General features: G+C 72.6%; 106 protein-coding genes (1 of these 106 only partly in view). 45 read left to right on the forward strand and 61 right to left on the reverse strand.

All coding sequences use genetic code 11. The features are described 5' to 3' along the window. A protein-coding gene (locus tag AC4H2S_RS01890; protein ID WP_491495261.1) for a hypothetical protein crosses the window boundary here: on the reverse strand, window positions 1-451 show its start. The gene continues 1,202 nt to the left of window position 1, outside the view; the window shows 451 of its 1,653 coding nt (coding positions 1-451); it begins with the start codon at window positions 449-451; the stop codon falls past the left edge of the window. Window positions 452-624: 173 nt separating this feature from the next. Between AC4H2S_RS01890 and AC4H2S_RS01895 the strand changes: the two genes are divergently transcribed. Then, the gene (locus AC4H2S_RS01895) at window positions 625-1,464 is read left to right on the forward strand and encodes a maleylpyruvate isomerase family mycothiol-dependent enzyme (RefSeq protein ID WP_491495262.1); all 840 of its coding nucleotides are present in this window, start codon (window positions 625-627) and stop codon (window positions 1,462-1,464) included. After that, on the forward strand, window positions 1,461-2,387 hold the full coding sequence (locus tag AC4H2S_RS01900; RefSeq protein ID WP_491495263.1) for an oxidoreductase: 927 nt from the start codon (window positions 1,461-1,463) through the stop codon (window positions 2,385-2,387). Before AC4H2S_RS01895 ends, AC4H2S_RS01900 begins: the two co-directional genes overlap by 4 nt. On the opposite strand, the gene AC4H2S_RS01905 is transcribed toward AC4H2S_RS01900, so the two are convergent. From AC4H2S_RS01905 to AC4H2S_RS01925, 5 genes are all read right to left on the reverse strand, one after another. Then, window positions 2,384-3,886 carry a PQQ-binding-like beta-propeller repeat protein gene (locus AC4H2S_RS01905; protein WP_491495264.1) on the reverse strand — a complete coding sequence of 501 codons (1,503 nt, stop codon included), beginning with the start codon at window positions 3,884-3,886 and terminating at the stop codon, window positions 2,384-2,386. The genes AC4H2S_RS01900 and AC4H2S_RS01905 overlap by 4 nt on opposite strands. Window positions 3,887-3,962: 76 nt before the next feature. Further along, window positions 3,963-4,217 carry a hypothetical protein gene (locus AC4H2S_RS01910; protein ID WP_491495265.1) on the reverse strand — a complete coding sequence of 85 codons (255 nt, stop codon included), beginning with the start codon at window positions 4,215-4,217 and terminating at the stop codon, window positions 3,963-3,965. 187 nt (window positions 4,218-4,404) lie between these two features. Continuing rightward, window positions 4,405-4,635 (reverse strand): hypothetical protein, encoded by a 231-nt coding sequence (locus tag AC4H2S_RS01915; protein WP_491495266.1) that lies wholly within the window; start codon window positions 4,633-4,635, stop codon window positions 4,405-4,407. A 636-nt stretch (window positions 4,636-5,271) separates the two neighbouring features. Next, window positions 5,272-6,504, reverse strand: coding sequence for a fatty acid desaturase family protein (locus tag AC4H2S_RS01920; RefSeq protein WP_491495267.1), 1,233 nt, complete (start codon window positions 6,502-6,504; stop codon window positions 5,272-5,274). Between the two features lie 34 nt (window positions 6,505-6,538). Then, complete coding sequence (locus tag AC4H2S_RS01925; protein ID WP_491495268.1) at window positions 6,539-7,669, reverse strand: ferredoxin reductase; 1,131 nt, start codon at window positions 7,667-7,669, stop codon at window positions 6,539-6,541. Between the two features lie 103 nt (window positions 7,670-7,772). Here AC4H2S_RS01925 and AC4H2S_RS01930 point away from each other — a divergent pair, with 103 nt between their 5' ends. Further along, window positions 7,773-8,954: an RsbRD N-terminal domain-containing protein gene (locus AC4H2S_RS01930; RefSeq protein WP_491495269.1), complete on the forward strand. Its 1,182-nt coding sequence runs from the start codon at window positions 7,773-7,775 to the stop codon at window positions 8,952-8,954. Window positions 8,955-9,103: 149 nt separating this feature from the next. Here the strand turns inward: AC4H2S_RS01930 and AC4H2S_RS01935 are convergent, their stop codons facing one another. Next, window positions 9,104-10,591, reverse strand: coding sequence for an amidohydrolase (locus tag AC4H2S_RS01935; protein WP_491495270.1), 1,488 nt, complete (start codon window positions 10,589-10,591; stop codon window positions 9,104-9,106). Between the two features lie 63 nt (window positions 10,592-10,654). Here AC4H2S_RS01935 and AC4H2S_RS01940 point away from each other — a divergent pair, with 63 nt between their 5' ends. Together AC4H2S_RS01940 and AC4H2S_RS01945 are read left to right on the forward strand one after the other, a co-directional pair. Then, complete coding sequence (locus AC4H2S_RS01940) at window positions 10,655-11,308, forward strand: hypothetical protein (RefSeq protein WP_491495271.1); 654 nt, start codon at window positions 10,655-10,657, stop codon at window positions 11,306-11,308. Window positions 11,309-11,335: 27 nt separating this feature from the next. Further along, on the forward strand, window positions 11,336-11,965 hold the full coding sequence (locus tag AC4H2S_RS01945; protein ID WP_491495272.1) for a hypothetical protein: 630 nt from the start codon (window positions 11,336-11,338) through the stop codon (window positions 11,963-11,965). Between the two features lie 34 nt (window positions 11,966-11,999). Here AC4H2S_RS01945 and AC4H2S_RS01950 read toward each other — a convergent pair whose 3' ends face one another. After that, entirely contained in the window at window positions 12,000-13,505 is a 1,506-nt protein-coding gene (locus tag AC4H2S_RS01950) for a serine/threonine-protein kinase (RefSeq protein WP_491495273.1), read from the reverse strand. 20 nt (window positions 13,506-13,525) lie between these two features. Here AC4H2S_RS01950 and AC4H2S_RS01955 point away from each other — a divergent pair, with 20 nt between their 5' ends. From AC4H2S_RS01955 to AC4H2S_RS01965, 3 genes are all read left to right on the forward strand, one after another. Then, window positions 13,526-14,104: an RNA polymerase sigma factor gene (locus tag AC4H2S_RS01955; protein WP_491495274.1), complete on the forward strand. Its 579-nt coding sequence runs from the start codon at window positions 13,526-13,528 to the stop codon at window positions 14,102-14,104. Continuing rightward, the gene (locus AC4H2S_RS01960) at window positions 14,101-15,642 is read left to right on the forward strand and encodes a M1 family metallopeptidase (RefSeq protein ID WP_491495275.1); all 1,542 of its coding nucleotides are present in this window, start codon (window positions 14,101-14,103) and stop codon (window positions 15,640-15,642) included. Before AC4H2S_RS01955 ends, AC4H2S_RS01960 begins: the two co-directional genes overlap by 4 nt. Before the next feature lie 71 nt (window positions 15,643-15,713). Then, window positions 15,714-17,186 carry a carboxyl transferase domain-containing protein gene (locus AC4H2S_RS01965; RefSeq protein WP_491495276.1) on the forward strand — a complete coding sequence of 491 codons (1,473 nt, stop codon included), beginning with the start codon at window positions 15,714-15,716 and terminating at the stop codon, window positions 17,184-17,186. Window positions 17,187-17,196: 10 nt separating this feature from the next. On the opposite strand, the gene AC4H2S_RS01970 is transcribed toward AC4H2S_RS01965, so the two are convergent. Then, a complete protein-coding gene (locus tag AC4H2S_RS01970) occupies window positions 17,197-18,282 on the reverse strand; it encodes a DivIVA domain-containing protein (protein WP_491495277.1) in 1,086 nt (361 codons plus the stop codon). Beyond that, window positions 18,275-19,732 (reverse strand): coiled-coil domain-containing protein, encoded by a 1,458-nt coding sequence (locus AC4H2S_RS01975; RefSeq protein ID WP_491495278.1) that lies wholly within the window; start codon window positions 19,730-19,732, stop codon window positions 18,275-18,277. The genes AC4H2S_RS01970 and AC4H2S_RS01975 overlap by 8 nt, the downstream gene beginning before the upstream one ends. 140 nt (window positions 19,733-19,872) lie before the next feature. Here AC4H2S_RS01975 and AC4H2S_RS01980 point away from each other — a divergent pair, with 140 nt between their 5' ends. After that, window positions 19,873-20,823: an NAD-dependent epimerase/dehydratase family protein gene (locus tag AC4H2S_RS01980; protein ID WP_491495279.1), complete on the forward strand. Its 951-nt coding sequence runs from the start codon at window positions 19,873-19,875 to the stop codon at window positions 20,821-20,823. A 302-nt stretch (window positions 20,824-21,125) separates the two neighbouring features. On the opposite strand, the gene AC4H2S_RS01985 is transcribed toward AC4H2S_RS01980, so the two are convergent. The 4 genes from AC4H2S_RS01985 to AC4H2S_RS02000 form a co-directional block, all read right to left on the reverse strand. After that, window positions 21,126-22,688, reverse strand: coding sequence for a dihydrolipoamide acetyltransferase family protein (locus AC4H2S_RS01985; RefSeq protein ID WP_491495280.1), 1,563 nt, complete (start codon window positions 22,686-22,688; stop codon window positions 21,126-21,128). Between the two features lie 10 nt (window positions 22,689-22,698). Continuing rightward, a complete protein-coding gene (locus AC4H2S_RS01990; protein WP_491495281.1) occupies window positions 22,699-23,682 on the reverse strand; it encodes an alpha-ketoacid dehydrogenase subunit beta in 984 nt (327 codons plus the stop codon). Then, on the reverse strand, window positions 23,679-24,848 hold the full coding sequence (gene pdhA / locus AC4H2S_RS01995; RefSeq protein WP_491495282.1) for a pyruvate dehydrogenase (acetyl-transferring) E1 component subunit alpha: 1,170 nt from the start codon (window positions 24,846-24,848) through the stop codon (window positions 23,679-23,681). The genes AC4H2S_RS01990 and pdhA overlap by 4 nt, the downstream gene beginning before the upstream one ends. Before the next feature lie 569 nt (window positions 24,849-25,417). Then, entirely contained in the window at window positions 25,418-26,407 is a 990-nt protein-coding gene (locus tag AC4H2S_RS02000) for a glutathione S-transferase family protein (RefSeq protein ID WP_491495283.1), read from the reverse strand. A gap of 72 nt (window positions 26,408-26,479) precedes the next feature. Here AC4H2S_RS02000 and AC4H2S_RS02005 point away from each other — a divergent pair, with 72 nt between their 5' ends. Both AC4H2S_RS02005 and AC4H2S_RS02010 read left to right on the forward strand, forming a co-directional pair. Further along, complete coding sequence (locus tag AC4H2S_RS02005) at window positions 26,480-27,049, forward strand: ArsR/SmtB family transcription factor (protein WP_491495284.1); 570 nt, start codon at window positions 26,480-26,482, stop codon at window positions 27,047-27,049. After that, window positions 27,046-28,326, forward strand: coding sequence for an MFS transporter (locus AC4H2S_RS02010; RefSeq protein WP_491495285.1), 1,281 nt, complete (start codon window positions 27,046-27,048; stop codon window positions 28,324-28,326). The genes AC4H2S_RS02005 and AC4H2S_RS02010 overlap by 4 nt, the downstream gene beginning before the upstream one ends. A gap of 45 nt (window positions 28,327-28,371) precedes the next feature. Here the strand turns inward: AC4H2S_RS02010 and hisC are convergent, their stop codons facing one another. After that, on the reverse strand, window positions 28,372-29,460 hold the full coding sequence (gene hisC, locus AC4H2S_RS02015; protein WP_491495286.1) for a histidinol-phosphate transaminase: 1,089 nt from the start codon (window positions 29,458-29,460) through the stop codon (window positions 28,372-28,374). A 10-nt stretch (window positions 29,461-29,470) separates the two neighbouring features. Further along, window positions 29,471-30,046 carry a VanZ family protein gene (locus tag AC4H2S_RS02020; RefSeq protein WP_491495287.1) on the reverse strand — a complete coding sequence of 192 codons (576 nt, stop codon included), beginning with the start codon at window positions 30,044-30,046 and terminating at the stop codon, window positions 29,471-29,473. Between the two features lie 65 nt (window positions 30,047-30,111). Here AC4H2S_RS02020 and AC4H2S_RS02025 point away from each other — a divergent pair, with 65 nt between their 5' ends. Genes AC4H2S_RS02025 through AC4H2S_RS02045 form a run of 5 tightly spaced genes read left to right on the forward strand, consistent with a single transcriptional unit; the run spans window position 30,112 to window position 34,067 of the window. Beyond that, window positions 30,112-30,501 carry a phage holin family protein gene (locus AC4H2S_RS02025; protein WP_491495288.1) on the forward strand — a complete coding sequence of 130 codons (390 nt, stop codon included), beginning with the start codon at window positions 30,112-30,114 and terminating at the stop codon, window positions 30,499-30,501. Further along, window positions 30,501-31,049 carry a low molecular weight protein-tyrosine-phosphatase gene (locus AC4H2S_RS02030; protein WP_491495289.1) on the forward strand — a complete coding sequence of 183 codons (549 nt, stop codon included), beginning with the start codon at window positions 30,501-30,503 and terminating at the stop codon, window positions 31,047-31,049. The genes AC4H2S_RS02025 and AC4H2S_RS02030 overlap by 1 nt, the downstream gene beginning before the upstream one ends. Next, complete coding sequence (locus tag AC4H2S_RS02035; protein ID WP_491495290.1) at window positions 31,049-31,912, forward strand: fructosamine kinase family protein; 864 nt, start codon at window positions 31,049-31,051, stop codon at window positions 31,910-31,912. The genes AC4H2S_RS02030 and AC4H2S_RS02035 overlap by 1 nt, the downstream gene beginning before the upstream one ends. Before the next feature lie 53 nt (window positions 31,913-31,965). After that, window positions 31,966-32,661 carry a response regulator transcription factor gene (locus AC4H2S_RS02040; RefSeq protein ID WP_491495291.1) on the forward strand — a complete coding sequence of 232 codons (696 nt, stop codon included), beginning with the start codon at window positions 31,966-31,968 and terminating at the stop codon, window positions 32,659-32,661. Further along, window positions 32,658-34,067 carry a HAMP domain-containing sensor histidine kinase gene (locus AC4H2S_RS02045; RefSeq protein ID WP_491495292.1) on the forward strand — a complete coding sequence of 470 codons (1,410 nt, stop codon included), beginning with the start codon at window positions 32,658-32,660 and terminating at the stop codon, window positions 34,065-34,067. The genes AC4H2S_RS02040 and AC4H2S_RS02045 overlap by 4 nt, the downstream gene beginning before the upstream one ends. A 24-nt stretch (window positions 34,068-34,091) precedes the next feature. Here AC4H2S_RS02045 and AC4H2S_RS02050 read toward each other — a convergent pair whose 3' ends face one another. The 7 genes from AC4H2S_RS02050 to AC4H2S_RS02080 form a co-directional block, all read right to left on the reverse strand. After that, window positions 34,092-35,549 carry an anthranilate synthase component I family protein gene (locus AC4H2S_RS02050; protein WP_491495293.1) on the reverse strand — a complete coding sequence of 486 codons (1,458 nt, stop codon included), beginning with the start codon at window positions 35,547-35,549 and terminating at the stop codon, window positions 34,092-34,094. After that, window positions 35,546-36,106, reverse strand: a complete 561-nt coding sequence (locus AC4H2S_RS02055) for an anthranilate synthase component II (protein ID WP_491495294.1) — start codon at window positions 36,104-36,106, stop codon at window positions 35,546-35,548. The genes AC4H2S_RS02050 and AC4H2S_RS02055 overlap by 4 nt, the downstream gene beginning before the upstream one ends. Window positions 36,107-36,136: 30 nt before the next feature. After that, window positions 36,137-37,843: a sulfatase-like hydrolase/transferase gene (locus AC4H2S_RS02060; RefSeq protein ID WP_491495295.1), complete on the reverse strand. Its 1,707-nt coding sequence runs from the start codon at window positions 37,841-37,843 to the stop codon at window positions 36,137-36,139. A 269-nt stretch (window positions 37,844-38,112) separates the two neighbouring features. Further along, window positions 38,113-40,005 (reverse strand): anthranilate synthase family protein, encoded by a 1,893-nt coding sequence (locus AC4H2S_RS02065; protein ID WP_491495296.1) that lies wholly within the window; start codon window positions 40,003-40,005, stop codon window positions 38,113-38,115. Window positions 40,006-40,263: 258 nt separating this feature from the next. Beyond that, entirely contained in the window at window positions 40,264-40,983 is a 720-nt protein-coding gene (locus AC4H2S_RS02070) for a hypothetical protein (protein ID WP_491495297.1), read from the reverse strand. A gap of 247 nt (window positions 40,984-41,230) precedes the next feature. Continuing rightward, window positions 41,231-43,423: a HelD family protein gene (locus AC4H2S_RS02075; protein WP_491495298.1), complete on the reverse strand. Its 2,193-nt coding sequence runs from the start codon at window positions 43,421-43,423 to the stop codon at window positions 41,231-41,233. 281 nt (window positions 43,424-43,704) lie between these two features. Next, window positions 43,705-44,463, reverse strand: coding sequence for an enoyl-CoA hydratase-related protein (locus tag AC4H2S_RS02080; protein ID WP_491495299.1), 759 nt, complete (start codon window positions 44,461-44,463; stop codon window positions 43,705-43,707). Window positions 44,464-44,565: 102 nt separating this feature from the next. Here AC4H2S_RS02080 and AC4H2S_RS02085 point away from each other — a divergent pair, with 102 nt between their 5' ends. The 10 genes from AC4H2S_RS02085 (at window position 44,566) to AC4H2S_RS02130 (ending at window position 52,658) form a co-directional block, all read left to right on the forward strand. Then, the gene (locus AC4H2S_RS02085; protein ID WP_491495300.1) at window positions 44,566-46,107 is read left to right on the forward strand and encodes a molybdopterin-dependent oxidoreductase; all 1,542 of its coding nucleotides are present in this window, start codon (window positions 44,566-44,568) and stop codon (window positions 46,105-46,107) included. 151 nt (window positions 46,108-46,258) lie between these two features. Beyond that, complete coding sequence (locus tag AC4H2S_RS02090) at window positions 46,259-46,924, forward strand: fasciclin domain-containing protein (RefSeq protein ID WP_491495301.1); 666 nt, start codon at window positions 46,259-46,261, stop codon at window positions 46,922-46,924. A gap of 36 nt (window positions 46,925-46,960) precedes the next feature. Beyond that, the gene (gene sigK / locus AC4H2S_RS02095; RefSeq protein WP_491495302.1) at window positions 46,961-47,566 is read left to right on the forward strand and encodes an ECF RNA polymerase sigma factor SigK; all 606 of its coding nucleotides are present in this window, start codon (window positions 46,961-46,963) and stop codon (window positions 47,564-47,566) included. 76 nt (window positions 47,567-47,642) lie between these two features. Further along, window positions 47,643-48,374, forward strand: a complete 732-nt coding sequence (locus AC4H2S_RS02100) for an anti-sigma factor (RefSeq protein ID WP_491495303.1) — start codon at window positions 47,643-47,645, stop codon at window positions 48,372-48,374. Window positions 48,375-48,476: 102 nt separating this feature from the next. Beyond that, window positions 48,477-49,028 (forward strand): RNA polymerase sigma factor, encoded by a 552-nt coding sequence (locus AC4H2S_RS02105; protein ID WP_491495304.1) that lies wholly within the window; start codon window positions 48,477-48,479, stop codon window positions 49,026-49,028. 34 nt (window positions 49,029-49,062) lie between these two features. Further along, window positions 49,063-50,490 carry a hypothetical protein gene (locus AC4H2S_RS02110; RefSeq protein WP_491495305.1) on the forward strand — a complete coding sequence of 476 codons (1,428 nt, stop codon included), beginning with the start codon at window positions 49,063-49,065 and terminating at the stop codon, window positions 50,488-50,490. 187 nt (window positions 50,491-50,677) lie between these two features. Further along, window positions 50,678-51,157, forward strand: coding sequence for a helix-turn-helix domain-containing protein (locus tag AC4H2S_RS02115; protein WP_491495306.1), 480 nt, complete (start codon window positions 50,678-50,680; stop codon window positions 51,155-51,157). Continuing rightward, window positions 51,154-51,618 carry a VOC family protein gene (locus tag AC4H2S_RS02120; protein WP_491495307.1) on the forward strand — a complete coding sequence of 155 codons (465 nt, stop codon included), beginning with the start codon at window positions 51,154-51,156 and terminating at the stop codon, window positions 51,616-51,618. The genes AC4H2S_RS02115 and AC4H2S_RS02120 overlap by 4 nt, the downstream gene beginning before the upstream one ends. Then, window positions 51,615-52,094: a cupin domain-containing protein gene (locus AC4H2S_RS02125; protein WP_491495308.1), complete on the forward strand. Its 480-nt coding sequence runs from the start codon at window positions 51,615-51,617 to the stop codon at window positions 52,092-52,094. The genes AC4H2S_RS02120 and AC4H2S_RS02125 overlap by 4 nt, the downstream gene beginning before the upstream one ends. Window positions 52,095-52,106: 12 nt before the next feature. Continuing rightward, complete coding sequence (locus tag AC4H2S_RS02130; RefSeq protein WP_491495309.1) at window positions 52,107-52,658, forward strand: protein-L-isoaspartate O-methyltransferase family protein; 552 nt, start codon at window positions 52,107-52,109, stop codon at window positions 52,656-52,658. Here AC4H2S_RS02130 and AC4H2S_RS02135 read toward each other — a convergent pair. The 3 genes from AC4H2S_RS02135 to AC4H2S_RS02145 are packed head-to-tail and all read right to left on the reverse strand — an operon-like array spanning window position 52,634 to window position 54,905. After that, the gene (locus AC4H2S_RS02135; protein WP_491495310.1) at window positions 52,634-53,779 is read right to left on the reverse strand and encodes a heparan-alpha-glucosaminide N-acetyltransferase domain-containing protein; all 1,146 of its coding nucleotides are present in this window, start codon (window positions 53,777-53,779) and stop codon (window positions 52,634-52,636) included. The genes AC4H2S_RS02130 and AC4H2S_RS02135 overlap by 25 nt on opposite strands. A gap of 44 nt (window positions 53,780-53,823) precedes the next feature. Beyond that, a complete protein-coding gene (locus AC4H2S_RS02140; RefSeq protein WP_491495311.1) occupies window positions 53,824-54,201 on the reverse strand; it encodes an MmcQ/YjbR family DNA-binding protein in 378 nt (125 codons plus the stop codon). A gap of 29 nt (window positions 54,202-54,230) precedes the next feature. Further along, window positions 54,231-54,905 (reverse strand): winged helix-turn-helix transcriptional regulator, encoded by a 675-nt coding sequence (locus AC4H2S_RS02145; protein ID WP_491495312.1) that lies wholly within the window; start codon window positions 54,903-54,905, stop codon window positions 54,231-54,233. A gap of 113 nt (window positions 54,906-55,018) precedes the next feature. On the opposite strand from AC4H2S_RS02145, the gene AC4H2S_RS02150 reads away from it, so the two are divergent. Further along, on the forward strand, window positions 55,019-56,425 hold the full coding sequence (locus AC4H2S_RS02150) for an FAD-binding oxidoreductase (RefSeq protein WP_491495313.1): 1,407 nt from the start codon (window positions 55,019-55,021) through the stop codon (window positions 56,423-56,425). A gap of 4 nt (window positions 56,426-56,429) precedes the next feature. Here AC4H2S_RS02150 and AC4H2S_RS02155 read toward each other — a convergent pair whose 3' ends face one another. From AC4H2S_RS02155 to AC4H2S_RS02190, 8 genes are all read right to left on the reverse strand, one after another. Further along, window positions 56,430-57,593, reverse strand: coding sequence for an acyl-CoA dehydrogenase family protein (locus AC4H2S_RS02155; RefSeq protein ID WP_491495314.1), 1,164 nt, complete (start codon window positions 57,591-57,593; stop codon window positions 56,430-56,432). After that, window positions 57,590-59,593, reverse strand: a complete 2,004-nt coding sequence (locus AC4H2S_RS02160) for an acetyl/propionyl/methylcrotonyl-CoA carboxylase subunit alpha (protein WP_491495315.1) — start codon at window positions 59,591-59,593, stop codon at window positions 57,590-57,592. Before AC4H2S_RS02160 ends, AC4H2S_RS02155 begins: the two co-directional genes overlap by 4 nt. 8 nt (window positions 59,594-59,601) lie before the next feature. Then, a complete protein-coding gene (locus AC4H2S_RS02165) occupies window positions 59,602-61,161 on the reverse strand; it encodes an acyl-CoA carboxylase subunit beta (RefSeq protein ID WP_491495837.1) in 1,560 nt (519 codons plus the stop codon). A 68-nt stretch (window positions 61,162-61,229) separates the two neighbouring features. Then, window positions 61,230-61,700: an SRPBCC family protein gene (locus AC4H2S_RS02170; protein ID WP_491495316.1), complete on the reverse strand. Its 471-nt coding sequence runs from the start codon at window positions 61,698-61,700 to the stop codon at window positions 61,230-61,232. Continuing rightward, window positions 61,700-62,860 (reverse strand): acyl-CoA dehydrogenase family protein, encoded by a 1,161-nt coding sequence (locus AC4H2S_RS02175; RefSeq protein ID WP_491495317.1) that lies wholly within the window; start codon window positions 62,858-62,860, stop codon window positions 61,700-61,702. The genes AC4H2S_RS02170 and AC4H2S_RS02175 overlap by 1 nt, the downstream gene beginning before the upstream one ends. Beyond that, window positions 62,857-64,569: an acyclic terpene utilization AtuA family protein gene (locus AC4H2S_RS02180; protein ID WP_491495318.1), complete on the reverse strand. Its 1,713-nt coding sequence runs from the start codon at window positions 64,567-64,569 to the stop codon at window positions 62,857-62,859. Before AC4H2S_RS02180 ends, AC4H2S_RS02175 begins: the two co-directional genes overlap by 4 nt. Next, entirely contained in the window at window positions 64,566-65,345 is a 780-nt protein-coding gene (locus tag AC4H2S_RS02185; RefSeq protein ID WP_491495319.1) for a TIGR03084 family metal-binding protein, read from the reverse strand. Before AC4H2S_RS02185 ends, AC4H2S_RS02180 begins: the two co-directional genes overlap by 4 nt. Further along, window positions 65,342-66,085, reverse strand: a complete 744-nt coding sequence (locus AC4H2S_RS02190) for a TetR/AcrR family transcriptional regulator (RefSeq protein ID WP_491495320.1) — start codon at window positions 66,083-66,085, stop codon at window positions 65,342-65,344. The genes AC4H2S_RS02185 and AC4H2S_RS02190 overlap by 4 nt, the downstream gene beginning before the upstream one ends. Window positions 66,086-66,225: 140 nt before the next feature. Here AC4H2S_RS02190 and AC4H2S_RS02195 point away from each other — a divergent pair, with 140 nt between their 5' ends. Further along, window positions 66,226-66,747, forward strand: a complete 522-nt coding sequence (locus AC4H2S_RS02195) for a DUF4282 domain-containing protein (RefSeq protein WP_491495321.1) — start codon at window positions 66,226-66,228, stop codon at window positions 66,745-66,747. 118 nt (window positions 66,748-66,865) lie between these two features. Here the strand turns inward: AC4H2S_RS02195 and AC4H2S_RS02200 are convergent, their stop codons facing one another. The 4 genes from AC4H2S_RS02200 to AC4H2S_RS02215 all read right to left on the reverse strand — a co-directional run bounded on the left by AC4H2S_RS02200 (window position 66,866) and on the right by AC4H2S_RS02215 (window position 72,937). After that, window positions 66,866-68,413, reverse strand: a complete 1,548-nt coding sequence (locus AC4H2S_RS02200) for a hypothetical protein (RefSeq protein ID WP_491495322.1) — start codon at window positions 68,411-68,413, stop codon at window positions 66,866-66,868. Then, window positions 68,397-69,095, reverse strand: coding sequence for an ABC transporter ATP-binding protein (locus AC4H2S_RS02205; protein ID WP_491495323.1), 699 nt, complete (start codon window positions 69,093-69,095; stop codon window positions 68,397-68,399). The genes AC4H2S_RS02200 and AC4H2S_RS02205 overlap by 17 nt, the downstream gene beginning before the upstream one ends. A gap of 293 nt (window positions 69,096-69,388) precedes the next feature. Beyond that, a complete protein-coding gene (locus AC4H2S_RS02210) occupies window positions 69,389-71,617 on the reverse strand; it encodes a 3-hydroxyacyl-CoA dehydrogenase NAD-binding domain-containing protein (RefSeq protein WP_491495324.1) in 2,229 nt (742 codons plus the stop codon). 108 nt (window positions 71,618-71,725) lie between these two features. Beyond that, window positions 71,726-72,937 (reverse strand): acetyl-CoA C-acetyltransferase, encoded by a 1,212-nt coding sequence (locus AC4H2S_RS02215; RefSeq protein ID WP_491495325.1) that lies wholly within the window; start codon window positions 72,935-72,937, stop codon window positions 71,726-71,728. A 106-nt stretch (window positions 72,938-73,043) separates the two neighbouring features. On the opposite strand from AC4H2S_RS02215, the gene AC4H2S_RS02220 reads away from it, so the two are divergent. The 3 genes from AC4H2S_RS02220 to AC4H2S_RS02230 are packed head-to-tail and all read left to right on the forward strand — an operon-like array spanning window position 73,044 to window position 75,922. Then, window positions 73,044-73,655 carry a helix-turn-helix domain-containing protein gene (locus AC4H2S_RS02220; RefSeq protein ID WP_491495326.1) on the forward strand — a complete coding sequence of 204 codons (612 nt, stop codon included), beginning with the start codon at window positions 73,044-73,046 and terminating at the stop codon, window positions 73,653-73,655. After that, the gene (locus AC4H2S_RS02225; RefSeq protein WP_491495327.1) at window positions 73,652-75,007 is read left to right on the forward strand and encodes a cation:proton antiporter; all 1,356 of its coding nucleotides are present in this window, start codon (window positions 73,652-73,654) and stop codon (window positions 75,005-75,007) included. Before AC4H2S_RS02220 ends, AC4H2S_RS02225 begins: the two co-directional genes overlap by 4 nt. A gap of 12 nt (window positions 75,008-75,019) precedes the next feature. Then, window positions 75,020-75,922: an NAD(P)H-binding protein gene (locus AC4H2S_RS02230; RefSeq protein ID WP_491495328.1), complete on the forward strand. Its 903-nt coding sequence runs from the start codon at window positions 75,020-75,022 to the stop codon at window positions 75,920-75,922. Here the strand turns inward: AC4H2S_RS02230 and AC4H2S_RS02235 are convergent. From AC4H2S_RS02235 to AC4H2S_RS02250, 4 genes are all read right to left on the reverse strand, one after another. Continuing rightward, window positions 75,905-76,591: a CPBP family intramembrane glutamic endopeptidase gene (locus tag AC4H2S_RS02235; protein WP_491495329.1), complete on the reverse strand. Its 687-nt coding sequence runs from the start codon at window positions 76,589-76,591 to the stop codon at window positions 75,905-75,907. The genes AC4H2S_RS02230 and AC4H2S_RS02235 overlap by 18 nt on opposite strands. 50 nt (window positions 76,592-76,641) lie before the next feature. Next, the gene (locus AC4H2S_RS02240; RefSeq protein ID WP_491495330.1) at window positions 76,642-77,706 is read right to left on the reverse strand and encodes an LLM class flavin-dependent oxidoreductase; all 1,065 of its coding nucleotides are present in this window, start codon (window positions 77,704-77,706) and stop codon (window positions 76,642-76,644) included. 220 nt (window positions 77,707-77,926) lie between these two features. Further along, window positions 77,927-79,405, reverse strand: a complete 1,479-nt coding sequence (locus AC4H2S_RS02245; protein ID WP_491495331.1) for a DEAD/DEAH box helicase — start codon at window positions 79,403-79,405, stop codon at window positions 77,927-77,929. Window positions 79,406-79,634: 229 nt separating this feature from the next. Next, window positions 79,635-80,114 carry an ArsI/CadI family heavy metal resistance metalloenzyme gene (locus tag AC4H2S_RS02250; RefSeq protein ID WP_491495332.1) on the reverse strand — a complete coding sequence of 160 codons (480 nt, stop codon included), beginning with the start codon at window positions 80,112-80,114 and terminating at the stop codon, window positions 79,635-79,637. 77 nt (window positions 80,115-80,191) lie between these two features. Here AC4H2S_RS02250 and AC4H2S_RS02255 point away from each other — a divergent pair, with 77 nt between their 5' ends. Genes AC4H2S_RS02255 through AC4H2S_RS02265 form a run of 3 tightly spaced genes read left to right on the forward strand, consistent with a single transcriptional unit; the run spans window position 80,192 to window position 82,046 of the window. Next, window positions 80,192-80,548: an ArsR/SmtB family transcription factor gene (locus AC4H2S_RS02255; protein WP_491495333.1), complete on the forward strand. Its 357-nt coding sequence runs from the start codon at window positions 80,192-80,194 to the stop codon at window positions 80,546-80,548. Next, on the forward strand, window positions 80,545-81,654 hold the full coding sequence (arsB, locus tag AC4H2S_RS02260) for an ACR3 family arsenite efflux transporter (RefSeq protein WP_491495334.1): 1,110 nt from the start codon (window positions 80,545-80,547) through the stop codon (window positions 81,652-81,654). Before AC4H2S_RS02255 ends, arsB begins: the two co-directional genes overlap by 4 nt. Further along, window positions 81,651-82,046 carry an arsenate reductase ArsC gene (locus AC4H2S_RS02265; RefSeq protein ID WP_489976300.1) on the forward strand — a complete coding sequence of 132 codons (396 nt, stop codon included), beginning with the start codon at window positions 81,651-81,653 and terminating at the stop codon, window positions 82,044-82,046. Before arsB ends, AC4H2S_RS02265 begins: the two co-directional genes overlap by 4 nt. 26 nt (window positions 82,047-82,072) lie before the next feature. Here the strand turns inward: AC4H2S_RS02265 and AC4H2S_RS02270 are convergent, their stop codons facing one another. The 9 genes from AC4H2S_RS02270 to AC4H2S_RS02310 form a co-directional block, all read right to left on the reverse strand. Beyond that, window positions 82,073-83,107 carry a LacI family DNA-binding transcriptional regulator gene (locus AC4H2S_RS02270; protein ID WP_491495335.1) on the reverse strand — a complete coding sequence of 345 codons (1,035 nt, stop codon included), beginning with the start codon at window positions 83,105-83,107 and terminating at the stop codon, window positions 82,073-82,075. A 10-nt stretch (window positions 83,108-83,117) separates the two neighbouring features. After that, on the reverse strand, window positions 83,118-84,608 hold the full coding sequence (locus AC4H2S_RS02275; protein WP_491495336.1) for a GH1 family beta-glucosidase: 1,491 nt from the start codon (window positions 84,606-84,608) through the stop codon (window positions 83,118-83,120). Continuing rightward, entirely contained in the window at window positions 84,605-85,423 is an 819-nt protein-coding gene (locus AC4H2S_RS02280) for a carbohydrate ABC transporter permease (protein WP_491495337.1), read from the reverse strand. Before AC4H2S_RS02280 ends, AC4H2S_RS02275 begins: the two co-directional genes overlap by 4 nt. After that, window positions 85,420-86,433: a carbohydrate ABC transporter permease gene (locus AC4H2S_RS02285; RefSeq protein ID WP_491495338.1), complete on the reverse strand. Its 1,014-nt coding sequence runs from the start codon at window positions 86,431-86,433 to the stop codon at window positions 85,420-85,422. Before AC4H2S_RS02285 ends, AC4H2S_RS02280 begins: the two co-directional genes overlap by 4 nt. A gap of 36 nt (window positions 86,434-86,469) precedes the next feature. Then, window positions 86,470-87,708 carry an ABC transporter substrate-binding protein gene (locus AC4H2S_RS02290; protein ID WP_491495339.1) on the reverse strand — a complete coding sequence of 413 codons (1,239 nt, stop codon included), beginning with the start codon at window positions 87,706-87,708 and terminating at the stop codon, window positions 86,470-86,472. A 243-nt stretch (window positions 87,709-87,951) separates the two neighbouring features. Next, window positions 87,952-89,400, reverse strand: a complete 1,449-nt coding sequence (locus AC4H2S_RS02295) for a flavin-containing monooxygenase (protein ID WP_491495340.1) — start codon at window positions 89,398-89,400, stop codon at window positions 87,952-87,954. 49 nt (window positions 89,401-89,449) lie between these two features. Continuing rightward, a complete protein-coding gene (locus AC4H2S_RS02300; RefSeq protein ID WP_491495341.1) occupies window positions 89,450-90,634 on the reverse strand; it encodes an MFS transporter in 1,185 nt (394 codons plus the stop codon). A 24-nt stretch (window positions 90,635-90,658) separates the two neighbouring features. Next, entirely contained in the window at window positions 90,659-91,393 is a 735-nt protein-coding gene (locus AC4H2S_RS02305) for a glutamine amidotransferase (protein WP_491495342.1), read from the reverse strand. Further along, window positions 91,390-92,538, reverse strand: a complete 1,149-nt coding sequence (locus AC4H2S_RS02310) for a CaiB/BaiF CoA transferase family protein (protein WP_491495343.1) — start codon at window positions 92,536-92,538, stop codon at window positions 91,390-91,392. Before AC4H2S_RS02310 ends, AC4H2S_RS02305 begins: the two co-directional genes overlap by 4 nt. A 140-nt stretch (window positions 92,539-92,678) precedes the next feature. Between AC4H2S_RS02310 and AC4H2S_RS02315 the strand changes: the two genes are divergently transcribed. The 5 genes from AC4H2S_RS02315 (at window position 92,679) to AC4H2S_RS02335 (ending at window position 96,361) form a co-directional block, all read left to right on the forward strand. After that, complete coding sequence (locus AC4H2S_RS02315) at window positions 92,679-92,822, forward strand: hypothetical protein (RefSeq protein WP_491495344.1); 144 nt, start codon at window positions 92,679-92,681, stop codon at window positions 92,820-92,822. Further along, on the forward strand, window positions 92,822-93,103 hold the full coding sequence (locus AC4H2S_RS02320; protein ID WP_491495345.1) for a hypothetical protein: 282 nt from the start codon (window positions 92,822-92,824) through the stop codon (window positions 93,101-93,103). Before AC4H2S_RS02315 ends, AC4H2S_RS02320 begins: the two co-directional genes overlap by 1 nt. Before the next feature lie 342 nt (window positions 93,104-93,445). Next, window positions 93,446-93,577, forward strand: coding sequence for a hypothetical protein (locus AC4H2S_RS02325; protein ID WP_491495346.1), 132 nt, complete (start codon window positions 93,446-93,448; stop codon window positions 93,575-93,577). A 148-nt stretch (window positions 93,578-93,725) separates the two neighbouring features. Next, window positions 93,726-94,265, forward strand: coding sequence for a PadR family transcriptional regulator (locus AC4H2S_RS02330; RefSeq protein WP_491495347.1), 540 nt, complete (start codon window positions 93,726-93,728; stop codon window positions 94,263-94,265). 11 nt (window positions 94,266-94,276) lie between these two features. Then, the gene (locus AC4H2S_RS02335; RefSeq protein WP_491495348.1) at window positions 94,277-96,361 is read left to right on the forward strand and encodes an NADPH-dependent 2,4-dienoyl-CoA reductase; all 2,085 of its coding nucleotides are present in this window, start codon (window positions 94,277-94,279) and stop codon (window positions 96,359-96,361) included. A gap of 56 nt (window positions 96,362-96,417) precedes the next feature. On the opposite strand, the gene AC4H2S_RS02340 is transcribed toward AC4H2S_RS02335, so the two are convergent. After that, entirely contained in the window at window positions 96,418-96,840 is a 423-nt protein-coding gene (locus AC4H2S_RS02340) for a CBS domain-containing protein (protein WP_491495349.1), read from the reverse strand. Window positions 96,841-97,053: 213 nt separating this feature from the next. Here AC4H2S_RS02340 and AC4H2S_RS02345 point away from each other — a divergent pair, with 213 nt between their 5' ends. Together AC4H2S_RS02345 and AC4H2S_RS02350 are read left to right on the forward strand one after the other, a co-directional pair. Continuing rightward, window positions 97,054-98,733 (forward strand): long-chain-fatty-acid--CoA ligase, encoded by a 1,680-nt coding sequence (locus AC4H2S_RS02345; RefSeq protein WP_491495350.1) that lies wholly within the window; start codon window positions 97,054-97,056, stop codon window positions 98,731-98,733. 133 nt (window positions 98,734-98,866) lie between these two features. Beyond that, a complete protein-coding gene (locus AC4H2S_RS02350) occupies window positions 98,867-99,358 on the forward strand; it encodes a DUF1360 domain-containing protein (protein ID WP_491495351.1) in 492 nt (163 codons plus the stop codon). Window positions 99,359-99,388: 30 nt separating this feature from the next. On the opposite strand, the gene AC4H2S_RS02355 is transcribed toward AC4H2S_RS02350, so the two are convergent. Then, window positions 99,389-99,988, reverse strand: a complete 600-nt coding sequence (locus tag AC4H2S_RS02355; protein ID WP_491495352.1) for a hypothetical protein — start codon at window positions 99,986-99,988, stop codon at window positions 99,389-99,391. 140 nt (window positions 99,989-100,128) lie between these two features. Continuing rightward, entirely contained in the window at window positions 100,129-101,505 is a 1,377-nt protein-coding gene (locus AC4H2S_RS02360) for a short-chain fatty acid transporter (RefSeq protein ID WP_491495353.1), read from the reverse strand. 116 nt (window positions 101,506-101,621) lie between these two features. On the opposite strand from AC4H2S_RS02360, the gene ddaH reads away from it, so the two are divergent. Beyond that, on the forward strand, window positions 101,622-102,386 hold the full coding sequence (gene ddaH, locus AC4H2S_RS02365) for a dimethylargininase (RefSeq protein ID WP_491495354.1): 765 nt from the start codon (window positions 101,622-101,624) through the stop codon (window positions 102,384-102,386). Window positions 102,387-102,772: 386 nt separating this feature from the next. Here ddaH and AC4H2S_RS02370 read toward each other — a convergent pair whose 3' ends face one another. Continuing rightward, window positions 102,773-104,029, reverse strand: a complete 1,257-nt coding sequence (locus AC4H2S_RS02370; RefSeq protein WP_491495355.1) for an HNH endonuclease signature motif containing protein — start codon at window positions 104,027-104,029, stop codon at window positions 102,773-102,775. Between the two features lie 334 nt (window positions 104,030-104,363). Here AC4H2S_RS02370 and AC4H2S_RS02375 point away from each other — a divergent pair, with 334 nt between their 5' ends. Together AC4H2S_RS02375 and AC4H2S_RS02380 are read left to right on the forward strand one after the other, a co-directional pair. Next, complete coding sequence (locus AC4H2S_RS02375) at window positions 104,364-105,761, forward strand: AAA family ATPase (protein WP_491495356.1); 1,398 nt, start codon at window positions 104,364-104,366, stop codon at window positions 105,759-105,761. Beyond that, the gene (locus AC4H2S_RS02380) at window positions 105,748-106,566 is read left to right on the forward strand and encodes a hypothetical protein (protein WP_491495357.1); all 819 of its coding nucleotides are present in this window, start codon (window positions 105,748-105,750) and stop codon (window positions 106,564-106,566) included. The genes AC4H2S_RS02375 and AC4H2S_RS02380 overlap by 14 nt, the downstream gene beginning before the upstream one ends. A gap of 350 nt (window positions 106,567-106,916) precedes the next feature. Here the strand turns inward: AC4H2S_RS02380 and AC4H2S_RS02385 are convergent, their stop codons facing one another. Together AC4H2S_RS02385 and AC4H2S_RS02390 are read right to left on the reverse strand one after the other, a co-directional pair. Then, window positions 106,917-107,453, reverse strand: coding sequence for a putative immunity protein (locus AC4H2S_RS02385; protein ID WP_491495358.1), 537 nt, complete (start codon window positions 107,451-107,453; stop codon window positions 106,917-106,919). 136 nt (window positions 107,454-107,589) lie between these two features. After that, a complete protein-coding gene (locus tag AC4H2S_RS02390; protein WP_491495359.1) occupies window positions 107,590-108,192 on the reverse strand; it encodes a hypothetical protein in 603 nt (200 codons plus the stop codon). Between the two features lie 321 nt (window positions 108,193-108,513). Here AC4H2S_RS02390 and AC4H2S_RS02395 point away from each other — a divergent pair, with 321 nt between their 5' ends. Then, window positions 108,514-109,086, forward strand: a complete 573-nt coding sequence (locus tag AC4H2S_RS02395; RefSeq protein ID WP_491495360.1) for a hypothetical protein — start codon at window positions 108,514-108,516, stop codon at window positions 109,084-109,086. A gap of 164 nt (window positions 109,087-109,250) precedes the next feature. On the opposite strand, the gene AC4H2S_RS02400 is transcribed toward AC4H2S_RS02395, so the two are convergent. From AC4H2S_RS02400 to AC4H2S_RS02415, 4 genes are all read right to left on the reverse strand, one after another. Beyond that, window positions 109,251-109,466 (reverse strand): DUF6011 domain-containing protein, encoded by a 216-nt coding sequence (locus AC4H2S_RS02400; RefSeq protein WP_491495361.1) that lies wholly within the window; start codon window positions 109,464-109,466, stop codon window positions 109,251-109,253. A gap of 16 nt (window positions 109,467-109,482) precedes the next feature. After that, window positions 109,483-109,872: a hypothetical protein gene (locus AC4H2S_RS02405; RefSeq protein ID WP_491495362.1), complete on the reverse strand. Its 390-nt coding sequence runs from the start codon at window positions 109,870-109,872 to the stop codon at window positions 109,483-109,485. 538 nt (window positions 109,873-110,410) lie between these two features. Beyond that, on the reverse strand, window positions 110,411-111,529 hold the full coding sequence (gene metX / locus AC4H2S_RS02410; protein ID WP_491495363.1) for a homoserine O-acetyltransferase MetX: 1,119 nt from the start codon (window positions 111,527-111,529) through the stop codon (window positions 110,411-110,413). After that, window positions 111,526-112,812 (reverse strand): O-acetylhomoserine aminocarboxypropyltransferase/cysteine synthase family protein, encoded by a 1,287-nt coding sequence (locus AC4H2S_RS02415; RefSeq protein ID WP_491495364.1) that lies wholly within the window; start codon window positions 112,810-112,812, stop codon window positions 111,526-111,528. Before AC4H2S_RS02415 ends, metX begins: the two co-directional genes overlap by 4 nt. Window positions 112,813-112,847 lie beyond the last annotated feature (35 nt).

The following is a 112,847-nucleotide window of genomic DNA, read 5'->3' on the forward strand; positions in this document are numbered from 1 at the left end:
CGTCGTCGAGCGGCTCGCCGTCGGGGCCCGTCACGTCACCGCTGACGCGTGCCGCAGCGTCCAGCACGGCATTGGCCACGACGGGGACGGCACCCACGGTGACCGTCGTCGCGTCCTCGAGCACGGTGACGTCGTCGAAGAACTCGAAGGCGTGGTCGGCGCCGTGGTTGTCGAAGCGGATGCGGTACTCCCCGGCCGGGGCGTTGATCGCGTACTCGCCCGTCGAGTCCGTGTGATCGAAGTACTCCGTCTCGCGCCAGAAGCCGCCACTGTCGTAGGACTCGTACTGGTAGAGCTCGACCTCCACGTTCTCCAACGGGCCGTCCGAGCCGGTGACGATGCCCGAGATGGTGCCGTCGGCGGCGTGGGCGGCGGGCGCGAGGCCCAGGACGCTGGCCGCCAGAGTCGTCGCGATCAGTGCAGCGGCTGGCCGCCGCAGGCGTACATTCATGGAGCTTCCCCACTTCGAAGGACACGGCGCCGCGAGTCGGCCCGGTCGATGACCCTGAACGTAGGGCGCGACGACCCCGCGCGTGGCAGAACGGCCCGAGACCACCCGAAGCGACCATCGCGCCTGGGCGCTGTCCCCGCAGGCTGTCGCGCCCGACGCCTACCCTGTCCGCCATGGACACCGTGCGGACGGACGCGCAGACCGACCAGGAGCGTCTCGCAGGCCTCGTCGCGGTCTGGTGGGAGGCGGTGGACTCCTTCACCCGCCTGCTCGAGGGTGTTGGCGAGGACCGGTGGCGCACCCCGACCGACCTGCCCGGCTGGGACGTGCACGCCGTCGCCGCGCACACCGCCCACCTCGAGGCGCTGCTGGCCGGCCGCCCCCACGACGAGCCGGAGGTGGGCGAGTCCGGACACGTCCGTGGGGCGATGGGGAGCTTCACCGAGCAGGGCGTGCTGGCCCGGCGCGACCACACGCCCGACGCCCTCCTCGCCGAGATCCGCGAGTCGGCGACAGCGCGGCACACGCAGCTGCTGGCCGACCCGCCCACCGATCCGTCCGCGCCGGCGCCCGGCGCCTTCGGTGCCATCGGCTGGACGACCGGGCTGCTCCTGCGCAACCGGCCCCTCGACGTGTGGATGCACGAGCAGGACGTGCGCCGGGCGCTGGACATCCCCGGCAACCTCGACTCCGCGGCCGCCGTGCACACCACCGACTACCTGCTGGAGAGCCTTCCCTACGTCGTCGCCAAGCGGGCTCAGGCCCCGGTCGGCTCCGTCGTACGGCTCGAGGTGGCCGGCCACGCGCCGGCCACCGTCGCCGTCGGCCAGGACGGACGGGGGCGCCCGGCGACCCCCGGCGACGGCGAGCCCGCCGTCACCCTCGCGACCGACCGCGAGGGCTTCGTGCTGCTGGCGGGTGGCCGCCGCGGCGCCGACCGCGTCGACGTACGCCTCTCCGGCGACACCGCCCTGGGCGAGCGCGTACTGGCGTCCATGGCGGTGACGCCGTGAGCGCCCCCTGGTCGAGCGCCGACATCGGCGACCTCCGGGGTCGCACCGCGCTGGTCACCGGACCGACGCTCGGCGGCCTCGGCTCCCACACTGCGCTCGAGCTCGCCCGCCACGGCGCCCGGGTGGTGCTGGCCGGGCGCACGCCCGACAAGCTGCGCGCGGCGGCCGACGCCATCACCGCCGAGGTGCCCGGTGCCGAGACCCCGTCGCTCGTCGTCGACCTCGCCGACCTCGGGTCGGTGCGCAGCGCCGGCGAGGCGGCGGCCGATCTCGGCCCCCTCGACCTGCTCGTCAACAATGCCGGTGTCATGGCGCCGCCGCTGCGCCGCACCGCTGACGGGCTGGAGTCGCAGATGGCGACCAACCACTTCGGCCCGTTCCTGCTCACCGGGCTGCTGCTCGACCAGCTGGCGGCCTCCGGCGACGGCCGGGTCGTCACGCTGTCCTCGCAGATGCACCGGGTGGCGCGGTCGGCGCCCGTGGGCGACCCGCGCGAGCCGGGGCGCTACAGCCGGTGGCAGGTCTACGGACAGAGCAAGCTCGCCAACCTGCTCTTCACCCACGAGCTCGAGCGCCGGCTGCGCCGCGCCGACGTGCCGGTGCGCGCGCTCGGCGCCCACCCCGGCCTGGCCGGCACGCACCTCGCGGTCAACGGCCAGCTCGGCACGACGCAAGGGCTGCGGGCCACCGTCCTGGACCGGATCGTCAAGCTGGTGTCACAGTCCGCGGAGGCCGGGGCCCAGCCGACGCTCATGGCGGCCACGGCCGACCTGCCCGGCGGGACGTACGTCGGTCCGGGCGGCCCCGGCGAGGCGGCCGGCGCGCCGCGCATCGTCGGCTGCGCGCCGCTCGCTCGCGACGAGGACGCGCAGCGCCAGCTGTGGGAGACCAGCGAGGCGACGGTCGGGCTCGCCTGGCCCTAGCGGCGGTCGTGGACCCGGACGATCCCCGACATCGTGCCGAGGTAGGCCGACCCGTCGCGGCCGAGGGTGATCCGCGAGCCGTCGCTGCCCGCGAGCAGCCCGGTGCCGGTGCGCACGCCCCACTTGGCGCGCCCGGTGTGGGCGTCGACAGCCGTGAGGTACCACGCGCTCACGCCGGTCCGTGACGGCCGCTTGGTCCAGGCGTAGAGCAGGCCGGTGGCGCGGCTGACGACCGCGCCCGAGCCCGGCGAGACGACGTCGCTGGTCCAGCGCAGCGCGCACTCCCCGTCGACCAGGTCGACGCGGGCGATCCCGGACCGGGTGGTGAAGCCGAGCAGCGTGCTGCGGGGCGAGCGGTAGCCGGCGTTGTTGGTCACCGCGACGCCCGGGCCGAGGGCGGCGAGTGGGCTGCGGGTCGCTCCCCTGCCCGCCTCGAAGACCGGCTGGCGGCACAGGGTGCGCCCGTCGTCGCGGGCGACGAACCGCACGCCGAGCCGCTCGTCGACCTCGTCGGTGAGGGCCAGCGCGCCACCGTCGACCAGCACCGGCGCCGACCCGCTGTCGCCGTCGTACGCGCTGCGCCAGGTGGGCTGCGGGGTGCCGTCCTCCCCGGCGACGAGGCGGTGGACGGCCTCGTCGGTGACGACGTAGGCCGCCCGCTGGTCGACGGCCACGTCGCGGCCGATCCGCTCGCCGAGGTCGACGACGCCCACCTGGCCCGTGGCCGGGTCGAGCGTTCCGACGAGCCCGGCGCGGGAGGCCCACCAGATGCGGCCCGACCAGTCGGGCGCGACCGTGACGAGGCAGTCGCCGTAGGGGACGTAGGGCTTGAGGTCCCAGGTGGCGTCGGTCTCGAGGTCGGGCTCGCCGTCGCGCGAGGTCCGCACCGCGAGCACCTGCCGCTCCCCGGTGGCGAGCACGGCGCGGTCCGCGGCGTCGAGGTAGACCGCCTCGCCGTCGCAGCCGGACCCGTCGGGCGCGTCGGGAAGGTCGTGCGAGGCGATCGGCCGCAGCGTGACCGGGTCGATCACCCGCAGGCTGCGGCCCGACCCCGACGCGCACAGCCCGACGAGGAGGTCGGTGGCGGTGAGCTCGAGCCGGCCGCACCGCTGCAGGCCGTACCAGGCGGTGTCGACCTCGGGCTGCCGGCCCAGCGGGCCCGGGCGGGCGGCCGGGTCGTCGGCGCTGAGGTGCGGGTGCTGCGGCACCTCCTCGGCCGGCAGCGGGTGCGCGGACGCCGGGCGACCGACGTACGACGGCCCGGCCCAGGCGCCGGGTGCCGGCGGCACCGGCAGCCACCCGTCGGGCACCAGCACGACCACGAGGCCGACGGCCACGACGGCACCCGCCGACCGGACGGCGAAGCGGCGGCTGACGTGGACGCGGTCCTGGACCCACCACCGGATGCGCGGCACGGCGAGGAGGGCGGCAGCGACGAGCAGGACGCCCGGTCCGAACGCGACCCAGAGCAGGAGGAAAGCACCCACCAGCCAGACCACCGGGCGACTCTAGGCGGGCCGAGCCCCCGCGACCGGGAGGCGCAACGGGACTGCCTCGATGCGTCGCCTCACACCGTCAGTCGACGGGGCGACGCGGCACGGGAGCGGTGAGGGTGACGTCGGCGAAGGAGCCTCGTCCGTGGGCGCCACGGAGGTAGACGCGCGAGCGCCGGGGCACGGGCACGCGGACACGGGCGGCCTCACGGATCGGGATCACGTCCGCGTCGGCGGCCTGGGGCTCCCGCCGGGCGACCAGCCAGCCGGTGACGTGCTCGAGCGACTCGATGCGGGCGGTGAGGTCCACCGCGCGGATGTCTCGGTCGTGCTTCATCGTTCGGACTCCTCCTGTCACCACCCGGCTGTCCCCTCGGACAGCCCGGGCCGGAGCCTAGGAGCGATCGGCGGCGAGCAGCCCCGCCTGCGACAACCCTGCGGGAAGTCTCCCGGACACGGTCCAGACCAGCCGCCCGGGTCCGGCACGTCCTGAGTTGGACGACGCCGGGCGGCACCCGGGCGGGTCAGCGGCCGGCGTTGCGCGGGTGGTTGCGCGACATGCGCTCGTTGCCACGGCGGTAGTTGCCGGTGACCCGCGCCATCAGCTCCTGCGCCCCGTCGTCGCCGTCGTCCCCGACGTCGTCGAGGAACCGCTGCGCGGCCGGGCCACGCAGCACGGTGGCCCGCCGGCCGTGGTGGGTGATGACGACCTCCGGGCCGCGGACCTCGTAGTCGAATCCCTCGGGCGCCGGCACGCGGCCAGCCTTCCACATCGGGTCACCGGTGTCGCGGGGATTCGCCGCTGCCGTCGAGTGGGCGCATCGTGCACCGGATCTGCGGTCGAGTGGGCGCATCGTGCACCGGATCTGCGGTCGAGTGGGCGCATCCTGCGCCCTCTGTCGTCAGGATGCGCCGACTCGGCCCCCATCGCGCGTCAGGATGCGCCCACTCGACCCGCATCGCGCGTCAGGACGCGCCGACTCGACCCGCCCCGCGGGCGCACGCACGAGAGCCGGGGGTCGTCGCGCCGAGCGGCCCCATGGACCGCTCGGCGTTCGACCCCCGGCTCGTGACCGTCAGCCCCCTGTGCTGTCGGTCCCCTGTGATCAGGCGACCGGCCGGCGCGCCGTGGCCCCCACGACCACAGCGACACGCGGCCGAGGCACCAACGGGCGCGTCTCGGCGCTCGTGTCGTACGCGGGCTCCCCCACCGCTCCGATGCGGATCATCGCGACACGCCCGTGGTGCTCGTCACCTTGGTGGTGCTCGTGCTCATCTCGTACTCCCCATGTCGATGCTCACGACAACAAGGATGCGCTCGACCCGTTCCTGATACATCGGTGTTTCCACCGATGTCCAGACCAGTCGCTCGCCAGCGGACGACGGGCGGCTCAGGCGGCCGCTCGGGCCTCGCTCTCGAGCTTGCGGCCGAGCAGGCGGCGGGTGCGCCGGTCGCCCGTGGCCATCTTGTAGAGGATCGCGAGCTGCTGGGGCGCGTTCTTCGCGTTGGTGGTGGCGAGCCAGCCGTTGGGCAGCGAGAGGCGGATGACCTTGTGCCACGCGGAGGCGACCTGCTGCGGCATCGGGCGCGCGCAGTAGGTGAGGTCGTACTTCTCGAACAGGGCCTGCACCTTGGGCGCGATCTCGGCGTAGCGGTTGGACGGCAGGTCGGGGAAGAGGTGGTGCTCGATCTGGTGCGACAGGTTGCCGCTCATCAGGTGGAGCAGCTTCGAGCCGGAGATGTTGGCGCTGCCGAGCATCTGGCGGACGTACCACTCGCCCTTGGTCTCCCCCTCGATCGAGCGCTTCTCGAAGGTCTCGACGCCCTCGGGGAAGTGGCCGCAGAGGATGACCGAGTTGGACCACAGGTTGCGCACCACGTTGGCGGTGAAGTTGGCCGCGAGGGTGGGCAGGAAGGAGCCGGTGGGGATCGACAGCGCCGGGTGGACGACGTAGTCCTTGGTCGCCTGGCGGCGGATCTTGCCCAGCACGGCCTTGGCGCGGCGACGGAAGTCGGGGTCCTTGGTCTGCTTCTTGGCGATGACCGCGCCGAGCTCGAGGTCGTAGGCGGCGATGCCGTACTCGAAGAACACGGCGTTGATGAAGCACCACAGCGGCTGGCCGAGGTGGGCCGGCGCCCAGGTCTGGTCCTCGTCGACGCGCATGATGCCGTAGCCGAGGTCGTTGTCCTTGCCGATGACGTTCGTGTACGTGTGGTGCAGCTCGTTGTGGCTGTGCTTCCACTGCTCGGCCGGCGAGGCCATGTCCCACTCCCAGGTCGAGGAGTGGATCTTGGGGTCGCGCATCCAGTCCCACTGCCCGTGGAGGATGTTGTGCCCGATCTCCATGTTGTCGAGGATCTTGGAGACGCTCAGGCCGAGCGTGCCGAGCACCCAGGCCGGCGGGAACGCGCTGAAGAGCAGCACCGCGCGCGAGCCGAGCTCGATCTTGCGCTGGGTGTCGATGACCCGCCGGATGTAGGCCGCGTCGCTCGCGCCGCGGTCGTCGAGGACGTCCTGGCGGATGGCGTCGAGCTCGATGCCGATCTGCTCGATGTCGGCCTCGGTGAGGTGGGCGATCGGGTTGGTCTGGCCGAGCACGGCCTTCTTCTGGATCGTGGTCATGTCGATCTCCTGGTGGGGTGTCGGGGAGGTCAGGTCAGTGGTCGATGTGGCACGGGCCGGCGGCGGCGTTGATGCAGGTCTGCACCTTGATGTCGCCCGTCTCGCCGGGGACCGCGGTGGTGATCGCGCCGTTGCGCAGGTCGCGGACGCTGCCCTCGCGCAGCGGGATCACGCAGCCCATGCAGATGCCCATCCGGCACCCGCTCGGCATCAGCATCCCGGCGTCCTCGGCGGCGTCGAGGATGGGCGTGGCGCCGTCGACGTCGACGGTCGTGCCGGAGGTGAAGGTGACCGTGCCGCCCTCGCCGGGCTCGACGCGGGCGGTGCGGAACTGCTCGGTGGTCAGCGTGAGACCCGCGGCCTCGTGGTGGGCGGCGAGGGCGTCGAGCAGGCCGGCCGGGCCGCAGGCGAGCGTCGTACGCTCGGGGAGGTCGGGCACCAGCGAGGCGAGGTCGGCGACGTCGAGGACGCCGTGCTCGTCGTCGTAGCGCGCGACGAGGCGGATGGCGCCGGCGGCGTGGAGCGCCTCGAGGTCACGGATGAAGATCGAGTCGGGGTGGCTCGGCGCGACGTGGACCACGACGATGTCGTGGACCTCGCTGCGGGCCGGGCGGAGCACGCCGTCGTCGGTGCTGGGGAACAGGTTGCGCAGCATGCCGATGACGGGCGTGATGCCCGAGCCGGCGGTGACCATGAGGAACCGGCCGCCTTCGGGCGGGAGGACGAACTCGCCGGCGGCCTGCTCGAGGTGGACCAGCGTGCCGGGCCGCGCCTCGTGCACCAGGTGGTTGCTCACCAGGCCGTCGGGAACGGCCTTGACGGTGATCGAGATGCGACCGTCGGCGCGCGGGCCGTGGGTGAGCGAGTAGGCGCGCCACTGGCGTACGCCGTCGACGTCGATGCCGATGCGGAGGTACTGGCCGGGCACGTGACCCGCCCAGTCGGCGCCCGGACGGATCACGATCGTCGCGGCGTCGGCGGTCTCGGGGTGGATCGACTCGATGCGCCCGCGCAGGTCGGCGCCCGAGCGCAGCGGGGCGAAGAGGTCCATGAAGTCGGACGGCAGGTAGGGGGTCGTGGCCGCCTCGGCGACGCGGACGAGCTGGTCGGCCAGTCGACGGCTCCGGGTGCCGCCGCGTGCGGGCGGTTCGAGAGTCGTGGTCATGACATCCAATGTGCCCGATCGGTGCCGCCGCTTCCTGCCCCTCGCACGTGAATCGGGACTATGATCTTGTTCGCTGCGAACAAGATCGACCCCAGGAGCCCTGATGGCGACCCACCCCGTGCGTCCGTCCACACAATTGCGCACCGTCGTCGGGCTCGACCCGGAGGTGGCCGCGGCCCTGCGCTCGCGGCTGGCCGACGTCGCCGACAGCGCGGTGCTCACCATCATCGACGAAGTGCCGAGCTATGCCGGGGCGTGGAGCGGGCGGATGGGCGAGGTGATCCGCAACGCCGTGCAGCTCGCCCTGGGCGGCTTCCTGACCCTCGCCACCCGCCAGGACGCCGAGGCCCCCAAGGCGCCGGCGATCGAGGGCGCCTACCAGCTCGGGCGCGGCGAGGCGCGCAGCGGGCGCACGGTGGAGGCGCTCCTGGCCGCCTACCGCATCGGCGCACGCGCCTCGTGGCGCGACATGGCCGACGTGGCGGTGGAGGCGGGCGTCGACTCCGGCCAGCTCGCCAAGTTCGCCGAGCTCGTCTTCGCCTACATCGACGAGCTGTCCGCGGCCTCGGTGGCCGGACACACCGACGAGCTCGAGAGCAGCGGCCGCGTCCGCCAGCGCAACCTCGAGCGGCTGGCCCGGGCGCTGCTCACCGGCGCCCCCGCCGACGCGGTCAACGCCGCCGCCGAGCGGGCCGACTGGGAGCCGCCCGGCGCACTCACTGCGCTCGTGCTGCCCGAGTCGCAGGTCTCCCACACGCTGACCGCCCTCGACCCGCGCACCCTCCAGCCCAGCGACGACGTCCCGGGGCTGCCGGAGGGGTACGCCTCGCTGCTCGTGCCGACGACCGGCTCGCCCACCTCCCGCCGCACGCTGCTCCGCGCGCTCCGCGGCACCGACGCCGTCGTCGGCCCGGCCGTGCCCTGGCTCGACGCCGTCGCCTCGCACCGCCGGGCGCTGCGCTGCGCGAGCCTCGGCGTCGACGGGCTCGTCGACTCCGACGACCACCTCGCGGCCCTGCTGCTGGCCGCCGACCCGTCCGCACGCGCCGACCTGCGCGCCCGCGTGCTCGCGCCGCTCGCCGACCTGCGCCCGGCGACGGCCGAGAAGCTCACCGACACCCTCCGCAGCTGGCTGCTGCACCACGGGCGGCGCGACGCCGTGGCCGAGGAGCTCTTCGTGCACGCCCAGACCGTGCGCTACCGCGTCGGCCAGCTCCGCGAGGTCTACGGCGACCGCCTCGAGGACCCGGCGTTCGTGCTCGAGGCGACCCTGGCGCTGGCCTGAGGGCACCGACCCCGACGCCGACCGGCGGTCCCGGACGTCGCGCGTACGGGATCGTGGAAGATCCGAGCCAGCTGGTGACTCGGATCTTCCGCGATGTGTCGGGAATCCCCGGCTGACCGGGGAGTCCGCGACGCCGTCCCCGGCGAGCGTCAGGCCCGCTCGTACGCCGGCTCGCCGGCGACCCAGGTGGCGGCGACCTGCTCCCCGAAGGCCCGCAGCCGCCGGGCGTGCTCGGGGTCCGAGGCGCCGTCGAGCGGGTCGGCGTCGAGGAGGACGAGGTCGCCGGGGTGGCCGACAGCGACCGTGCCCCAGCCGTCGGTGGACGCTGCCAGCGCCTCGCGGGCGATGATCGACTGCTCGGGGTGCCACGGCTCGCGGTCGTCCCCCGAGCGGTGCACCGCGCTGGCGATCGCCAGCCAGGGGTCGAGGGGGGAGACCGGGGCGTCGGAGCCCAGCACCACGTCGACGCCGTCGTCGAGCATCCAGCGCAGCGGGAAGCAGCGCTCGGCCCGCCCGGGCCAGAGCCGCTCGGTCACGTCGCGGTCGTCGAGCAGGTGAGCGGGCTGCACGCTCGCCCGCACGCCGATGCGCGCCATCCGGCGTACGTCGTCGCGGGTGGTGAGCTGCACGTGCTCGACGCTGCCACGGGCACCGGTGTCCTCGAACGCCGCCAGCGCCTCGGTCACCGCGCGGTCGCCGATGGCGTGCACGGCCACCTCCAGCCCGCCCGCGGCGGCCCGGGCCAGCAGCGTGCGCAGCTCCTCGGGCGACTGGTTGGGCTGGCCCTCCTCGAAGCCCGGCACCGCCTTCTCCGCGTAGGGCTCGCAGCACCAGGCGGTGCGGGTGTTGAGCGAGCCGTCGCTGATGATCTTGAGCGGGCCCATCGTCAGGCGGGGGTCGCGGTCGAGCGGGTCGCCGGAGCGCAGGCCGCGGGAGAGCACGTCGTCGAGGCCGTCGGCGTAGCAGGCGTGGCGGATCCGCAGCAGGTCGGCGCCCCCGGCCCACCGGGCCACCCAGTCGGCCACCCCGCCGCTGAACTCCAGGTCGACCAGGCCCACCACGCCCATCGCGGCCGCTGCCTCGAGCGAGCGCCGGTAGGCCTCGGGCCCGGTGCCGTCCTGGCCGAGCACCGAGGCCAGCCGGCCGTAGGCCATGAACCACTCGGCCTCGCTCACCACGCTGTCGCGGATCGGCAGGGCGAGGGCGTGGAGCGCGATGGTGTTGAGCCAGCCGTGGTGGCCGTCGCCGGCGATGAGGACGATCGGCTGGTCGGTGTCGATCGCGTCGAGCTGCGACACGGTGGGGTTGTCGGGCCACGCCGTCGGCCGGTGCCCCCACCCGATGACCGGCAGGTCGGGCCACTGCTCCAGGCGCTCGCGCACGAGCTCGACGGCGTCCGCGCACGACCGCGCCGGGCCGAGGTCGAGCCGGGCCGAGGCGAGCGTCCACTGGCCGAGGTGGACGTGCTGGTCCCAGAGGCCGGGCATCAGCCAGCGCCCGCCCGCGTCGTACGTCGGCTCGTCGCCGGCCGCGAGCGCGCGGCCGACCTCGACCACCCGGCCGCCGTCGACGCGTACGTCGACCGGCCCGGGCGCGGCCTCGGTGACGTCCACCAGGCGGGTGTCGCGGATCAGCATGGCGCCACCGTAGGAGGGTGCGGCGCAGCACGCGACACCCGCCCGGCTGACATGATGACCGGCGTGGAGTGGCGGGGGCCCGTGACGCTGGTCGCGCTCCTGGCGCTCGGCGTCGGGGGCGGCTACGTCGCGTCCGCGCAGGCCCGCGACGACTCCATCGGCACGGGCGTCGCCTCCCCCGTGCCGGCCCGGGCGCCGGACCTGCCGGTCGAGGCGCCGCAGCCCTACGCCGTCGACCCCAAGGACCCACCGCTGGAGCCCGACATCGAGATGAAGCCGGCCACGCTCGGCACCGGCAAGTTCGAGATCACCTTCCCCGCGCCGGTCGGCTGGACCACCAACGCCAACGCGAGCAACGAGTGGAAGTGGAAGAAGCCCGGCACGTCCAACAACACCTACGTGATGCGCATCGAGCAGATCAACAGCCAGGACATCACCATCGAGGACGCCATCAACATCCGCATCGCGCGGCTGCGCGCCGAGCAGGACGACGTGGTGATCGTCGACCGCGGCGCGGACACGCTGGAGTACACCTACCGCAGCAACGAGGGCAACTTCCGCCACAGCTTCATGCGCTGGCTCGACCTCGACGCCAGCGGGCAGGCCGACGTCGAGATCGTCGTCCACGGGCGCAAGGTCGACGCCCCCGGCACCCGTGCCCTGATCCGCCGGGTGGCCGACGGCATGCGGGGCGCCGGTGGCGGGCCTGTCAGCTGAGCGGTCCCCGGCCACTAGGTTGAGCCCGTGAGCTGGCGGGGGACGGCAGTCCTGGTGGTGGTGCTCGCCGTCGGGGTGGCGGCCGGGTTCGGCGCGTCGTGGGCGCTCGGAAAGAACCCACCCGGCGGGGGCACCGCGTCACCCATCGCGGCCTCGCCGAGCCTGCCCATCGACCCCGTCCCCGAGCTGCTCCCCGACCCCGACACGCCTCCGCTGGCGCCGAGGATCCCCCTGGTCCGGCAGTCGGTGGGCGCGGGCAGCTTCCGGATGACGTTGCCGGTGCCGAGAGGGTGGTCGTTCTCCGAGAACTCGCTCAACGAGTGGCAGTGGCGCCCGCCCGGCCAGCCCGACTTCGGCTACGTGCTGCGGGTCGAGCAGGTGCTGAGCAACCGGCGCTCGATCGAGTGGACGCTCGACCAGCGCCTCGCCGAGCTCCGGGAGGACGAGAGCAACGTCGAGGTCATCGCGCAGACCAGCGACAGCCTGCACTTCAGCTTCGTCGCCGCCAACCATCTGCGCCACGGCCACCTGCGGTGGCTCGACCTCACGGGCTCCGACAACGCACAGGTGGAGATCGCGGTCACCGGCCGCAAGGTCGACGACCCCGGGATGGCACACCTGATCGCGCGGGTGGGGTCGGGGATCGAGCTCGGCTGAGCCCCGGGCTCGGACGCCGGGCTCAGACGCCGGCTCAGACGCCGAACGCCTCCACGGAGTCGAGCACCCGCCGGGCGACGCGCTGGTCGTTGCTGCGGATCTGCACCCAGAGGAGCTGGTTCTGGTTGACCCGGATGACCCGTTCGACCATGAAATCGACACCCGGGCACCCGCTGAAGAACACCGTCATGGTCTCGTCGCCGTCCTTCTCGTCGAAGTAGGGACCGCGCTCGACCGGGCACTCCGCGTGGCCCGGCACCCGCGAGGGCAGCTTCTCGCCGGGCAGGATCGCGACGAACACGCCCTCGCCCGGGTCGTCGGCGGAGTTCCACCCCGCCCGGGTGCCGGACGCGACCGACGGCTGCTCGGCGCGTCCGTCGACGGGTGTCCACGGCTCGGGGTCGACCTGGGCGGTCCACGCCTCCGGGACGGTGAGGGCGATCGTCCCGGTGACGTCCTCGATGGTGCGCTCCGAGGTGGTCTCGCGCTCCAGCGTCCACCCGGCGCCGGTGCCGACGACCAGCGCCAGCGCGGCTGCCACCACCCAGGGCCACCGGCGGCGCCGGCGCGGCGGCACGGAGCCGACGTCGGAGCCGGCGTCGACGTCGGCGTCGGCGTCCGCGTGGGGGTCGGTCGACGCCCCGGCCTGCCCCGTGTGGCGCGAGGCCCAGGTCAGCTCGGCGTCGGCGGGGATCCACGGCGTGGGCGTCTCGTCGAGGTCGCCGGCCTCCTCGCCGAGGGCCTCCGCCAGCGCCGCGGTGTACGACGCGACGTCGGGGAAGCGCTCGTCGCGGTCCTTGGCCAGGCCGCGGAGCACGACCGCCTCCACAGCCGGGTTGTCGATCCCCATCGGCTCGGGCGGCGTCGGGTTCTCCGCGGCCGCCAGGCTCGCGTGGGCGTACGGCCGGCGACCCGCCAGCAGGTGGTAGGTCAGCGCGGCGAGGGAGAACTGGTCGGCGCGCGCGTCGAGCCCCTCGCCCAGCGCCTGCTCCGGGGCGACGTAGGAGGGGGTGCCGCCGGCCATCGTGAGCCGCGAGGACATGTCCATCGCCTTGCCGAGACCGAGGTCGCCGAGCATCGCCACGATGTGCGGGAAGCGGCCGCTGTCGACCGTGCGGAAGAGGACGTTGCCGGGCTTGACGTCGCGGTGCAGCACGCCCCGGTCGTGCAGCGCGGTGAGCCCTCGACCGATCTGGGTGATCACCGACAGCGCCTGCGAGCGCGACAGGGGCGCGAGGTCCAGGCGGTCGCCGAGGGTGCCCTGGTCGGCGTACGCCATCACCAGGTAGGGGCGGCCGTCGGCGAGCTCCCCGGCGTCGTAGACGGTGACGACGTGGGGCGACTCGACCTTGCGGAGGAAGCGGCCCTCCTCGAGGAAGCGCTGGCGGATGTGGTGGTCGTCGGTCCAGTTGTCCGCCAGGACCTTGATGGCCACCGCCGAGTCGAGGTGCTCGTCGTAGGCGAGCCAGACCGTCGCGAACGCTCCCGCCCCGATGCGGCGGCGCACCGGGTAACGGCCGAGACGAGTGGGAGCGGACACCCGGGCATTATCGTGCAGGCGTGAGCTATTCCGGGGACCACGGCGACGCGTTGACGCCGGACGACATCGACGAGCTCGCTCGTCGCGCCCGCGACGGCGACCGCGACGGCCTCGAGCAGCTGCTCGGCGCCGTGCGCCCGCGGGTGCTCAACATCTGCCGCGGGGTGCTCCCCTACTCCGGCGACGCCGAGGACGCCTGCCAGGAGGCGATGCTCAACGTCGCCACCAAGATCGGCTCGTGGGGCGGGCGCGGGCGGTTCACCACGTGGCTGCACATCGTGTCGATCAACAGCGCGCGCACGACCTACCGCCGCCTCAAGAACCTCGCCACGCCGACCGACTTCGAGGACGGCGCCCACGACCGCCCCGACCCGCGGACGACGAGCGTGATCGCCGGCACCCGCCTTGACCTGCTCGAGGCGATGGAGACCATCGAGAAGGACCACCCGCAGTTCGTCGAGCCGCTGCTGCTCCGCGACGTCTACGGCCTGCCCTACGACGAGATCGCCGCGCTGGTGGACGCTCCGCTGGGCACCGTGAAGGCGCAGATCCACCACGGCCGCAGGCTCGCCCGACCGCTGCTCCGGGGCGAGAGATGAGGCACCGGCCCGTCCGCGCGGTGCTCGCGGCGGGCCTGTCCCTCACGGTCCTGGCCGGCTGCTCCGGCGGCGGTGCCGCCGGTCCCGAGGAGCTCCGCGACCCCGCGCCGGCGGCCGTGGCGTCGGACCTGGCGTCGGACGCGGCGTCGGACGGCGAGGCGACGGCGGCGCCGGTCTCGGAGCCGGAGGTCGCCGAGCCGGTGGAGCCGGACCTCGACCTGTCGGTGTCGAATCCGCGCGAGGACAGCGTCTACCCCGCGGTGGGCGACCCGAGGGTGGACGCGCTGCACTACGACCTCGACCTCGCGTGGGACCCCGAGGCCGAGCACCTGACCGCGGCGGCCACCCTCACCTTCCGCGCCACCCGCACCGCGCCGCGCTTCCAGCTCGACCTCGCCCGCCCGCTCACCGTCGGCCGGGTGACCCTCGACGGCGAGCCCGCCGCGTTCTCCCGGCGGGGCAAGGACCTCGTCGTGCGAGCGCCCATCGAGGCCGACCAGCGCTACGAGCTCTCCCTCGACTACGTCGGCACGCCCCGCCCGGCCCCGGCGCCCACCACCCGCGGCGACTTCAGCCGCACCGGCTTCACCGTCACCCGCGCCGGCGAGGTGTGGACGATGCAGGAGCCCTACGGCGCCTTCACCTGGTACCCCGTCAACGACCAGCCCTCCGACAAGGCGCTCTACGACATCACCGTCCACGCCCCGCGCGGCTGGACCGGGATCGCCAACGGCCGGCTCACCGACCTGACCACCGACGACGACGGCACGACGACGTCGTGGCAGCTCACCGAGCCGGCGTCGTCCTACCTCATCACCCTCGCGATCGGCGACTACACCCACAGCAGCAACACCACCGAGGGCGGCCTGCGGGTCGACTACTGGACCCCGCGCGGCATGACGCGTCCGCTCTCGTCGATCCAGACCGCGGCCGCCACCGTCGACTGGATCGAGGCCAAGCTCGGCGACTACCCGTTCGACTCCCTCGGCCTCGTCGTCACCGACTCGCAGAGCGCGATGGAGACCCAGACGATGGTCACCCTCGGCAACAACGACTACGTGCTGTCGCCCGAGGTCGTCGCCCACGAGATCGTGCACCAGTGGTACGGCGACCAGGTCTCGCCGGCCGACTGGCGCGACGTGTGGCTCAACGAGGGCATGACGATGCTGCTGCAGTGGGTCTACGAGGACGAGCACGACATCCGGCCGCTGCGCGAGAACCTGCTCGGCGCCCGCTCGATCGACCAGCTGCTGCGCGACCAGTACGGTCCGCCGGGCGCCTACGACCCGCGGCAGTTCGGCGGCTCCAACATCTACTACACGCCCGCGCTGATGTGGAACGAGCTGCGCGAGGACCTCGGCGACGACGAGTTCTACGCCGTCGCCCGGTCGTGGCTCGCCGCCCACGACAACACGTCCGCGTCGCGCGAGCAGCTCTACGACCACTGGGAGGCCGAGACCGGGCGGGAGCTGTCGGCGTTCTTCGACAGGTGGATCACCGGCACGCGCACGCCCGGGCGCGGGGTCCCGCGGGGCTGAGCGGCACCGGCCGGTCTCGCGCGGCGCCGGCGCGTCCTGGCCCTCGCGCCGGCGCGCAATACCCTCGCCCCATGGGCCGCCTCTCCGCACACGACCTGATCGACCTGGTGCTCGACGAGGGCTCCTGGTCGTCCTGGGACACCCCGCCGATGCGCGGACCGGTCAGCGAGGCGTACGCCGCCGAGCTCGCCGCTGCCGCGGAGAAGTCGGGCGTCGACGAGTCCGTGCTGACCGGCGAGGCGCTGCTGCGCGGTCGGCGGATCGCAGCGCTGGTGGGCGAGTTCGGCTTCCTGGCCGGGTCGATCGGCCGCGACGCGGCCGACCGGATCGTCGCCGGCATCGAGCGCGCCACCCGCGAGGGCCTGCCCCTCGTCGCGGCCCCGGTCAGCGGCGGCACCCGGATGCAGGAGGGCACCCCCGCGTTCGTGCAGATGGTGCGGATCTCGGCCGCGATCGCCGCCCACCGCGACGCCGGCCTGCCCTACCTGGTCTACCTGCGCCACCCCACCACCGGCGGCGTGATGGCGTCGTGGGGCTCGCTCGGCCACGTCACCGTCGCGGAGCCCGGCGCCCTCGTGGGCTTCCTCGGCCCGCGGGTCTACGAGGCGCTCTACGAGCGTCCGTTCCCCGAGGGCGTGCAGACCGCGGAGAACCTCTACGCCCGCGGCATCGTCGACGCCGTCCTCCCGCCGGAGGAGATCGCCGACATCCTCGACCGCGCGCTCACCATCCTGATGTCGGCCCGCAACGGCGTCGTCGCGGTGCCCGACCCCGGCCAGGAGGACGTGCCGGACGTCGACGCCTGGGACTGCGTCACCCGGTCGCGGCGCCCCGACCGGCCGGGCGTGCGCCGGCTGCTGCGCTACGCCGCGCGCGACGTCGTACCGCTCAACGGCACCGGGCAGGGCGAGAGCGACCCGGGCCTGCTGATCGCGCTGGCGCGCTTCGGGGAGGCGCCGTGCGTCTTCCTCGGCCAGGACCGACGCGGCCAGACCACCGACCACCCGATGGGACCCGAGGCGCTGCGCGAGGCCCGGCGCGGGATGCGGCTGGCCTCCGAGCTCGGGCTGCCGCTCGTCACCGTCATCGACACCCAGGGCGCGGCGCTGTCGGCCGACGCCGAGAACGGCGGGCTGGCGGGCGAGATCGCCCGCTCGCTGGCCGACCTGGTCACCCTCGACGCGCCGACCCTGTGCCTGATGCTCGGCGAGGGCAACGGCGGCGGCGCGCTGGCGCTGCTGCCCGCCGACCGCGTCGTCGCGGCGCAGCACGCGTGGCTCTCACCGCTGCCGCCCGAGGGCGCCTCGGCGATCGTGCACCGCGACCTCGACCACGCCGCCGAGATGGCGCGCGCCCAGCAGGTGCGGGCCATCGACCTGCACCGGCAGGGCGTCGTCGACCGCATCGTGCCGGAGAAGCCGGACGCGGCCGACGAGCCGGAGGAGTTCTGCCGGCGTGTCGGCGCCGTGCTCGAGCACGAGCTCGGCGCGCTCCTGGCGTCCGGTCCCGGGTCGGCGGCGGACCGGGCGCGCCGCTACGTCTGAGCCCGCCGGCTCACCGCCCCTCGGGCTGCTCCTGCGCGTCGTCGCTCGTGTCGTCGCCCGCCTGCTCGGCCTCGTCCGTGGCCGGGTCGGTCGCCTCGCCGGACTCGTCCGCGTTGTCGCCGGCCTCCTGCGCGGCGTCGCCGAGCGGGTCGCCGTGCGGGGACGCGTCCGGGGCCGCGCCGGGGGCCGCCTCCGGGAGGTCGACGGGCAGCGCCACGCCGGGCACCGTGCCGGTGAGGGTGGCGAGCATCTGGCGCACGTTGGAGAGCTGGGCGTTGATGCTGTCGCGGCGCTGCGCGGCGGCGGCGAGCTCGCGCTCGGACTCGGCGCGTACGCGGTCGGCGGAGGCGCGTGCCTCGCTGACCATCGTCGTGGCCCGCTCCTCGGCCTCCGCGAGCATGCGGGCGATCCGCTGCTCGGCCTCGACGCGACTGCGCTCGAGGGTCGCCTCGGTGTCCTTGTTGCGCGCGGTCATCGCGTCGAGCTCGGCCTGCGTCGCCGCCTGCTGGGCCTGGAACTCCGCGGTCGCCTTCTGACGGCGCTCGGCGAGGGTGGTCTCGAAGTCGGCGGCGGCCTGCGCGGCCTTGGCCCGCTGGTCCTCGTAGACGGCCTCGGCCTCGGCGCGCCGGGCGGAGGCGTCGCGCTCGGCGGCGTCGCGCTCCCCGTCGGCGGCCTTGCGGGCGTCGGCGAGCAGCCGCGCGCCCTCGGCGTCGGCGTCGCGGCGGGTCTCCTCGGCATAGCGGTCGGCCTCGGCACGCATGGCTCCAGCCTCCTGCTCGGCCTCCTTGCGGAGGGTCTCGACCTCCCCGAGCACCCGGTCGCGGATCTCGGCCGCCTCGGCCTCGGCAAGGGCCAGGATCTGCCCGACACGCTCACCGAGGTGCTCGAAGGTCGGCAGCTCGGGCTCCTGCGCCTCGCGAGAGACGAGTGCGTCGCGTGAGGCTGCCGCCTCGGCGCGGGCCTGCTCGGCGGCCTGCTCGGCGGCGGCGAGCCGCTCGCGCAGCTCGGCCACCTCGCTGCGGGCCTGTCCGACGGCTCGCTCGACCTCGGTCGGGTCGTAGCCGCGGCGCACGGTCGTGAACATCTCTTCAGGCATCGGGGTTCTCCTGGTGGGGTGACGAGGGGGGCTCGCTCGGGGGGTGGGCGGAGGGGTCGGTGGGGGCGGCGTCGCCGCGGTCGGGGACGGACAGCGCCGCGATCACGCCGGAGAGCTGGCCGAGCTCGGCGGCGATGCCGTCGCGCTGCGCCTGGAGCTGGGCCACCTCGGTGCGGGCGCGCTCGAGCGCGCGGCGCGCACCGTCGCGCAGCTGGTCGGCCTCCGCGCGGCCCTCGGCGACCAGCGCGACGGCCTCCTCCCGAGCGCGGCGCCGGTCCTCGGCGGCCTCGGCGCGGCTGCGGGTGACCTCGTCGGCGACCAGCGCGCGCAGGCTCGCGGCGCCCGCCTCGGCCTCGGCGCGACGGCGTTCGAGGCGCTCCACGGCGCGCTCGGCCTCGTCGGTGGCGTCGGCGACGATGCGGGCCGCCTCGGCCTCGGCGCGGGCGAGCGTGGCCTTGGCCTCGCTCTCCATCTCCGCGGCGGACAGGCCCGCGGCGCGGGTGATCTCCTCGGCGCGGCGCCGCGCCTCGGAGAGCTCGAGGGCCATCCGCCCGGCGACCGCGGAGATCACCACCTGCAGGCGGCGGCGTACGACGCGGGTGTGCTCGCCGACCTCGGCGTGGGCCGCCTTGCGGATCGCGTCGGCCTCGGCGCTCGCGCCGTCCAGCACGGAGCGGACGGTGCGGGTGGCCCAGTCGGTCTGCTCGGCGGCCTGCCGGAGCTGGTCCTCGCTCTCGGCGCGGGCGGCGGCGAGCGTCTCCTCGGCCAGCCGGCGCATGCGGTCGACCTCGGAGCCGGTGGTGCGGCGCATCTCCTCGACGTGCAGGGCGGCCTCGTCGCGCATCCGGGCCGACTCCGTGGACGCGCTCGCGCGCAGCGACTCCGCCTCCGCCATGGCGGTGTCGAGCTGCTGCTGGCCACCCGCACGCGCCTCCTCCAGCACGAGGGCGGCGGCCTCCTGGGCGGCGGCGAGCGTCGACTCGGCCTCGGCCCTGGCGCCGGCGAGCAGCTCGTCGCGGGCGGCGGTGGCGGTGTCGCGGACGTGCTCGGCCTCGGCACGGAGCGCGCCGGCCTCCTCACGGGCGCGGGCGAGCAGGTCGTCGCCCTCGGCCCGTGCCGCCTCGACCTGCTGGTCGCGGGCGCTCTCGGCCGACGACATCAGCAAGGAGGCCTGCTCGTTGGCGTCGACCACGATGGTCGCCGCCTCCTCCGACGCGCCGGCGAGCACCTCCTCCGCCTGCCGGCGTACGCGGCCCGCCTCGGCCCGGTCGGCCTCCGCCTCGCCCTTGAGCCCCCGCAGCTCCTCGCGCAGGACGGCGAGCTCAGCGGTCAGCGCGTCGGCCTCCCGGCGCGCCTCGCTCACCAGCTCGTCGGCGACCTGCTGGGCACGCGCCAGCAGGCCGGAGGCCGAGGGCTCGCCCGGGGCTGCCGCGGCGGCGTCTTGGGGCATTCGCCCGCTCCTTCCACACGATCCGAGGGCATGCATTGTTGCCGCACGCGAGCGCGTGCGACAGGGGGCGGGCGCACCGCGGTTGCGCCCACAGCGAAACTCCTTGCGCGCGCAGTATCCCACCCGCTGGGGTGAAGCACATGAGACTACTCGTGCTCGGTGGCACCCGGTTCCTGTCGAGGGAAGTGGCGACCCAGGCAGTGAGCCTGGGCTGGGACGTCACGTGCGCGTGTCGCGGGGAGTCGGGGCCGGTGCCGGAGGGCGCCAGGCACCTCCCGTGGGACCGCGCCGAGGCTCCCCCGGCGGCGCTGGCCGACGGCGGCTGGGACGCGGTGATCGACGTGGCCCGGCTGCCCTCGCAGGTGCGCAGCGCGGTGGCGGCGACGTCGTACGCCCACTGGGTCTTCGTCTCGACGGTCAGCGTCTACGCCGACAACTCGTCCCCGGCGATGGAGCCGCTGGTCGAGCAGATCGACGACGACGTCGACCTGGCGGTCGACCCGGAGGCCTACGGCGGGATGAAGGTCGCGTGCGAGCGGGCCGTGCAGGAGGGGGCTGCGTCCTGGGCGATCGCGCGGCCCGGGCTGATCGTGGGCCCCGGCGACCCGACCGGCCGCTTCGCCTACTGGCCGCAGCGCCTCGCCCGCGGCGGCGAGGTGCTGGCCCCGGGCCGGCCGGCGGACGTCGTCCAGGTGATCGACGTGCGCGACCTCGCCGCGTGGCTGCTGGTGCTGGCCGACTCGCGCACCACCGGCACCTTCGACGCCGTCGGCGAGCCGGTGCCGTTCGGCGACCTGCTGACCGAGCTGGCGGCTGGCGTGGGCTCCCCGGACCCGTCCCTCACCTGGGTCGACGCGGCCCACCTCGAGGCGCAGGGCGTCGAGCCCTGGGCCGGTGGGGGATCGCTGCCGCTGTGGCTGCCGCGACCGGAGTACGACGGCATGCTGGCCCACGACGCGGGCCCGGCAGTCGCCGCCGGGCTGCGGCTGCGGCCGCTGGCGCAGACCGCCCCGAGCTGCCTCGACTCCCCCGTCACCGCGCTCACGCCGGAGCGCGAGGCCGAGGTGCTCGCCGCCTGGCACTCCCGCTGAGGGTCGACTGGCACTCCCGCTGAGGGTCGAGTGGGCGCGTCCTGACCGCGAAACGGCGTCGAGCCGGCGCGTCCTGACCGTGAAACGGCGTCGAGCCGGCGCGTCCTGACCCCGAAACGGCGCCGAGTCGGCGCGTCCTGGCGGTCAGGATGCGCCCACTCGACCCTCTGCGAGCGTCAAGATGCGCCCACTCGACCCTCTGCCAGCGTCAGGATGCGCCCACTCGACCCTCTGCGAGCGTCAGGATGCGCCCACTCGACCCTTCTCGAGCGTCAGGATGCGCCGCCTCGGCACCCGGGGGCTCAGAAGAGGAGGGCCGTGCCGGGGTCGTGCATCAGCCCCGCGACGTCGGCGAGGAAGCGCGAGCCCTTCTCCCCGTCGATGTGGCGGTGGTCGAAGGACAGGGCGAGCGTGGTGACGTCGCGGACCACGATCTCGCCAGTCTCCTCGTCGACCCAGGGCCGCTTGTTGACCGCACCGAAGCAGAGGATCGCGGACTCGCCGGGGTTGATGATCGGCGTACCGGCGTCGACGCCGAAGACGCCGACGTTGGTGATGGTGAAGGTGCCGCCGGCCATCTCGGCCGGCTGGGTCCTGCCGTCCCGGGCGGTGGCGGTGAGCTCACCGAGCGCCCGCGCCAGCTCGACCATCGAGAGCGAGTCGGCGTCCTTGATGTTGGGCACCACCAGGCCACGCGGGGTGGCGGCCGCGACGCCGAGGTTGACGTAGTGCTTGATCACGACCTCCTGGGCGTCCTCGTCCCAGTAGGAGTTGATCTCGGGGGTGCGCTTCATCGCGAGGATGGCCGCGCGGGCGAGCACGAGGAGCGGGCTCACCCGGGTGTCGCGGAACTCCGGACGCGTCTTGAGCCGGGCCACGAGCTGCATCGCGGCCGTCACGTCGACGGTGACCCACTCAGTGACGTGCGGGCTGGTGAAGGCGGAGCGGCTCATCGCCGTCGCCATCATCTTGCGGACGCCCTTGATCGGCTCGCGGGTCTCGCGCTCGCGCGGTGCGTCATACGAAGGCGCACCCATGGGTGCGGGAACGGATGACGCTGCGGCGGGAGCCGAGCCGTTGGCGGCCTTGTGCACGTCGTCGCGGGTGATCGACCCGGACGGGCCGGAGCCGGCCAGCACGGACAGGTCGACGCCGAGGTCCTTGGCGAGCTTGCGCACCGGCGGCTTCGCGAGGGCTCGTACGTCGCCCGGCGCGGCCTGCGCGGCCGGCGGGACGAGCGCCTCGGCGGGCGCCGCGGCCGGCGCGGGACGCTGGTCGACGGCCGGCACCGGCGTCTCGTCGGCCGGCATCACCTCGTCGGACTGCGCACCGCCCGGGGCGAACGCGCCCTGGACCTGCATCTGCGTCTGCGCGCCGGCGGCCGTGCTCGGCGACGCCGAGCCGCGGCGGGCACGGCGCATCGGGCCCCGGTCGGCCTTGATCCGGCCGACGAGGGACGCGCCCTCCATCGAGCCGGACGCGGCCGGGTTGGACAGGTCGATCGAGCTCGGGTCGACCTCCGCGGCGCCGGCCTTCTGCGCCATGCCGAGGTAGGGGTCGGACTCGGTCTGGACGGCGGCGGCATCGAGGTCGGACGGCGCCGAGGCCGACGGCGCGGCCGGCGCCTCGCCCTCGACGCCGATCGCGATGATCGCCGTGCCGACCGGCACGGTCTCGCCCTCGGACACGAGCAGCGACAGCACGGTGCCCTCGAACGGCGACGGCAGCTCGACGAGCGACTTGGCGGTCTCGATCTCGACGATCACGTCGTTGATCTCGACGGTGTCGCCGATCTTGACCTTCCAGGCGACGATCTCGGCCTCGGTCAGGCCCTCGCCGACGTCGGGGAGAAGGAATTCGGACACGTCGTTCCTCTCAGTACGCGAAGGTGCGGTCGACCGCGTCGAGCACGCGGTCGAGGTCGGGGAGGTACTCCTCCTCGATCCGCGAGGGCGGGTAGGGCATGTCGAACGCACCGACGCGGAGCACCGGCGCCTCGAGGGAGTAGAAGCACTCCTCGGTGACCCGGGCCGCGAGCTCGGCGCCCATGCCGAGGTTGACGTGGGCCTCGTGGGTGACCACGCACCGGCCGGTGCGGCGTACGGACTCGTAGACCGGGCCCATGTCGAGCGGCGAGAGCGTGCGCAGGTCGATCACCTCGAGGCTGCGGCCCTCGGACTCGGCGGCCTCGGCACACTTGAGCGCGGTCTTCACGGTGGGGCCGTAGGCGAGCACCGTCGCGTCGGACCCGGCGCGGACCACGCGCGAGGTGAAGAGCGGCTCGGGGGTCGCGGACTCGTCGAGCTCGGCCTTGTCGGCGTGGTACTGCCGCTTGGGCTCGAGGAAGATCACCGGGTCGTCGTGGGCGATCGCCTGCTGGATCATCCAGTAGCCGTCGACCGGGTTGGAGCAGGCCACCACCTTGAGCCCGGGCGTGTGCGCGAACTGCGCCTCCGGGCTCTCGGAGTGGTGCTCGACCGCGCCGATGCCGCCACCGAACGGGATGCGGATGACGATCGGCATCCGCACCTTGCCCTGCGAGCGGTAGGTGTACTTCGCGACCTGGCACACGATCTGGTCGTAGGCCGGGTAGACGAAGCCGTCGAACTGGATCTCCACCACGGGGCGGTAGCCGCGCAGCGCCATGCCGACCGCGGTGCCGACGATGCCGGACTCCGCCAGCGGGCTGTCGATGACGCGGTCCTCGCCGAAGTCCTTCTGCAGGCCGTCGGTGATGCGGAAGACGCCGCCGAGCTTGCCGACGTCCTCGCCCATCAGCAGGACCTTGTCGTCGTCCTCCATCGCCTTGCGCAGGCCCATGTTGAGGCCCTTGGCGAGGGTGATCTTCTGCGTGCTCATGAGTGCCCTCCTACGGCAGAGCCCTCGAAGGACGCGAGGTAGGCCGCGAAGTCGTCGCGCTGGGCGGCGATCTCGTCGGTCATCTCGGCGAAGACGTAGCCGAACTGGTCGAGCGGCTTGGGATCGGGCAGCGCCTTGCAGCCCTCACGGAGGTGGTGACCCAGCTCCTTGGCCTCGGCGTCGAGGTCGTCGAAGAACTGCTGGTCGACCAGGCCGTTGCGGCGCAGGTAGACCTTGAGCCGCTCGATCGGGTCCTTGAGCTTCCAGTGCTCGAGCTCGTCGTTGAGGCGGTAGCGGGTCGGGTCGTCGGTGGTGGTGTGCGCGCCCATCCGGTAGGTGTAGGCCTCGACGAACGACGGCCCGTTGCCCTCGCGGGCCCGCTGCAGCGCGGCCTTGGTGACGGCGTACGTCGCCAGCACGTCGTTGCCGTCGACGCGGATGCCCGGGAAGCCGAAGCCCAGCGCGCGCTGGTAGAGCGGGATGCGCGTCTGGCGCTCGATCGGCTCGGAGATGGCCCACTGGTTGTTCTGGCAGAAGAACACCACGGGGGCGTTGTAGGAGGCGGCGAAGATGAACGCCTCGTTGACGTCGCCCTGCGAGGACGCGCCGTCGCCGAAGTGGGCGATCACCGCCGCGTCGCGCTCGGGGTCGCCGGTGCCGACGACGCCGTCACGCTGCATGCCCATGGCGTAGCCGGTGGCGTGGAGGGTCTGCGCGCCGATGACGATCGTGTAGAGACCGAAGTTGTTCTCGTTGGGGTCCCAGCCACCCTGGTCGACGCCGCGGAACAGCCCGAGCAGGCGCAGCGGGTCGACGCCGCGGCAGTAGGCCACGCCGTGCTCGCGGTAGGTCGGGAAGACGTAGTCCTGGGGGCGCAGCGCCCGGCCGGCGCCGATCTGCGCGGCCTCCTGGCCGAGCAGCTGGGCCCAGATGCCGAGCTCGCCGTGGCGCTGGAGCGCGGTGGCCTCGACGTCGATGCGCCGGGTGAGCACCATGTCGCGGTAGAGCCCGCGCAGCTCCTCGGCGGAGAAGTCATGGTCGAACTCGGGGTGGTGCACGCGCTCGCCCTCGGGCGTGAGCAGCTGGACGAGGTCGGCCGCACCGTCGGACTGGGACGGTCCGAAGACGTCCGCAAGGTCGGGGCCGAAGCTCACAGGATCGGACAACGCACTCTCCTCGCAATCAGGCAGCGGCAGTCGCGGGATCGCCGGACGCCGACGCTCACAGTGTGGTCGCCGGCGTGTGTGACCCCGACCACATGGTGGGGCTCAACGTACTGGCCGGAGCCTGACAGCACCAATCGAGTACGCCCTCCGCGGGGCGCGCGGCCGAGGCTGTGCGCCGCGATCCCGCAGCCCCGGTCTCCACGCCCGCGAGCGGACGCGGATGAGCCGGCGCCGACGGGCCCGTGGGGGCCCCGCCGACGCCGGCTCGCCTCCGGAGGGGGGTTGGAGGCCCCGGGTGGCATGCCGCCCGGCGAGGAAGGTCGTCAGGTGCGGCGACCGAGACCCCTCGGGCCGCCGATCGCGTCGTCGTACGCCCCTCCGCACGACACGCACCCTTCGGTCAGAAGGGTGGCGTCGGCGCTGCGGCAGCGGGAGGCACGAGGCGATGCCCCGGACTACCTAGTCGCTCGCTTGACCGAACGTTGCCCGTGCACACCGGGTGGCGCCGCCCGCGGACCAGACCACGCATACCAAAGTCGGGGGTGGTCGCGCGTGTGGTCCGGGGGCCGTCAGCCGCGGCCGTGCGGGGTCAGCCAGCCCGACTCGTCGGGGCCGGCCGGCACGATCTGCGTCGGGTTGATGTCGGTGTGCACCACGTAGTAGTGCTTCTTGATCTGCTCGAAGTCGACCTCGTCGGCGAAGCCCGGCGTCTGGAACAGGTCGCGCGCGTAGCCCCAGAGGTGGGGCATCTCGGTGAGCTTGTTGCGGTTGCACTTGAAGTGCCCGTGGTAGACCGCGTCGAAGCGCACCAGCGTGGTGAACAGCCGCACGTCGGCCTCCGTGATCGCCTCACCCATCAGGTAGCGACGGTCGGCCAGCCGGTCCTCGAGCCAGTCGAGCGCGGTGAACAGCCGGTCGTAGGCGTCCTCGTACGCCTCCTGCGAGCCGGCGAAGCCGCACCGGTAGACGCCGTTGTTGACCTCCGTGAAGACCCGCTTCATCACCGACTCCATCTCCTCGCGGACGTCCGCGGGCCACAGGTCGGGAGCGTCGGGGCGCTGGTGCTCGCGCCACTCGAAGGAGAGGTCGTGGGTGATCTGCGGGAAGTCGTTGGTGACGACCTTGCCCGACTCGATCTCGACGATGGCGGGCACCGTGATGCCGCGGGGATAGCCGGGCTCGCGGGCGAAGTAGGCCTCCTGCAGCCGCTCGATGCCGAGCACCGGGTCGCGCCCGCCCTCGTCGAGGTCGAACGTCCAGCTGCGCGCGTCGTGGGTGGGGCCGGGCGCGCCCCAGGAGATGGCGTCCTCCAGGCCCAGGAGCGAGCGGACGATGATCGAGCGGTGCGCCCACGGGCATGCACGAGCGGCGACGAGCCGGTAGCGGCCGGGCTCGGCCTTCCAGACCGGGACGTCGCGCGGGCTGTCCTTGGACCCGCTGGGGAACGTGTCGTCGAGCGGGTCGGCCGAGCGCTCCCCGGCGAGCACGCGGTCGGGGATGTAGGACATGTCCCGCTCGAAGGGCTTGCCCTTGGTCGTGTAGCTCGACGTGTCGTTCATTCTTCAACCATAACCCGCCCCAATCGGCCAACAACTCTTTGCAAAGGGTTGTTGGCGGTCTAGCGTGCGGGAGTGCCCTCCTCCATCTCCCCCGACATCGCGGGGCTCCGGGCCCTGAGCCATCCCGTACGCCTGCGGATGCTGGGCCTGCTGCGCAGCGAGGGTCCCGCCACGGCGACGACGCTGGCGCAGCGCCTGGACCTCCACACCGGGGCCACGTCCTACCACCTGCGCCAGCTCGCGCAGCACGGCTTCATCGAGGAGGACGCCGAGCGCGGCAACGGGCGCGACCGCTGGTGGCGCGCGGCCCACGACAGCACCCGCACCGACTTCCGCGGGAAGGGCGTCGTCGACAGCGACGTCGAGGCCTACCTCACCACCGTGGCGCTGCTCTACGCCGACCGGATGCGGGCCGCGGTCGCCGAGATGGCGTTCCTCCCGCCGCAGTGGCGGAGCGTCGGCACCCTGAGCGACTGGGAGCTGAGCCTGACCCCGGCGCAGGCCGACCGGCTCGTGCAGTCGCTCGTCTCCCTCCTCGAGGAGACCGACGAGTCCGACGGGTCCGACGACGAGGCCGCCGCCGCGTTCGTGGTCAACCTCAACGCCTACCCCCGTCCCGGCCAGCGGTGGGACGAGCAGTGACTGAGTCGGACACCCGTCGTACGCCGGTCGTCGGGGGGCTCGTCGCGGAGGGGCTCTCCTTCGTCGGCACCCGCATCTCGATGATCGCGATCCCGTGGTTCGTGCTGTCGACGACGGGCTCCGCCACGCAGACCGGCCTGGTCGCCGCCGCCGAGATCACGCCGCTGGTCGTCTTCAAGGCCCTGGGCGGGCCGCTGCTCGACCGGGTCGGCCCGCGCCGGGTGACCCTGGCGTGCGACGTGCTGTCGGCCGTCGTGGTGGCCGCGATCCCGCTGCTGCACGGACTCGGGCTGCTCGGCTTCCCGACCCTCCTGGTCCTGGTCGCGGTCGCCGGCGCGCTGCGCGGCCCGGGCGACGCCGGCAAGGCCGCGATGAGCCCCGAGATCGCCCGCGTCGCCGGCTGGTCGCTCGAGCGGGTGGCCGGTCTCGCGAGCGCGGTCGAGCGCACCTCCACGATGGCCGGCGCCGCGCTGGCGGGACTCCTCGTCGCGGGCGTCGGCGCGGCCAACGCGCTCTACGTCGACGCCGCGTCCTTCCTCGTCTCCTTCGCCGTCTTCGCCGTCGCCACCTCGGGTCTCGGCCGCCCGGTGCCGGCCGTGGCAGACGCCGACGCGACGTCCTACCCCCAGGAGCTGCGGCAGGGCTGGGACTTCCTGCGCACCGAGCCGGTGCTGATCGCGATCTGCGCGATGGTCGCCGTCTCCAACCTCGTCGACCAGGCCTACGCGGCGGTGCTCGCACCGGTCTGGGCGAAGGAGTCGGGGGCGGGCGTGGCGGTGCTCGGCACGCTGTTCGCGGTGATGAGCGGCGCCTCGGTGCTCGGCGCGCTCGCGGCGGCGCGATGGGGCGAGACGCTCCCGCGCTACCGGACCTACGTCGTGGCGTTCCTCATCGCCGGCGCCCCGCGCTACGTCGTGCTGGCGCTGGAGTCGCCGCTGTGGCTGGTCTTCACCGTCACGGCCGTCGCCGGCGTGGCGTCGGGCTGCCTCAACCCGATCCTCGGGGCGGTGATCCTCGAGCGGATCCCGGCACCGCTGCTGGGGCGGGTCTCCTCGCTCAACACCGCGATCTGCTGGTCGCTGATGCCGCTCGGCGGCGTGCTGGGCGGCCTCGCGGTCGCGGGGCTCGGCATCTCCCCCGCCCTGCTGGTGGCCGGCGCGGCCTACCTCCTCACCACGATGGCGCCGACCCGGGTGCCGTCCTTCCGGGGCATGGACCGCGCGCCGGGCGCAGCCGCGCCGACACAGGTCGGGCCCGCCGCCCCTCCCCCCACGTGAGCGGGGCCGGGCGGCGTCACCACCGTCCGGCGTCCACGCGGGTGCTCAGGCGGGCGCGAAGCGGGTGGCCACCTCGACGACCCGGTCGAACGCCTCCGTCTCGCCGACGCTGACGCGGACGCCGTCGCCGGCGAAGGGGCGCACCGAGATCCCCAGCTCGCCGCACGCCGCGGCGAAGTCGAGCGCCCGCTCGCCGAGCGGGAACCACACGAAGTTGCCCTGCGCGTCGGGAAGGTCCCACCCGGCCTCGCGCAGCCGCGCCACGAGCTCGGCGCGACGGTCCACCAGGTCCTCGACGCGGGCGAGGAGCTCGTCCTGCGCCTCCAGCGACGCGATGGCGGCGGCCTGGGCGACGTGGCTGACCCCGAAGGGCAGCGAGACGGCGCGGAGGGCGCCCGCCAGCGGGGCGGGGGCGACGGCGTACCCGACACGGAAGCCGGCCAGCCCGTAGGCCTTGGAGAAGGTGCGGGTGAGCACCACGTTGTCGTGGCGGCGGTAGGTGGCGATGCCGTCGACCGGGTCGTCCATCCGCACGAACTCCAGGTAGGCCTCGTCGACCACCACGACGACGTGCGGGGGCACCCGGGCGATGAACGCGTCGAGCTCGGCCTGTGTCACGGCCGGGCCGGTGGGGTTGTTGGGGGTGCAGACCAGCACGACCCTGGTGCGGTCGGTGATCGCGGCGGCCATCGCGTCGAGGTCGTGGCGTCCGTCGGCCGTCACCGGCACCTGCACGCTCGTGGCGCCGCCGGCGGTGACGGCGATCGGGTAGGCCTCGAAGGAGCGCCACGCGTAGACGACCTCGTCGCCGGGCTCGCAGAACGCGGCGACGAGCTGGTAGATCAGCGCCACCGACCCGGTCGCCACGGCCAGGTCCTCGACCGGGACGCCCATCGCCTCGCCGAGCGCCGCGTAGAGCGCCGTGCTGCCCATGTCGGGGTAGCGGTGCATCTGCGTGGCGGCCTCGGTCGCCGCCTCGAGGACGCCGGGCAGCGGCGGGTAGGGGTTCTCGTTGGACGAGAGCTTGTAGGACACCAGCCCCGCCCGCGCGACGGGCGGCTTGCCGGCGACGTAGGTGGGGATGGCCAGCACGTTGGGCCGCGGCCGGGGGGAGTCGGCGGGGGTGGAGGACATGCCCCGCACCCTAGTGAGCGAGCGGCGGATCCGGTCGCCGGCGACCCCGCCAGGGCCGTACGAGCGGGAGGAGCACCACACCGGCCACGAAGCCGATGCCGGCGCCCAGCACGTTGTCGACCATGTCGGTCACGTCGCAGGCGCGGTCGAGGCGCGCGAGCTGCAGCTGGGTCAGCTCGATGGCGAGGCTGTAGGCGGCGAGGCAGGCCAGGCCGAGCGGCGCGAGCACGAGCCCCGCCCACCATCGGCCGACGGCCAGCACGAGGAACACCCCGGCCGGCACGAAGAGCAGCACGTTGAGCGTGCGCTGGTCGAGGCCGAACACCTCGAACGCCGCCCCCGAGGGGCCGCCGTAGTCCCACGAGCACGCCTCGCTGCGGCTCTCCGCCGGCACGATCCCGACGTCCGGGCGGGTCGGCACGAGGGTGACCAGGGCGATCGCCACCAGCGACCAGAGCAGCCCGGCGAACGACACCGCCGACGCCGTGCCCAGCCGGTGGCGCGCCACCAGGGCGACCAGGACCGCGACGACCGCGGCGGCCAGTGCGCCGAGCACCATCATGCCCGCCCCGCCGATGGTCACCACGTCGGCGAGGGTAACGGGGACCGACGGCCCTCCCCAGCCGACACGGGTTGGCTAGGGTCGTTGCCATGCGCTTCGTGTCGTGGTTGCTCACCTACGCCGCCGGGCTGGCCGTCGCCGCCTGGATGCTGAAGGGAATCTGGTTCGACGGCCCCGACAGCGGCCAGGCCGAGCTGCAGGAGAAGATCCTGCCGCTGCTGCTCGTGGCGGTGATCCTCGGCCTCGTCTCGACGTTCGTCGAGCCCGTGGTCAAGCTGCTCTCGCTGCCGTTCATCATCCTGACGCTGGGCTTCCTGCTGCTCGTGATCAACGCGCTGATGCTCATGCTGACCGCCAAGCTCGCCGGCGCCTTCGACCTCGGCTTCCACGTCGACGGCTTCTGGAGCGCGCTGGTCGGCTCGGTCATCGTGACGATCGTCGGCTGGGGCGTGCGGGCCGCGCTGCCGGCGCTGGACTGATGGGGGTGCCGGCACTCCCGCCCGCCCGTCGTCCCGGTCGCTACCGGATCGCCCTCGTCTGCCTGGGCAACATCTGCCGCTCGCCCACCGCCCACGTCGTGCTCGAGGCCCGGCTGGCCGACGCCGGTCTCGCCGACCGGGTCGAGGTCGCCTCGTCCGGCACCGGCGACTGGCACGTCGGCAACCCGATGGACCCGCGCGCCGCGGCCACCCTGACGGCGGCGGGCTATGACGCGAGCCGGCACCGCGCCCGCCACTACGACGCCACCTGGCCCGAGGCGTACGACCTCGTGCTGGTGATGGACGAGGCCAACCTGGCCGACGTGGGTGGGCGCACCGACCGCGTGGGCCTGTTCCGCGACTTCGATCCGGTCGATCCGGGCGGTGAGGTCCCGGACCCGTACTACGGTGGTGACGAGGGGTTCGAGGAGGTGCTGGCGATGGTCGAGCGCACGAGCGATGCAATCGTGGCGGCCCTTCCCCGAGTCCTGAGCCCGGACCGGACGAGCAGCCCCACGAGCGACCCGACGGGCGGGGGCCGGGCCTGATGGCTCGCCAACCGCTGGTCGCCAGGCGTGCCGAGGAGCTCCTCGGCACAGCCGTGGTCGCGACCTCGCCCGTTGCCGGCGGTGACATCGCCACGGCGACGCGGCTGCGGCTGTCCAACGGGCAGACCGCGCTGATGAAGACGCTGCCGCACGCTCCCGAGGGCTTCTTCGAGGCCGAGGCCGCCGGGCTGCGGTGGCTGGGCGAGGTCGAGGGCGGGGTGCCGGTGCCCGAGCTGCTGGCCGCCGCGCCCGACTGCCTGGTGATCGCGTGGGTGGAGCAGAGCGCCAAGACGCCGGTCGAGGCGGCCGTCACCTTCGGCCAGCAGCTCGCCGTGACGCACGCCGCGGGCGCCGACGGCTGGGGCCTCGACCACGACGGCTTCATCGGCCGGCTGCCGCTGCCCAACAAGACAGCCGACTCGTGGCCGGAGTTCTACGCCGTGCGCCGCGTGCTGCCCTACCTCAAGCTCGCCCGCGACCGCGGGGCGATCACCGACTCCGACGCCGCGGCCGTGGAGGCGGTGATCGGCCGGCTGAGCAGCCTGCTGCCGGAGGAGGAGCCCGCCCGGCTGCACGGCGACCTGTGGAACGGCAACTGCCTGTGGGGCCAGGACCTCGCCATCCACGTCATCGACCCGGCGGCCCACGGTGGCCACCGCGAGCTCGACCTGGCGATGCTGCACCTCTTCGGGCTCACCCACCTGCCGCGGGTGATGGCGGCGTACGACGAGACGCGTCCGCTCGCCGACGGCTGGGAGGACCGGCTCGGGATCCACCAGCTGTACCCCCTGCTCGTGCACGCGTGCATGTTCGGCGGCGGCTACGGCGCCCGCGCGGGGGCGGTCGCGGCCCGCTACACCTGACCCACCCCTGCGCTCCTCAGCGTCGCCTCAGGGGCCGGTGGCATCCTTGCGGCGTGAGTGAGTCCAGGCCCCGCGTGCTGGTCGTCGACGACGACCGCGCCGTGCGCGACTCCCTGCGTCGGTCGCTGGAGTTCAACGGCTACGACGTCGTGCTGGCCGCCGACGGCGCCGAGGGGCTCGTGGCGGTCGGGTCGCACCAGCCCGACGTGGTGGTCGTCGACGTGATGATGCCGCGGCTCGACGGGATCGAGACCACGCGCGCGCTGCGCGCCGCCGGCAACGACGTGCCGATCCTCGTGCTGACCGCGCGCGACGCGGTCGGCGACCGGGTCGAGGGCCTCGACGCCGGCGCCGACGACTACCTCACCAAGCCGTTCGCGCTCGAGGAGCTGCTGGCGCGGCTGCGCGCGCTGCTGCGCCGGGTGGTGCCCGACGGCGACGCCGCGAGCGAGGTGCTGACCTTCTCCGACCTCACCATGGACGTCGCCAGCCGCGACGTGTCCCGCGGCGGGCGCCCGATCGAGCTGACGCGCACCGAGTTCACCCTGCTCGAGATGTTCCTGCGCCGCCCGCGCCGGGTGCTCGACCGCTCCTTCATCCTGGAGGAGGTCTGGGGCTACGACTTCCCCACGAGCGCCAACTCCCTCGAGGTCTACGTCGGCTACCTGCGCCGCAAGACCGAGGCGGCGGGCGAGCCGCGGCTGATCCAGACCGTGCGCGGCGTCGGCTACGTCCTGAAGGAAGCATGAGCACCCCAGGACGTTCCGCTGCTCCGCTGCGCTCCGACGGGCGCTGGCACTACCGCAGGTCGCTGGCGTCGCGTGTCGCCGTGCTGACCACGGTCGCCCTGGGCCTGTCGATCGCGCTGATGGCGTTCACCGCGTTCGTCGTGATGCGCCAGCAGATGATGAGCTCGCTCGACCAGTCGCTGCTCAACCGCGCGCACAAGGCCACCGCCTTCACCACCCTGTCCAACATCACCGCGTCGGGCGCGCCCGCCTGGATGCTCGGCGCGGCCGACGTGCGGATCATCTTCGTCACCGCCGAGGGTCGCACGGTGACCGGTGACGACGTCCCCGACTTCACCCTCGGCCGCCCGGAGTACGAGGTCGCGACCGGCCAGCGGAAGTCGTCGGTGCGCACCCTCGTCACGACCGAGGGCGAGCGGTTCCGGGTGGCGACCGTGCAGGCCAACAACGGCGCCGCGCTGATCCTCGCCCAGCCGCTCGCGGCCAACGACCGCACGCTCGAGAAGCTCGGCGGCGTGCTGTTCGTCTTCGGCGCGCTCGGCGTGCTGGCGGCGCTGCTGGTGGGCTGGCTGGTCGCGAGCAACGGGCTCAGACCGGTGCGCCGGCTCACCTCAGCGGTCGAGCGGATCGCGATGACCGAGGACCTCACCCCGCTGCCGGTGGAGGGCGACGACGAGGTCGCCCGCCTCTCCACCGCCTTCAACCACATGCTGCTGGCGCTCGGCGCCTCGCGGGACCGGCAGCGCCGGCTGGTCGCCGACGCGAGCCACGAGCTGCGTACGCCGCTCACGTCGCTGCGCACCAACCTCGACCTGCTGCGCCAGGCCGAGGGCAACTCGGCGCTGCCCGCCGAGGCGCGCCTCGAGCTGCTCGACGACGTCCGCGGCCAGATCGAGGAGCTGAGCGCGCTCGTCGGCGACCTGGTCGAGCTCGCCCGCGACGAGCCCACCACCCGCGTGGTCGCCGAGGTCGACCTCGCCGAGGTCGTGGAGCGCGCGGTGACCCGCGTGCGCCGTCGCGCCCAGGGCGTGTCGTTCGACGTCGACCTCGAGGCGTGGCCCGTCGTCGGCGACGCCAGCAGCCTGGAGCGCGCGGTGACCAACCTGCTCGACAACGCCGCCAAGTGGAGCCCTCCGGACGGCACCGTGACGGTCCGGCTCACCGACGGCGTCCTCACCGTCGACGACCAGGGCAGCGGCGTCGCGGAGGCCGACCGGCCGCACGTCTTCGAGCGCTTCTACCGCTCGGAGGAGTCTCGCGCGATGCCCGGCTCCGGGCTCGGCCTGGCCATCGTGCGACAGGTGGTCGACCGCCACGGCGGCCAGGTCCAGGTCTCCGAGGCCCCCGGCGGCGGTGCCCGCTTCTCGCTGTGGGTGCCCGGCGCCACCGCGATGAGGCCCGCCTAGCGACTCGCTCGCCGCTCGTCGTCCTCAGGCGGGCGGGGCGTCGAAGACGCGGAGCAGCCGCTCGGCCTTCCACCCCGCCTCCGCCCACTCCTCGGCGAGGTCGGACTTCACCGTGATGCCGCCCCCGGTGCCGAGCGTCCAGGTGCCGGCGCCGTCGGTCATCAGCGACCGGATGACGACCCCGAGGTCGGCCGGGCCGTCGCCACTGATCCAGCCGAACGCGCCGGCGTACGCCCCGCGCGGGGTCGACTCGACCTCCTCGATCACCTGCATCGTGCGCAGCTTGGGCGCACCCGTCATCGAGCCCGCGGGGAAGAGCGCGCGCAGCGCCGCGACCGTCGAGACGTCGTCGCGCAGCCGGCCACGGACCGTCGAGACCAGCTGGTGCACCGACTCGTAGGACTCGACCTGCATCAGCGCCGGCACCTCGACCGACCCGACCTCGCAGACCTGCGACAGGTCGTTGCGCAGCAGGTCGACGATCATCAGGTTCTCCGCGCGCGTCTTGGGGTCGCGGGCGAGCCGCTCGCGGTGGCGCTCGTCCTCCTCGGCCGTCGCCCCGCGCGGGGTGGTGCCCTTGATCGGCTTGGTCTCCAGGTGGCGGTCGGCGCTCACCAGGGCGTACCTCTCCGGCGAGCTCGACAGCAGCCACGCCCGCGCGCCGGCGACGTCGTGCTGGAGGAAGCCGCTGTAGGGCGCGGGGTTGAGCTCGCGCAGGCGGAGGTAGGCCGACACCGGGTCGAGGTCCGCCGTGCGGGCGAGCCGGTGGGTGAGGTTGACCTCGTAGGAGTTGCCCGCGTGCAGGTGCTCCTGGACCCGCGCGAACGCGTCGGCGTACGCGCGGGGCGGGGCGGAGGTGGCGTGGGCGGGGCCGGCGGGGCCGGCGGGGCCGGCCGGGCCGGCCGGGGCGGCGGGGCCGGCGGGGGCGGCAGCGGCGGCAGCGGCGGGGGCGACGCCCCGATCGGCTGCGGCGGCGGCCGGGGTCGTAGCGGCCGGCGGGACCGGACTTGGAGGGGGAGTCTGACACTTGGAGGGGGTTGCGACCCCCTCCGAGTGTCGGAGTCCCCGCTCGAGCGGGGACTCCGACTCCGACGGCGACAAGGCCACCGACCCCGCCACCGCATGCTCGAAGACCCGCACCTCCCGCGGCCGCATCCAGACGGCGTCGGGGAGGACCGGGTCGGGGGTGGCGGGCAGGTCGGTGCGCGCGGCGTAGCCGAGGTAGCCGAACCACTGCTCGCCCGCCGCGATCCGCTCCTCGAGGACGGCGAAGACGTCGTCGCCGACGACCTCGGCGCGGCCGGCCGAGTGCAGGGTCACCTCGCGCCGGGCGGCCGACCACGAGAGCGACACGTCGTCGTCACCGAGCCAGCCGATGATCGAGCGGCGACCCGACCACTCGCGCGCGCCACCGCCGTCGAGCCAGAAGCAGCGCCGGTGCGCGGCGGCGACCTCGCGGAAGAAGGCGACGGGGTCGCTCATGCGAGGAAGTTCCGCACGAGGTCCTCGCCGTGCTCCGACAGCACCGACTCGGGGTGGAACTGCACGCCCGCCAGGGGCAGCGTCTCGTGGCGTACGCCCATCACCACGCCGTCCTCGCTCCACGCGGTGGCCACCAGCCCGTCGGGCAGCTCGACCGCTCCGAGCGAGTGGTAGCGCACCGCGGCGAAGCCCTGCGGCAGCCCGGCGAAGACGCCCGCGCCGTCGTGCCGCACGGCCGCGACCTCCCCGTGCGCCGGGGGCAGCCGCCGCACCGTGCCGCCGTACGCCGTGACCAGACCCTGCATGCCGAGGCAGACGCCGAGCACGGGGCGCGAGGCCTCCAGGAGCACGGCGGTGCCGACCGAGAAGTCGGCGCGCTCGGCGGGGTGGCCGGGGCCCGGGGACAGCACGACGTGCGAGTGCCGCAGCACGTCCTCGGGCGTCACCTCGTCGTGCTGCACCACGCGCGGCAGGACGCCGCTCACCCGCGCGAGGAGGTGCACCAGGTTCCACGTGTAGGAGTCGTGGTGGTCGACCACGATCACGTCCGGCGTCACGCAGGGAGGCTAGTGCCTACCGGGCACGCCTCACTGCCGCAGCGCCCGGCAGGCCTCCGACACCGGCTGGTCGCCCACCTCGCGGCACCCGTCGAACGCGGTCAGCCTCGCCATCAGGTCCCTGACCTCGGGCGTCCTCCGCTTGCCGGCGAAGGAGTTGCGCCGCTCGTACCTGTCCTTCGTGTACGAGTAGTACTCGTAGCCCCAGGTGGTCTTCGAGGGGCGCGGATCGAGGTCGAAGCGCGCGAGCAGCCCCGTGCGGCTCCGCACGGCCGTGTAGGAGGGGATCCGGTCGAGCTCGGTGCCGCTGAACGCGGCGTCGGGGTCGTTGCCGGTGAGCGTCTGCTGGGTGTGCTCCATGAAGGCGTACGACTGCCGCACCAGGCCGGGCTGCGACAGGGTGGGTACGAGCGACTGCCCGCTGCGATACGGCGCCGGCGGCAGCCCGGCGAGCTCCTCGAAGGTCGGCGCGAGGTCGATGTTGCTGGTCACCTCGCGGCGCTTGCCCGGCACCACGCCGGGACCGGTGACGAGCAGCGGCACGCGCACGTCGGTGTCGTACGGCGTCCCCTTGCCCCGGCCCATGCCGTTCTGGCCGAGGTGGAAGCCGTTGTCGGAGGTGAGCACGACGTAGGTGTTGGGGCCGACGGCGCCGAGGATCCTCTTCACCAGCCGGTCGGCGGACTGCGCCATCCGCGCCCGGTCGCGCAGGTCGCGCAGCGCCGCCGACGTGGGCAGCGTGCGGGACGTGTTCCACGCCCGGGCCGGCTTGCCGTTGGCCCGCCGCGGCCGGTTGTCCTTGCGCGGGTCGCCGAGGCCCGGCAGGTCGGCGCCGGTCAGCTTGTGGCAGGCCACGCGGCCGCAGCTGCGCGCGCCGGTGCGGTCGCGGAACATGGGCGGGAAGAGCGGGTCGCCGGCGTAGTGCGGCTCGGGGTTGGTGCGGTTGTGCGGGGCGTAGAGCGCCACCTCGAGGAAGTAGGGCGCGTCGGAGGCCTCGTTGGCCCGGACGAAGTCCATCGCGAGGTCGCCGATCACCGCGCCGGCGTAGGCCTTGTCCTTGACGGTGTTGCTCGCGCTCGCCGGCGGCGCCGGGTGCTGCACCAGCTGCAGCCGCTGGTCGACCAGGGTCGTGCTGGCGAAGTCCCAGCCGTCGTAGGCCGAGCCGAAGACAGCGTTGAACGTCGTCCACCCCGGCACGACCGGCGGCAGCGCGCGGCCCGGCGACCACTCGTACTCGTTGAGGAACTTGCCGATGAAGCCGGTGTGGTAGCCGGACTCCTGCAGCCGCACGTTGAACGCGCGCTCGGGGTTGCCGTTGGTGTCGTAGGCCGGCCAGCCGCCGAGGCGGGAGGTGCCCTTGTTGGAGGTGTTGGTCAGGACGCCGGTCTGGTGGGGGTACTGCCCGGTGAAGAAGCTCGAGCGCGACACGCAGCACAGTGAGTCGGTCACGAACGAGTGCGGATAGCTCGCGCCGTCCTTGCGCATCCGCTGCACCGAGCGCATCGTCTGCACGAGGTCCATCGAGAAGTCGTCGAGCATCACCACGACGATGTTGGGCCGCTGGGCCCGCGCCGCCGCCGGCTCCGCCTCGGCGACCGCCACGGCGTCGCTGGTCACGCGCGGCGGTGCGGCGTCGTCCGGGCCGCGCGAGCCGTCGGTGGACCCGCTGCCGGCGGCGCCGCATGCCATCAGCGCGAGCAGGCACACGCCGGCCCACGCTCCCTTGAAGTACCCCACTGCTCCCCTGCCTGTGCCACGTCGGTCACCAAGGGTGACGTCGTGGGCAGGCGATTGGTTGTCCGCCACGCCGGATCGTGACAACGAATGTCTACAGGCCGACTCTACTTCAGCGGCGTCGGCCGAGTCGCTGCACCGTGAGTCTCCCGGAGACTCACCGCGACCTCTCGCGCGAGTTGCGGACTTCTCGGGGCGTACAACACGCGAGAAGTCGGGGTTTCCCCGGTTGACCGGGGAAACTGGAGCGGCCCGGGCGCGTCCCGTCGCCGTCAGGCGAGGAGGTCGCGCACCGCGGCGTGCAGCAGGTCGTAGCCGTTCTCGGTGAGGATCGACTCGGCGTGGAACTGGATGCCCCGGTAGTGCGGGCCGACGATCGCGTGCACGTCGCCGCTCTCCGCGTCGGCCTCGACGCGTACGCCGTCGGGCAGGGCACCGTCGCCGGGCACCCGCCCGACGAAGGTGTTGTAGAACCCGACCCGCTCGGTGCGCCCGTCGAGCCGCACCGGCGACTGCGTGCCCTGGAAGACGACGTCCTTGTAGCCGAGGTCCAGCCCGAGCCGCTCGCACAGCGTCTGGTGACCCAGGCACACGGCGAGGAACGGCTGCCCGGAGGCGAGGAGGTCGTCGACCGCACGGCGGAACGAGGCGATCTTGGGGTGCTCGCCCTCGCGCGGGTCGCCCGGGCCGGGCCCGACGATCACGAGGTCGGCGCCGTCGAACGCCCCGGGCGCGTAGTCCTCGTGCCGCACCACCCGCGACGTCATGCCGAAGACCCCGAGCACGTGGACGAGCATGTTCACGAAGTCGTCCTCGCCGTGGAGGATCACGACGTCCTTGCCCGCCAGACCGGGGTCGGCCGGCTCGCCGGCCTGGTCGGTGAGCCAGAAGCGGGACAGCCGCTGGTTGCGCGTGCCGAGGGCCAGCAGGACGTCCTCGTCGCGCGCCAGCTCGGCGATGTCGGTGCCGTCGGAGGTCGCCGCCGGCGCGAGGCCGAACGCGCTGAGGATCCCGCCGGCCTTGGCCCGGGTCTCGGCCACCTCGTAGGCGGCGTCGGAGTCGCGCACGAGCGTGGCGCCCGCGGTGACCTTGAGCTCGCCGGCCGGCGAGACGTCCGCGGTGCGGATCAGGATCGGGCTGTCCATCGTGGGCGTGCCGTCGGGAGAGCGGCCGAAGAGCGCGAGCGCGGCGCCGTAGTAGCCGCGGCCCTCGGGCTCGTAGTCGGCGATCAGCCGGCAGGCGTTCTCGACCGGCGCGCCGGTCACCGTGGCGGCGAACATCGTGTCGCGCAGGATCTCGCGGTGGTCGCGGTCGGAGCGGCCGGCGAGCAGGTACTCGGTGTGGATCAGGTGCGTCATCGGCTTGAGGAACGGCCCGAGCACCTGGCCGCCCTCCTGGCAGATGTCGCACATCATCTTCAGCTCCTCGTCGACCACCATGAAGAGCTCGAAGACCTCCTTCTCGTCGGCGAGGAAGTCGAGGAGGCGCTCCTTGAGCGCGTCGCCGTGGCCCGCGACGCGGAAGGTGCCGGAGATCGGGTTCATCCGGACGTCGCCCTTGCGCACCGAGACGTGCCGCTCGGGGCTCGCGCCGATGAGGAACCGCTCTCCGGTGAAGAAGCAGAACGTCCAGTAGGCCCCTCGCTCGCGCTCCATCAGACGGCGCAGCACCGTCAGCGCACGGGAGGCGTCCCAGTCGGCGACGACCGCGCGGTAGTGCCGGCCGATGACGAGGTTGGCGCCCTCGCCCTGGCCGATCTCGTCGCGGATGATCGCCTCCACGACCTCGGCGTAGTCGTCGTCGCTGGTCGTGAAGCCGCCGCGGTCGGCGAACTCGACCGGCACGTCCGGCAGCGCCTCGAGCAGCTCGTCGACCGACACCTCGTGCTCGGCCTCGATGTCGACGACCGTCAGCGGGGCGCCGTCGTCGATGGCGGCGAAGCCGCGCTCGCGCACCTGCCGGAACGGCACGGCCACCAGCCGGTCGGCGCTGCGGCCGGGCTCGGGGACGCCGGTCTCGAGCGGGATGTCGAGCAGGGACGCGACCTCGCTCGGCGTGCCGCCGATCAGGCCGACCGTCGGCGAGGCCTTGCGCCGGATGACCGCCCACGCGCCGTGCCCCTGGATCTGCTCCAGGAGGTCTCGGACGGCGGGGGTCTGGGTCATGGGGAGACCCTACGGCTGGTCGGCGCCGCGCCCGGGGGCGTCTCAGTCGAGCTGCGTCGCGATCCACCGCTGCAGCTCCGCGACACCGTCGCGCAGGCTCCAGCGGGGCTCCCAGCCGAGCTGGCGCACGGTGTCCTCGCGCGACGACATCGCCGGTGCTGACAAGCACAACCGCCCTCGGAGGCGCAGCCGTACTGCCGTCGTGGCGGGACCGGAGCTGCTGGACCCCGATCGCACTCCGATCGCGCCTGAGCGGTCTCAGCCCGCTGCGGTGGGGTACAGCACCTCCACGGTGACCCAGTCCACGAACATGCTGTGCCTGGTCCCGCCGGGCAGCATGTACTCGGGATCGACGTCCTTGTTGGACAGCCTCAGGTGGAACGGGACGACGTTGCCGGGCACGCGGCGCGCGTCCGGCGTGGAGTCCACCACGTAGGCCAGGTTGCCCGAGCCGTCCCTCGCCTCGTAGTGCACCTGCTCGCCGCCGACGGTGAACTCCGCGTGGTACTCCCAGAATGTCTCCCACGGCTTCGCGCCGTCGGCGAATGCGTGCCCGACCGGCCACAGCTCGGGGGAGAGGCCCGCGGCACCGCACTCGTCGACGGCGTTGTCGAGGGTCTCGTCGTAGCAGATGTGCGACCCCAGCTGGGCACCCGCCACCTTCTGCGGGCCGTAGCTCTCGATCACGTCGATCTCGCGGGGGTCGACCGGGTTGGGATGCTGCACCCAGAGTGCGGCGTAGTTCGTGCTCGTGTCGGGCATCACCAGGCTCGCCGAGACCCGTACGCGCGTCCCGGCCGGGAGCGTCCACCCGGGTGTCGAACGGATCTGAGCGAGGTGCCCGACCTCGAGCTGGCCCAGCCCGGTGAGGGCGGCCGCGTTCCAGTTGGTCATGTGGTGCCACTGGTCCGGACCCACCCCGGCCGGACCGTCGAAATGGTCGACGAAGAGGGTCTCCCACACGGGCGGACTGGTCACGGGAGGGGCCGTGGTGGGGGGCCACGCACGTCGGGGACCGGAAACCTGCGTCGGCCAGGTGCCTGGGCCGATGCAGGCCGTGGCGAGGAGCAGGAGCGAGCCGAGCAGCACCGCTGCGCGCCAGACCCTCCTGCCACCTACCCAGGGACGCGCGAGCCGAGACATCAGCCTCCCCAGAGTGTTCGTGGTGTCCGGATCCTCGTCAGACGATGCTACGCATCCGCGGCAAGGGATGGTCGGATGCTCATCACCCGACCGTCGTCAGCAGCTGCGTGGCGCGGGTGAGCACGACGTAGAGGGTGGCGCGGCCGGTGGCCGACTCGTCCTCGATCTCCTGCGGCGAGACCACCACGATGCCGTCGAACTCCAAGCCCTTGGTGTCGAGGCCGGTCAGCACGACCACGCGGTCCTCCCCGCTCGGGGTGACGCTCGAGTCGACGGCGGCGCGGGCCCCCGCGGCGTCGTCGGCGAGCTCGGGCCACGACGCCAGCCACGCGTTGACCTCCGAGCGCCGAGCGACCGGAACGACGATGCCGACGGTGCCCTCGACGCGGTCGGCGATCGTGGTGACCGCCTCGCGCACCGCGGCCTCGAGGTCGTCGACGGGACCCACCACCCGCGGCTCCTCGCCCGTGCGGCGTACGGCCTGGGGCAGGTCGGCGTCGAGGCCCACGCGGCGGGCGTAGTCGGCGGCGAAGGCGTAGATCTCCGCGGAGTTGCGGTAGTTGGTCGACAGGTGGAACTCGTGGAGCTCCTTGCCCTCCAGCGCCTCCGCGCGGGCCGCGGCGGCCTCGGGGGCGTCGGGCCACGACGACTGGGCCGGGTCGCCGACGATCGTCCAGCTCGCGGCGCGGCCGCGCCGCCCGACCATCCGCCACTGCATCGGGGTGAGGTCCTGCGCCTCGTCGATCAGGACGTGGGCGTAGCCGTCGTCCTCGATCCGGTGGGTCGGCGGCGCCCACGGGCGACCGCCGGGGGCGTACTCGCGCTCGGAGATCGTGGTGAGCTCCTGGAGGTCGACCCCGCCCTCGAGCAGGCCGGTCTCGTCGAGGTCGCGCTCGTCGTCGGTGCGCTGCGGCACGTCGCCCAGCGCGTAGCGCAGCTCGTCGATCAGGGGGACGTCCTCGATCGAGAGGTCGCCCGACGCCCACGACTTGCTGAGCAGCAGCTGCTCCTCGCGCGAGATCACGCCCTCGCCGACGCGCGCCAGGAAGTCGGGCTCGCGCAGCCAGCCGAACACCGTCTGGGCGTCGAGCGGCGGCCACCAGGCGGAGGCGAACTCCACGAAGCCGGCGTGGCCGAGCATGTCGTCGTCGAACGCCTGGCGGCCTCGCTCGCGACCCCGCTCGCCGCCCACCTGGCGCCACATCGCGTCGAGGAGCGTCTTGGCCACCCGCGGCAGCTGCCGGTTGCGGCGGCCCTGCGACATCAGCTGCCGGCGCAGCCGGCCCAGCAGGCCGGGGTCGAGCACGATCGTCTCGTCGCGCCAGTAGATGCGGAAGCTGGTCGGGGCGCCGGGGGCGTGCTGGCGTGCGGTGCGGCGCAGCAGCTCGGCCATCCGGGTGGCGCCCTTGACGTCGGCGACCGCCGGCTCGTCGTGGCGCGTGGCACGGATGCCGCCGACGACCTCGCCCAGCGAGCGCAGCGCGACCGCGGTCTCGCCGAGGCTGGGCAGCACCCGCTCGATGTAGCGCATGAACACGCCGCTGGGCCCGACGACGAGCACGCCGCCGCCCTCGTAGCGGCGACGGTCGGAGTAGAGCAGGAAGGCGGCGCGGTGGAGGGCGACCACGGTCTTGCCCGTGCCGGGACCGCCGGAGATCGACACGACGCCCTTGCCGGGCGCGCGGATCGCCTTGTCCTGCTCGGCCTGGATGGTGGCGACGATCGAGTGCATCGACCGGTCGCGGGCGCGGGAGAGCTGGGCCATCAGGGCACCCTCACCGACGATCGGCAGGTCGGTGTCGGCCTCGTCGTCGAGCAGCTCGTCCTCGACGCCGATGACCGTGCGGTGCTGCGAGCGCAGCACCCGCCGGCGCACGACGCCGGACGGCGTGGCGGCGGTGGCCTGGTAGAACACGCCGGCGGCCGGCGCGCGCCAGTCGATCAGCAGGACGTCGCGGTCGGCGTTGCGGACACCGATGCGCCCGATGTAGCGCGGCTGGGGGTCGATCTCCGGGTGCAGGTCGAGCCGGCCGAACACCAGGCCCTCATGCGCGGCGTCGAGCTGGGCGATGCGCTTGGCCGCCTGGAAGACCATCGCGTCGCGCTCGACCAGGCCGCCCTCGTGCTCCAGCTTGCCGCGGCTGTGGCCCTCGGCCGCCAACGCCCGCGCGCTGCGGGTCGACGCCTCGAGCTGCACGTAGACCTCGTCGACGTACGCCTGCTCCGCCGCGATCTCGCGCGCCTCGAGCTCCTCGCTCAAATCCTGCTCCCTCATCCCCCGATGAACCACTGCCCAACGGTCCCGGGCAGACCGACAAGCCTACCGGCGGGCACCGACGAGCGCCGACTCCTCGCGAACGGTGGACCAGAGCGCCCGCCGCTCACCCCGGCAGGAGGACGGCTCCGAGCAGGCACACCGGGGCGCCCGGGGTGCGGATCCGGTCGGCGCGTTGGGCGGTGAGTCAGCAACGTTCTGCGCGGGGCGGAAGGTTGCTCAGCCACCGCCCACCGGACCGCCCACGTACGGGCGACGGTGAGGGAGCGACGTCGCGAGGGCTACTTCTTGCGGGAGAGGAAGGCGAGCATCGCCTCGCGCGCCTCGTCGGAGGCGAAGAGCCGGGTGCTCGTGGTCGCCATCTCCTCGCCCAGCGCGTCGATGCGTGCGAGCAGCTCGCGGTTGAGGATCCGCTTCGACTCCCGCAGGCCCTGGGGCGCTCCCGTCGCGAGGCTCGCGCACACGGCGGCGACCTCCTCGTCGAGGGCGGCGGCCGGGACCGCCTTGGTCACCAGGCCGTACGCCGCCGCCTCGGCGCCGGTGAACACCTCGCCACCGAGGGTGGTCAGGGCCGCGGCCCGCGGGTTCATCCGGTGGTGGACGGTGAGGCTGATGATCGCGGCGGCGAGGCCGAGCTTGACCTCGGTGAGGGCGAAGGTGGCGTCGTCCGCACTGATGGCGATGTCGGCGGCGGCGACGATCCCGATGCCGCCCGCGCGCACCGCGCCGAGGTTCTTGGTCACGACGGGCTTGTCGAGGGCGGCGATGAGACGCTGCAGCTCCACGATGGCCCGGGTGCCGGCCTCCATCCCCTCGCTCGAGGCCTCGGTGAGGTCGGCGCCGGAGCAGAAGACCTTGCCGGAGCTCTCGATGAGGACGGCCCGCACCTCGGGGTCGGCACCGGCGCGCTCGAGGTGCGCGACGAGCTCGGTCACGAGCTGGCGGCTCAGGGCGTTGCGGTTGGCGGGGCTGTCGAGGGTGATGGTGGCGACGGCGTCTGCCACGGCGTAGTGCACCAGCTCGTCGGGGGCGTAGGTCATGGCGGACATCCTGCCGCACCGCAGGGGTGGTCCCGATCGGTCGCCGAGGCAGTGCCGGGGACGTCGTCCCATCCGGGGCGGCCCCCGCTCCGAACCCCACCCATGCACACCCCCGAGCACCAGTCCCGGTCGCGCACCGCGCGCCACGCGGCGTACGGCGTGCTCGCCACCGCCGTCGGCCTGGCCGCCGGCCACCTGGTCGCCGCGCTGACCGTGCCGGCCGCCTCGCCGGTGCTGGCCGTCGGCTCGACCGTCATCGACCTGACGCCCACCCCCCTCAAGGAGTGGGCGATCCGACAGTTCGGCAGCGCCGACAAGCTGGTGCTGGTCGGCTCGGTGACCGTCGTCGTGCTGGTGCTCGCCGCCGTCGCGGGGGTGGTCACGTCGCGTCGCGAGACGCCGGGACTGCTCGTGCTGGTCGGCCTCGCCGGTGTCGCCGGCGTGCTGTCCGTCCTGCGTCCCGGATCCGGGCCGCTGGACCTCGTACCTGCCCTGGTCGCCGCCGCGGTCGCAGCCACCTCGTTGTGGTGGCTGCACCGCGTCGACGACCGGGGCCACACGGAGCCGTCGCCGGGGGTCGGCGGCCCGACACGACGCGGGGTCGTGCTGGCGACCGGCGGCCTCGCCGCTGCCGGCGTGACCATGGGGGCCGCCGGCCGCTGGGTGACGTCCTACCGCCTCGGCGGGACGGACGTCGCCCTGCCGGTCGCAGCCGACCCCGCGTCGTCCTTCCCCGTCGGCCTGGAGCAGACCTACGACGGGATCACCCCGCTGCGGACCCCGACGGGCGACTTCTACCGCGTCGACACCCGGCTCACCATCCCCACCGTGGACGTCGACTCGTGGACGCTCACCATCGACGGCGACGTCGACCGGGAGGTCACGCTCACCTTCGACGAGCTGGCCGCGATGCCGACCATCGAGCGCGACATCACCCTCACCTGCGTCTCCAACGAGGTCGGCGGGCCCTATGTCGGCGGCGCCCGGTGGCTCGGCGTACCGCTCGCCGACGTGCTGGCCCGCGCCGGCATCGACGCGACGAGGGCCGACCAGATCCTGTCGACCGACGTCGACGGGATGACGATCTCCACCCCACTCGACGTGGCGCTCGACGGCCGCGACGCGATGATCGCGATCGGGATGAACGGCGGCCCGCTGCCCCGCACCAACGGCTTCCCGGCCCGCATGGTGGTGCCCGGGCTCTACGGCTTCGTCAGCGCGTGCAAGTGGATCACCCGGATGACCCTGACGACCTACGACGCCGAGCAGGCCTACTGGACCGAGCGCGACTGGGTGACCGACGCGCCGATCAAGATCTCGAGCCGCATCGACACCCCCGGACCGCTCTCGGAGACCGGCGCGGGCACGGTCGTCGTGGGCGGCATCGCCTGGGCGCAGGGCGTGGGCATCGACCGCGTCGAGGTGCGCATCGACGGCGAGGCATGGCAGCCGGCGACCCTCGGACCCCAGGTCACCGACGACTACTGGCGCCAGTGGTACCTCGAGTGGGACGCCACCCCGGGCCGGCACCTGATCGCCGCCCGGGCCACCAACAAGGACGGCGACGTGCAGACCGACGTCCGGATGCGCCCCTTCCCCGAGGGCTCCAGCGGCCTGCAGGAGATCTCCGTCCTCATCACCTGACGCGCCCGCGCACTCGGCGCGCGAGCGAGACCGTCCAAGGATTGTCCAAAGTTCTTCGCCATCTCACCCATCCACCCCGAGAACGGCCCCGAACACCTCTCGACAACGGGCCCCCGGCCCACCCAGATCGGCTCCAACCGAAAGGCATGTCATGAACACCTTGCTCCGCACCCGCACCCTGGGCCTCGCTGCCCTCGCGCTGACCGCGTCGATGGGCCTGGCCGCCTGTGGCAGCGACAGCGACTCCGACAGCAGCGCCTCCGACTCCACGTCCGAGTCGACCTCCGAGTCCCCCATGGAGTCGGAGTCCGAGTCGCCCACCGAGTCCGAGTCGGCGATGGCCGCCGACGCGCCCTTCGGCGCCGGCTGCTCGGCCGTCCCCACGTCGGGCGAGGGCTCGGTCGAGGGCATGGCCGACGACCCGGTCGCGACCGCCGCGTCCAACAACCCGCTCCTCAAGACGCTCGTCGCCGCCGTGACCGAGGCTGACCTGGTCGACACGCTCAACTCGGCCGAGAACATCACGGTGTTCGCGCCCACCGACGACGCGTTCGCGCAGATCCCGAAGAAGGACCTCAACGCCCTCCTGAAGGACAAGAAGATGCTGACCACCGTGCTGACGCACCACGTGGTCGGTGAGCGCCTCACCCCCGAGACCCTCGCGGGCGAGCACGAGACCCTCGCGGGCGACATGATCACCGTCGAGGGCGAGGGCGAGGACTTCACCATCGGTGAGGCAGCCGTCATCTGCGGCAACGTGCCGACCGCCAACGCCACCGTCTACGTCGTCGACCAGGTCCTGATGCCGCAGATGTGATGCCGGCACCCGACACACACTGCGAGGATTGCTGACGTGGACCACGTGAGGCCCGTACCGGACGGGACGCCCGAGGGCGTCCCGTCCGGGGGCGACGCCGACCGGCTCGCCGACCTGCTGCGTCGCTCGGCCCTGGGGGACGAGGCGGCGTTCGCCGAGTTCTACGACGCCACGTCCGCCCGGGCCTACGGGCTCGCTCTGCGGGTCGTGCGCAACCCGGCCCACGCCGAGGAGGTGGCCCAGGAGGCCTACCTCGACGCGTGGCGCTCCAGCACGAGGTACGACGTCGAGCGCGGCAGCGCGGTCGGCTGGCTGCTCACGATCGTCCACCGCAAGGCCGTCGACCGGGTCCGCTCGGTCGAGGCCTCCTCCACCCGCGAGGAGACCTGGAACCGCGAGACGGCTCCCACCGACCACGACCAGACTGCCGAGTCCGCGCACGCCTCGCTCGACGCGGCCCGCATCCGCGGGGCGGTCGCCACGCTGACCGACGTGCAGCGCCGGGCCGTGGAGCTCACCTACTTCGGCGGCTACACGCACACCGAGGTCGCCACCTTGCTGGACGTGCCCCTCGGCACGGCCAAGACCCGAATACGCGACGGGCTGATCCGCCTGCGAGACCTGATGGGAGTTGCCTCATGATCGAGCGCAGCGAGCTCATCATCCACCCCAGCGCACCCGGTGCCCCGAGCGCGCGCGGACCGAAGCGAGAAGGCGCATGAGTGACGTGCACAAGCTCACCGGCGCCTACGCGATGGACGCGCTCGACGACCTCGAGCGGGCCCGCGTCGAGCGGCACCTGGCCGAGTGCGACGACTGTCGCGCCGAGGTGGCCGAGCTCCGCGAGACCGCGGCCCTGCTCTCCGAGACCGTCGCCGTCACGCCGCCGGGGTCGCTGCGCGAGTCCGTCCTCGCCGGCATCTCCCAGGTCCGTCCGCTCGCCCCCGAGGTCTCGACCTCCCCGTCGCACGACCACCACCGCGCGGGCCGGAGGCGGGGCTGGGTGCCTCTCCTGGTCGCGGCGGCGCTCGCGATCGTCGTCGGCGTCGGTGCGGCGGTGACGCAGCCCTGGAAGTCGGCCGACGACGACGTCAATCGCCTGACCGCCGCCGAGCAGGTGCTGCAGGCCCCCGACGCCGAGGAGGTCACCGTCGACCTCGGTGAGGCCGGCCGCGCGATCCTGACGCGCTCGAAGTCGCAGGACCGGGCTGTCATCACCACCGAGGACATGGTGAGCGCGCCGAGCGGCAAGGACTACGAGGTCTGGTTCATCGACGGCGACGAGTTCGTCTCCGCCGGGCTGATGCCCGACGAGCCCGACCAGACCATCGTCCTCGACGGACCGGCCGCGGAGGCCGCCGCGGTGGGCATCACCGTCGAGCCCGAGGGCGGGTCCCGGCAGCCCACTACCGACCCGATCGCCGTCTTCGACCTCACCGAGGCCACCTGAGCCTCGCCCGCACCGGACGCACGCGCGGTGCGGGAACGGGCTCGCGGGACGTCCGGTCGGGGGGTTGGTGCCGTCGCGGCCGGGGTCGGGGACAATGCGGCGGTGCGCGCGGAGGAGGGGCTCGACCATGCGGTCGAGGCGATGCAGGCGGGTGACGAGGCGGCGTTCCGTCTCGTCTACCGCCACGTGCAGCCACCCCTCCTGCGCTACCTGACCGTCCTGGTCGGCCCGGCCGACGCCGAGGACGTCGCGAGCGACGCCTGGGCGCAGGCGTTCCGCGACCTCGACCGGTTCACCGGCGACGCCGACGGCTTCCGCGGGTGGATCACCACCATCGGCCGCAACCGTGCCCTCGACCACCTGCGCCACGCCCGGCGCCGGCCCGTGGCCGACCAGCCCGTCGAGGACCTGGTCGACCTGGCCGACGTCGCCGACGTCGAGGCCGACACCCTCGTCCGCGTCGGCTCGGAGGAGGTCGTGCGGCTGATCGCCACGCTCCCGCCCGACCAGGCCGAGGCGATCATGCTGCGCACGGTGCTGGGCTTCGACGCGCCCACCGCAGCGCGCATCCTCGGCAAGAGGCCCGGCGCCGTCCGGGCTGCCGCCCACCGCGGGCTCAAGCAGCTCGCGAAGCGGATCTCGGAGGAGCCGTAACACCCATGAGGCCCACAACGCTGAGGGGAGTGAGATGAGCACCCCCGACCCCCGCCTGTCCCGCCGTGATGCCGAGCGCCTGCTCGACGCACCGGCGGAGCACGACGACGCCCTGGGACAGGCCCTCGCCGCCGCGAGCGCGCCCGCTCATCCCGACGAGCTGCGACGCGAGGACGCCACCGCGGCGGCCTTCCACGTCGCCCGGTCGTCCCCGCCGCCCGCCACGCGCAGCGGCTTCGTCTCCCCCACCCGCCTGGCCGGCCGCGCCGCGACCCACGCCGTCGTGGCGGCGGGCGCCGTGGTGGCCCTGGCCTCGGGCGGCTTCGCCCTCGCCACCTCGGCGGACCTCCCCGGGCTGTCCGGCTGGCCGTCCCTCTCCGGCAGGGCCGCGGACCAGGCGGGCGAGTCGTCCCCGCGGACGACGGGCGAGAGCCCCTCCGCCTCCTCCGGCTCCACCAGCAGCGGCCCCGGCAGCGACCCGTCCGCGACGACCAGCGGTTCGCTCGCGCCGTCGGGCACGAGCGGCCCCTCCGGCTCCTCCGGCCCCTCTGGCTCCGTCGGTCCGTCCACCACGCCCTCCGGCTCCACCACGCCCTCCGGTTCCACCGGACCGTCGCCGACACCCCCGCCCGTGACGCCCGACCCGACCGCCACCCCTCCCACCCCCGACTACGAGGGCCTGTGCCGCGCCTTCCAGGCGATCGACCGCGCCGGCGCCGGCGCGTCGCTCGGCAGTGCCGCCTTCCAGGCACTCGCCGAGGAGGCGGGCGGCCCCGACCGCATCGCCACCTACTGCGTCGCCCTCATCGGTCCGCCGCGCGGCACCGGTGGGAGCGACGAGACGACACCCAACGGCAACCAGGGCAACGGCCAGGGGCACAACAACGGCCAGGGCAACGGCCAGGGCAACGGCCACGGCCACGGCCACGGCCAGGGCAACGGCCACGGCCACGGCCACGGCCACGGCCACGGTCCGGGCCACAACAACGGCCACGGCAACGGCCACGGCCACGGCAACGGCAGCCCCGGCAACGGCACCCCCGGGAACTCCGGGAACTCCGGGAACGGAAACCAGGGCAACGGCCAGGGGAACGGCAACGGCGGTGCCCCTGGCAACGGCAACGCCGGCAACCCGGGCAACGGCAGCCCCGGCAACGGCACCCCCGGGAACTCCGGCAGCGGCAACGGCGGCAACCTCAGCAACGGCAACGCCGGGACCGCTGGGACTGGAAGCCTGCCCCAGGGCAACCCCGGCAGCTCGGGGAACGCGGGCAACCCCGGGAGCAACGGCAACGCCGGGAACGGCAACCCGGGCAACTCCGGCAACGGCAACCCCGGGAGCAACGGCAACGCCGGGAACGGCAACCCGGGCAACTCCGGCAATGCCGGACACGGCAGCGCCCCCGGCGGTGCCGGCAGGACCGACCCTCCCGGCAAGGAGGACCACCAGACGTCCGGGTGAGCCCGGCGGCGGCCGCGTTCCGCAGGACCGGCTCTCGCACCCCGTACGTCGCCCTCCCGCTGACGTACGGGATCCCCCCAGAAGCGCGAGATCCGACCGAAAAACGCACAGACGGCGGCATGGCCCTCCCCCGGGGCCATGCCGCTGTCGCGTCCGCATGTCGGCGGCGTGGGCTATTTTCCTCGGCATGGGCCGGCCGCTGTCCGCGCAGGAGGACACCAACCGCCGGATGCTGCGCGCCCGCGACGCGATGGACCGGCGCTACGCCGAGCCCCTCGACGTGCCCACGCTCGCGGCCATCGCCCACCTGTCGGTCTCGCAGTTCGGCCGGGTGTTCAAGGAGGTCTACGGCGAGACCCCCCACCGCTACCTCCAGCGTCGACGCGTCGAGCGGGCGATGACCCTGCTGCGCCAGACCGACCGGCCCGTCACCGACGTGGCGTGGGACGTCGGGTTCGCCAGCCTCGGCACCTTCAGCCGCACGTTCAGCAACGTGGTCGGCTGCTCACCCAGCGAGTTCCGCGCCCGCCACGAGCCGGTCGCGGTGCCGTCGTGCTTCGTCGCCGCCTGGACCCGCCCGCGCGAGCGCACCGGCGTCGATCCGGGCAGGGACAGCGTTTTCGGAGAAGCGGGATCGGCACGAGGCTCATTAGCGTCGTCGACATGACCACCAACCACATCACCAGCCTCCACATCCGCAGCCTGCCGGTCCTCGACCAGGACGAGGCCCTCGACTTCTACACCCGCCACCTCGGCTTCGAGGTGCGCGACGACATCGACCTGGGCTTCATGCGCTGGCTCACCGTCGGCGTCCCGGGCCAGGACACCTCGATCCTGCTCGAGCTCGTCGGACCCCCGGTGCACGACGACGCCTCGGCGACGCAGGTGCGCGAGCTCGTCGCCAAGGGAGCCCTCGGCGGGGTGTTCCTGCTCAGCGACGACGTGCACGCGGCCTACGCCGCCCTCCGCGACGCGGGCGTCGAGATCACCCAGGAGCCGGTCGAGCAGCCCTACGGCACCGACTTCGGCCTGCGCGACCCGTTCGGCAACCACGTCCGGGTCAGCCAGCCCAACGCCTCCTCCCCGCAGCACGTCAAGGACGCCTACGAGGCGGCGGACGCCCGATGAGCTACCCGCCGCCGATCTACCACGGCGATTCCGGCGAGGTCTCGGCCAGCGTCGTGCGGGCCGGCCTCGAGCCGGCCGTCGTCTACCCCAACGGCAACAAGGTGTTCTACCTCGCGCAGGGCGCCTCCACCCAGGGCACGTACGGGCTCTACCGCTGGGAGTTCGCCGGGCCGCCCACCGGTCCGGGCGCCCACTTCCACCGCACGATCACCGAGTCGTTCTACGTCCTCGAGGGCAGCGTGGCGATCTACGACGGCACCGGCTGGGTCACGTGCCACGCCGGCGACCTCGCGCACGTGCCGGCCGGGGGCATCCACGGCTTCCGCAACGAGGACGGGCCGGCCAAGATGCTCCTCCACTTCGCCCCCGGCGCCCCGCGCGAGGCCTACTTCGAGGGCCTGGCCGCCGGCATGGGCGAGCTCGACGGCGACGCCTACGACCGCTTCATGCGCGAGCACGACAACCACTGGGTCTGATTGCATGGACTGATGGACCCGGTCTCAGCCGCGTTCGACGCCACCCCGCGACGGGACTTCCTCCCGCGCGGGGTGCGGCGCCGCGCGTCGTACGACGGGCCGCTGGCGATCGCCGCCGGCCAGACCAACTCCCAGCCGCGCACCGTCGAGGACATGCTGCGCCTGCTCGACCTCCGCGTGGGCCAGCGGGTCCTCGACGTCGGGTCGGGCTCGGGGTGGACCACCGCGCTGCTCGCGCACCTCGTCGGCCCGACCGGCTCGGTCCTGGGCGTCGAGCTCGAGCCGGAGCTGGTGGCGTTCGGCTCGGCCAACCTGGCCCGCACGCGGCGGCCGTGGGCGACGATCCGCGCCGCCGCCCCGGGCGTGCTCGGCGACCCCGGCGGGGCGCCGTACGACCGCATCCTGGTCTCGGCGATGGCCGACTCGCTCCCCGGCGAGCTCGTCGCCCAGCTCGGCGACGAGGGCGTGATGGTGGCGCCGGCCGGCGGGACGATGCTGCGGGTGAGCAACCCCGGGGCGGTCGTGACCGAGCACGGGCGCTACCGGTTCGTGCCGCTGCGCTGAGGCTCCCGGGCCTCCTCCTTCCGGGTCGCCCGGCGCGCGAGCCGGGTCGGCAGGCCCGCCACCGCCTCGAGTGGGCCGCGCCGGCCCAGCACCCGGAGGACCGCGCCGAGGGCGAGCAGGACGGAGACGTGGATCGCGTACGTCGACGGCTCCTCCGGCGGCCACACCGCCTCGGTGCGCATCACGACGTGCAGGGAGTAGAGCGTGAGCGTCGCCGCGCCGGCACCGAACAGCACCGAGAGCGCCACGGTGCCGGGCCGCGGCAGCAGTCGTTCGAGGAGCAGGCAGAGCGCGATCACCAGCACGGCGCTGCCGATGGTCTGCGCGAGGTCGAACGGCGTCGCCGAGTGCGGCGCGACGACCAGGAGCCAGTCCCAGTCGCCACCGGGCGGCGTCGTGCCGTACATGCCGGTCGCGTTCTCGTCGGCCACGGCCGGGTCGACGAGCGAGCGGGAGACCTGGGTGGCGAGCACCGCCAGAGACAGTCCGCCGAGGGCGAGCCCGCCGAGCAGGGAGCTGTCGCGGAGGTCGAGGCGGCCGAGCACGAGGCCGGCCAGCAGGTAGGCCAGCCACGGCACCGCGGGGTAGTAGCCGGTGAGGAGCAGCTCGCTCGCCAGCCCTGCCGGGTCGTCGACGAGCTGCGCGAACGTCGGGCTGTCGAAGCCCCGATCCGGCAGGTGTGGTCGCACCAGGTGGGAGGCCACCGGGGCCAGGACCACCCAGGCGACGGTGAGGGGGAGCAGCGTCCGCACCCGCAGGAGCGTGAACGGCAGGGCGAGCACGAACAGCACGCCGTAGTAGGTGAGGACGATCGCGATCCCGGTGTCGAGGCCGCCGAGCAGCAGGCCCAGGAGCGCGATGAGCAGCGCGCGGCCGGCGATCCCGGCGGTGCGCAGCGCGAGCGGGCGCCCGCGCAGTGGCTCGCGAGTCATCAGGGCGAGGCTGACCCCGGCCAGCACGGCGAAGAGCGCCGAGGCCCGCCCGCCGGCCAGCCACTGGGCGGTGCCCAGGTCGCCCGCCGGGGTGCGCTCGTCGAGCACGTGGGTGGCGACCATGCCGAGCAGCGCGAGGCAGCGGGCGACGTCGAGCCCGACCAGGCGGCCCTGCGACGTCGTGGTCATGGCGCCCATCCTGCCGGTCTTCCGCTCAAGCGCCGGTCTCCCGCTCAGGCGCCCGGGCGGGCCACCTGCTCGGCGAGGCGGGCGGGCGCCTGGATGCAGTAGGAGTCGGTGAGCAGCTCGGCGAGCTCGTCCCAGTCGGTGTCGTCGTCGAGGACCATGCCGATGAGGTTGCCGCCCCACCCGGCGCGGAAGTACGGCGCACCCATGTGCTCGAACGCCGCGACCTCGTCGGGCTCGCCGCGGAAGGTGATGCGGAACAGCTGGTCCTCACCACCGAAGACGTGCGCCACCGTGGCGCTGCCGACCCGCCACCGGGTGCCGGTCCACGCCGGCTCCTGGACGCAGCGCGGCAACGCGCCGAGCACGGCGTCGATGCGCAGCACCCACTCCTCGGGCACGAGCGGTCGGTCGACGAGAGCCACGGCACGATCCTCCCACCGGGCACCGACAGTCAGGCGCCCTCGGGCAGCGGCACCGGCGCGAAGGTGCTGCGGGTGAACCAGGTCGGGAGCGCCCTGATCAGGGGACGCGGTCCGGCGATGGCGAGGTCACCGGCCCGCACCGCTCCCAGCAGGTCGCGGCGGCCCATCCAGTAGTCGATCATCGTCTCGACATGACCGGCCACCTCGACGTCGACGTCGTAGCCCGGGTCGGTGAGGCACAGGTCCACCGCCGGTGTCGCCAGGACGAGCCAGAAGTGGCTCTTCTTGTCGCTCGACCCCCGGAGGTGGAAGTGGACGACGACCCGGCGCGCGGGCAGGGCGTCGGTGTCGACGTTGCGATGGATGTCCCACATGAGCAGCGAGGCGTCGTAGTGCTTGGCGATCACGTCACCGCGCGCCCACCGCTGGCCCCAGACCCCCATCGCCTCGATCACGGGCCACAGCTCCCTGCCCGCCGCGGTCAGTCGGTACGCGCCGCCGTCGTGGTCCACGACCCCGACGCGCTCGAGGGTCTTGAGGCGCTTGGAGAGCAGCGCCGGTGACATGAGCGGGACCCCACGACGGAGATCGTTGAAGCGCGTGCTGCCGCACAGGAGCTCACGGACCACGAGCGGCGTCCACCTCTCGGTGAGCACCTCCGAGGCCATCGCCACGGGGCAGAACTGGCCGTAGGTGGTTGCCATCCTCCGACGGTAGGTCCGCTATGGGTTCTGTACCAGTACAGGATCGATACTCGCGCGCCGCTCCTCGGCCGACCGACCCTTGTCGGGCAGCACCCACCGACGAGGAGAGACCCATGACCACGCTCGACCTGCCCACCATGGACGCACTGGCCGGCGACTTCGCCGGCGAGCTGATCACGCCCGACCACCCGGCGTACGAGGTCCAGCGCCGCATCTGGAACGGCGAGATCGACCGCCGTCCGGCCCTCCTCGCCCGGTGCGAGGGGGCGAGCGACGTGGCCGTCGCCCTGCGGTGGGCCCGGGACCATGGCCTGCCCGTCGCCGTACGAGGTGGGGGCCACGGGATCGCCGGCCATTCGCTCGTCGACGACGGCGTCGTCCTCGACCTCTCCGGGATGCGCGGCACCGTCGTCGACCCGGCGGCGCGCACCGTGTCGGCGCAGGGCGGTGCACTCAACGCCCACGTGGACCGCGAGAGCCAGGCCTTCGGGCTGGCGATGACCAGCGGCTACATCAGCCACACCGGGATCGCCGGCCTCACGCTGGGCGGCGGGATCGGCCACCTGATGCGCAGGTCCGGGCTGGCGATCGACGCGCTGCGCTCGTGCCAGGTGGTGACCGCGGACGGCTCGATCGTGCGGGCGTCGGAGACCGAGAACGCCGACCTGTTCTGGGGGGTGCGCGGCGGTGGCGGCAACTTCGGTGTCGTCACGGACTTCACCTTCGAGCTCCAGCCGCTCGGTCCGACCATCCTGGCCGGGCTGGTCGCCTGGTCGGCGGAGGAGGCGCCGACCGTGCTGGCCTTCCTGCGCGACTTCATCGCCGACGCGCCCGACGAGGTCGGCCTGATGGCCAACCTGCGGCTCGCGCCGGCGCTGCCGCTCTTCCCCGAGCACCTCCACGGCAGGCCCATCATCGGCCTGGTGGCGACCTACGCCGGCCCGGTGGAAGAGGGCGAGCGGGTGCTCGCGCCGGTGCGAGCCCTCGGCCACCCGGTGCTCGACACGATCGCAGCGAAGCCCTATGTCGCGCACCAGAGGTTCCTCGACCCGGCGGTGCCGCACGGGCGGCACTACTACTGGAAGTCGCACCGGCTCGGCCCGCTCTCCGGCGACATCATCGACACGATCTGCGAGCACCTCGCGATGATCAGCAGCCCGCTCTCGACCGTGCCGATCTTCAGCTTCGGCGGCGCGATGAGCCGGGTGCCGGACGATGCGACCGCCTTCCCGCACCGCGACGCGAGCCACGACATCAACATCGTCGCCTCGTGGTTGCCCGAGCAGGCCGGGGACGCGGACCGGCACCGGGCCTGGGTGCGCGGCTTCTTCGAGGCCCTCGCCCCGCACAGCCGTGGCGTCTACGTGAACTTCACCAGCGACGACGCCCAGTCACGGGTCCAGGAGGCCTACAGCCCGGCGCAGTGGTCGCGCTTGCGGACCGTGAAGACCGCCTGGGACCCGGACAACGTCTTCCGCGGCAATGCCAACATCCCCCCGCTGGGGCAGCGCGACACCTGACGGGTCAGTAGGACTTCGGCAGCCCCAGGCTGTGCATGGCCACGAAGTTGAGGATCATCTCGCGGCTGACGGGGGCGATGCGGCCGAGGCGGGCGGCGACCATCATGTTGGCCAGGCCGTACTCCACCGTGAGGCCGTTGCCGCCGTGGGTGTGGACGGCGATGTCGGTGGCGTTGCAGGCGATCTCGCCGCCGGCGTACTTGGCCATGTTGGCGTACTCGCCGGCGCCGAAGTCGTCCCCCGCGTCGTAGAGCGCGGCCGCCTTCTGCCACAGCAGCCGGGCCTGCTCGAGCTCGATCTTGGCCTTGGCGAGCGGGTGGGCGATGCCCTGGTGGGCGCCGATCGGCGCCTTCCAGACCGTGCGGGTCTTGGCGTACTCGACCGCCCGGTCGATGGCGAACTTGGCCATGCCGCACGAGAAGGCCGCGCCCATGATCCGCTCAGGGTTGAGCCCGGCGAAGAGCTGCACGAGGCCGGCGTCCTCGTCACCCACGAGCGCGTCACCCGGGAGCCGCACGTCGTCGATGAACAGGGTGAACTGCTTCTCCGGAGCCGACCAGGCCATCGGGATGACCTGCTTGTCGAAGCCGTCGGCGTCGGTGGGGACGACGAACAGGGCGGGCTTGAGCTTGCCGGTCCTGGCGTCCTCGGTGCGCGCGACGATCAGCACGAGCTGAGCCTCGTCGACGCCGGAGATGTAGGTCTTCTGCCCCTTCAGCACCCAGCCGTCGCCGTCGCGGCGGCCGGTGGTGGTGATGTTGTGCGAGTTGGACCCGGCGTCGGCCTCGGTGATGCCGAACGCCATCGTGATCGAGCCGTCGGCGATGCCGGGCAGCCAGCGCTGCTTCTGCGCTGGCGTGCCGTAGCGGCCGATGATCGAGCCGCAGATGGCCTGGCTGACGACCATCATCAGCAGGGGGGCGCCCTGGCCGGCCGCCTCCTCGAGCACCGCGGCCAGGTCGGACATCCCGCCCCCGCCGCCGCCGTACTCCTCGGCGATGTTGACGCCGAGGAAGCCGTTGGCGCCCATCTCCATCCACAGCTCGGTGGTCTTGCCACCCTCGGCCGCCTGCTTCTCGACGTACTCCCGGCCGTACTTGCCGGCCAGCTTGGCGACGGCCTCGCGCAGCGCCACGCGCTCCTCGGGCTCGGTGAAGTTGATCGTCATGCGTCTGCTCCCTGCTCGAGGTCGTCGCTCACGACGACCAGGACCTGCCCGGCCGCGACCTGCGACCCGGCTTCGACGTTGATCTCGGCGACGACCCCGTCGGCCGGCGCGGTGACGCTGTGCTGCATCTTCATGGCCTCCATGACCAGCAGGAGCTGGCCGGAGGTGACCCGGTCGCCGGCGGCGACGGCCACGGTGACCACCGAGCCCGGCATCGGGGCCAGCAGCGACCCAGCCACCACCTGGTCGGCGGGGTCGGTGAAGCGCGGCGGGTTGCGCCAGGTGGACGCGCCGTCCGGGCCGTCGAGGTAGACGTCGCGGGCGCCGGTGCGGGCGTCGGCCACGATGCGCCCGGCCCAGGTGCTCGCGACGCCGTCGACCTCGAGCCGCACCGCCTCGGGACCGGCCGAGAGGACCGTGACGCCGTCGACGGCGAACCCGGTGCGGGTGCCGTGCCACTCCACGACGACCTCCGCCCCGGCGTCGGGAGCAGCAGCACCGAGCGGCACCAGGGTGGTGCGCTGCGGCTGGGAGACGACGTTGCGCCATGCCGCGGGCAGACCGGCCTGGACGGTACGCCGGCGGGCGTCGTCGGCGGCCAGCAGCAGCGCGGCCGCCACCGCGGCGGGGTCGGGGCCCTCGATCGCGTCGGGTGCGGCGACCTCGCGGGTCTCCAGCCAGGAGGTCGTCACGTCCATCGACGCGAACGCCGGGTCGGAGAGGATCTCGACGAGCTGGTCGCGGTTGACCGTCAGGCCGTGGATGCGGGCACGACGCAGGGCGGCGACGAGCTGGCGGGTCGCCTGGGCCCTGGTGGGCGCCCACGAGATGACCTTGGCCAGCATGGCGTCGTAGTGGGTGCCGACCTCGTTGCCGGACGCGAAGCCCGAGTCGAGGCGGATGCCCGCGCGACCGAGCGGACCGAACTCCGCCTCGTGCTCGATGTCGAGGCTCACCAGCGGGCCCGACTGCGGGGTCCAGGTCGAGTCCTCGGCGTAGAGGCGCACCTCGATGGCGTGGCCGTCGACACGGGTGGTGGCGTCCTGGGCGGCGGCGAACGCCGCGTCGGCCTCGCCCTGCGCGACGGCGAGCTGCAGCTCGACGAGGTCGACGCCGTGGACCAGCTCGGTGACGGGGTGCTCGACCTGGAGGCGGGTGTTCATCTCCAGGAACCAGAAGCGCTCCTTCGCGGGGTCGTAGAGGAACTCCACCGTGCCGGCGCCGCGGTAGTCGATCGCCGCGGCGGCGCGACGGGCGGCCTCGTGCAGCTCCTTGGCGATGGCCTCGGGCAGCCGCGGCGCGGGCGCCTCCTCGACGACCTTCTGGTGCCGGCGCTGCACGGTGCAGTCGCGCTCGCCGAAGACGAGCACCTCCCCGGCGCCGTCACCGACGACCTGGACCTCGACGTGGCGGCCCGCCTCGACGTAGGGCTCGACGAACACGGTGCCGTCGCCGAACGCGGAGGCCGCCTCGTCGGAGGCGCGCGCGATCTCGCCCTCGAGCGCCGCGAGCTCACGGACGATCCGCATGCCGCGGCCACCACCGCCGGCCGACGCCTTCACCAGCAGCGGCAGGTCGGCCTCGGTCGGGCTCTCCGGCGCCTCGAGCACCGGCACGCCGGCGGCGCGCATCAGCTCCTTGGAGCCGACCTTGGAGCCCATCGACTCGATCGACTCGGGCGCCGGGCCGATCCAGGTCAGCCCGGCGGCCTCGACCGCGCGGGCGAACTCGGCGTTCTCGGACAGGAAGCCGTAGCCGGGGTGGATGGCGTCGGCACCGGTCCTGCGGGCGGCCTCGATGACGAGGTCGGCCCGCAGGTAGGTCTCGGCAGGCGTGCTGCCGGGCAGGCGTACGGCCCGGTCGGCCTCGGTCACGAACGGCAGCTCGGCGTCGGCGTCGGAGTGCACGGCGACGGTGTCGAGGCCCAGGCGACGGCAGGTCGCGAAGACACGGCGGGCGATCTCGCCACGGTTGGCGACGAGGACTCGGTTGATGGTCATGGAGACGCTCACATCCTGAAGACGCCGAAGGAGGAGGCGCCCTCGATCGGCTGGGTGTCGATGACGGAGAAGGCGATGCCCAGGACGGTGCGGGTGTCGCGCGGGTCGATCACGCCGTCGTCGTAGAGCATCCCGGACAGGACGTAGGGCAGGGACTGCTCCTCGACCATCTGCTCGACGAACGCCCGCATGCCGGCGTCGGCCTCCTCGTCGAAGGGCTTGCCCTTGGCCTCGGCGGCCGCGCGGGTGACGATCGAGAGCACGCCGGCCAGCTGGGCCGGGCCCATCACGGCCGACTTGGCGTTGGGCCAGGTGAAGAGGAACCGCGGGTCGTAGGCGCGACCGTTCATGCCGTAGTTGCCGGCACCGTAGGACGCCCCGATGAGGATGCTGATGTGCGGCACCGTCGAGTTGGAGACCGCGTTGATCATCATCGCGCCGTGCTTGATGATGCCGCCCTGCTCGTACTCCTTGCCGACCATGTAGCCGGTGGTGTTGTGCAGGAAGAGCAGCGGGGTGTCCTTGGCGTTGGCGAGCTGGATGAACTGCGTCGCCTTCTGCGCCTCCTCGCTGAACAGCACGCCCTGGGCGTTGGCCAGGATGCCGATCTCGCGACCGTGCAGGCGGGCCCAGCCGGTGACGAGCGAGGAGCCGTAGAGCGGCTTGAACTCGTCGAAGGCCACCTCGTTGCCCTCGCTGGTGCCGTCGACGATCCGGGCGATGACCTCGCGCGGGTCGAAGGGCTCCTTGAGGTCCTGCGGGATGAGGTCGAGCAGCTCGTCGGGGTCGTGGTCGGGCTCGGCGTAGCCGACCCCGCTGGCCGCGACGTACGACGCCTTGGTCCAGTTGAGGCGGGCCACGATGCGCCGGCCCAGGCGCAGCGCGTCGTGCTCGTCCTCGGCCAGGAAGTCGGCCAGGCCGGAGACGCGGGCGTGCATCTCGGCCCCGCCGAGGGTCTCGTCGTCCGACTCCTCGCCGGTGGCCATCTTGACCAGCGGCGGGCCGGCCAGGAAGACCTTGGCCTGCTCCTTGACCATGACGACGTAGTCGCTCATGCCCGGCACGTACGCGCCGCCGGCGGTGGAGTTGCCGAAGACCAGCGCGATCGTCGGGATCCGCCGCGCCGAGGCACGGGTCAGGTCGCGGAAGATCTTGCCGCCGGGGATGAAGATCTCCTTCTGGGTCGGCAGGTCGGCACCGGCCGACTCGACCAGCGAGATCATCGGCAGGCCGTTCTCCTCGGCGATCTGCGAGGCGCGGAACGTCTTCTTCAGCGTCCAGGGGTTGGAGGCGCCGCCCTTCACCGTGGGGTCGTTGGCGGTGATCATGCACTCCACGCCCTCGACGACGCCGATGCCGGTGACGACCGAGGCGCCGACGGTGAAGTCGGAGCCGTAGCCGGCCAGGGGCGAGAGCTCGAGGAACGCCGACCCGGGGTCGACGAGCAGCTCGATGCGCTCGCGGGGGGTCAGCTTGCCGCGCTCGTGGTGGCGGGAGACGTACTTCTCACCGCCGCCGGCGACCGCGACGGCGTGCTGCGCGTCGAGGTCGGCGAGGCGGGCCAGCATCGCCTCACGGTTGGTCTGCGGCGCGGCCTCGCCGGCCCCGTTCTCGGGTTGCGTGCTCACGTCTGCCGTCACTTCTCCAGCACCGCCTTCATCCTCTCGAGCGTGGTGCGCATTCCGCGCTTGTTGGTCCGGCCGCGCAGGGCTCCCAGCAGGAGCCAGTAGCCGCGCAGGAACCACACGGGCTCCAGCCGGAAGTACTCGGTCACGTCGGTGCCGCCGTCGCGCGCTGCGAGTCGGTAGCCCCAGTTGTTGACGGCCACGTCGGGGGTGCCGACGCTGAACTCGAAGACCCGCTCGGGCTCGCAGACCGTCACCGTGCAGGCCGTCCAGTAGGTCGGGCCGACGCCGTTGCGCTTGACGTGTCCCTTGAACCTCGCGCCGACCTCGGGCCCGCTCGACCCGCGGGTCCAGCGCGCCTCGAACGTCTCGGGGCTGAACTCCCCGATGCGGGTGACGTCGCTGACCAGCGCCCACACCTCGCTGGGCGGGGCGTCGATCCAGAGCGTCACCTCCCCGGCGGGGTCGGGCAGCAGGCCCATCAGGCGCTCCTCTTCTGCGTGTAGCCGAGCAGCTTGGCCGCGAGGTCGCGCATCACCTCGTCGGCGCCGCCGCCGATGGGCAGCAGCCGCGCGTCGCGGAAGTGCCGCTCGACCTCGGTGCCGTGCATGTATCCGGTGCCGCCGTGCAGCTGGACCGCGCGGTCGCAGACGTACGCCGCGGCGTCGACGCCGGTCTGCTTGGCCATCGTCACCTCCGCGATCGGCATGGTGCCGGCCTGGTGGAGGCGGGCGACCTGCCAGGCATAGCTGCGTGCCACCTCGACGTGACGGCGCATCTCGACGAGCGTGTGCTGGACGGTCTGGTTGGCGATGAGCGGACGGCCGAAGGTCTCGCGGCTCCGGGCGTGCTCGACGGTCAGCGCGAGGGCACGCGCGGCGATGCCGTAGCCGTGGACCGCCAGCGCCAGGCGCTCGGAGACGAACTGGCTGGCGATCTGGATGAAGCCGCTGCCCTCGTCGCCGACGAGATTGGCCACCGGCACCCGGGCGTCGGCGAAGCCGAGCTCGGCGGTGTCGGAGCAGTGCCAGCCCATCTTGGCCAGCGAGCGGTCGACGGTGAAGCCGGGCGTCCCCTTCTCGACGACGAGCAGCGAGATGCCGCCGTGGCCGGGCCCGCCGGTGCGCACCGCGCCGGTGACGAAGTCGGCGCGCACGCCGGAGGTGATGAAGGTCTTGGCACCGTTGACGACGTAGTGGTCGCCGTCGCGCACGGCGGTGGTGCGCAGCGCCGCGACGTCCGACCCGCCGCCGGGCTCGGTGATCGCGAGCGAGCCGATCTTCTCGCCGGCCAGCGTCGGGCGTACGAAGCGCTCGATCAGGTCGGGGTTGCCGGACGCGGCGATGTGGGGCACCGCGATGCCGGCGGTGAACAGGGTGGCCATCAGGCCGCTGGACGCGCCGGCGGCGAGCATCGACTCCTGCACGGCGACCGTGTCGAGCACGTCGCCGAGCCCGCCGACCTCCTCGGCGAAGCCGACGCCGATCAGGCCGAGCGCCCCCGCCTCGCGGTGGAGCTCGCGGGGCACCTCGCCGGCGTCCTCCCACGCCTGCAGGTGGGGCACGATCGCGCGGCGGGTGAACTCCGCGGCCATGTCGGCGAGCGCCTGGCGCTCCTCCGTGTCGTACTGCCAGCCGGTCATGCGATCTCCTCGGGGACGTCGATGTGACGGCTGCGGGCCCACTCGCCGAGGCCCTTGGCCTGCGGGTCGAAGCGGGTCGACGCGGCGACGCCCGCGCCCAGCAGCCCGTGGATGACGACGTTGACGGCACCCAGGTCGGGCAGCAGGTGGACCTCGACCTCGAGGTCGCGCGCCTCGGGCAGCAGTGCCGCGACCCACTCGGGGGTGACGGTCCGCAGCAGCCAGTCGGTGCGCTCGACGCGACGCTCCGCCGTGTGGGAGACCCACAGGCCGAGGTTGGCGTCGCCTCCCTTGTCGCCCGACCGGGCGTGCACCCACTCGCCCAGCGGCTGACGCCGGGTCGCCGCGGGCTGCGGGAGCGCCTCGGGGGCCTCGCGGGGGACGACGGACGGCGCCCGGGTGGTCGGCGGGTCGGCGATCACCTCGCGGGCGCCGTCGGCGTGCACGACGGTGTGGCTCACCTTGCTGCGCTCGACGTACTCGGGGCGGTAGACGCCGTACGGCGTGGCCGGGCTGGGCGGGCCCGTCATCGTGAAGCCGGGGTAGGACGCCAGCGCGAGCTCGACGGCCGGTCCGGTGAGGCCCTTGCCGGCGACCTTCGGGTCGGCGTCGCGCACGTCGCAGCGCAGCGTGGTCGACGCGCCCTGCTCGGTGTCGGCGTCGGGGCGCGGCAGCGGGCCCATCGTCCAGGTGACGTCGCCGGGGGCGCGCTCGCCCCACGCGGCCTCGAGCTGGCGGCGCACGAGCGCGGCCTTGGCCTCGATGTCGAGCCCGGTCAGCATGAACTCCACGCTGTTGCGCCAGCCGCCGAGCTCGTTGACGCAGACCTTGAGCTGCTCGGGCGGGGCCTCGCCGCGCACGCCGGTGACGGCCACGCGGTCGCGCCCCTGCTGCTCGAGGCGGATCGTGTCGAGCAGCGTGGTGACGTCGGGGCCGAGGTAGCGCGTGGACTGGATCTCGTAGACCAGCTGGGCGGTGACCGTGTCGAGCGTGACCGCCCCGCCGGTGCCCTCGTGCTTGGTGATGACGCACGAGCCGTCGGCCGCGACCTCGGCGATCGGGAAGCCGATCGGCGTGGTGAGGTCGAGATCGCCGAAGCCGCTGAAGTTGCCGCCCGTCGCCTGCGCCCCGCACTCGATGACGTGCCCGGCGACCACGGCGCCGGCGAGGGCGTCGTACGACGTCGCGTCCCACCCGTGGTGGGCGACGCACGGGCCGACGACCAGGGACGCGTCGGTGACGCGGCCGGTCACCACGATGTCGGCGCCGGCGCGCAGCGCCGAGGCGATGCCGAAGGCGCCGAGGTAGGCGTTGGCGGTGAGGGCGTTGTCGAACGCCAGGTGGCGCACGTCGTCGCCCTCGACGTGGGCGATGCGGGCGTCGAGGCCCAGGCCCGCCGCGATCTCGCGGAGCCGGTCGGCCAGGCCGGCGGGGTTGAGGCCGCCTGCGTTGGTGACGATGGTGACGCCCTTCTCGAGCGCCAGGGCCAGGCAGTCCTCGACCTGGCGGACGAAGGTGCGGGCGTAGCCGAGGGTGGGGTCCTTGAGCTGGTCCTTGCCGAGGATCAGCATGGTCAGCTCGGCGAGGTAGTCGCCGGTGACGACGTCGACGTCGCCGCCCTCGAGCATCTCGCGCATCGCGCTCAGCCGGTCGCCGTAGAAGCCGGACACGTTGCCGATGCGCAGCGGCGGTCGGTGTGCCTCGATCATCGCGGCCCCCGCCCCTCGCCGGCCGGGCCGGCGAAGCACTGGGCGACGTCGAGCCAGCGGTCGGCGTCGTCGCCGGTGGCGACGAGGTCGGTGTCAGAGCGGTGGATGCGCTGGGTCACCAGGCGGCAGAAGTCGCCCGCCGAGCCGGTGACCGTCTGGGCGGCGTCCTCCGGACCCCAGGTCCACGTCTCGCCGGAGGGAGCGACCAGCTCGAGGCGGAACTCCTCGCCGGGGGCCTCGAGGCCGTTGTTGGCGAAGGAGTAGTTGCGGGTGCGCACCCCCAGGTGCGCGACGTGGCGGATCGCGTCGGTGTCCTCGACGCTCGCGCCCAGCGCCTCGTGCACGTCGAGGCTGTGCGCCCAGGTCTCCATGAGCCGCGCCGTCGCCATCGACGTGGCGCTCATCGGCGGGCCGAACCACGGCATCCTCTCGCCCTGGGGGTAGGCGGTCAGGGCCGCCGCCAGCTGCGTACGCGCGCGGCGCCACCGCTTCAGCAGTTCGGGGTCGCGCCCGATCTCGAGCGCGCACGCGTCGACGTACCCGGTGGGGTCGTTGATCGCCTCGAGGACGTAGCCGTCCCAGCGCTCCTTGTCGGTCGCGGCGGCCTCGGCCACCTCGTCGGTCCACGCCAGGTGCGCGACCTGGGTGGCGACGTCCCACCCGGTGGCGGGGGTGGGGGTGCACCAGCCGTCGTCGTCGAGGCCGGCGACCAGCTGCTCGAGGCGGTCGCCCTCGGCGGCGAGGTCGGCGAGCACCTGGGTGAGGGTGTCGGTCATGTGGGGATCCCTGGGGCGTTGTCGGATGGGGCGTTGTCTGGTGGGTCGCTGTCTGGTGGGGCGCTGTCTGGTGGGTCGCTGTCTGGCGGCGAGGCCTTGTCGAGCTTCCGGTCGAGCTCGCGGTCGAGCACGTCGGCCCACTCGCGCAGGATCCGGCGGCGGCGCGCGGAGTCGTCGGAGATGGTGGAGGCCAGCCCGAGCCCGCGGACCAGGTCGAGGGTCGCCTGCACCAGCTCGCGTACGCCCGGCTGCGACTCGTCGGCGCCCAGCGCGGCCACGGTCATCCGGTGGGCCTCCCGGCCGACCCGCTGCTCGAGCGGAGCGACGGCGGCCAGGAGCGCCTCGTCGGTGCGGGCGGCGACCCACAGCTCGAGCGCGGCGGCGAAGACCGGTGAGGCGAAGTGGTCGCCGAGCATCTCCAGCATCGTGCGGAGCCGGGTGCGCCGCCCCGCGGCCGACACGACGGGCTCGGCACTCAGCTCGGCGAAGGCGGCCGCGAGCTCGGCGCCGCGTCGTTCGGTGAGGTGCTCGACGGCGGCGACGACGAGGTCGTTCTTGGTCGGGAAGTGGTGCAGCTGGGCGCCACGGCTCACGCCCGCGCGCTCGGAGACGAGGGTGGTGGTCGTCCCGGCGAAGCCGCGCTCGACCAGCAGCTCGACCGTCGCCTCGAGCAGCCGGGCCCGCATCGCGCGGGAGCGGTCCGCCTGCGGGACGCGCGTCGCCGGGGCCGGTGGGGTCATGGGCCCAGCCTGCCGGGGAACAAACAAACAGTCAAGCCTGACTTTTAGTGCTGCGCTCTTTACTTCGCCGACCATGGCGCGTCGGCCCGTTTGCCGACAGGCTGCAGGCAGCAGGCCCCCCATCCCACCGAGGAGGACCCATGTCCCAGCAGCCCGGCGCGCCCCAGGACCCGCAGAACCCCTACGGCGACCCGCCCACGGCGCCCTACGGCCAGACCCCCTCCTCGCCGCCGCCCAGCGGCGGCTCCTACGGAGGCGGGCCGTCCTACCCCGGCGAGGGGTCGTACGGCGGGGGCGGCTCATCCGGCGGCGGCGGACCGTATGGCGGCGGGTCGTACGGCGGGGGCGGCGGCCCGATGACCGGCCAGCCGAGCGGCAAGGGCTTCCTCGGGGCGCTGTTCGACTTCAGCTTCTCGACCTTCGTGACGCCGATGATCATCCGCGTCGTCTACATCATCGGCCTGGTCGCGATCGCCCTCGGGACGATCTTCTTCGCGCTCAGCGGCTTCTTCGGCGACAGCCCCGCGCTCGGCATCGTCACGCTGATCGTCAGCCCGCTCGTCGGGCTGCTCTACCTGTGCTTCTTCCGGATGACGTGCGAGTTCTACGTCGCCATCACCCGGATGAGCGAGGACATCAACCGCCGGCTCCCCCGCACCTGAGGTCGGTCATCCCGACTTGTCGGCGTACTCCGACACCTGGAGGGGGTTGCAACCGCCTCCAGGTGTCGGAGTCCCCGCTCGAGCGGGGACTCCGCCGACGACGACGGGCGCCCGCGGCTCAGACCGCGGCCACCGTCAGCACCACCCGCGCGCGCTCGTCGGCGGCGAGCCACCGGCGGCGGGCGCGCAGCAGCCGGACCGACGACCAGGCCAGGAACGGGAGCGCCACCGCGACGGGCAGCCACGCCCATGGGAGCGCCGCGAGGCCGGTGAACACCAACGCCGTCAGCGTCGTGACCAGCGAGAGCCGCCCGGCGTACCCCGCCATCGCGGCGTGCGGCGCGGGGGTCGCCCGGGGCGAGGACAGGTCGGCGGAGTAGGGCGAGCGGATCGACCAGGTCATCACGACCGCCAGCACCTGCACGAGCGCGACCAGCCAGCACGACGCGACCGCGACGCCCGTCACGAGCGGCGGCAGGCCGTTGCGGAGCAGGGCGAGCACCACGGTCACGCCCGACACCAGTGCCATGCACTCGGCGACGACGACGGCGCGTACGTCGAACACGTCCGCGGCGGGCACCGGCAGCGTCTCGCGCCAGACCATGCCCGTGCCGTCGAGGCACCAGGCGTTGACGCCGAAGAGCAGCGCCGCGCCGCTCGCGGTGAGCCCGGGCAGCAGCACCGTCGACCACTCCAGGCCGGCGACCAGGGCGACCAGGCCAGGCCCCAGGCCGAGGACCAGCAGGCCGCGCCGCATGCCGACCGAGCGCCACACCGAGCCGTGGTCGAGCCGGCGCAGCAGTGCGCGGTCGGCGGAGCCCCAGCGCGGGGTCGGGACGGGTCGCGCCTCGTGCACGCCCGACTGCACCCGCAGCTCCTCGCGCGGCGGCATGCCCAGTGCCCAGGCCGCCGGTCGCGCCCCCAGGACGACGGTCGCCGCGGCCAGGACGAGGAGCAGGAGGACGACGGTCGGCCAGCGACCCGTCCGGGCGGCGTCGGCGACCCAGGTCGTCGGCAGCGCCCGCGCCAGCGGGGCGAGCTGCCCGGCGAGGTGCAGGCCGGCGAGCGCCACGACGACCGCGCCACCGACCACCCGGACGACGAGCACGCCCCGCGCGGTGCGGCGTACCCCCTCGACCGCCCAACCGATCGCCTGCCCGAGCGCGGTCGCGAGCAGGGCCCAGGCCACGACGACGAGCTGGGCGCCGAGGAGCTGGCCGGGCGGCGTGACCAGCGCGGTGACGGCCAGGAAGCCCCAGACCTGCACCATCCAGGCCAGGTTCAGCGGGGCGAGCAGCAGCGCGCCGAGGTGCTCGGTCACCGGGCTGATCGGGTGGGGTGCGGCCTCGCTGCGCGAGAGCAGCTCGCGTCCGCCGCCGCTTCCCATCGCGGCACTGATCGCCAGCACGAGGAAGCCGGCGAAGGCGGCACCGAGGTTGGACTCGAGGGCCGACAGCGCCCGGTCGAGCACCGGGGACCCGACCGTGTCGCCGTCGATGCGGGACGGCCCGACGGCGACGGCGAGGCTCAGCGCCAGCACGACCGCCAGGCCGAGCACGGCGGGGCCCCGACGGCGTACGGTCCCGGTCCGGAAGGCCAGCAGGTGGCCGGTGTCGCGCGCCGCCTCGAGCCAGCCGCGCGGGCCCGTGTCAGTCGAGGAGCGCACGATAGGCCTCGCCGGTGAGGTCGGCGGCCTGCATCGCGGCGACCCGGTTGCCGCCGCGCAGCACGACCGCCTCGCCGCAGGCCTCGAGCGCCAGGTCGCGCAGGTGGGTGGAGAGGAGGACGCAGGCGCCCCGGGCGCGCGCGTCGGCGACGACCTCGAGCGTCGCCTCGACGCCGATCGGGTCGACGCCGTCGAAGGGCTCGTCGAGCAGCAGCACGGCCGGCTCGTGGAGCGCGGCGAGCACGACGCTGAGCCGACGGCTCATGCCGTGGCTGAAGCCGCCGACCACCCGGTGGGCGACGTCGCCCAGCCCGAAGCGCTCCAGCAGGTCGCGCCCGCGGTCCTCCCACGCGTCCAGCCGCCGCAGGCGGGCGCTGAGCTGCAGGTGCTCGAACGGGGTGGCGCGCGGCACCAGCCCGCCGACGTCGGGGCAGTAGCCCACCGCGCGCTTGACGCCGAGGGCATCGGTCGCGGCGTCGTGGCCGGCGACGGTGACCACGCCGGAGGTGGGGGGCACGACCCCGGCGAGCACCTTCATGGTGGTCGACTTGCCTGCGCCGTTGCGGCCCAGGAGCGCGGTGGCGCGGCCGCTGCCGGCCACGAGGTCGACGCCGGAGACCGCCTCGACGTCGCCGAAGCGCACGTGCAGGTCTCGGACGACGACGGCGGGGGTCTGGCTCACCGCACGATTCTGGCCGAGTGGGCGCGTCCTCGCCCCGAAAACGCCTCGACTCGGCCCGTCCTCGCGCTCACCGAACGTCGAGTCGGCGCATCCTCGCGCCCACCGAACGTCGAGTCGGCGCATCCTCGCGCCTGCCGGACGTCGAGTCGGCCCTTCCTGACTTCCATGCGTCAGAACGCGCCGGCTCGACCCCGTTCGGGCGTCAGGACGCGCCCACTCGACCCCGTTCGGGCGTCAGGACGCGCCCACTCGGCACCGTTCGGGCGTCAGGACGCGCCCACTCGACACCGAACTCAGGCAGGGAAGGAGCCGCCGTTCGCCGCGAGGTCGCGGAGGTGGGCGGTCGGGCGGAAGCGCTCGCCGTAGGTGTCGGCGAGCTCGTCGGCGCGGTCGCAGAAGGCCTGGAGGCCGACCGGGCCGACGCCGTGGCCGGTGTCGTCCAGCGCCTGCCAGCCGGTCATGAACTGGGCCGCGCCGCCGGTGAGGGCGGGGAAGCCGATGCCCATGATCGAGCCGATGTTGGCCGCGGCGGCCGAGGTGATCACGCCCTCCTCAAAGCACTTCGCGGTCTCGAGCGCCTCGATGAACAGCATCCGGTCGCGCACGTCGCGGATCGGGGGCTGCTCCTCCGCGACGGGGAACGTCTCGGCGAGCCCGGGCCACAGGCCGGTGCGCTTGCCGGCCTCGTCGTAGTCGTAGAACCCGGCGCCCTTGAGCCGCGACGGGCGGCCGAGCTCGAGCATGGTGTCGACGACCGCGGACGACGGGTCGGCGGAGACGTCCCTGCCCTCGGCCTGCCAGGCCGCCTCGTTGGCGATGCGGATCTTCTTCATCAGCTCGAGGTTGAGCTCGTCGCTGATCTGCAGCGGCCCGACCGGGAAGCCCGCCGACGTCGCCGCCCGCTCCAGGGAGACCGGGTTGACGCCCTCCGCGAGCATGGTGAGGCCCTCGTTGATCTGGGTGCCGATCACGCGCGAGGTGTAGAAGCCGCGCGAGTCGTTGACGACGATCGGCGTCTTGCGGATCTGCTGCACGACGTCGTACGCCTTGGCGAGCGCGGCGTCGGAGGTCTCGGCACCGCGGATGATCTCGACCAGCGGCATCTTGTCGACGGGGCTGAAGAAGTGCAGGCCGATGAAGTCGGCCGGGCGGTCGACGCCCTCGGCGAGCTCGGTGATCGGCAGGGTCGAGGTGTTGGAGCACAGCAGTGCGTCGCCGTCGACGAAGGGCGCCACCTCGGCGAAGACCTTGGCCTTGAGCGAGGGGTCCTCGAAGACCGCCTCGATCACCAGGTCGCAGCCGGCCAGGTCGGCGGCGTCGGCGGTGGGCGTGATGCGGCCGAGCAGCTCGTCGGCCTTCTCCTGGGTGATCTTGCCGCGCTCCACGCCCTTGGCGTTGAGGCCGGCGGAGTACGCCTTGCCCTTCTCGGCCGCCTCGAGGGAGACGTCCTTGAGCACGACCTGCATGCCCGCGCGGGCGCAGGAGTAGGCGATGCCGGCGCCCATCATCCCGGCGCCGAGCACGGCGACCTTGGTGGCCTGCCACTTGTCGATGCCCTGCGGGCGCAGCGATCCGGAGTTGATGGCCTGCAGGTCGAAGAAGAACGCCTGCATCATGTTCTTGGCCTGCTGGCTGACCACCAGGCTGGTGAAGTAGCGGCTCTCGATGCGCGAGGCGGTGTCGACGTCGACCTGCGCGCCCTCGACCGCGGCGCTCATGATCGCGCGCTGGGCGGGGTAGACCGCGCCCTTGGTCTGCTTGCGCAGCAGCGCCGGGAAGGCCGGCAGGAACTGCGCGAGGGCCGGGGTGCGCGGGGTGCCGCCGGGCATCTTGTAGCCGGCGCGGTCCCACGGGTTCTTGGCCGCGTCCTCGTCGTCGCGGTGCTCGAGGATCCAGGCCCGCGCGGCCGGGACGAGCTCCTCACGGGTCGCGACGAGCTCGTCGACGAGCCCCTTGGCGAGCGCCCCCTTCGGGTCGAACTGGGTGCCGGGCATGAGGACGTCCATCAGCGCGGTCTGCAGGCCGAGCATGCGTACGACGCGGGTGACCCCGCCGCCGCCGGGCAGCAGGCCGAGCGACGCCTCGGGCAGGCCGATCCTGACCGACCGGTCGTCGACGGCGATGCGGCGGTTGGCAGCGAGCGCGATCTCGAGGCCGCCGCCGAGCGCGGCGCCGTTGATGGCCGCGACGACGGGACGCGGGAACGTCTCGAGGCGGCGGAGGCTGGCCTTGATCGCCTCGGCCATCGAGAAGATCTCCGCCGCGTCGTCGGGCGTCGCCTTCATCATGCTCTTGAGGTTGCCTCCGGCGAAGAAGGTCTTCTTCGCGCTGGTCAGCACGACGCCGACGACGTCGTCCTGCTCGTCGTACAGCCGCTGGACCGCGGCCTCCATCGACGACAGGTAGAGCTCGTTCATGGTGTTGGCGCTGGCGGTGGGGTCGTCGAGCGTCAGGGTGACGATGCCGTCGGCGTCGCGGTCGTAGCGGACGGCGGTCTGGGTCTCGGTGCTGGCGGTGCTCATGCGGAAGTCCTGTCTGGCGGGGTGGTCCAGGTGGGGAGTGGTCGGGCCCGACGCCCCCGGCGGCCGGCGTTCGCTGGCCGCACGGGGACGGAGCGGGTGGAGCTCGGCTCAGACGAGCTCGACGATGGTGGCGATGCCCATCCCGCCACCGACGCACAACGTGGCGAGGCCCCGCTTCTGGTCGCGGCGGGCGAGCTCGTCGACGAGCGTGCCGAGGATCATCGCGCCGGTGGCGCCCAGCGGGTGGCCCATCGCGATCGCCCCGCCGTTGACATTGGTGACGTCGTGGCTGATGCCCATGTCGCGCATGAAGCGCATCGCGACGGCGGCGAACGCCTCGTTGATCTCCCACAGGTCGATGTCGTCGACCTCGAGGCCGGCCCGGGCCAGCGCCTTGCGGGCGGCGGGCGCGGGGCCGGTGAGCATGATCGTGGGGTCGGCGCCCGACACGGCGGTCGAGATGATCCGCGCCCGCGGGGTCAGGCCGAGCGACGTGCCGACCTCCTCGGTGCCGATCGCGACGATGGCGGCGCCGTCGACGATGCCGGAGGAGTTGCCGGCGTGGTGGACGTGGTCGATCGCGGGGACCCAGTGGTACTTCTCGAGCGCGACGTCGTCGAAGCCGGCGTCGCGGCCGATCTGCGCGAACGACGGTCGGAGGCCGGCGAGCCCCTCGACCGACGTGTCGGGACGCACGGTCTCGTCACGGTCCAGCACGATCACGCCGGCGAGATCCCTGACCGGGACGACGGAGCGGTCGAAGTAGCCGTTGGCCCAGGCCTTCGCGGCCCGGTGGTGCGACTCGGCGGCGTACGCGTCGACGTCCTCGCGGCCCCAGCCCTCGATGGTCGCGATCAGGTCGGCGCCGATGCCCTGCGGCACGAAACCGGTCTGCAGCGCGGTCGCCGGGTCCATCGCCCAGGCGCCGCCGTCGCTGCCCATGGGCACGCGGCTCATCGACTCGACGCCGCCGGCGAGGACGAGGTCCTCGAAGCCGGAGCGCACCCGCTGCGCGGCCTGGTTGACGGCCTCGAGCCCGGAGGCGCAGAAGCGGTTGAGCTGGACGCCGGCGACGGTCTCGGGGTAGCCGGCCTTGAGCGCGGCGGTCTTGGCGATGTCGCCACCCTGGTCACCGATGGGGGTCACGACACCGAGCACGACGTCGTCGACGCGGCTCGGGTCGAGCGTGGGGTTGCGGGTCTTGAGCTCGTCGAGGAGTCCGACGACCAGGTCCACCGGCTTCACCTCGTGGAGCGTGCCGACGGCCTTGCCGCGGCCGCGAGGTGTGCGGATGTGGTCGTAGACGAATGCTTCTGCCATGCGGCTGATTGTGACACCATTACTGTCACAGTCCAACAGGTGTGGCGCGCGTCACCCACCCCCCGGGGTCTCCGTCACGGAGGGCTGCAGACGAGAGGATGGTCCGGTGGAGACCGAGCTGCACGCCGACCAGCCGACGCGGCGCGACGACGAGCTGCTCACCCTCGACCAGCTCACCGAGCGCACCGGAGTCAGCGCGCGCAACGTGCGCTTCTACGCCTCCCGCGGCCTCGTGCCGCCGCCCATCCGCCGCGGTCGCTCGGGCTACTACGGCCCCGACCACCTCGCCCGGCTCGAGCTCGTGCGCGAGCTGCAGGGCCACGGCTTCACGCTGTCGGCGATCGAGCGCTACGTCGAGCGGATCCCGGCCACCGCCACGCCCTCCGACATCGCGCGCCACCTCTCGCTCCTGGCGCCGGTCACCGGCGACCGCGACGTCGACGTTCCCGGGGGGCTGTCGGGGATGGGCATCTCCCCCGAGGCCGCCGCGGCGGTCGCCGAGGTCTACGCCGAGCACGGCCGCCAGGTCGCCGAGGAGCTCTCGGAGATCGTGCGCACCATGGTCTGGCCGCAGTTCCGCGAGGCCGGCTACACCGCCGAGCAGCTGCGCGAGTTCATCCACCGGCTCAAGCCGCTCACCATCGCGGGACTGGTGACGGCCTACGAGCAGGCGATCGACGAGAGCCAGGCGGCGTACGACGGCAAGCGCCCCCGATGACGGGCGGGGCGGTCTACCTCCTGCTCGGCCTGTCCCTGCTCCTGGCGATCGTCCTGCCCCAGCTGGTGCACCGGATCCCGGTGTCGCCGCCGATGGTGCTCGTCGCCCTCGGCATGGCCATCGGCCTGCTGCCCATCGACGACTCGGTGAGCCTCGACCCGCAGGACCACCACGCCCTGATCACCCACGTCACCGAGTTCACCGTGCTGGTCTCGCTGATGGGCGTCGGCCTGGCGATCGACCGTCGCTTCGACCTCCGCTCGTGGCGCTCGTGGCACTCGTGGTCCCCGGTGTGGCGGCTGCTGCTGGTCGCCATGCCGCTGACGATCCTCGGCGTCGCGCTGATCGGCTGGTGGGTCGCCGGGCTGGTGCCGGCCGTGGCCCTGCTCCTCGGCGCCGCCCTCGCGCCCACCGACCCGGTGCTCGCCTCCGACGTGCAGGTCGGCGAGCCGCTGACCGAGGACGTCGACGACGGCGAGGGTCCCGGGCCGGGGCGACGCGACGACGAGGACGACGACATCCGCTTCGCGCTGACGGCCGAGGCCGGACTCAACGACGGCCTCGCCTTCCCGTTCGTGCACCTGTCCCTCCTCCTGCTGGCCGGAGGGTTCGGCCTGGCCGACGCGGGCGCCTGGATCGGCTGGTACGTCCTGGGCAAGATCGCGCTCGGGATGATGGTCGGCGTGGCCATCGGCTGGCTGCTCGGCCGGCAGGCCTTCCGCTCGCGCAGCGACACGCTCCGGCTGGCCGACCACGGCGAGCCGATGCTGGCGCTCGCCGCGCTGCTGGCGGCGTACGGCGCGACCGAGCTGGTCGGGGGCTACGGCTTCCTCGGCGTGTTCGTGTGCGCGATGAGCCTGCGCGCCACCCACCGCGGCCACTCCTACCAGCGCGCGATGCACGGGGTCGTGGAGCGGCTGGAGCGGCTGATGACCCTGCTCGTGCTGCTGGTGCTGGGCATGGCGATGACCCGCGGGCTCCTCGAGCACCTCGACTGGCGCGGCGTGGCGGTCGGCCTGGGGCTCGTCCTCGTCGTACGCCCCCTCGCCGGTTGGATCGCGGTGGGCGTGCTGCCGCGCCGCGAGCACCTCGCCGGTGGACTCGACCGCGGGGAGATGGCGGCCGTGTCCTTCTTCGGCGTCCGGGGTGTGGGGTCGCTGTTCTACCTCGGCTACGCCGTCAGCCACGAGCACGTGCCCGGTGAGGCGTGGCTGTGGTCGACGGTCGCCTTCACGGTGATCGCGTCGGTGCTGCTGCACGGCGTCACCTCGACCCCGGCGATGGCGCGGCTCGACGCCCGCCGCGCCGCCCGCGCCCCGGCTCGGCCGACCGGCGGGTCTGGACGCGCCTGACAGCATGGCGGCATGGTCACCGTCCTCGTCACCGGCGCCACCGGCTTCATCGGCCGCCGCCTGCTCCCGGCCCTGATCGACGCAGGCCACGACGTGCGGGCGATGACCCGGCGCCCGGAGTCGTACGACGGCCCGGGCGAGCCCGTCGGCGCCGACGTGGGCGACCGCGCGTCGCTCGACGAGGCGCTGCGCGGCGCGGACGTCGCGATCTACCTCGTCCACTCCCTCGACGCCCCCGACTTCGAGCGCAAGGACGCCGACGCGGCACGCAGCTTCAGCGCCGCCGCGGCGGCGGCCGGGGTGCGTCAGATCGTCTACATGGGCGGCCTCGGGGACGACAGCGACGAGCTGTCCGCCCACCTGCGCTCGCGCCGCGAGGTCGAGGAGCTGCTGGGTCGCGACGGCGTGCCGGTAACCGTGCTGCGCGCCGCGATCGTGGTGGGCCACGGCGGCATCTCGTGGGAGATGACCCGCCAGCTCGTCAAGAACCTGCCCGCCATGGTGGTGCCCAGGTGGGTCGCGACGCGCACCCAGCCGATCGCCATCGACGACGTCGTGCGCTACCTCGCCGGGGTCGTCGACCACCCCGACGCTCTCGGCCGGGTCTTCGAGATCGGCGGCACCGAGCAGCTGACCTACCTCGACATGATGAAGGTGGCCGCCGAGCTGATCAGCGGGCGCCGGGTCCCGATCGTGGTGGTCCCCGTGCTGACGCCGCGGCTCTCGTCGTACTGGCTGGCACTGGTCACCGACGTGGACGCCACGACCGGGCGCAACCTCATCGACTCGATGGCGACCGAGGTGGTCGTGCGCGACACCTCGATCCGCGACGTCGTGCCCGGGGAGCCGCTGTCCTACCGGGAGTCGGTGCGCCGCGCGCTGGCCGAGCGGGCGGCCTCAGAAGAGCAGCGGTAGCAGGAACAGCATCGACAGCGACCACGTGATGTGGGTCAGGATCGGCGCCAGCACGCCGCCGCTGGCACGCCGCTCCAGACCGCAGACCGCGCCGAGCAGGATGGCGGCGAAGGCCAGCATCACGTTGCCGGTGGCCAGCGTGGCCACGACGTAGGCGAGTGTGGTCCAGACGACGGGGTACTTCGGGATCGCGGCGTACATCGCGCCCCGGAAGAACAGCTCCTCGGCGATGCCGTTGACGAACGTGATGGCGGCCAGCAGCGTCAGCGAGCCCTGGTCGGCGTACTCCAGGACCGAGCTGACGTACGTCGCCAGCGGCTCGATCTCGCGCACCACCAGCGCGCCGAGGACGAAGATCCCGACCAGCAGCAGCCCCAGCATGATCGGCGCCAGGATCGGCCGGATGAACACCTCGCCATCGCCAGCGATCCGGCCGAGGTGGAGCCGGCCGGACAGGAAGGCGCCGGCCGCCCAGACCCCGGCCAGCACCACCGCGGCGACGTAGAAGGTGCTGCTGCCCGGCTCGAGGCGCAACGACCAGCCCAGGACGACCGCCCCGACGAGCACGACGATCGCCGCGACGACCCGCCGCCGACGGAATGCGGCGGCGGTGTCGCGTTGGTCGCGCGGGACGACGTCCCACAGCGACCGCTGGATCCAGGAGCGCATGTCGGCCAGCCTAGGAGGGGCTGCCAGCAGCACGGCTGGGTGCTCGCGGGCTACGACGACGCGAGGAGCTCGCGCACGCGCGGCACGACCTCCTCGCCGTAGAGGCGCACCGACTCCATGCGGTGCTCGTGCGCGAGCCCGCCCACGGAGTACTTCAGCTGGAAGCGGGAGAGCCCCAGCGTCCGCGCCGCCCAGGCGATCTTCTGCGCGACCGTCTCGGGCGATCCGACGAACAGCGCGCCATGCGGGGCGGCGGCCTGCTCGAACTGGATGCGCGAGTAGGGCGGCCAGCCGCGCTCGCGGCCCAGCCGGGTGTAGAGCTCGGCCTGGTGGGGGTAGAGCTGCTCGCGCGCCTCGTCGTCGGTGGCGGCGACGTGGCCCGGGGAGTGCATGCCGATCGGCAGCTCGGGCAGGTCCAGGCGGCCGAGTGCCTCGCGGTAGAGCTCGGCGAGCTGGACGAACGACGCGGGCGAGCCGCCGATCACCGCCAGCATCAGCGGCATGCCGTACTGCGCGGCACGCACCACCGACTGCGGGGTGCCGCCGACGCCGATCCACGCGGGCACGCGGCCGGCCGCGGTCGTCGGGTAGACCCGCTGGGCGGAGAGCGGTGGCCGGACGGTGCCCTCCCAGGTCACCGGGCCCTCCTCCTGCAGCGTCGCGAAGAGGTCGAGCTTCTCGGCGAAGAGCCGGTCGTAGTCGGACAGGTCGAGACCGAAGAGCCCGAAGGACTCGACGAACGAGCCACGCCCGAGCTGCACCTCCGCGCGCCCGCCGGACACGGCGTCCAGGGTGGCGAAGCGCTGGTAGACGCGGATCGGGTCGTCGGAGGACAGCACCGTCACGCCGGTGCCCAGCCGGATCCGCTCGGTCTGCCCGGCGATCGCGGCGAGCACGACGTCCGGCGCGGAGATCGCGAAGTCGGGGCGGTGGTGCTCGCCGAGGCCGATGTAGTCGACACCCACCCGGTCGGCGAGCACCGCCTCGGCGACGACCTGGCGCAGCGTCTCCGGGTGGTTGCCCGGCGCGCCCTCGAGCGGGGCGTCGCCGAACGTGTCGAGCCCCAGGGTGGGGTGCTCACGCGTGCCGAGCACGGAGAAGTCGAAGTCGGCCATGGGGACGCCCTCCTTGGTTGGTTGAAGAGTGAACCATCGGGGTGGGCCGGGCATTCCGGACAGCACACTGGCCCGTGAGTCCCTCAGGGACTCAGGCCCCAGAACGGCGTTGGTTCATCAAGGTATGCAGACGGACCCGCACTTCCCACGGTGAATTGATCGAGGGAAGTGCGGGTCCAGCGACATACCTTGATGAACCGTCGGCGGGCCGAGCGCCAGGTCAGCGACCGCGGCTGAACGACGACGCGCTGTGGGCGCGACCGCCCTGCGAGGTGCCGGCCGAGGCGCCGCCGCCCGAGCCGCCGCTGCGGCGCCGGCGCTGGCCGCCGGAGGGCTGGCCGCTCTTGGCCGACTGTCCGCCGGACGCGGCCGACGAGCTGGTGCCGCGCTGGCCACCCTGGCCGCGGGACTGACCGCCCTGGCCGCTGCTCTTGCCGCGACCACGCGAGCGGTTGCGGCCACCGCCACCGCCACCGGCGCGGGCGCCCTGGGCGCCGGCACCGGTCGGGGTCTCGACCACGAGGCCGCCGGGGACGAGGGTCCGCTCACCGGGGGCGAGCTGGACCAGCACCGGGTGGCTGGGGCCGTTGACCTTGGTGGTGGTCGGCTTGATGCCGGCCAGACGGGTCAGGTCGCGCACGTCGCGCACCTGCTCGTCGGTCATCAGGGTGATGACGGTGCCCTCGTTGCCCGCGCGCGCCGTACGGCCCGAGCGGTGGAGGTAGGCCTTGTGCTCGACCGGCGGGTCGGCGTGGACCACGAGGGCGACGTCGTCGACGTGGATGCCGCGCGCGGCGATGTCGGTCGCGACCAGCGTGGTGGCGTGGCCGGCGTGGAAGGCCTCCATGTTGCGGGTGCGGGCGTTCTGCGACAGGTTGCCGTGCAGCTCGACGCTGGGCACGCCCGACTTGTTGAGCTGGCGGGCCAGCGCCTTGGCGCCGTACTTGGTGCGGGTGAAGACCACCGTGCGGCCCGGGGCCGAGGTGAGGTCGACCAGCACCGGCACCCGCTGCTCGCGCGAGAGGTGCAGCACGTGGTGGTGCATCGTGGAGACCGGCGACTGCGCCGAGTCGGCCTCGTGGGTGACCGGGTTGGTCAGGAAGCGCTTGACCAGCACGTCGATCGCCTTGTCGAGCGTGGCCGAGAAGAGCAGGCGCTGACCCGACTGCGGGGTCTTGTCCATGATGCGGCGCACGCCCGGCAGGAAGCCGAGGTCGGCCATGTGGTCGGCCTCGTCGAGGATCGTCATCTCGACGGCGGAGAGGTCGGCGTAGCCCTGGCCCATCAGGTCCTCGAGGCGCCCGGGGCAGGCGATGACGACGTCGACGCCCTTCTTCAGCGCGGTGACCTGGGGGTTCTGGCCGACGCCGCCGTAGACCACGACGGTCGACAGGCCGGCGGCCTTGGCGAGCGGGACGAGGGCGGCGTGGATCTGGCCGACGAGCTCGCGCGTCGGCGCCAGGATCAGCGCGCGCGGCTTGCGCGGCATGGCCGGCATCTTCGACGCGTCGAGGCGGGCCACGAGCGGGAGCAGGAACGCGTACGTCTTGCCGGAGCCGGTGCGGCCGCGGCCGAGGACGTCGCGACCGGCGAGGCTGTCAGGCAGCGTCGCGGCCTGGATCGGGGTGGGAGTGGTGATGCCCTGCTGCTCGAGGATCTGCGCGAGCGAGGACGGAACGCCGAGGTCGGCGAAGTTCATGTGACTGCTTTCGGTTGGCGTCTCGCCACCGTGAGCCGCGATGTGCGTGGAACGGACGTACGCGGCGTACGTGCCTCAGAAGTGAGGAAAGGTCCGCAAGGACCTGCGCCCGGGGCAAGACCGGCCGGGCGTCTGAGAGACCCACGCTACCGGTGCGGATGGTGTTCGTGTGAATTTCCCGCGCGGTGACGCTCGCCTCATGCCTCCCGGCCGGCTGTCGCGGGACGCGTCAGGCGCAGCAGACGGCGCCCCCGGCGGCGGCTTCCTCGGCCCGATCCTCGGCCCGATCCTCGGCCCGATCCTCGGTCCGCTCCTCGACTCGCCCCTCGGCAGTGGGAACCGGGGCGTCGTCGGTGATCGTGTAGACCTCCCAGCGCTCCCCGTCGGGCGTGTTCTGCACCCAGAACTTGTCCTGCTTGGCGTAGCAGCACGTGGTGTCGCGCTCCTCGGTCGTCGCGAAGCCGGCCGCCGCGAGGCGGGTCAGCTCGGAGTCCACGGCGTCGACGTCCTCGACCTCGACGCCGAGGTGGTTGATGCTCCCGCCCTGCCCGGCGTTCTCCACCAGGACGAGCTTGAGCGGCGGATGGGCGACCGCGAAGTTGGCGTAGCCCGGGCGCACCTTGTGCGGCTCGGTGCCGAAGAGCGTGGAGTAGAAGGCGATCGACGCCTCGAGGTCGTCGACGTTGAGCGCGAGCTGCAGGCGGGACATGGGGTGCTCCTTGAGATATTGATGGATGTCGATGGGTCGAGATTGCCCTAGACATCGACATCTGTCAATGTTGACTCGTGTCGAAGTCCGAGCTGACCCTGAGCCCCGTCGAGACCGTCGCCTGCTGCTCGCCACTGGTGCGCGAGCCGCTGTCGGCCCACCGCGCCGAGGGGGTGGCGCCGCTGCTCAAGGCGCTCGCCGACCCGGTGCGCCTGCGCCTGGTCTCGATCGTCGCCGCGAGCGAGGGCGGCGAGGCCTGCGTGTGCGACCTCAACGACGCCTTCGACCTCTCCCAGCCGACCATCAGCCACCACCTCAAGGTGCTGCACGACGCCGGCCTGCTCGACCGCAGCAAGCGCGGCGTGTGGGTCTACTACGCCGTGCGTCGCGAGGTGCTCGCCGACCTCGCGGCCCTCATCGGCGGGGGCGCGTGAGCACCCCCGACCGCGCGGGCGGCGGGCTCTCGACCCTCGACCGCTTCCTCCCGCTGTGGATCGGCCTCGCCATGGCCGCCGGGCTCCTCCTCGGCCGCTCGGTGCCCGGCCTGGACGACGCGCTGTCGGCCGTCGAGGTCGACGGGATCTCGCTGCCGATCGCGATCGGCCTGCTGGTGATGATGTATCCCGTCCTGGCCAAGGTGCGCTACGACCGTCTCGACACGGTCACCTCCGACCGGCGCCTGCTCGTCGCCTCCCTCGTCCTCAACTGGGTGCTCGGGCCGGCGCTGATGTTCGCGCTGGCGTGGCTGCTGCTGCCCGACCTGCCGGACTACCGCACCGGTCTGATCATCGTCGGCCTGGCCCGCTGCATCGCGATGGTCGTCATCTGGAACGACCTCGCGTGCGGCGACCGCGAGGCCGCCGCGGTGCTGGTGGCCCTCAACTCGGTCTTCCAGGTGGTCGCCTTCGCCGGCCTCGGCTGGTTCTACCTCGAGGCGCTGCCCGCCTGGCTGGGCCTGGAGGGGGCCGCCCTCGACGTGTCCACGTGGCAGGTCGCGAAGTCGGTGCTGGTCTTCCTCGGCGTGCCGCTGCTGCTCGGCTGGCTCTCGCGCACCTACGGCGAGCGCCTCCGCGGCCGGGAGTGGTACGAGTCGGCGTTCCTCCCCCGGGTCGGGCCCTGGGCGCTGGTCGGCCTGCTCTTCACGATCGTCCTCCTCTTCGCCCTCCAAGGTGAGCAGGTCACCAGCCGGCCCCTCGACGTGGCGCGCATCGCGCTGCCGCTCCTCGCCTACTTCGCCCTGATGTGGGGCGGCGGCTTCCTGCTCGGCCGCGTGCTCGCGATGTCGTACGAGCGCACCACGACGCTGGCGTTCACCGCGGCCGGCAACAACTTCGAGCTGGCCATCGCGGTCGCCGTGGCGACGTTCGGCGTCACGTCCGGGCAGGCGCTGGCCGGTGTCGTGGGCCCGCTCATCGAGGTGCCCGTGCTCGTCGGCCTCGTCCACGTCAGCCTGGCCCTGCGTGGCCGCTTCGCCGACTGGGCACCCGACCCGGCGCGCGACCCGGCACCCGACCCGACCGTGCCGAGGAGCCGACGATGACCACCCCCACCGTGCTGTTCGTCTGCGTGCACAACGCCGGCCGCTCGCAGATGGCCGCCGGCTGGCTGCGTCACCTCGCCGGCGACCGGGTCGAGGTGCTCTCGGCCGGGTCGGCGCCGGCGTCGTCGATCAACCCGGTGGCCGTGGCGGCGATGGCCGAGGTCGGCATCGACATCGCGCGCCACCAGCCGCGGGTCCTCGACGAGGCCGACGTGCGCGCCTCCGACGTCGTCGTCACGATGGGGTGCGGCGACGCCTGTCCGTTCTTCCCCGGCACTCGCTACGAGGACTGGCGCCTCGACGACCCCGCGGGGCAGGGGATCGAGGCCGTACGGCCGATCCGCGACGAGATCCGCCGCCGGGTCGACCAGCTGCTGGCCTCGTTGGCCTGACCGCGAGGGCCGCGACGCCGCGCGGCTCAGGCGCTGGCGCGGCGGACCAGGGTCGGGGGGATGATCAGGCGCATCGGGCGGCCGGAGGCGGGGTCGTCGACGCACTCGAGCAGCAGGCGGGTCGCGCGCTCGGCCATCTCGTCGACCGGCTGCCGCACGGTGGTCAGCGCCGGCGTGGTGCGCTCGGCGACGCCGAGGTCGTCGAAGCCGACGACGGCGATGTCGTCGGGCACCCGGCGGCCGAGCTCGGCGAGCACCTTCAGCGCGCCTGCGGCCATCAGGTCCGAGGCGACGACGAGCCCGTCGAGGTCGGGGTGGCGCTGCATGAGCAGGCGGGTGGCCGCCTCGCCGCTCGCCTCGGTGAAGTCGCCGTGCTCGATCGCGTCGGCGGCCAGCCCGGCCGCTGCCATCGCCTGGCGCCACCCGACGACACGGTCCTCGGCGGCCGTCATGTCGGAGGGCCCGGCGATGGTGCCGATGCGGGTGCAGCCGCGGGCCACGAGCAGCTCGGTCGCCTCGCACTCCCCCGCGACGTTGTCGACGTCGACGTAGGCGACCCGGTCGCCGCCGGTCCAGGGCCGGCCGCCGAAGACGCAGGGCAGGCCGATGTCGGCGAGGTGCTCGGCGAGCCGGTCGTCGCGGTGGTGGGAGACGACGAGCGCGCCGTCGACGTGGCGGTTGGTGAGGTAGCGCAGGGTGCGCGTGCTCGAGGCGCCGGGCCGGGCGAGCAGGAGCACGAGCTGGATGTCGCGCTCGCCGAGCACGCGGGTCACCCCGCGCAGGGTGCCGGCGAAGAACGGGTCGGAGAAGACCCGGTCGTCGGGCTCGGGCACGACCACGGCGATCGAGTCGGTGCGTCGGGTGACCAGGCTGCGCGCCGCCGGGTTGGGGACGTAGCCGAGCGTGCGCACCGCCATGTCGACCGCCGACTGGGCGCGGGCGCTGACGCGCTGGCCGCCGTTGATCGCGCGGGACGCCGTGGCGCGCGAGACCCCGGCGACCCGGGCCACCTCGTCCAGGGTGGGCTGACCGGCGCTGGCAGCGCTCCGTGACGACGACACGCGCGCCACGCTAGTGCGCCCCGCCCACCGGTGGGGGAAGGATCCCGCTGCGGGCCAGCTCGCCGTACCAGTGCGCGCTCGACTTCGGCGTGCGCCGCTGGGTCGCGTAGTCGACGTGGACCAGCCCGAAGCGCTTGGCGTAGCCGAAGGCCCACTCGAAGTTGTCGCAGAACGACCACTGGAAGAAGCCGCGCACGTCGACGCCCTCCTCGAGGGCCTGGTGCACGGCGCGCAGGTAGGAGTCGAGGAACGCGATCCGGTCGGGGTCGTCCACCCGGCCCTGCTCGTCGGGTGCGTCGGCGAACGCCGCGCCGGTCTCGGTGAGGTAGATCGGCAGGCGGGGGTAGTCGTCGTGCAGGCGTCGCAGCAGCCGGTGCAGGCCGTCGGGCTGGATCTCCCACCCCATGTCAGTGAGCGGCAGCCCGCGGCTGGGGAAGGTGACGTGCTCGGAGCCGGGGAACGGCGACAGCGCGACGCGGTCGGGGTGGTCGGCGCCGAGGCCGACGACGTCGGTGCGCGGGTGACCGGAGACCTCGTTGCCGTGGTAGTAGTTCACGCCCAGCACGTCGATCGGGGACGAGATCACGTCGAGGTCGCCGTCGCGCACCACGTCCAGCCACGGCCGGCCCTGCCACGTCAGCGCGGCGGTGTCGTCGAGCACGTCGGCGGGGTAGGCGCCGCGGAAGACCGGGTCGAGGAAGAAGCGGTTGTGCAGGCCGTCGATCCGGCGCGCGGCGTCGACGTCGACCGGGTCGCTCGGGTCGCTCGGGTCGGGCACGGTGAAGTTGAGGCTGAGCCCCAGCCGGTCGACGCCCCGGCTGCGCAGCTCCTGCGTCGCGAGGCCGTGCCCGAGGAGCAGGTGGTGGGCCGCGACCAGGCCCGCGGCCCCCTCCTGGCGTCCGGGGGCGTGGTGGCCGGCGGTGTAGCCGAGGAAGGACGAGCACCACGGCTCGTTGAGCGTGGTCCAGGTCGGCACCCGGTCGCCGAGGACGTCGTGGACGGCGAGGGCGTGGTCGACGAACCGTTGGGCGGTGTCGCGGTTGGTCCAGCCGCCCGCGTCCTCGAGCACCTGGGGGAGGTCCCAGTGGTAGAGGGTCAGCCACGGCGCGATGCCGTGGGAGAGCAGCTCGTCGACGAGGCGGTCGTAGAAGGCGAGGCCCGCCGCGTTGACCGGTCCCGCGTCGGGGCGTACGCGCGGCCACGCGACCGAGAAGCGGTACGACGTCGCGCCGAGGTCGGCGAGCAGCGCCACGTCGTCGGGCATCCGGTGGTAGTGCTCGCAGGCCACGTCGCCGGTGTCGCCGTTGAGGATCGCGCCGGGGATGCGCGAGAACGTGTCCCAGATGGAGGGCGTGCGGCCGTCCTCGGCGACGGCGCCCTCGATCTGGTAGGACGCGGTCGCCATGCCCCAGACGAAGTCGGTCGGGAAGCGGGGCGCGTCGGTCGCGGTGGCGACGTCGGTGGTGACGTCGGCGGCGACGGGCGGGGTGTGGATGGTCATCCCTTGACAGCTCCTTGCATGATCCCGGTCACGAGCTGGCGACCGGCGACGACGAACAGGACGAGGAGCGGGATGGTGGCCAGGGTGGTCCCGGCGAGGACCAGGCTGAAGTCCTTGAAGTACCCGCTCTGCAACTGGTTGAGCGCCACCTGGATGGTGGGGTTGTCCGACGGCAGGGCGATCAGCGGCCAGAAGAAGTCGGTCCACACCTGCATGAAGGTGAACAGCCACAGGATCGCCGCGGCGGGTCGGGCCGCCGGGACGGCGACGGTCAGGAAGGTGCGGATCTGCGAGCACCCGTCCATCCGCGCCGCCTCGATGAGCTCGTCGGGCACCGCGTCGACGAGGTACTGGCGCATGAAGAACACGCCGAAGGCGGTCACCAGCCACGGGATGACGACCGACCAGATGCTGCCCGCCCAGCCCAGCTTGGACATCAGGATGAACAGCGGCACGACGCCGAGCTGGGTCGGCACGGCCATCGTCGCGATGACCACGACCATCAGGGGCCCGTTGCCCCGGAAGCGCAGCTTGGCGAAGGCGTAGCCGGCCAGGGTGCAGAAGAAGACGACCGAGCACGCGGTGACGGTCGAGACCACCAGGCTGTTGGCCAGCGCCTTCCAGAAGGGGATGGAGTCGAGCGCGCGCTGGGCGTTGCTGATGAAGTGGCCGCCCGGCAGCAGCGGCGGGATGCCCTGGGCCGCCACCTCCTTGGTCTGCGAGCCCAGCAGGAACGACCAGTAGAGCGGGGCGGCCGAGCCGAGGGCGAACGCGGTCAGCAGGCCGTAGACGAGGAACCCGGGACGCCGGCTCATCGCGAGCCTGCCCGGGTGCCGAAGCGACGGATGGCCAGGAAGTTGCCGATGGCGAAGACGCAGATCACCAGGAACAGCAGCCAGGCCGTGGCCGACGCGCGGCCGAGGTCGCGCAGCTGCCAGCCGAAGTCGTAGATCAGCATCGTGATGGTGCCGAACTGGCGGTCGCTGCCGCCGTTGCGGGCGAGCGTGTCGTCGAAGAGGCGCGGCTCGGCGAAGATCTGGAGGCCACCGATGGTGGAGGTGATGATGACGAAGATCATCGTGGGCCGGATCATCGGCACGGTGATGGACAGGAACTGGCGCACCCGACCGGCGCCGTCCATCGCGGCCGACTCGTAGAGGTCGCGGGGCACCGCCTGCATCGCGGCCAGGAAGATCAGCGCGTTGTAGCCGGTCCAGCGCCAGTTGACCATCGTGGCGATCGCGACGTGGCTGGCGACCCGGTTGGTGTGCCACGCGATCGGGTCGATGCCGACCATGCCCAGGAGCTCGTTGACCAGGCCGTAGCGGTCGCCGTAGAGGCTCCCGAAGATGATCGCGACCGCCACGGGCGAGACGACGAACGGCAGCAGGATGCTCATCCGCCACGTGGTGCGGGCCCGCAGCTGGTTGTCGAGCAGCGCGGCCAGCACGAGCGCGATGAGGATCTGCGGCACCGAGGAGATGAGGAAGATGCTGATCGTGTTGACCAGCTGCTTGGTGAAGTAGGGGTTGTCGAGGACCTCGCGGTAGTTGCCCAGGCCGACGAAGTCGCCCTGGCCGCCGAGCAGGCTCCAGTCGTGGACCGAGACCCAGGCGGTGTAGGCCAGGGGGAACATCCCGACCACGAGGAAGACGATGAAGAACGGCGCGATGTAGAGGTAGGGCGAGAGCGCCACGTCGAGTCGGCTCAGGCGGTGGCTCCAGGGCCGCGTGCGCCGGCCGGGGTCGCGGCCGGCCGGGGGCCGGGCCCGGGGCGGCGGCACCTGCTCGGTGCCGTCACCCCGGGTGGGGAGGTGAGTGGTCACGTCTCGCCGATCGGGTGTGGGATGCCCGGGGCCGGGTCAGCCCAGCGCCTCGACGTCGCTCAGGAACTGGTCCCACGACTTGTCGGGGTCCTGCGAGCCGTCGTCGACGCGCAGGATGGCGGCCTGGAAGGCGGAGAGGATGTCGGAGTACTTCGGGCCCTTGAACGGCTGCACCGTGATGGCCGCCGCGCGCTCGGCGGTGATCTTGCCGATCGGCGCGTCGTTGAAGAACTCGTTGACCGCCTCGGTGACCTCCGGGGAGTCCTGCGCCTCGACCTGGCTGGGGAACGCACCCACGGCCTCGAACGCCTTGGCCTGCTGCTCGGGGGCGGTCAGCCACGCGGCGACCTCCTTGGCCTCCTCGATGTTGTCGCCCTGCGCCGGGACGGTGAGGAAGGAGCCGCCCCAGTTGCCGCCGCCGCCGGGGAACACGTTGGCGATGTCCCAGCCCTCGACGCCCTCGGAGTTGCCCTCGATGATGCCCATCAGCCAGCCCGGGCAGGCCATCGTGGCGAACGCGTCGTCCTGGAACTGCGCGGTCCAGTCGTCGCTCCACTGGGGGATCTTCGAGGAGAGCCCGCGATCGACGTTGTCGGTGACGGCCGTCCACACGGCCTTCAGCTCGGGGTTGTCCACGTCGATGGTCGACTCGTCGGTCTCGAAGGGGTACTCGATCTGGTTGAGCATCGCCTGCGCGAGCCCGCCCGAGGAGTCGTACCAGGCGGTGCCGGGCATCGCCTTGACGAACTTGTCGCCGGTCGCGAAGTAGTCGTCCCAGGTCCCCATCAGGCCCGCCACCTCCTCGCGGTCGGTGGGCAGCCCGGCCTTCTTGAACAGGTCGGCGCGGTAGCAGATGCCCTCGGGCCCGACGTCGGTGCCGTAGCCGATCATCTGCCCGTCGGCGTTGGTGCCGGCCTCGGCCTTCCAGTCCAGCCAGCGGCCGTCGAGCGCGGGGTCGGTGAGGTCGACGAAGGCGCCGCTCTCGGCCATGATCGCGGGCATCGCGTCGCCCTCGATCGCCTCGATGTCGGAGAGGCCGGAGCCCGCCGCCAGCTTGGTGTAGAGGTTGGCCTTGGCGTCGTCCCAGGTGCCGACCTTGACCTGCTTGATCTTGATGTCGTCGTGGTCGGCGTTCCACTCGTCGATGAGGTCCTCGTAGCCGAACTCGTTGAACGTCGCGACGGTGACCGTGGTCGCGCCATCGGCGCTCGAGCCGTCGGAGTCGTCGTCGCTGCCGCTGCACGCGGCCGCGGTCGTCGCGAGGGTGAGCGCCATCAACGCGCTCGAGGCGAGTCGCACTCGCCGGGTCCGTGGGGTCCTGCGTCCTGTCTGCACCACTGCACTCCTGCCGTCCTGCGAGGGTGCCGGGCTGGTTGCCCGGCCGGGAGGTGGACGTGAGCGGTGTGAGAGCGCTTCCACTTCCGTCCGCCAGCAACTATGACGGCGGTCACATGACCTGTCAACGGCTTGCGGACGAAACGGATCCGGAATGTGAGAGCGCTTCCATGAACACGCCTCTCACGACCACTCGAGGACTCCGTCGTCGAGCCGGGCCCGACGGATCGCGCGGGCGTCGTGGAGATAGCTCTGTCGCAGCGACCACGGCGCGACGGTGCCCTGCCGCGGCAGCGTGTGGACCACCCGCTGGACGTAGCCCGCGTCGAAGTCCATCAGCGGCACCTCCTCGACCGACGGGTCCCGCACCGGCACCACCGAGCGCGCGCCGGTCTCACGCATCCGCGTCAGCAGGCGGACGACGTACTCGCTGACGAGGTCGGCCTTGAGCGTCCAGGACGCGTTGGTATAGCCGATCGTGAAGGCGAAGTTGGGCACCCCGGACAGCATCATCGCCCGGTAGGCCATGGTGTCGCGGGGCTCGACGGTCTCGCCGTCCACGCTGAGCTCGGCGCCGCCGAAGACCTGCAGGGAGAGGCCGGTGGCGGTCACCACGACGTCGGCGTCGATGCGCTGCCCCGACTCCAGCTCCACGCCGGTCTCGGTGAAGGTGGCGATGCGGTCGGTGACGACGTCGGCGCGCCCGTCGCTGATCGCCCGGAACAGGTCGCCGTCGGGCACCAGGCACATCCGCTGGTCCCACGGGTCGTAGGCGGGCTTGAAGTGGGTGTCGACGGCGTAGCCGGGCGGCAGCTGGGCGACGTTGACCCGGCGCACGAAGCGACGCACGAGGTCGGGGCGCCGGCGGCTGGCCCGGTAGAGCGCGGCCTGCAGCGCGATGTTCTTCCAGCGGGTCACGACGTAGGAGCGGTCCTCCCCCACCAGCCTGGTCAGCCGCCCCTTCACCCCGTCCCTGGCCGGCACCGGGAGGACGTAGGTCGGCGAGCGCTGCAGCATGGTGACGTGCGCGGCGCCGGTGTCGGCCAGGGCGGGCACGAGGGTGACGGCGGTGGCGCCCGAGCCGATGACGACGACGCGCTTGCCTGTGTGGTCGAGGTCGGCGGGCCACTGCTGCGGGTGGACGAGCAGACCGCGGTAGCGCTCCTGGCCCTCGAAGTGCGGGGTGTGGCCGGCGTCGTAGTCGTAGTAGCCGCTGCACGCCCAGAGGAAGCCGGCCGTGATGGTGCGCTCCTCGCCGTCGACCTGGGCCGTGACCGTCCACCGCGCGGTGGCCGAGTCCCAGTCCGCCGCGACGACGCGGTGGCCGTAGCGGATGTGTCGGTCGACGCCGTGCTCGCGCGCGGTGTCGCGGAGGTAGGCCAGGATCGAGGCGCCGTCGGCGAGCGCAGTGTCGCCGCGCCACGGCCGGAAGCGGTAGCCCAGCGTGTGCATGTCGGAGTCGGAGCGCACGCCGGGGTAGCGGAACAGGTCCCACGTGCCGCCGCTCGCCTCGCGGCGCTCCCAGACGGCGTACGACGCCTGCGGCAGGTCGGTGGCCAGGTGCGCGGCCGCGCCGATGCCCGACAGCCCGGCGCCGATGATCAGCACGTCGACGTGCTCGCCACTGCTCACCTCTCGAGCGTAGGTGACGCGCGGGCACCACGTAACCCTGAGTTACACCTCAGCGCAGGTCGCGCGCCATCGCCGCCAGCCCGAGCACCGGGCCGGGCAGGAGGAGCAGCGACACGAGCGGCCCGAGGTCGCCGACCAGCCCCACGGTCAGCGCGATCGCGCCGATGGTGAGGCCGAAGCCCAGACCGTTCTGGATGGCGAGCGCGCTGCCCACGAGGTGGGGTGGGCACGCCCGGGCCGAGAGCGCGGAGAACTGGGCCGAGTCGGCGACGACCGCGACGCCCCACACGAGCAGCAGCGCCAGCGCGAGCGCGACCGGGGCGCGCGCGACCAGCGGGTAGATCAGGCAGGCGGCGCCGGAGACCGACAGCGCGGTCGCGGCCACGCGTACGCCGCCGACGCGCCGGCTCCACCAGCCGCCCGCGATCGAGCCGAGTGCCCCTGCCCCGATCACGGCGAACGCCCAGGCGTTGAGGGTGGTGCCGCGGTCGCCGAGGAGGTCGAGCAGCAGCAGGGGCACGAGGGTCCAGAAGGCGTAGAGCTCCCACATGTGCCCGAAGTAGCCCAGCGCCGCGCCCCGGTAGCCCGGCACCCGGAACGCCTGCAGCACCGCGCCCGGGCGCAGTCGCGCCGCGTCACCGCGCGGCAGGTGCGGCCCGTCGCCGAGCAGCAGCACCACGACACCGGCCACGAGCGCCAGCGCCGAGGAGGTGAGGACGACGGCCTGCCACTGCCAGCCGAGGCCGAGCGAGGTGATCAGGTGCGGCAGGGCGGTGCCGAGCGTGAGCATGCCGACCAGCCAGCCGAGCGCCTCGCCGGCGCGGTCGGGGGCCCAGGAGACGACGAGCTTCATCCCCAGCGGGTAGATGCCGGCCAGGCTGAGCCCGGTGACGAACCGCCACGCCACCCCCTCGGCCGTGCTGTCGGCCAGCAGCGCGAAGCCGGCGTTGCTGCCCGCGCCGAGCAGGCACGCGACCGCGAAGATCCGGCTGGCCGGGAACCGGTCGGGCAGGCTGGTCACCGCCGCGAGCAGCGTGCCGAGGACGAAGCCCGACTGCACGCCGATGGTGAGGCTGCCCAGGCCGGTGTCGGTCAGGTCCCAGACGTCGCGGAGGTCGGCGGCCGCGGCGTTGGCGCTGAACCACAGGGACGTGCCGAGCAGCTGGGCGACGACGACCACCGGCACGGCCAGGCGCGCGCGACGCGTCGCGACCGGGTGCGTGTCGACGTCCACCGCCTCACCCTGCCAGAGCGGGGCTCAGGTGCGGGCGTGGAGCTCGACGAACCTGGCCAGCAGCCGCACCGGCTCGGTGACCATCGCCTCGCGGGCGGCCGCCTTGAGGTGCTCCTGCTCGTGCGGCTCGTAGTAGCCGTGGGCGCTGTAGGCGTCGATGCGGTCGCAGATGGCGACGGCGTCGAGCTCGGGGTGGAACTGCGTGGCGTAGACGTGGCGCCCGATCCGGAAGGCGTGGACGGGGCAGGTGGGCGTCGAGGCGAGCAGCACCGCGCCCTCGGGCAGCCGCGAGACCGCCTCCTTGTGGCCGAGGTAGGCCATGAACTCCCCCGGCACCACGCCGAGGAGCGGGTCGGCGACACCGGCCTCGGTGAGCCGTACGGGCAGCGCGCCGATGGGCTCGCCCCACGTCCGGTCGACCACGCCGCCGCGCAGGGTGCCGAGCACGCCGATGCCGTAGCAGGCGCCGAAGAACGGGAAGTCCGCCGCGACCACCCGCTCGGCGAGCCCGTGCAGCTCGGCCTCGGCGCGGCGCTGTGCCGGCGACTTCACGTCCTCGGGGTCGGAGACGTTGAAGGGGCCGCCGCCGAGGATGATCCCGGACCACGCGTCGAGGTCGACCTCGCCCAGCGGCTGGGCCTCCAGCCGGACGCGCACCAGCTCCTCGGGGCGCAGGCCGCAGCCGGCCAGCACGGCGTCGTACTCCTGCTGGGCGACGTCGTCCTCGGCGCGGGTGCCGAGGAAGAGGAACGGCTTCACGCCTGCGCCGCCGCGCCGGCCGCGAGCAGCCCGTCGACGTCGTCCACGCCCCATGCCTCGAGCGCCTCGCGGGTGTGCTCCCCCGGCAGCGCCGGCGCGCCGCGGAGGGTGGGTGCGGTGCGCGAGAAGCGCGGCGCCGGCGCCGGCTGGGTGACCCCGTCGCGCTCGACGAAGGTGCCCCGGGCCGCGAGGTGCGGGTGGGCGGGCGCCTCGGCGAGGGGTACGACGGGCGCGACGCAGGCGTCGGTGCCGTCGAAGACCTCGCACCACTCGGCCTGCGTGCGCTCCTTGAACCGCCGGGTCAGGGCGTCGCGGATCTCGGCGTGGTGGGCGGGGTCGTCGCGGTCGGGCAGGTCGGCGCCGATCCGCTCGACGAGCGCCGCCCAGAACTGCGGCTCGAGCGCGCCGACGCTCATGTGCCGGCCGTCGGCGGTCTCGTAGAGGTCGTACCAGGGGGTGCCGCCGTCGAGCAGGCCGGAGCGTCGCGTGCCGGTGGCGAGGCCCACGGCGGCGAAGCTCGAGGCCATCGCGTTGAGGTGGGCGGTGCCGTCCACGATCGCGGCGTCCACCACCTGCCCGCGTCCGCTCGACCGGGCCTCGAGGAGCGCGGCGAGGATGCCGATGACGAGGTAGGTCGAGCCGCCGCCGAAGTCGCCGAGGAGGTTGCTCGGGAAGTGCGGCCGATCGGGGTCCTGGCCCAGGCCGTGGAGGGCGCCGCTGATCGCGACGTAGTTCATGTCGTGCCCTGCCGCCCCGCTCCAGGGACCGTCCTGGCCCCACCCGGTCATCCGCGCGAAGACCAGACGCGGGTTGCGCGCGTGGCAGGCGTCGGGGCCGAGCCCGAGGCGTTCGATCGCGCCCGGACGCATCCCCTCGACGAGCACGTCGGCCCGCTCCACGAGGTCGAGCACGGTGGCCACCGCGTCGGGGTGCTTGAGGTCGAGCGCGACGCTCGGCCGGCCCCGGGCCATCACGTCCTTCGCGCCCATCGCGAACATCCCGCCGCCCGGCCGGTCGATGCGGATCACGTCGGCGCCGAGGTCGGCCAGGATCATGCACGCGTGCGGGCCGGGCCCGATGCCGGCGACCTCGACCACCCTCACGCCCCGCAGCGGCCCGGTGCCCTGCCCCAGCTCGTACGTCATGGGCCGATCATGACACCACCGCTGTCAGGGTCGCGACGGTCGAAGGGACGTGGCGTGGGGCGACGGACCGGCCCCGCTCGCCTTGATCGTGGAAGATCCGGGTCACCAGGTGACTCGGATCCTCCACGATCTCGCCGCGCTTGCACGACCATCTGCTCGACACCGTCACGCCCAGCACGGTGCGGACGCCCGCCGGGGCGATCCGCGAGATCTACGAGAGCGGCGGCGTGCGTATCGTCACCGAGGACAACAGCGTCATCACCGTGATCACGAGGGCCATCTGATGAGCAACGAGACCCTGCTGGCCGAGACCGCCGCGGTCGTGCATGCCTATGCGGCCAAGGAGGTCGACCTGGAGACGCTCCAGGCCAAGCTCCAGTCCCTCATGACCCTGCTCGAGCGCACCGACGACTCATCCGACGTGGCGAAGGTCGTGAGCAACGTCGAGGGCGACCTGGAGCTCATCACGTTCACGGTGTTCGGCGACGAGGTGCACCCTGCCGCGATGACGGCCCTGGAGCCGCTGCTGCCGCTCCTGCCCCAGTCCGGACGCCCCGTCGAGTGACCTGGTGACGTCCCGGGGTGCACCCTCACGACAGGCGGTGACCATGTCAGAACACAGATCCCACTGCCGCGCCTGTGGCTATCGGTGGCCGTCCCCTCCCTGGGGGGCAGACGGCAAGAGCCCGGAGTTCGACATCTGTCCGTGCTGCGAGGTCGAGGCCGGATACGAGGACGTCACCCCCGCAGGCGCCCGTGCCTACCGCGCTGAGTGGCTGGCCCGTGGCGCGCCATGGAGCGACCCCACCACCCCTGACGACGGCCTCACCACCGAGGAGCGCCTGACCCACGTGCCCCCGGGCTTCGAGTGAGCAGATGAGCAACGACGACCCGCGACGAGGAGTTCATGGGGCTGGTGCGCGGCGGCGTACGCGCCTATGAGGAGCACCTCGCCTCGCTCTCGGCCGAGGAGAAGGAGCGGCTCTACGCCGAGGCCCGCGAGCTCGCGGAGCAGGACGGCTCCGACGACGCGGGCTGACACCCGCTCCCCTCACGGGACATCGTGGAAGATCCGGGTCACCAGGTGACTCGGATCCTCCACGATCTCGCCCCACCCGGACGTCGACCCCCGGCACCCGCGCGCCGCGTGTTTGCAACTCGTTGCATAGGTGGGGCACGATGCGCGCATGGCCCTGGAGCACGCCCTCCTCGTCGCGCTGAGCGAGCGCCCGGCGAGCGGGCTCGAGCTGACCCGGCGGTTCGAGAAGTCGCTCGGCTTCTTCTGGCACGCCACCCACCAGCAGATCTACCGGGTGCTGGCGCGCATGGAGGCCGACGGCTGGGTCGACGTCGAGGTGGTCGAGCAGGACGGCCGCCCCGACAAGCGGGTGCACACCCCGTCGGCCGAGGGCCGGCGGGTGCTCGCGAAGTGGCTGGCCACGCCCATGCCGATGGAGACCTTCCGCAGCGAGCTCGCCGTCAAGCTGCGCGGCGCGTCGTACGGCGACCGCGCGGTGCTCGCCGCCAACCTCGCCGACGCCCGCGCCGACCACGCCACCAGGCTCGCGCACTACGAGGCGCTCGAGCGCGAGCAGTTCCCCGACCCGGCCGTCCTCGACGAGGCCGCGCTCGACCAGTGGCTGGTGCTGCGCGGCGGCATCCGGCTGGAGCAGTTCTGGATCGACTGGATCACCGACTACCTGCACGCCCACGACAGGACCCCATGAGAGGGACTGACATGACGCACCCCCGCTACCCCCACCTCCTCGAGCCGATCACCCTCGGCTCCGGGCCCGACGCGCTGACGCTGCGCAACCGCGTCGTCATGGGCTCGATGCACACCGGGCTGGAGGACCACCCGTGGGACATCGACAAGCTCGCGGCGTTCTTCGAGGAGCGGGCGCGCGGCGGCGTCGGCCTGATCATCACCGGCGGCTACGCCCCCACCAAGCGCGGCTGGCTCAAGCCGTTCGCCAGCGAGATGACGACCCGCCTCCACGCGATGCGGCACGAGCGGATCACCGGGACGGTCCACGAGGCCGGCGGCGCGATCGCGCTGCAGGTGCTCCACGCCGGACGCTACGGCTACCACCCGCTCTCGCAGAGCGCGTCGGACAAGAAGTCGCCGATCACGCCCTTCAAGCCCAGCGCCATGTCGAGCAAGGAGGTCGACCGCACCGCGACCGCCTTCGCGAAGAGCGTCGCGCTGGCCCGCAAGGCCGGCTACGACGCGGTCGAGATCATGGGCTCCGAGGGCTACCTGATCAACCAGTTCCTCGCCGCCCGCACCAACGACCGCGACGACGAGTGGGGTGGCTCGCCCGCGCGCCGCATGCACTTCGCGGTGGAGGTCGTACGCCGCGCCCGCGAGCTGGTCGGCGCCGACTTCCCGATCGTCTACCGGATCTCGCTGCTCGACCTCGTCGAGGGCGGCCAGACGTGGGAGGAGACCGCCGAGCTCGCCCTGCACCTGCAGGCCGCCGGCGTGACCGTCTTCAACACCGGCATCGGCTGGCACGAGGCGCGGGTGCCGACGATCATCACGCAGGTCCCGCGCGGCGCCTGGCGGTCGTACACGGCGCGGCTCAAGCAGGTCGTCGACGTGCCGGTGTGCGCCTCCAACCGGATCAACACCCCCGAGCTCGCCGAGGAGATCCTCGCGGCGGGCGAGGCCGACCTCGTCTCGATGGCACGACCGCTGCTGGCCGACCCGGCCTTCGTCGCCAAGGCGATGGACGAGCGCGCCGACGAGATCAACACCTGCATCGCCTGCAACCAGGCCTGCCTCGACCACGTCTTCGCCAACCAGCGCGCCTCCTGCCTGGTCAACCCGCGCGCCTGCCACGAGACCGAGCTGGTGCTGATGCCCACGCTGCGCACGCAGACGGTGGCCGTCGTCGGAGCCGGTCCCGCGGGCCTCGCCGCGGCGACCAGCGCGGCCGAGCGCGGCTTCGCGGTGACGCTCTTCGAGAAGTCGCCCGCGCTCGGCGGGCAGTTCCGCCTCGCGATGGCGGTGCCGGGCAAGGAGGACTTCGCCGACACCCTGCGCTACTTCACCCGCCGCCTCGAGGTCCTCGGGGTCGACGTACGCCTCTCGACCACCGCGACCGCCGCCGACCTCGCCGGCTTCGACCAGGTCGTCGTCGCGACGGGCGTCGAGCCGCGGATGCCGGACATCCCGGGCATCGACCACCCGTCGGTCGCGTCGTACGCCGACGTGCTGAGCGGCGCGGTCGTCCCCGGCCGCCGCGTGGCCGTGATCGGCGCCGGAGGCATCGGCGTCGACGTGAGCGTCTTCCTCACGCACGAGGAAGAGGACCTCGAGGACTGGATGGCCCACTGGGGCGTCGGCGACCCGGCGCTGCACGAGGGCGGGCTCACCGAGGCCAAGCCGCGCACCCCCGCCCGTGAGGTGACGCTGGTCCAGCGCAAGACCACGCCGATCGGCATCGGCCTGGGCAAGACGTCCGGCTGGGCGCACCGCGCGGTGCTCAAGCAGTCACGGGTCACCCAGGTCCGCGGGGCGACCTATGACCGGATCGACGACGAGGGCCTCCACGTCACCGTCGACGGCGCCGCCCGCGTGATCGAGGCGGACACCATCGTGGTGTGCGCCGGCCAGGACTCCGTGCGCGACCTCTACGACACCCTCGACCACGACGCCCACCGGGCCGGCGGAGCCGGGGCGCACCGGGCCGGCGGAGCGGGGGCGCAGCTGATCGGCGGAGCCACGGTGCACCTGATCGGCGGAGCCGATGTGGCCGCCGAGCTCGACGCCAAGCGGGCGATCAAGCAGGGCACCGAGGTCGTGGCGGCGCTGTGACCGCGGAGGGGTGACCCCCAGGGGTCACCCCACCAGCCGGCCGTCACGCCGGCGTCCTACCCGTGCGGGGCGGCGTCGACGAGCACGGCGAAGAGGTCGCGCATCGAGACGATGCCGGCGATCTCGTCGTCCGCGTCGAGGACCGGCAGGTGCCGGACGTCGGCCTCGACCATGCGTCGGGCGGTGGCCAGCACCTCGTCGTCCGGGCCGGCGGTGACGAGGTCGACGCTCATCACGTCGGCCGCTGTGACGTGCTCGGGGTTGGCGCCCTGCGCGAGGTGGTGCACGACGTCCCGCTCGGACACGAGGCCGGTGAGGCGCTCGTTCTGCACGACGGCGACGACGCCGATGCCGTCCGCGGCGAGCGCCTCGGCGACCTCGAGCAGGGACGTGGCGCCGCCCACCGTGGCCACCGGCCACACCATGACTCGGGCGATCGCGTCGGTGGGCTGCGTGCTGCGGGTGCTGCTGGCGTACATGGTGACCTCCTGGTCGGCGTCTGGTGCTGACTCCAGCCTGCGTGCTCACGGGCACCCGGGTCAGGGTCCTTGGTCCCCACCGGAGGGACCGAACTGCCTCCCGCCGCGGCGGGTGCGCCTCGAGGCGGTGCGCCCTGCCGGCCCCTCCTGTCGGACCGATATCTTGGAGGCAGTCGCGATCCCCGTCCCGCGACACCGAACGCGAGGAAAGCCGTGCCGTCCCGACGACCCCTGTGGGCAGACTCCTACGCACCTGGTGTGCCCCTGCACCTCGACTACGGCGACACCACGGTGCTCGACCTGTGGGAGAGCGCGGTGCGCGACCACGCGGACCGCCCGGCGCTCGACTTCCTGGGCCGGGTCACCACCTACGCCGAGGTCGACGAGGAGGTGCAGCGCGTCGCCGGCGGCCTGCACGCGCTCGGCGTACGCCCCGGCGACAACGTCGCCCTCGTCATGCCCAACTGCCCGCAGAACGTGATCGCGTTCTTCGCCGTGCTGCGGCTCGGCGCGGCCGTGGTGGAGCACAACCCGCTCTACACCGCCGCGGAGCTGCGGCGCCCGTTCGCCGACCACGGCGCCCGGGTCGCCATCGTGTGGGACAAGGCGGTGCCGGTCGTCGAGGGGCTCATCGGCGACTGCGCCCTCGAGCACGTGGTCGCCGTCGACATGACCACCCAGCTGCCGTGGAGCAAGCGGCTCGCGCTGCGCCTGCCGATCGCGAAGGCCCGGGCGACGCGCGCCGAGCTGACCTCGCCGGCCCCGCAGGCCATGCAGTGGTCGGAGCTGGCCTCCGCGGCACCGCTCGACGACTCCCATCCCCGTCCGGGCAAGGACGACGTCGCCCTGCTGCTCTACACCTCCGGCACGACCGGCGTGCCCAAGGGCGTGCCGCTGCTGCACCGCAACCTCGTCGCCAACGTCATGCAGGGCCGGGTCTGGGTCTCGGGTCTCCAGGAGGGCACCGAGTCGTTCCTGGTGGCGCTGCCGTTGTTCCACGCCTACGGCGTGACCGTCAGCGTGCTGCTCGGCGTGAGCCTGGCCGCCAAGCTGGTGCTCCTCCCCAAGCCCGAGATCGGGCTCATCATGGACGCCATCAAGCGCGACGTGCCGAGCTTCGTGCCCGCCGTGCCCCCGCTCTACCAGCGCATCGTCGACGAGGCGGAGCGCCGCAAGGTCTCCATCCGCGGCATCCGCTACGCCCTGTCCGGGGCCATGCCGCTGCCCGCCGCGCTCGTCGAGCGCTGGGAGGCCGCCACGGGCGGCCTGCTCGTCGAGGGCTACGGCCTGACCGAGACCTCGCCGGTGATCGTCGGCAACCCGATGACCGAGGCGCGCCGGCCCGGCGCGATCGGCGTGCCCTTCCCCGACGTCGAGATCCGCATCGCGGACCCAGACGACCTCGACCGCGACGTCCCCCTCGGCGAGCGCGGCGAGCTGCTGGTGCGCGGCCCGCAGGTCTTCTCCGGCTACCGCGGCCTGCCCGAGGAGACCGCTGCCGCCTTCCACGACGGCTGGTTCCGCACCGGTGACGTGGTGACCATGTCGCCCGACGGCTTCCTGACGGTCGTGGACCGGATCAAGGAGATCATCATCACCGGCGGCTTCAACGTCTATCCCTCCGAGGTGGAGGCCGTCCTCCGCACGCACGCCGGGGTCGTCGACGTGGCCGTCGTGGGCATGCCCCACGCCGACGGCGGCGAGGAGGTGGTCGCCGCGGTCGTGCTCGTGGAGGGGGTGCCGGTGCAGCCCGACGAGCTCCGCGCCCACACCCGCGAAGGGCTCACGCCCTACAAGGTGCCGCGCCGGGTCGTCTTCATGGACGACCTGCCGACCAACCCGATGGGCAAGGTGCTGCGTCGCGAGGTCGCGACCCGGCTCCACGGCTCCTGAGCCGCTGCCGCCGGGCCGATCACCGATCCCGGCTCGCAGGCCTGCATCCGGGCCTGCATCCGGGCCGGCCCTGTGACCTACGCCGCCGGGACGTCCCCTCATCGTAGGCCCGGACGAGGGGTACGGACCGCGCATGACCCAGCTCCTCGACGCCTCTCGCTACGACCCCGACGACGCGGTCGACCTCCATGGCTACGCCGGCAGCATGGCTGCCTACGCCGCGGGCGTGTCCGGACTGCTCCTCCTCGGCCGGGCCACGGGCCGCTCCCTCCCGGAGCACTACTCCGTCAGGGACCTCACCCTGGGCGGGATCGCGACGCACAAGCTGACCCGGCTGCTCAGCAGGTCGTCGGTCGCCAGCCCGCTGCGCGCGCCGTTCACCGAGTTCGAGGCGGCCGCGGGATCCGGCGAGCACGTGGAGTCGGCGCGCGGCCGGCACGGCGTACGCCACACCGTGGGCGAGCTGCTGACCTGTCCGTTCTGCCTGGGCGTCTGGGTCGGCACCGCCTACGTCGCCGGGATGGCGTTCGCGCCCCGGCCGACCCGCGCCGCCGCGGCCGTGCTCACGGTCGTCGGCGCGTCGGACGCCCTGCAGCACGGCTACGCCCGCCTGCGCGGCGACTGACGCGCTCGCGGTCGCGCCCCGTCCGTCGGGTCAGGACGCGAACTCGTAGGTCGTCTCGGCCTCGGGGTCGATGCCGGTGATCAGGCTGTCGTAGAAGACCTGGGCCTGGGCCTCGAGGGCGGAGCGCTGCTTCTCGAGGTAGTCGTCGCGGGCGTCGTCGTCGAGGACGTCGTTGACCATCTCGACCCTGTCGATGTCGGGGGTGGTCCAGCTCAGGATGCCGTTGTCCTCCACGGCGAGCTCGAACGTGGGGTCGTCGTAGCCGATGAAGCTGAAGTCCGGCACGGACACGGTGTAGGCGCTCGGGCCCGTCCGGCGGACCTCGACGCCGGCGCCGTCGACGCCGAGCTTGGCGTCGAAGCGGTACTGGATGAACACCGTCTCCCCCGACCCGGGCAGGGTCTGGCCGAAGACCTCGCGGGTGCGCCGCTCGGAGGTGATGCCCTGGATGCTCAGGCTCAGCAGCGAGACCTCCTGCGTGCGCTCCACCGCCTCGATCACCTGCGAGTCGCTGCTCTCGGAGTCGATCCCCAGCGGGGACAGCACTCCTTGCCAGGCGGCGACCGCGACCGCCCCCACGACGAGGACGAGCACTCCCGCGACGAGCAGGAGGGTCTTGAGCACCTTCACGTCAGTCCCACTTCCCGAGCCGATCGACCACGCGGCGCGCAGCTCGCAGCCGCGACCGACACCCCCGTGCACCGGTCGCCCGGTACCCCGACGCACGCATGCTACGCCGGGCGTACGACGCTCACCCGGACGTCGCCGTGCTACCCGGCGCCGACCAGCAGCATCGTCACGCCGAACACCAGCCCCGAGGCGATCAGCGTGACGAACGTGTAGCCGAGGATGTCGCGGAGCTTCAGCCCGGAGATCGCCAGCACCGGCAGCGCCCAGAACGGCTGGATCATGTTGGTCCACTGGTCGCCGTAGGCGATCGCCATGATCGTCACCGACGGGTCGACGCCCAGCCGCGCCCCGGCGTCGAGCATCACCGGCCCCTGCACGGCGAACTGGCCGCCGCCGGACGGCACGAAGAAGTTGACCACGCCGGCCGACAGGAAGGCCAGCAGGCCGAACGTCGAGGGTCCGGCGGTCTCGACGATGAAGTCGGAGAACACCGTGATCAGCCCCGAGGTGGCCATGATCCCCATGATCCCGGCGTAGAGCGGGAACTGCAGCAGGATCTCCCCGACGTTGGAGGCGGCGTTCTTGACCAGCGCGACCAGCTCGAACGGACTGCGCACCAGCAGGAAGATCAGCGCCAGGAAGGTCCAGTTGACGATGTCGAGCGTCGCCGAGCCGCCGTCGGCGTAGTGGATCACCAGGTAGGCGACCAGGGCCAGCCCGACCAGCAGCGTCAGGACGCGGCTGGCGTCCACGCGGTCGGCCGGGGTGACGACCTCGTCGTCGACCTCGACCTCGTCGCCGAAGTCGGCGTCGGCGCTCATCTCGATGACCGGGTCGCCGCCACGCGGCGCCACCAGCGCCAGGCCGATCCCCACCGCCACGATCGTCGCGACGATCGCGATGAGGTTCCACGACGCGAAGGTGGTCTCGCTGATCGGGATGGTCTCGCCCAGCTGCTCGGCGATGAACGACCCCTCCGTCGCGGCGGTGAGGGTGCCGGAGCCGGAGTAGCCCATGTGCCAGATGACGTAGCCGGAGTAGCCCGCCGCCACCAGGAGCGGGAAGTGCAGCGCCAGCCCCTTCTCCTTGCCCTGGCGGGCGACCTCCACGGCGAGCAGCACGCCGACGACCAGGCCGAGGCCCCAGGTGATCAGCGACGCCACGGCGGCGACGGCGAAGACGAACAGGTAGCCCTGCAGCGCGGTCCTCGGCAGCCCGCCCAGCGACGCGAGCAGCCGCCGTACGGGACCCGTGTTGGCCAGCGTGTGCCCGAGCAGCAGGATCAGCGCCATCTGCGTCATGAACGCGAGCAGGCCGGACAGCCCGTCGCCCCAGCTCCGGGTGATGTCGACGGGACCGCTGTCGGTCAGCAGCAGCGCGAGGAGCGCCACGACGAAGGTCAGGATGATCGCGAAGACCAGCGCGCTGGGGATGAAGCGTTCGACGACCGAGTTGACCGGGCGCATCATCCCGGCGAGTCCCCCTGATCGTCCCTTCGGGCTGGCGGTGGTCGTCACGTTCTCTCCTCGGTCCGGGGCACGGTCGGGGGTCACCATTCGATGCCTCGCCCCGGATGTCAAGGCCCACGCGAGCCCGTCGCCCACGGTGCTCCGGGCTTTGCGAGGATCGGCGGGTGAACCGTCGCGCACTCGTCCGCCGTCCCAGCCCGCGCATGGCCGAGGGCCTGCTGACCCACCTCGACCGGGTCCCGGTCGACCCCGAGCTCGCCTCTCGCCAGTGGGACGCCTACGTCGCCGCGCTGCAGGCCGAGGGCTGGGAGACGATCGAGGTCCCGCCCGCGCCCGAGCTCCCCGACTCGGCCTTCGTCGAGGACACGGTGGTGATGTACGGCGACCTGGCCGTCATCACGCGGCCCGGCGCCGAGGCCCGGCGCGGCGAGGTCGCGGGCACCGAGCAGGTCCTGCGCGACCTCGGCCACCGCATCGCCCGCATCGAGGCGCCCGGCACCCTCGACGGCGGCGACGTCCTCAAGCACGACGGCACGGTCTGGGTCGGCCTCGGCGGCCGCACCAACCGGGCCGGCATCGACCAGCTCGCCGCCCACCTCGCCCCGCTGGGCGCGTCGGTGGTGACCGTCCCGATGACGAAGGCGCTGCACCTCAAGTCGGCGGTCACCGCCCTGCCCGACGGCACGGTCGTGGGCTGGGAGCCCGTCGTCGACGACCCGGGCGTCTGGTCGTCGTTCCTCGCCGTCCCGGAGGAGCCCGGCGCGCACGTCGTGCTGCTCGACGGGTCGACGGTGCTCATGTCGGCGAGCGCCCCGCGCACCCGGGCGCTCTACGAGCAGCGCGGGCTGCGCGTCGTCGCCGTCGACATCAGCGAGCACGAGAAGCTCGAGGCGTGCGTGACCTGCCTGTCGGTCCGCCTGCGCGGCTGAGGCCGGCGCGCGTTCGGTCGGCGCGCGTTCGGTGGCCGGCACCGGCGGGCCGGGCCGTCGACCCGGCCCGCCGGGAACCCCTGCCGATGTGGTCGGACCACTGTTCACGGATCACGGTCGCCGCGCGGGTCGAGCCTACGGAGCCCGTCCGCCCCAGGGGTGAGGCGAGACCTCGAGGCTAGCCCGCGGTGCGGATGACGTGCACGGGACTTCTGGTGCCGCTGCGCCGGGTGCCGCGACTTCTGGGGCCGCTGCGTTCTGGGGCCGCTGCGTTCTGGTGCCGCTGCGCCGGGTGGCGCTGCGTTCTGGTGCCGCTGCTTCTGGCGCCGCTGCTCAGGCGCGGCTGCTCTGGCGCCGCTGCTGGGTGTGCACCGGGCGTGTGCCCCTCACGTGCGCCTGGTGAAGCGCACCTTCCCGTGCTTGTCGAGGGCGTGCTGGAACGCGGGGTCGTGGATGCGGCGGTGGTGGGCCGGGCACAGCAGCCGGCCCTTCTCGACGCTCGTCCCGCCACCGCGGCCCCACGACACCTCGTCATGGTGGGCCTCGGTCATGCCAGGTGGGGCGTCGCAGCCGACGGCGGTGCAGCCGCCGTCCCTCGTGGCCATGGCGATGCGCTGGGCCTCGGTATGGAACCGGCTCCGGCGCCCCACGTCGAGCGGCACGCTGGGCCCGCCCAGCACGACCGGGATGATCCCCGCCCGGCACGCGAGCCGCCGCGCCTCCCCGGCGCTGATCCGGCCCCCGGTGTCGAGCGACGCGGCCCTGAGGCCCCCCATCAGGGTTTCGAGCTCCATGGTGACCACGATCGTGGCGGCGACTCCGCCGGCCTTGGGCGCCGACTCGGGCGGACGGGTCTCGACGTAGTCGAGGAACGCCAGGCCCATCCGGTGCCGGGTCAGGCCGGGCGTACGCGGGTCCGGCTCACCGCGGTCACCCGTCCTGATCGTGCGGGCGACGCGTGCCTTCAGGTCCTTGAGCAGCATCGCGCCGTGCAGCGCCGGGACGGTGAACCTGCCGTGGCACCTGCCGTGTCCGTCGTGGACCATCGTGAACGACGCGGCGGCCAGGGCGTCGGCCTCCTCCGCCTCCAGACGGCGGGCCTCCTCCACGTCCGCAGCCTCGGGGTCGACCACCTCGAGCACCCGACGGCCCAGGATCCGCAGCGCCTTGGCGTCGTGCTCGCCGGCCCTCTCCAGCAGGAACCGTGTCGCCGCCTCCGGCACTCCCGCCTCGACGTCGTCAGGGAGTGCCTCGACCGCCTCGACGATGACCCGTGCCTGGTCGGTCCGCACGTCGCCGGCGACCAGCGATCGGGCGACCTCCTCGTGGTCCTCCAGCGACTTCGCCAGCCGGGCGATGCGGTGCGCCTCGGCCCTGGTCGTGCGGGTCTCGTGGGACCACCAGTTGGTCGTCGACGTCGCTCCGGTGTCGAGCCCGGCGCCCACCGCCTCGGCCTGCCGCAGCACCCGCATCAGCAGCGCGTCGAGCTGGCCCCGCACCCGCGTGAGCGCAACCAACGCGTCGCCCGCGTCGTGGGTCGACATCGTCCACAGCGGCCGCTCCGCCAGGGCCTCCAGATCGGCCGCCAGCCACTTCGCGAACGCCACGACATCGTGGTCGTCGAAGTGTGCGATCGCCGTCATGGAGACACTCTTCCAGAGCCCACCGACACTGGGTCCGGGTCGAGGACGGCTGTACACCGGGCTTGGCGGGGCCCGGAGGCCCGCGGAGATGTGCGTCTATTCGCCCACTATGACGCACCTGATTAACGACCTCATGGCACTGACCTCCTGAGGCGGTGCCTCGACGACTGCGCTCATCACCCCCCAGACCCCAATCGTCTGCTTCGTTCACATGTCGGGCCCGAATCCGACTCGGTCGTTAGCCTTACTCCACACAGTGGCCCCCGTGGGCCGCTTGCCTTGAGTTCCCAATTGCCCGTGAGGGGTCGAGATGCCACGTCTTCAGCTAGTGTCCGTGCGGGGCCTCTTCGGCTACGTCGACCACACGGTCGAACTGAGTGTCCACTCACCAACTGTCATCACTGGACCGAACGGCACCGGCAAGACACATGTCCTCCGATTGATCGACGCCACTCTTAACGGAGATGTCCTCCACCTTCTGCGGGTCTCATTCCGCGAGGTCGAACTCGTCTTCGACGACCGTGTCATTAGGGTCCAGCGCAGCCTCCTGGACTCAGGAGTGCAACAGGCAACCGTCGGCGGCCACATCGCGCCCGCGGAGCAGGCAGCGTTGAAGCTCGAGGTCCTCAAGGACGGCCACCCGGAAGTAAGTGTTGAGACAAACTCCGCCGAGTGCGAGCGAGCGAGGGGCGAAACCCGAGAGACCCCAACGTGGATCGTCCAGTCTGTGAGCGGACGCTACATCGATACAAGAACGGGCAGAGAAGTCCCGAGTAGGGTCGCTGAGAGAAACTTCTCGCTGAACGCTCATAACGGGGCGCTTCGCGAGTCCGCTCGCGGGAGGGAGTTCCTCGACCTGCTTGACGAGACGCGGTCGGTCTTCATTGACACAAAGCGCCTCGACTCGGAGGTTCGCGGAGCGGGCAGGCCAAGCGGGACTCGGATGGGTGATCGTGCGGCATCGGAGAGCGAAGCACGAATCATGGGTTACATCCGACGGATCCGTAACGAGATTGCTGCCGCGCGCAATGACTCCTTGGATCGTTCGCAGTTCGCGGACTTGCGGTTTGCTGACCGAGCATTGCAAGCGGCTCGCTCAACCATCCGAGTTGACGACCTGAAAGCGCAGTACATCCATGTCATTGACCTTTACGAAGAGATGGCCCGAAACGGGTTAGCCCCAGATGAGACTCCTGCTCCTCTTCCAATCAAGCCCAACCCGACCGAGAAGCGCATCTTGGCGCTCCTCCTTGACGCTTGGAGCGACCGGCTTGAGCCGTTAGCGCCGATCAACAAGAAGCTGACTGACCTGCGCTCGATCTTGGACTCCAAGCTCGCTGGATCGGGCAAGCGGACGAGCGTGCGGCGCGGTGGAACGTTGGGAATTGAGTCGGTCGCGGGCCACAGAGTGCCTGTGGCTCAACTCTCCTCCGGTGAACAACACCTGGTCGCAATCTTCAGCCAGTTGCTTTTCGCAACACACACGGGCTCACTCATAATGATAGATGAGCCCGAGATTTCGATGCACATGAGTTGGCAGCATGCGTTCCTCGAGGACGTCGAGCGGGTTGCATCTGTTTCGGATCTTCAGGTCATCCTTGCCACGCACTCCACGGGGATTATCAACGGTCGCTGGGACCTCACCCGCGAATTGTCACTGCCCCCACTGCAAGAGGCGGGCATTTCTGACGGTATGGAGCACGACGAGAGCGATCTCGATGACGAAGCCTGATGGCTCGCTTGCGCAATACGACTCGCCCGCCGACCGCACCCGTCTGCATCTACAAGGTTCCCCTGATCGGGTGCTTTTGGTCGAAGGAGTAGCCGACGCGACGGTGTTGCGCGAGGTCCTTCCGAACTACGCGATAGTCATCGCGGGAAAGCGCGCGAATGTGCTTCGAGCTGCCGCGGAACTTCTCGACGCTGGCCAAAAGAGATTCGTCGCGGTAATCGATCGCGACTTCGATCCTGTGCCGGAGGGCGGCGACTGGAATAAAGTCCTCTTTCCGTACGAGGGGCGAGACCTTGAATGCATGTTGATTGAGTTGGGCGGCCTGGCTCGACTAATCAGCTTCAAGGGTGCTGACGCTAAGGTTGCGAAATCGGGAGGAATCGACGAGGTTGTAAATCGATGCATTCTGGCAATTGAACCTGTTACGCGATTGCGGTCCCATGCGCGGATGCATGGATGGCCCCTGGCCTTCGACCAGGTTGCGATTGAAGGCAAGGTGCAGGCGGAGGACCTGCTTCTCAAACAAATGCCATACTGCATGGCGCTCGTCGCGGCTTCTGACACGACGTTGACAGTGCGAGAGGTTGAGCAGGCTGCGTCGAACGCATCGGTCGATCCTGGGCCGCCGAGGGGCAAGGACGTTGTGGCGGTGGCAGCGGTCGCCTTGAGGAAGACAGCGGGAGACCTACCGAAGGCCGCGTGCGACCCCGCAATCCTTTGCTCCGACCTTCACGGCTATTCGCTGCTCCTCCTACGGGAGAGCGCCTGGTTGCGCCAACTACTTGACCGGCTCAGCGCCGCGTAGCCAATCTGCCGACAACCGGTTGGTCAACATCACGACCTCCAGAGGATCGGGGCTGATCCAACCCGACGGCCACGCGATCGGACGCAGCCGGTGGCTGCCTTGAAGCCGTCCGTCCGTCCGTATCGACCTGAATGGGCGACGTCCAGCGTGTTCGGCCGCGGCCTCGACGTCCGGATGGGGTGCGTCCAGACTTCGCCGGCGCGGCTGGCATGACCTATGCGGCCGCGGGAAGTGGTACGACAGCCTGACCATGTCAGCGCCGCTGGCGCTGCTGGCTACCGCCGGGGAGCCGACGGTACCGACCTTCTCCATTCCACCGCCTGTCGGCGTCTCGAGTCGTACCGCCGAGATCATCGCGCTCGTAGTGAGTTGTCCAACGCCTTCATGAGGATGCTGACCCGGCTCGGTCCGACCGCCGCCGGCGGATAGCGCCGCAGCACCTCGACCACCAACGGTGTCGCCCGATCGGTTGCATGGCCTACGTGTTGCAGGCCGACGCCGGGGTCGCCAGTCAGAAGCTCCAGCGCACAGGCGGCGTGAGCATCCGCGCGCAAGATGTGGCCTACCTGGTCAGCCTTGGCGAACGGATGCAGATAGGCGGAACCCGCCGCGTCGCCCGCCGCGTGCGCCGCGTGTTTGGCCGCGACTGCGGCAACGTCTTTCGCTGCTCGGTGGGCGTCGAAGGCCGTTGATCGCTGCAGCTTGGACCGCCTTGCGCCGTTGGCGAACTCCCAGGCAGCGTCAATAGCAGCTCGCGGGCGGCGGTCGGTTGGCGCTGCTTCCTCAAAGATGCCCACAACCTGCTGAGCGCCTGAGGCAGCGAATCCCGCAACCGCGCGCAAGTCACTCATGGTCAACTCGAAGTAGTCGCCCTGATCAACCGCCACGAGGAGCAGCGTACTTACGCAGTCGTCCTTTCTGCGAGGTCTCGACGGACTGTGAAGACTGCGTCTATCCGCCGCGAGTACGCCGATCAGGTCCGGGGTTGGGAGTTGCAAGCCTCCTGCTGTTCCACGCGGACCGTCAGGTCTTTGTGAAGCCTAGGAACCGTATGAACAAGGCAATCAGGTCCCTTCCGGTGGCAACCAACGTCGTGGCGAGCGCCGATGCGATCAACCATCCCAAGAACGTAGAGACGAAGTCGTTACCGGGCTTGAGGTAGACCACGGACAACGTCATTCCTGCGACAGACGCGGCCAAGAAGGTCATCCACTCGACTGGAATGCGACGTCGAACGGCCGACACCGAAGCGAGGCAAACGAGCGCGGTGACGGCGGCCAACTCGTAGTTGTGAAAGTAGCCCCAAGGTCCAGTTAGCCGACGTTCGTCCATCAGCGGCAGTACAGCAATGCTCCCCGCTGCGGCCCCTAAAAGCAGCGCTAGGAGAGCCAGCTTGAGCAGTTCGGCGTCGGCGGTCTTGATTGGCAGGTCGACGCGGGAACTGCGCTCCGCCGCAACTAGCAGAACGAGGGCCACCGCCGCCAAGAGGATCAAGATCGGAGGCGAGACGCTGATCTCGTCCGAGAGCCAGTTCACGACTAACCCACTCACCACAACCGCTGCCACCGAGATCCAGACCGGACGGCCGTCCTGCTGGTCGCGCTCATCGGCGGTCTGGGAAGGCACGCTGGGAGGATATCTGTCACGACAGGCGCGTCAGGGAAGCGGCTGGAACATGTCTCTTGCCAGCGCGTCACTGCGCCTCCCGCTCGACACCCTGGATCGGGCCCAGCCACACACCGATCCTGTCGGCAATCGTCTAGCAGCCGCCTGTCGGCGCGCGCCTTATCCAGCAAGCGAGGTAGGGCTTAGGCCTGACCCCGTGGTCTCGATCAGCTACACCCGCGTACGTGCCCCGAGCCTCACAGTGACACCCAATTCCGGACCGCGACGCGGACATGTGGAACCGAGGGCGTCCTCTTCGGCTCCAACGCTACCCTGCCGAACGTGACCGACGCCGTTGCCCTTGTCTCCGTCGCCTCGTCCGGCTTGGTCGCAATCGGCGGCCTGTGGGTGTCCTACCGCAGTGGGCGCGACCAAAGGAAGCACGAGGCGCTGCTCGCGTATGAAGAGCGGGCGTGGGAGAGGAAGTCCGAGGGCCTGTTCTCAGCGATCGCGATCGCCCGTTCCTTCATCGACACGCTGCGTAGTCCGAACGAGTTGGTCAGGGAGTCCATCGGGCTTCAATATGCGAGGCTGCAACAACGCTTGGATGAACTCGTACCCGTAATCGAGGCCTACGCCTCTGCGGACTGTCGCCGTGCGTTCGACGACCTGCGGGCGGTCCTTCTGACGGGCAGTATTGATTTGCTCGTGGAGATGCGGGTGGAGAAGGCTCGGCATGACAAGGAACAGGCGATCGATGCGATGGACTTTACGGCGGCAGCTGCTGCGCGCGATCGAGAGCGAGAGGCCATCCGGACTGCTACCGAAGGACTCGGGGTTGACCTCGACGAGATTGTCGACCGGGCCGAGCGCCTGATCGACGCAGCGCGTGCCAGCGTGCGCGGAGAGGCGTGACCAGCAGGAATCGACCCCGGTCAGCTCACCGCACCAACACGCCATCGCCGGGTTTGCGCCTTTCCAGCGGATGAGCCGCGGCGAGTGCCCCATTCCGCCGCTTGCCTGCCCGCTCCTACAGCAGGTTCCGTCGGCCGGCTCGAGCCGTGCCATAACCGACGGGTTCAGTCGTCGAGCGGGACCAGCGGAAGTCCGTCTGGCATTTCCCAGTGGTTCGAAACGGCAGCGAGCCAGGCAGAAGGAGGCTTGACGTTGAGCCGTACGTCACGTGTGCGGTTCTCGGCGACCCAGAGCTGCTCGACGGAGTAGGACTTCCGGCACTCGGGCCCGATCCCAAGACGTGCGCTGGCGGGGTCTCTGAGTGGCTGGCCGCACTTCACGCAATGGTTGAGAATCTCAATGTGACGACGCTCCCGCGTTTTTCCCTGCAGCGTGCGCTTGAAGGACAGCAGGTTGTGCCGGCGCCGGGTCTCGGCGAGGGAACACTCTGACCGATACGCGAATTCGGTTTGGATCAGCCTGAAGCGCGGTCAGCAAGACATCCGCGACGATCCGCCCACATTCAATTGCGGTGCGTTTGGCGCGCCACACCAGCAGGCACGGCACTGTGGCAGGATCTCCATGCGCACTGAAGGGGAGCGTCCACGGCGGAAGTAGCACTGAGTCGGCGGGCACCTTGGCGCGCGACAGTTCGGCCAGCATCAGGTCGCCTCGAACCATGACCGAGATCCACGGGATCGCGTTCAGCCTGTCACCGACGTACTCGAGTCGCATGTCGAAGAGCACGCGCTTCGAACCGTCACCAGTTCTGTACTCGACTCCAACCGCATCCACTTCGACGCGTTCTAGAAGCTCTGCCGTGTCTATCGCGAGTGTCTCAGCAGTCGACAGCCGGGTTGGTGGCGCCTCTGGCGAGACGATGCGATGTGGCAACGCATCCGGACCATCCTTGTACCGATCCCAGTTGATGGGCGTGCCCCGATACGCGGACGCGGGGCCGCGCGCTGGGCGGCGACCCGGCGGCTGTTCGCGCCGTCCTCGATCTCCGGGATGTGTCACCGCCCGAACCTAACTGCATTGAGACAGGCAAGTAGGCGGTTCCTCGAACCCGCCTACCGGCGGGGCCTAGCTCCATGCACGTCAATCCGCCGCAAGTGACCGCCACGGCGTCGGTCCTACTCCCGGAACCACCGGCGTGCTTGAGCCGACGAAAGCGGGCGGGAAGGACCGCTAGGAGCCGCAGACCGTACGACGAGCCTCAGTGACCCGAACAGTCGCCGGAGCCGGCCGGCCCGGGCGACGCCGACCGCGTCCGGGGGCGGGCTCAGGCGCGGTCGACGAGGAAGGCCGCGATCCGCTCGTGGTAGCCGGGGGGCTCCAGCAGGAACGAGTCGTGCCCGTGGGGCGAGGAGAGCTCGGCGCAGTCCACCGACACCCCGAGGGCGGTGAGGTGCTCGGCGATCCGCTGCGACTGGGACGTGTCGAAGCGCCAGTCGGAGTCGAACGAGGTGATCTGGAACCGGGTGCCGGTGCGTCGTAGCGCTGAGGCCGTGGCGTCCTCGGCGAACGGGTCGAAGTAGTCGAGGAGCCGGGTGAGGTAGAGGTAGGACAGCGCGTCGAAGCGGTCGAGGAAGACCTCGCCCTGGTGCTGGAGGTAGTGCTCGACGGCGAAGTCCGGGCCCATCCGCCACGCGTCGCCCGTGCTGTCGCGGCGGTGGCCGAACTTGTCGGCCAGCGACTGCGGCGACACGTAGGTGATGTGCGCCAGCATCCGGGCGACCTTCTGCCCACGCCACGGGAAGACGCCCTTCTCCATGTAGCGGCCGTGGCAGAAGTCGGGGTCGGACATGATCGCCTCCCGGCCGACCGCCGAGAACGCGATGTTCTCGGCGCTGAGCCGTGAGGAGGCGCCGACCAGCACGGCCCGCTCGATCTGCCCCGGGTCGTCGATCACCCACTGCAGCACCTGCATGCCACCCAGCGAGCCGCCGACCGTGGCGTACAGGCGCTGGATGCCCAGGTGCGCCACCAGCCGCCGGTGGACGGCGACGAGGTCGGTCATGTGCAGCATCGGGAAGTCCAGGCCGTACGGCACGCCGGTGGCCGGGTTCGTCGACAACGGACCGGTCGTGCCGGAGCAGCCGCCGAGCAGGTTGGCGGAGATCACGAAGAAGCGGTCGGTGTCGACGGCCTTGCCGGGGCCGATCAGGTTGTCCCACCACCCGGGCTTCCGCGCGCCCTCGTGCATCCCGGCCGCGTGCGCATCGCCGGTGAGCGCGTGACAGATGACGACCGCGTTGTCCCGTCCCGGCGACAGCTCGCCGTAGGTCTCGTAGGCCACCTCGACGTGGTCGAGGCGGCCGCCGCCCCGCAGCCGCAGCGGGTCGTCCTCGGTGAAGAGGACGGCCCGCCGCGTCTCGACGAGACCCAGTCCGTGGCTCACGCGCTGGCGGCGAGTGCCTGCGCGAGGTCGGCGATGATGTCCTCGACGTTCTCGATGCCCACGGAGAGCCGGACCATGTCCTCGGGCACCCCCGCCGCCTCCAGCTCCTCGGGCGTGAGCTGGCTGTGGGTCGTGGTCGCGTTGTGGATCGCCAGCGACTTGGCGTCGCCGATGTTGGCCAGGTGGCTGAACAGCTCGAGCGACTCGATGAACCGCCGGCCACCGGCACGACCGGACTTCAGCCCGAAGCTGAGGATGCCGCCGTACCCGTGGCCGGTCCCGATCCGGTCGTGGACCTCCTTGTACTTGCTGTCGGGGAGACCGGGGTAGCTCACCCACGACACGGCTTCGTGCTCGCTGAGGTACTCCGCGACCCGCAGCGCGTTCTCGCTGTGCCGCTCCATGCGCAGGTGCAGCGTCTCCAAGCCCTGCAGGAACAGCCAGGAGTTCATCGGCGTGATGGCGCCGCCGGTGTTGCGGAGCAGGACGGTGCGCGCCCGGATGATGTACGCCGCCGGGCCGGCCGCCTCGGTCCACACCGCACCGTGGTAGGCCGGGTCGGGCCGGGTGAGCCCCGGGAAGCGGTCGGAGTGCGCGGCCCAGTCGAACCTGCCCGAGTCGACGATGACGCCGCCGATGGAGGTGCCGTGCCCGCCGATGAACTTGGTCGCGGCGTGCACCACGACGTCGGCGCCGTGCTCGAAGGGCCGCACCAGGTACGGCGTCGGCGCGGTGTTGTCGATGATCAGGGGCAGTCCCTGTGCGTGGGCGGCCTCTGCCCAGGCCTCGATGTCGACCACGTTGATCTTGGGATTGCCGACGGTCTCACCGAACACGAGCCGGGTCTTGTCGTCGACGAGCGCGGCGAGGTCCTCCGGTCGCTCGGGGTCCACGAAGCGGACCTCGATGCCGAACTGCGGCAGCGTGTGCGCGAACAGCGCGTACGTGCCGCCGTACAGCGTGGAGAGCGCCACGATGTTGTCCCCGGCGTAGGTCAGGTTCAGCACTGCGTAGGTTGTGGCCGTCGAGCCGCTCGCGACTGCCAGGGAGCCCACTCCGCCCTCGAGCTGGGTCATCCGCTGCTCGAACACGTCCTGCGTGGGGTTCATGATCCGGGTGTAGATGTTGCCCGGCTCGGCCAGCGAGAACAGGCTCGCCGCGTGCTCGGTGTCGTTGAAGACGTAGGACGTGGTCTGGTAGATCGGCACGGCACGGGCGTTGGTCGCCGGGTCGGCCTGCTCCTGACCGGCGTGGACCGCGAGGGTCTCGGGGCGATGGGTCACGGGTGCTCCTTCAAGGTGCGGCGTGGAGGGGAACG

The sequence above is a fragment of the Nocardioides sp. Z13_37 genome (genome assembly GCF_058355585.1).

Bases quoted from the DNA above. Each gene is read 5' to 3' on its own strand.
- AC4H2S_RS01895 (WP_491495262.1), top strand. From the start codon at position 625: ATGGACACCGTGCGGACGGACGCGCAGACCGACCAGGAGCGTCTCGCA.
- AC4H2S_RS01910 (WP_491495265.1), bottom strand. From the start codon at position 4,217: ATGAAGCACGACCGAGACATCCGCGCGGTGGACCTCACCGCCCGCATC.
- AC4H2S_RS01920 (WP_491495267.1), bottom strand. From the start codon at position 6,504: ATGACCACGATCCAGAAGAAGGCCGTGCTCGGCCAGACCAACCCGATC.
- AC4H2S_RS01925 (WP_491495268.1), bottom strand. From the start codon at position 7,669: ATGACCACGACTCTCGAACCGCCCGCACGCGGCGGCACCCGGAGCCGT.
- AC4H2S_RS01930 (WP_491495269.1), top strand. From the start codon at position 7,773: ATGGCGACCCACCCCGTGCGTCCGTCCACACAATTGCGCACCGTCGTC.
- AC4H2S_RS01935 (WP_491495270.1), bottom strand. From the start codon at position 10,591: ATGCTGATCCGCGACACCCGCCTGGTGGACGTCACCGAGGCCGCGCCC.
- AC4H2S_RS01960 (WP_491495275.1), top strand. From the start codon at position 14,101: ATGAGGCACCGGCCCGTCCGCGCGGTGCTCGCGGCGGGCCTGTCCCTC.
- AC4H2S_RS01965 (WP_491495276.1), top strand. From the start codon at position 15,714: ATGGGCCGCCTCTCCGCACACGACCTGATCGACCTGGTGCTCGACGAG.
- AC4H2S_RS01970 (WP_491495277.1), bottom strand. From the start codon at position 18,282: ATGCCTGAAGAGATGTTCACGACCGTGCGCCGCGGCTACGACCCGACC.
- AC4H2S_RS01975 (WP_491495278.1), bottom strand. From the start codon at position 19,732: ATGCCCCAAGACGCCGCCGCGGCAGCCCCGGGCGAGCCCTCGGCCTCC.
- AC4H2S_RS01980 (WP_491495279.1), top strand. From the start codon at position 19,873: ATGAGACTACTCGTGCTCGGTGGCACCCGGTTCCTGTCGAGGGAAGTG.
- AC4H2S_RS01990 (WP_491495281.1), bottom strand. From the start codon at position 23,682: ATGAGCACGCAGAAGATCACCCTCGCCAAGGGCCTCAACATGGGCCTG.
- AC4H2S_RS02000 (WP_491495283.1), bottom strand. From the start codon at position 26,407: ATGAACGACACGTCGAGCTACACGACCAAGGGCAAGCCCTTCGAGCGG.
- hisC (WP_491495286.1), bottom strand. From the start codon at position 29,460: ATGTCCTCCACCCCCGCCGACTCCCCCCGGCCGCGGCCCAACGTGCTG.
- AC4H2S_RS02025 (WP_491495288.1), top strand. From the start codon at position 30,112: ATGCGCTTCGTGTCGTGGTTGCTCACCTACGCCGCCGGGCTGGCCGTC.
- AC4H2S_RS02030 (WP_491495289.1), top strand. From the start codon at position 30,501: ATGGGGGTGCCGGCACTCCCGCCCGCCCGTCGTCCCGGTCGCTACCGG.
- AC4H2S_RS02035 (WP_491495290.1), top strand. From the start codon at position 31,049: ATGGCTCGCCAACCGCTGGTCGCCAGGCGTGCCGAGGAGCTCCTCGGC.
- AC4H2S_RS02045 (WP_491495292.1), top strand. From the start codon at position 32,658: ATGAGCACCCCAGGACGTTCCGCTGCTCCGCTGCGCTCCGACGGGCGC.
- AC4H2S_RS02050 (WP_491495293.1), bottom strand. From the start codon at position 35,549: ATGAGCGACCCCGTCGCCTTCTTCCGCGAGGTCGCCGCCGCGCACCGG.
- AC4H2S_RS02065 (WP_491495296.1), bottom strand. From the start codon at position 40,005: ATGACCCAGACCCCCGCCGTCCGAGACCTCCTGGAGCAGATCCAGGGG.
- AC4H2S_RS02075 (WP_491495298.1), bottom strand. From the start codon at position 43,423: ATGAGGGAGCAGGATTTGAGCGAGGAGCTCGAGGCGCGCGAGATCGCG.
- AC4H2S_RS02080 (WP_491495299.1), bottom strand. From the start codon at position 44,463: ATGACCTACGCCCCCGACGAGCTGGTGCACTACGCCGTGGCAGACGCC.
- AC4H2S_RS02085 (WP_491495300.1), top strand. From the start codon at position 44,566: ATGCACACCCCCGAGCACCAGTCCCGGTCGCGCACCGCGCGCCACGCG.
- AC4H2S_RS02090 (WP_491495301.1), top strand. From the start codon at position 46,259: ATGAACACCTTGCTCCGCACCCGCACCCTGGGCCTCGCTGCCCTCGCG.
- AC4H2S_RS02100 (WP_491495303.1), top strand. From the start codon at position 47,643: ATGAGTGACGTGCACAAGCTCACCGGCGCCTACGCGATGGACGCGCTC.
- AC4H2S_RS02110 (WP_491495305.1), top strand. From the start codon at position 49,063: ATGAGCACCCCCGACCCCCGCCTGTCCCGCCGTGATGCCGAGCGCCTG.
- AC4H2S_RS02115 (WP_491495306.1), top strand. From the start codon at position 50,678: ATGGGCCGGCCGCTGTCCGCGCAGGAGGACACCAACCGCCGGATGCTG.
- AC4H2S_RS02120 (WP_491495307.1), top strand. From the start codon at position 51,154: ATGACCACCAACCACATCACCAGCCTCCACATCCGCAGCCTGCCGGTC.
- AC4H2S_RS02125 (WP_491495308.1), top strand. From the start codon at position 51,615: ATGAGCTACCCGCCGCCGATCTACCACGGCGATTCCGGCGAGGTCTCG.
- AC4H2S_RS02130 (WP_491495309.1), top strand. From the start codon at position 52,107: ATGGACCCGGTCTCAGCCGCGTTCGACGCCACCCCGCGACGGGACTTC.
- AC4H2S_RS02135 (WP_491495310.1), bottom strand. From the start codon at position 53,779: ATGACCACGACGTCGCAGGGCCGCCTGGTCGGGCTCGACGTCGCCCGC.
- AC4H2S_RS02145 (WP_491495312.1), bottom strand. From the start codon at position 54,905: ATGGCAACCACCTACGGCCAGTTCTGCCCCGTGGCGATGGCCTCGGAG.
- AC4H2S_RS02150 (WP_491495313.1), top strand. From the start codon at position 55,019: ATGACCACGCTCGACCTGCCCACCATGGACGCACTGGCCGGCGACTTC.
- AC4H2S_RS02155 (WP_491495314.1), bottom strand. From the start codon at position 57,593: ATGACGATCAACTTCACCGAGCCCGAGGAGCGCGTGGCGCTGCGCGAG.
- AC4H2S_RS02160 (WP_491495315.1), bottom strand. From the start codon at position 59,593: ATGACCATCAACCGAGTCCTCGTCGCCAACCGTGGCGAGATCGCCCGC.
- AC4H2S_RS02165 (WP_491495837.1), bottom strand. From the start codon at position 61,161: ATGCTGGCCCGCCTCGCCGACCTCGACGCGCAGCACGCCGTCGCGGTC.
- AC4H2S_RS02170 (WP_491495316.1), bottom strand. From the start codon at position 61,700: ATGGGCCTGCTGCCCGACCCCGCCGGGGAGGTGACGCTCTGGATCGAC.
- AC4H2S_RS02175 (WP_491495317.1), bottom strand. From the start codon at position 62,860: ATGACCGGCTGGCAGTACGACACGGAGGAGCGCCAGGCGCTCGCCGAC.
- AC4H2S_RS02180 (WP_491495318.1), bottom strand. From the start codon at position 64,569: ATGATCGAGGCACACCGACCGCCGCTGCGCATCGGCAACGTGTCCGGC.
- AC4H2S_RS02185 (WP_491495319.1), bottom strand. From the start codon at position 65,345: ATGACCGACACCCTCACCCAGGTGCTCGCCGACCTCGCCGCCGAGGGC.
- AC4H2S_RS02190 (WP_491495320.1), bottom strand. From the start codon at position 66,085: ATGACCCCACCGGCCCCGGCGACGCGCGTCCCGCAGGCGGACCGCTCC.
- AC4H2S_RS02195 (WP_491495321.1), top strand. From the start codon at position 66,226: ATGTCCCAGCAGCCCGGCGCGCCCCAGGACCCGCAGAACCCCTACGGC.
- AC4H2S_RS02210 (WP_491495324.1), bottom strand. From the start codon at position 71,617: ATGAGCACCGCCAGCACCGAGACCCAGACCGCCGTCCGCTACGACCGC.
- AC4H2S_RS02215 (WP_491495325.1), bottom strand. From the start codon at position 72,937: ATGGCAGAAGCATTCGTCTACGACCACATCCGCACACCTCGCGGCCGC.
- AC4H2S_RS02225 (WP_491495327.1), top strand. From the start codon at position 73,652: ATGACGGGCGGGGCGGTCTACCTCCTGCTCGGCCTGTCCCTGCTCCTG.
- AC4H2S_RS02230 (WP_491495328.1), top strand. From the start codon at position 75,020: ATGGTCACCGTCCTCGTCACCGGCGCCACCGGCTTCATCGGCCGCCGC.
- AC4H2S_RS02235 (WP_491495329.1), bottom strand. From the start codon at position 76,591: ATGCGCTCCTGGATCCAGCGGTCGCTGTGGGACGTCGTCCCGCGCGAC.
- AC4H2S_RS02240 (WP_491495330.1), bottom strand. From the start codon at position 77,706: ATGGCCGACTTCGACTTCTCCGTGCTCGGCACGCGTGAGCACCCCACC.
- AC4H2S_RS02245 (WP_491495331.1), bottom strand. From the start codon at position 79,405: ATGAACTTCGCCGACCTCGGCGTTCCGTCCTCGCTCGCGCAGATCCTC.
- AC4H2S_RS02250 (WP_491495332.1), bottom strand. From the start codon at position 80,114: ATGTCCCGCCTGCAGCTCGCGCTCAACGTCGACGACCTCGAGGCGTCG.
- AC4H2S_RS02265 (WP_489976300.1), top strand. From the start codon at position 81,651: ATGACCACCCCCACCGTGCTGTTCGTCTGCGTGCACAACGCCGGCCGC.
- AC4H2S_RS02275 (WP_491495336.1), bottom strand. From the start codon at position 84,608: ATGACCATCCACACCCCGCCCGTCGCCGCCGACGTCACCACCGACGTC.
- AC4H2S_RS02280 (WP_491495337.1), bottom strand. From the start codon at position 85,423: ATGAGCCGGCGTCCCGGGTTCCTCGTCTACGGCCTGCTGACCGCGTTC.
- AC4H2S_RS02290 (WP_491495339.1), bottom strand. From the start codon at position 87,708: ATGGCGCTCACCCTCGCGACGACCGCGGCCGCGTGCAGCGGCAGCGAC.
- AC4H2S_RS02310 (WP_491495343.1), bottom strand. From the start codon at position 92,538: ATGACGTACGAGCTGGGGCAGGGCACCGGGCCGCTGCGGGGCGTGAGG.
- AC4H2S_RS02320 (WP_491495345.1), top strand. From the start codon at position 92,822: ATGAGCAACGAGACCCTGCTGGCCGAGACCGCCGCGGTCGTGCATGCC.
- AC4H2S_RS02325 (WP_491495346.1), top strand. From the start codon at position 93,446: ATGGGGCTGGTGCGCGGCGGCGTACGCGCCTATGAGGAGCACCTCGCC.
- AC4H2S_RS02330 (WP_491495347.1), top strand. From the start codon at position 93,726: ATGGCCCTGGAGCACGCCCTCCTCGTCGCGCTGAGCGAGCGCCCGGCG.
- AC4H2S_RS02335 (WP_491495348.1), top strand. From the start codon at position 94,277: ATGACGCACCCCCGCTACCCCCACCTCCTCGAGCCGATCACCCTCGGC.
- AC4H2S_RS02340 (WP_491495349.1), bottom strand. From the start codon at position 96,840: ATGTACGCCAGCAGCACCCGCAGCACGCAGCCCACCGACGCGATCGCC.
- AC4H2S_RS02350 (WP_491495351.1), top strand. From the start codon at position 98,867: ATGACCCAGCTCCTCGACGCCTCTCGCTACGACCCCGACGACGCGGTC.
- AC4H2S_RS02370 (WP_491495355.1), bottom strand. From the start codon at position 104,029: ATGACGGCGATCGCACACTTCGACGACCACGATGTCGTGGCGTTCGCG.
- AC4H2S_RS02380 (WP_491495357.1), top strand. From the start codon at position 105,748: ATGACGAAGCCTGATGGCTCGCTTGCGCAATACGACTCGCCCGCCGAC.